This window comes from Halomonas halmophila, assembly GCF_006540005.1.
GTDB lineage: Bacteria > Pseudomonadota > Gammaproteobacteria > Pseudomonadales > Halomonadaceae > Halomonas > Halomonas halmophila.
Genome location: NZ_BJOC01000022.1, coordinates 1 through 115,343, shown reverse-complemented (window position 1 = coordinate 115,343; position 115,343 = coordinate 1). Strand labels below are relative to the sequence as shown.

The 115,343-nt window shown below is 64.2% G+C and carries 95 protein-coding genes and 1 tRNA gene (1 of these 96 running past the window's edge); 39 read left to right on the top strand and 57 right to left on the bottom strand.

Annotation, left to right across the window (positions count from 1 at the left end):
* From thrS to HHA01_RS09025, 6 genes are all read right to left on the bottom strand, one after another.
* Positions 1 to 1,671: the 5' portion of a threonine--tRNA ligase gene (gene thrS, locus HHA01_RS09050; RefSeq protein ID WP_141319901.1), read on the bottom strand. 228 nt of this gene lie to the left of the window's left edge; 1,671 of the gene's 1,899 nt are visible here — the first part of the coding sequence; the start codon lies at positions 1,669 to 1,671; its stop codon lies beyond the left edge, outside the window.
* A 224-nt stretch (positions 1,672 to 1,895) separates the two neighbouring features.
* Entirely contained in the window at positions 1,896 to 2,711 is an 816-nt protein-coding gene (locus HHA01_RS09045; protein ID WP_141319899.1) for an OmpA family protein, read from the bottom strand.
* Between the two features lie 279 nt (positions 2,712 to 2,990).
* A complete protein-coding gene (locus tag HHA01_RS09040) occupies positions 2,991 to 3,458 on the bottom strand; it encodes a DUF2489 domain-containing protein (RefSeq protein ID WP_141319897.1) in 468 nt (155 codons plus the stop codon).
* 137 nt (positions 3,459 to 3,595) lie between these two features.
* On the bottom strand, positions 3,596 to 4,678 hold the full coding sequence (locus tag HHA01_RS09035) for a COX15/CtaA family protein (RefSeq protein ID WP_141319895.1): 1,083 nt from the start codon (positions 4,676 to 4,678) through the stop codon (positions 3,596 to 3,598).
* A 51-nt stretch (positions 4,679 to 4,729) separates the two neighbouring features.
* Entirely contained in the window at positions 4,730 to 5,266 is a 537-nt protein-coding gene (locus tag HHA01_RS09030) for a redox-active disulfide-containing membrane protein (protein ID WP_141319893.1), read from the bottom strand.
* Entirely contained in the window at positions 5,266 to 5,922 is a 657-nt protein-coding gene (locus HHA01_RS09025) for an SURF1 family protein (protein ID WP_246053864.1), read from the bottom strand. The genes HHA01_RS09030 and HHA01_RS09025 overlap by 1 nt, the downstream gene beginning before the upstream one ends.
* A 52-nt stretch (positions 5,923 to 5,974) precedes the next feature.
* On the opposite strand from HHA01_RS09025, the gene HHA01_RS09020 reads away from it, so the two are divergent.
* Entirely contained in the window at positions 5,975 to 6,169 is a 195-nt protein-coding gene (locus HHA01_RS09020; RefSeq protein WP_141319891.1) for a DUF2909 family protein, read from the top strand.
* A 31-nt stretch (positions 6,170 to 6,200) separates the two neighbouring features.
* On the opposite strand, the gene HHA01_RS09015 is transcribed toward HHA01_RS09020, so the two are convergent.
* From HHA01_RS09015 to HHA01_RS08990, 6 genes are all read right to left on the bottom strand, one after another.
* The gene (locus HHA01_RS09015; protein WP_141319889.1) at positions 6,201 to 7,064 is read right to left on the bottom strand and encodes a cytochrome c oxidase subunit 3; all 864 of its coding nucleotides are present in this window, start codon (positions 7,062 to 7,064) and stop codon (positions 6,201 to 6,203) included.
* Positions 7,061 to 7,648 carry a cytochrome c oxidase assembly protein gene (locus tag HHA01_RS09010; RefSeq protein ID WP_141319887.1) on the bottom strand — a complete coding sequence of 196 codons (588 nt, stop codon included), beginning with the start codon at positions 7,646 to 7,648 and terminating at the stop codon, positions 7,061 to 7,063. The genes HHA01_RS09015 and HHA01_RS09010 overlap by 4 nt, the downstream gene beginning before the upstream one ends.
* Positions 7,649 to 7,669: 21 nt before the next feature.
* Positions 7,670 to 9,304, bottom strand: coding sequence for a cytochrome c oxidase subunit I (ctaD, locus tag HHA01_RS09005; RefSeq protein ID WP_141319885.1), 1,635 nt, complete (start codon positions 9,302 to 9,304; stop codon positions 7,670 to 7,672).
* Positions 9,305 to 9,333: 29 nt separating this feature from the next.
* Positions 9,334 to 10,452 carry a cytochrome c oxidase subunit II gene (gene coxB, locus HHA01_RS09000; RefSeq protein WP_141319883.1) on the bottom strand — a complete coding sequence of 373 codons (1,119 nt, stop codon included), beginning with the start codon at positions 10,450 to 10,452 and terminating at the stop codon, positions 9,334 to 9,336.
* Between the two features lie 134 nt (positions 10,453 to 10,586).
* On the bottom strand, positions 10,587 to 11,318 hold the full coding sequence (locus HHA01_RS08995) for an LrgB family protein (RefSeq protein WP_141319881.1): 732 nt from the start codon (positions 11,316 to 11,318) through the stop codon (positions 10,587 to 10,589).
* Entirely contained in the window at positions 11,315 to 11,665 is a 351-nt protein-coding gene (locus HHA01_RS08990) for a CidA/LrgA family protein (protein ID WP_373862941.1), read from the bottom strand. Before HHA01_RS08990 ends, HHA01_RS08995 begins: the two co-directional genes overlap by 4 nt.
* Positions 11,666 to 11,865: 200 nt before the next feature.
* Between HHA01_RS08990 and HHA01_RS08985 the strand changes: the two genes are divergently transcribed.
* Positions 11,866 to 11,942, top strand: a tRNA-Pro gene (locus HHA01_RS08985).
* A gap of 118 nt (positions 11,943 to 12,060) precedes the next feature.
* On the opposite strand, the gene HHA01_RS08980 is transcribed toward HHA01_RS08985, so the two are convergent.
* Together HHA01_RS08980 and HHA01_RS08975 are read right to left on the bottom strand one after the other, a co-directional pair.
* On the bottom strand, positions 12,061 to 13,197 hold the full coding sequence (locus HHA01_RS08980) for a DUF2955 domain-containing protein (RefSeq protein WP_141319877.1): 1,137 nt from the start codon (positions 13,195 to 13,197) through the stop codon (positions 12,061 to 12,063).
* Positions 13,187 to 14,248 (bottom strand): HlyD family secretion protein, encoded by a 1,062-nt coding sequence (locus HHA01_RS08975; RefSeq protein WP_141319875.1) that lies wholly within the window; start codon positions 14,246 to 14,248, stop codon positions 13,187 to 13,189. Before HHA01_RS08975 ends, HHA01_RS08980 begins: the two co-directional genes overlap by 11 nt.
* A 277-nt stretch (positions 14,249 to 14,525) precedes the next feature.
* Here HHA01_RS08975 and HHA01_RS08970 point away from each other — a divergent pair, with 277 nt between their 5' ends.
* Entirely contained in the window at positions 14,526 to 14,729 is a 204-nt protein-coding gene (locus HHA01_RS08970) for a hypothetical protein (RefSeq protein ID WP_141319873.1), read from the top strand.
* A 28-nt stretch (positions 14,730 to 14,757) separates the two neighbouring features.
* Here HHA01_RS08970 and tal read toward each other — a convergent pair whose 3' ends face one another.
* The 12 genes from tal to HHA01_RS08910 form a co-directional block, all read right to left on the bottom strand.
* Positions 14,758 to 15,708 carry a transaldolase gene (tal, locus tag HHA01_RS08965; RefSeq protein WP_141319871.1) on the bottom strand — a complete coding sequence of 317 codons (951 nt, stop codon included), beginning with the start codon at positions 15,706 to 15,708 and terminating at the stop codon, positions 14,758 to 14,760.
* Positions 15,709 to 15,720: 12 nt separating this feature from the next.
* Positions 15,721 to 17,211, bottom strand: coding sequence for a xylulokinase (gene xylB, locus HHA01_RS08960; RefSeq protein ID WP_141319869.1), 1,491 nt, complete (start codon positions 17,209 to 17,211; stop codon positions 15,721 to 15,723).
* Positions 17,212 to 17,222: 11 nt separating this feature from the next.
* Positions 17,223 to 18,692, bottom strand: a complete 1,470-nt coding sequence (locus HHA01_RS08955; RefSeq protein ID WP_141319867.1) for a mannitol dehydrogenase family protein — start codon at positions 18,690 to 18,692, stop codon at positions 17,223 to 17,225.
* A gap of 110 nt (positions 18,693 to 18,802) precedes the next feature.
* Positions 18,803 to 19,432, bottom strand: a complete 630-nt coding sequence (locus HHA01_RS08950) for a nucleoside/nucleotide kinase family protein (RefSeq protein WP_141319865.1) — start codon at positions 19,430 to 19,432, stop codon at positions 18,803 to 18,805.
* A gap of 124 nt (positions 19,433 to 19,556) precedes the next feature.
* Positions 19,557 to 20,333 carry an L-iditol 2-dehydrogenase gene (locus tag HHA01_RS08945; RefSeq protein WP_141319863.1) on the bottom strand — a complete coding sequence of 259 codons (777 nt, stop codon included), beginning with the start codon at positions 20,331 to 20,333 and terminating at the stop codon, positions 19,557 to 19,559.
* Positions 20,330 to 21,031 (bottom strand): HAD family hydrolase, encoded by a 702-nt coding sequence (locus HHA01_RS08940; protein WP_141319861.1) that lies wholly within the window; start codon positions 21,029 to 21,031, stop codon positions 20,330 to 20,332. Before HHA01_RS08940 ends, HHA01_RS08945 begins: the two co-directional genes overlap by 4 nt.
* A gap of 9 nt (positions 21,032 to 21,040) precedes the next feature.
* Entirely contained in the window at positions 21,041 to 22,183 is a 1,143-nt protein-coding gene (locus HHA01_RS08935; RefSeq protein WP_141319859.1) for an ABC transporter ATP-binding protein, read from the bottom strand.
* A gap of 12 nt (positions 22,184 to 22,195) precedes the next feature.
* Positions 22,196 to 23,074, bottom strand: a complete 879-nt coding sequence (locus HHA01_RS08930; RefSeq protein ID WP_141319857.1) for a carbohydrate ABC transporter permease — start codon at positions 23,072 to 23,074, stop codon at positions 22,196 to 22,198.
* A 25-nt stretch (positions 23,075 to 23,099) separates the two neighbouring features.
* Positions 23,100 to 23,990, bottom strand: coding sequence for a carbohydrate ABC transporter permease (locus HHA01_RS08925; protein ID WP_141319855.1), 891 nt, complete (start codon positions 23,988 to 23,990; stop codon positions 23,100 to 23,102).
* Positions 23,991 to 24,073: 83 nt separating this feature from the next.
* Positions 24,074 to 25,393: an ABC transporter substrate-binding protein gene (locus HHA01_RS08920; RefSeq protein ID WP_141319853.1), complete on the bottom strand. Its 1,320-nt coding sequence runs from the start codon at positions 25,391 to 25,393 to the stop codon at positions 24,074 to 24,076.
* A gap of 412 nt (positions 25,394 to 25,805) precedes the next feature.
* Positions 25,806 to 26,756 (bottom strand): sugar-binding transcriptional regulator, encoded by a 951-nt coding sequence (locus HHA01_RS08915; RefSeq protein WP_141319851.1) that lies wholly within the window; start codon positions 26,754 to 26,756, stop codon positions 25,806 to 25,808.
* A 70-nt stretch (positions 26,757 to 26,826) separates the two neighbouring features.
* Positions 26,827 to 27,450, bottom strand: a complete 624-nt coding sequence (locus tag HHA01_RS08910; protein ID WP_141319849.1) for a DUF938 domain-containing protein — start codon at positions 27,448 to 27,450, stop codon at positions 26,827 to 26,829.
* 105 nt (positions 27,451 to 27,555) lie between these two features.
* Here HHA01_RS08910 and hutC point away from each other — a divergent pair, with 105 nt between their 5' ends.
* Positions 27,556 to 28,266, top strand: coding sequence for a histidine utilization transcriptional repressor HutC (gene hutC, locus HHA01_RS08905; protein ID WP_141319847.1), 711 nt, complete (start codon positions 27,556 to 27,558; stop codon positions 28,264 to 28,266).
* A gap of 75 nt (positions 28,267 to 28,341) precedes the next feature.
* Here hutC and HHA01_RS08900 read toward each other — a convergent pair whose 3' ends face one another.
* On the bottom strand, positions 28,342 to 29,670 hold the full coding sequence (locus tag HHA01_RS08900) for a YjiH family protein (RefSeq protein ID WP_141319845.1): 1,329 nt from the start codon (positions 29,668 to 29,670) through the stop codon (positions 28,342 to 28,344).
* A gap of 314 nt (positions 29,671 to 29,984) precedes the next feature.
* On the opposite strand from HHA01_RS08900, the gene hutI reads away from it, so the two are divergent.
* The 5 genes from hutI to HHA01_RS08875 all read left to right on the top strand — a co-directional run bounded on the left by hutI (position 29,985) and on the right by HHA01_RS08875 (position 37,024).
* Entirely contained in the window at positions 29,985 to 31,211 is a 1,227-nt protein-coding gene (gene hutI, locus HHA01_RS08895) for an imidazolonepropionase (RefSeq protein WP_141319843.1), read from the top strand.
* On the top strand, positions 31,201 to 32,142 hold the full coding sequence (gene hutG, locus HHA01_RS08890) for a formimidoylglutamase (RefSeq protein ID WP_141319841.1): 942 nt from the start codon (positions 31,201 to 31,203) through the stop codon (positions 32,140 to 32,142). The genes hutI and hutG overlap by 11 nt, the downstream gene beginning before the upstream one ends.
* A gap of 55 nt (positions 32,143 to 32,197) precedes the next feature.
* On the top strand, positions 32,198 to 33,877 hold the full coding sequence (gene hutU / locus HHA01_RS08885; RefSeq protein ID WP_141319839.1) for a urocanate hydratase: 1,680 nt from the start codon (positions 32,198 to 32,200) through the stop codon (positions 33,875 to 33,877).
* Between the two features lie 174 nt (positions 33,878 to 34,051).
* Complete coding sequence (gene hutH / locus HHA01_RS08880) at positions 34,052 to 35,590, top strand: histidine ammonia-lyase (RefSeq protein WP_141319837.1); 1,539 nt, start codon at positions 34,052 to 34,054, stop codon at positions 35,588 to 35,590.
* A 99-nt stretch (positions 35,591 to 35,689) separates the two neighbouring features.
* Positions 35,690 to 37,024 (top strand): Na+/H+ antiporter family protein, encoded by a 1,335-nt coding sequence (locus HHA01_RS08875; RefSeq protein WP_141319835.1) that lies wholly within the window; start codon positions 35,690 to 35,692, stop codon positions 37,022 to 37,024.
* 106 nt (positions 37,025 to 37,130) lie between these two features.
* Here HHA01_RS08875 and HHA01_RS08870 read toward each other — a convergent pair whose 3' ends face one another.
* The 4 genes from HHA01_RS08870 to HHA01_RS08855 are packed head-to-tail and all read right to left on the bottom strand — an operon-like array spanning position 37,131 to position 39,123.
* The gene (locus HHA01_RS08870; RefSeq protein WP_246053860.1) at positions 37,131 to 37,757 is read right to left on the bottom strand and encodes an SCO family protein; all 627 of its coding nucleotides are present in this window, start codon (positions 37,755 to 37,757) and stop codon (positions 37,131 to 37,133) included.
* Positions 37,758 to 37,766: 9 nt separating this feature from the next.
* Positions 37,767 to 38,231: a copper chaperone PCu(A)C gene (locus HHA01_RS08865; protein ID WP_141319833.1), complete on the bottom strand. Its 465-nt coding sequence runs from the start codon at positions 38,229 to 38,231 to the stop codon at positions 37,767 to 37,769.
* A gap of 59 nt (positions 38,232 to 38,290) precedes the next feature.
* Positions 38,291 to 38,626 carry a hypothetical protein gene (locus tag HHA01_RS08860; protein ID WP_141319831.1) on the bottom strand — a complete coding sequence of 112 codons (336 nt, stop codon included), beginning with the start codon at positions 38,624 to 38,626 and terminating at the stop codon, positions 38,291 to 38,293.
* Between the two features lie 32 nt (positions 38,627 to 38,658).
* Positions 38,659 to 39,123 (bottom strand): YchJ family protein, encoded by a 465-nt coding sequence (locus HHA01_RS08855; RefSeq protein WP_141319829.1) that lies wholly within the window; start codon positions 39,121 to 39,123, stop codon positions 38,659 to 38,661.
* Positions 39,124 to 39,362: 239 nt separating this feature from the next.
* Between HHA01_RS08855 and guaD the strand changes: the two genes are divergently transcribed.
* Positions 39,363 to 40,688, top strand: coding sequence for a guanine deaminase (guaD, locus tag HHA01_RS08850; RefSeq protein WP_141319827.1), 1,326 nt, complete (start codon positions 39,363 to 39,365; stop codon positions 40,686 to 40,688).
* Between the two features lie 14 nt (positions 40,689 to 40,702).
* Here the strand turns inward: guaD and HHA01_RS08845 are convergent, their stop codons facing one another.
* From HHA01_RS08845 to HHA01_RS08820, 6 genes are all read right to left on the bottom strand, one after another.
* Complete coding sequence (locus HHA01_RS08845) at positions 40,703 to 41,695, bottom strand: adenosine deaminase (RefSeq protein ID WP_141319825.1); 993 nt, start codon at positions 41,693 to 41,695, stop codon at positions 40,703 to 40,705.
* Between the two features lie 96 nt (positions 41,696 to 41,791).
* Positions 41,792 to 43,498, bottom strand: coding sequence for a thiol reductant ABC exporter subunit CydC (gene cydC / locus HHA01_RS08840; protein WP_246053859.1), 1,707 nt, complete (start codon positions 43,496 to 43,498; stop codon positions 41,792 to 41,794).
* The gene (cydD, locus tag HHA01_RS08835) at positions 43,485 to 45,140 is read right to left on the bottom strand and encodes a thiol reductant ABC exporter subunit CydD (protein ID WP_141319823.1); all 1,656 of its coding nucleotides are present in this window, start codon (positions 45,138 to 45,140) and stop codon (positions 43,485 to 43,487) included. Before cydD ends, cydC begins: the two co-directional genes overlap by 14 nt.
* A gap of 13 nt (positions 45,141 to 45,153) precedes the next feature.
* On the bottom strand, positions 45,154 to 46,155 hold the full coding sequence (cydB, locus tag HHA01_RS08830) for a cytochrome d ubiquinol oxidase subunit II (protein ID WP_141319822.1): 1,002 nt from the start codon (positions 46,153 to 46,155) through the stop codon (positions 45,154 to 45,156).
* 3 nt (positions 46,156 to 46,158) lie between these two features.
* On the bottom strand, positions 46,159 to 47,571 hold the full coding sequence (locus tag HHA01_RS08825; protein WP_141319820.1) for a cytochrome ubiquinol oxidase subunit I: 1,413 nt from the start codon (positions 47,569 to 47,571) through the stop codon (positions 46,159 to 46,161).
* Positions 47,572 to 47,757: 186 nt separating this feature from the next.
* On the bottom strand, positions 47,758 to 48,735 hold the full coding sequence (locus HHA01_RS08820; protein WP_141319818.1) for a calcium/sodium antiporter: 978 nt from the start codon (positions 48,733 to 48,735) through the stop codon (positions 47,758 to 47,760).
* A 75-nt stretch (positions 48,736 to 48,810) separates the two neighbouring features.
* On the opposite strand from HHA01_RS08820, the gene HHA01_RS08815 reads away from it, so the two are divergent.
* The 8 genes from HHA01_RS08815 to HHA01_RS08780 all read left to right on the top strand — a co-directional run bounded on the left by HHA01_RS08815 (position 48,811) and on the right by HHA01_RS08780 (position 57,224).
* Entirely contained in the window at positions 48,811 to 50,208 is a 1,398-nt protein-coding gene (locus HHA01_RS08815; protein WP_141319923.1) for a paraquat-inducible protein A, read from the top strand.
* On the top strand, positions 50,205 to 51,890 hold the full coding sequence (pqiB, locus tag HHA01_RS08810; protein WP_141319816.1) for an intermembrane transport protein PqiB: 1,686 nt from the start codon (positions 50,205 to 50,207) through the stop codon (positions 51,888 to 51,890). The genes HHA01_RS08815 and pqiB overlap by 4 nt, the downstream gene beginning before the upstream one ends.
* Positions 51,887 to 52,483 carry a PqiC family protein gene (locus HHA01_RS08805; protein WP_141319814.1) on the top strand — a complete coding sequence of 199 codons (597 nt, stop codon included), beginning with the start codon at positions 51,887 to 51,889 and terminating at the stop codon, positions 52,481 to 52,483. Before pqiB ends, HHA01_RS08805 begins: the two co-directional genes overlap by 4 nt.
* 144 nt (positions 52,484 to 52,627) lie before the next feature.
* On the top strand, positions 52,628 to 53,953 hold the full coding sequence (locus tag HHA01_RS08800; protein ID WP_141319812.1) for a DEAD/DEAH box helicase: 1,326 nt from the start codon (positions 52,628 to 52,630) through the stop codon (positions 53,951 to 53,953).
* 145 nt (positions 53,954 to 54,098) lie between these two features.
* Positions 54,099 to 54,599, top strand: a complete 501-nt coding sequence (locus HHA01_RS08795) for a hypothetical protein (RefSeq protein ID WP_141319810.1) — start codon at positions 54,099 to 54,101, stop codon at positions 54,597 to 54,599.
* 6 nt (positions 54,600 to 54,605) lie between these two features.
* Entirely contained in the window at positions 54,606 to 55,823 is a 1,218-nt protein-coding gene (locus HHA01_RS08790; protein WP_246053857.1) for an MFS transporter, read from the top strand.
* Between the two features lie 29 nt (positions 55,824 to 55,852).
* Positions 55,853 to 56,917 carry an asparaginase gene (locus HHA01_RS08785; RefSeq protein WP_141319808.1) on the top strand — a complete coding sequence of 355 codons (1,065 nt, stop codon included), beginning with the start codon at positions 55,853 to 55,855 and terminating at the stop codon, positions 56,915 to 56,917.
* A gap of 67 nt (positions 56,918 to 56,984) precedes the next feature.
* On the top strand, positions 56,985 to 57,224 hold the full coding sequence (locus HHA01_RS08780; RefSeq protein ID WP_141319807.1) for a DUF2789 domain-containing protein: 240 nt from the start codon (positions 56,985 to 56,987) through the stop codon (positions 57,222 to 57,224).
* A gap of 8 nt (positions 57,225 to 57,232) precedes the next feature.
* Here HHA01_RS08780 and HHA01_RS08775 read toward each other — a convergent pair whose 3' ends face one another.
* Positions 57,233 to 57,655: an SRPBCC family protein gene (locus HHA01_RS08775; RefSeq protein WP_141319805.1), complete on the bottom strand. Its 423-nt coding sequence runs from the start codon at positions 57,653 to 57,655 to the stop codon at positions 57,233 to 57,235.
* A gap of 225 nt (positions 57,656 to 57,880) precedes the next feature.
* Between HHA01_RS08775 and queC the strand changes: the two genes are divergently transcribed.
* From queC to HHA01_RS08760, 3 genes are read left to right on the top strand one after another with little or no spacing between them, the layout of a single operon-like run.
* The gene (gene queC / locus HHA01_RS08770; protein WP_141319803.1) at positions 57,881 to 58,600 is read left to right on the top strand and encodes a 7-cyano-7-deazaguanine synthase QueC; all 720 of its coding nucleotides are present in this window, start codon (positions 57,881 to 57,883) and stop codon (positions 58,598 to 58,600) included.
* Positions 58,593 to 59,246, top strand: a complete 654-nt coding sequence (gene queE / locus HHA01_RS08765; protein WP_141319801.1) for a 7-carboxy-7-deazaguanine synthase — start codon at positions 58,593 to 58,595, stop codon at positions 59,244 to 59,246. Before queC ends, queE begins: the two co-directional genes overlap by 8 nt.
* Complete coding sequence (locus HHA01_RS08760; protein WP_141319799.1) at positions 59,246 to 60,100, top strand: 6-carboxytetrahydropterin synthase; 855 nt, start codon at positions 59,246 to 59,248, stop codon at positions 60,098 to 60,100. The genes queE and HHA01_RS08760 overlap by 1 nt, the downstream gene beginning before the upstream one ends.
* Positions 60,101 to 60,182: 82 nt before the next feature.
* Here HHA01_RS08760 and HHA01_RS08755 read toward each other — a convergent pair whose 3' ends face one another.
* The 4 genes from HHA01_RS08755 to HHA01_RS08740 form a co-directional block, all read right to left on the bottom strand.
* Complete coding sequence (locus HHA01_RS08755) at positions 60,183 to 60,476, bottom strand: YkgJ family cysteine cluster protein (RefSeq protein WP_141319797.1); 294 nt, start codon at positions 60,474 to 60,476, stop codon at positions 60,183 to 60,185.
* Between the two features lie 107 nt (positions 60,477 to 60,583).
* Entirely contained in the window at positions 60,584 to 64,492 is a 3,909-nt protein-coding gene (locus tag HHA01_RS08750; RefSeq protein WP_141319795.1) for an ATP-binding protein, read from the bottom strand.
* A 35-nt stretch (positions 64,493 to 64,527) separates the two neighbouring features.
* A complete protein-coding gene (locus HHA01_RS08745; RefSeq protein ID WP_141319793.1) occupies positions 64,528 to 65,148 on the bottom strand; it encodes a MiaE family protein in 621 nt (206 codons plus the stop codon).
* Between the two features lie 65 nt (positions 65,149 to 65,213).
* Positions 65,214 to 65,648: a DUF1289 domain-containing protein gene (locus tag HHA01_RS08740; RefSeq protein WP_141319791.1), complete on the bottom strand. Its 435-nt coding sequence runs from the start codon at positions 65,646 to 65,648 to the stop codon at positions 65,214 to 65,216.
* Between the two features lie 251 nt (positions 65,649 to 65,899).
* Between HHA01_RS08740 and acnB the strand changes: the two genes are divergently transcribed.
* Together acnB and rraA are read left to right on the top strand one after the other, a co-directional pair.
* Positions 65,900 to 68,503, top strand: a complete 2,604-nt coding sequence (acnB, locus tag HHA01_RS08735; RefSeq protein ID WP_141319789.1) for a bifunctional aconitate hydratase 2/2-methylisocitrate dehydratase — start codon at positions 65,900 to 65,902, stop codon at positions 68,501 to 68,503.
* A gap of 203 nt (positions 68,504 to 68,706) precedes the next feature.
* Positions 68,707 to 69,192 carry a ribonuclease E activity regulator RraA gene (gene rraA, locus HHA01_RS08730; RefSeq protein WP_141319787.1) on the top strand — a complete coding sequence of 162 codons (486 nt, stop codon included), beginning with the start codon at positions 68,707 to 68,709 and terminating at the stop codon, positions 69,190 to 69,192.
* Between the two features lie 227 nt (positions 69,193 to 69,419).
* Here rraA and HHA01_RS08725 read toward each other — a convergent pair whose 3' ends face one another.
* Positions 69,420 to 69,983 (bottom strand): hypothetical protein, encoded by a 564-nt coding sequence (locus tag HHA01_RS08725; protein ID WP_141319785.1) that lies wholly within the window; start codon positions 69,981 to 69,983, stop codon positions 69,420 to 69,422.
* Positions 69,984 to 70,122: 139 nt separating this feature from the next.
* Complete coding sequence (gene ppsA / locus HHA01_RS08720) at positions 70,123 to 72,495, bottom strand: phosphoenolpyruvate synthase (RefSeq protein ID WP_141319783.1); 2,373 nt, start codon at positions 72,493 to 72,495, stop codon at positions 70,123 to 70,125.
* A 452-nt stretch (positions 72,496 to 72,947) separates the two neighbouring features.
* On the opposite strand from ppsA, the gene ppsR reads away from it, so the two are divergent.
* The 5 genes from ppsR (at position 72,948) to HHA01_RS08695 (ending at position 78,971) form a co-directional block, all read left to right on the top strand.
* Positions 72,948 to 73,781 (top strand): posphoenolpyruvate synthetase regulatory kinase/phosphorylase PpsR, encoded by an 834-nt coding sequence (ppsR, locus tag HHA01_RS08715; protein WP_141319781.1) that lies wholly within the window; start codon positions 72,948 to 72,950, stop codon positions 73,779 to 73,781.
* A gap of 231 nt (positions 73,782 to 74,012) precedes the next feature.
* Positions 74,013 to 75,296: an imelysin family protein gene (locus HHA01_RS08710; protein WP_141319779.1), complete on the top strand. Its 1,284-nt coding sequence runs from the start codon at positions 74,013 to 74,015 to the stop codon at positions 75,294 to 75,296.
* Positions 75,297 to 75,385: 89 nt separating this feature from the next.
* Positions 75,386 to 76,825, top strand: a complete 1,440-nt coding sequence (locus HHA01_RS08705; protein ID WP_218023791.1) for a di-heme oxidoreductase family protein — start codon at positions 75,386 to 75,388, stop codon at positions 76,823 to 76,825.
* 10 nt (positions 76,826 to 76,835) lie between these two features.
* The gene (locus tag HHA01_RS08700) at positions 76,836 to 77,876 is read left to right on the top strand and encodes an imelysin family protein (RefSeq protein ID WP_246053856.1); all 1,041 of its coding nucleotides are present in this window, start codon (positions 76,836 to 76,838) and stop codon (positions 77,874 to 77,876) included.
* 3 nt (positions 77,877 to 77,879) lie between these two features.
* Positions 77,880 to 78,971 carry a DUF1513 domain-containing protein gene (locus HHA01_RS08695; protein ID WP_141319778.1) on the top strand — a complete coding sequence of 364 codons (1,092 nt, stop codon included), beginning with the start codon at positions 77,880 to 77,882 and terminating at the stop codon, positions 78,969 to 78,971.
* 45 nt (positions 78,972 to 79,016) lie between these two features.
* On the opposite strand, the gene HHA01_RS08690 is transcribed toward HHA01_RS08695, so the two are convergent.
* From HHA01_RS08690 to HHA01_RS08670, 5 genes are all read right to left on the bottom strand, one after another.
* Positions 79,017 to 80,222: a CaiB/BaiF CoA transferase family protein gene (locus tag HHA01_RS08690; protein ID WP_141319776.1), complete on the bottom strand. Its 1,206-nt coding sequence runs from the start codon at positions 80,220 to 80,222 to the stop codon at positions 79,017 to 79,019.
* Positions 80,223 to 80,479: 257 nt separating this feature from the next.
* Entirely contained in the window at positions 80,480 to 81,661 is a 1,182-nt protein-coding gene (locus HHA01_RS08685) for an acyl-CoA dehydrogenase (RefSeq protein ID WP_141319774.1), read from the bottom strand.
* A 118-nt stretch (positions 81,662 to 81,779) separates the two neighbouring features.
* The gene (gene mmsB / locus HHA01_RS08680; RefSeq protein ID WP_141319772.1) at positions 81,780 to 82,679 is read right to left on the bottom strand and encodes a 3-hydroxyisobutyrate dehydrogenase; all 900 of its coding nucleotides are present in this window, start codon (positions 82,677 to 82,679) and stop codon (positions 81,780 to 81,782) included.
* Positions 82,680 to 82,762: 83 nt separating this feature from the next.
* On the bottom strand, positions 82,763 to 83,878 hold the full coding sequence (locus tag HHA01_RS08675; RefSeq protein WP_141319770.1) for an enoyl-CoA hydratase/isomerase family protein: 1,116 nt from the start codon (positions 83,876 to 83,878) through the stop codon (positions 82,763 to 82,765).
* 29 nt (positions 83,879 to 83,907) lie between these two features.
* Complete coding sequence (locus HHA01_RS08670) at positions 83,908 to 85,074, bottom strand: acyl-CoA dehydrogenase family protein (protein WP_141319768.1); 1,167 nt, start codon at positions 85,072 to 85,074, stop codon at positions 83,908 to 83,910.
* 310 nt (positions 85,075 to 85,384) lie between these two features.
* On the opposite strand from HHA01_RS08670, the gene HHA01_RS08665 reads away from it, so the two are divergent.
* Complete coding sequence (locus HHA01_RS08665; RefSeq protein WP_141319766.1) at positions 85,385 to 85,873, top strand: MerR family transcriptional regulator; 489 nt, start codon at positions 85,385 to 85,387, stop codon at positions 85,871 to 85,873.
* 190 nt (positions 85,874 to 86,063) lie between these two features.
* Complete coding sequence (locus HHA01_RS08660; RefSeq protein WP_141319764.1) at positions 86,064 to 87,746, top strand: AMP-binding protein; 1,683 nt, start codon at positions 86,064 to 86,066, stop codon at positions 87,744 to 87,746.
* A gap of 194 nt (positions 87,747 to 87,940) precedes the next feature.
* On the opposite strand, the gene HHA01_RS08655 is transcribed toward HHA01_RS08660, so the two are convergent.
* Positions 87,941 to 89,530, bottom strand: coding sequence for a peptide chain release factor 3 (locus HHA01_RS08655; RefSeq protein WP_141319762.1), 1,590 nt, complete (start codon positions 89,528 to 89,530; stop codon positions 87,941 to 87,943).
* Between the two features lie 184 nt (positions 89,531 to 89,714).
* Between HHA01_RS08655 and HHA01_RS08650 the strand changes: the two genes are divergently transcribed.
* The 7 genes from HHA01_RS08650 (at position 89,715) to HHA01_RS08620 (ending at position 105,271) form a co-directional block, all read left to right on the top strand.
* Positions 89,715 to 90,224 carry a hypothetical protein gene (locus HHA01_RS08650; protein ID WP_141319760.1) on the top strand — a complete coding sequence of 170 codons (510 nt, stop codon included), beginning with the start codon at positions 89,715 to 89,717 and terminating at the stop codon, positions 90,222 to 90,224.
* A gap of 670 nt (positions 90,225 to 90,894) precedes the next feature.
* Positions 90,895 to 92,877 carry a capsule polysaccharide biogenesis protein gene (locus tag HHA01_RS08645; protein WP_141319758.1) on the top strand — a complete coding sequence of 661 codons (1,983 nt, stop codon included), beginning with the start codon at positions 90,895 to 90,897 and terminating at the stop codon, positions 92,875 to 92,877.
* 26 nt (positions 92,878 to 92,903) lie between these two features.
* Entirely contained in the window at positions 92,904 to 94,118 is a 1,215-nt protein-coding gene (locus tag HHA01_RS08640) for a capsule polysaccharide biogenesis protein (RefSeq protein WP_246053855.1), read from the top strand.
* Positions 94,115 to 94,876: an SDR family NAD(P)-dependent oxidoreductase gene (locus tag HHA01_RS08635; protein ID WP_141319754.1), complete on the top strand. Its 762-nt coding sequence runs from the start codon at positions 94,115 to 94,117 to the stop codon at positions 94,874 to 94,876. The genes HHA01_RS08640 and HHA01_RS08635 overlap by 4 nt, the downstream gene beginning before the upstream one ends.
* Positions 94,873 to 96,447, top strand: a complete 1,575-nt coding sequence (locus tag HHA01_RS08630) for an LTA synthase family protein (RefSeq protein ID WP_141319752.1) — start codon at positions 94,873 to 94,875, stop codon at positions 96,445 to 96,447. Before HHA01_RS08635 ends, HHA01_RS08630 begins: the two co-directional genes overlap by 4 nt.
* Positions 96,444 to 103,949 carry a type I polyketide synthase gene (locus tag HHA01_RS08625; protein WP_141319750.1) on the top strand — a complete coding sequence of 2,502 codons (7,506 nt, stop codon included), beginning with the start codon at positions 96,444 to 96,446 and terminating at the stop codon, positions 103,947 to 103,949. The genes HHA01_RS08630 and HHA01_RS08625 overlap by 4 nt, the downstream gene beginning before the upstream one ends.
* Complete coding sequence (locus HHA01_RS08620; protein WP_141319748.1) at positions 103,946 to 105,271, top strand: aminotransferase class I/II-fold pyridoxal phosphate-dependent enzyme; 1,326 nt, start codon at positions 103,946 to 103,948, stop codon at positions 105,269 to 105,271. The genes HHA01_RS08625 and HHA01_RS08620 overlap by 4 nt, the downstream gene beginning before the upstream one ends.
* A 154-nt stretch (positions 105,272 to 105,425) precedes the next feature.
* Here HHA01_RS08620 and HHA01_RS08615 read toward each other — a convergent pair whose 3' ends face one another.
* The 3 genes from HHA01_RS08615 to HHA01_RS08605 all read right to left on the bottom strand — a co-directional run bounded on the left by HHA01_RS08615 (position 105,426) and on the right by HHA01_RS08605 (position 106,948).
* Positions 105,426 to 105,596 (bottom strand): type II toxin-antitoxin system RelE/ParE family toxin, encoded by a 171-nt coding sequence (locus HHA01_RS08615; RefSeq protein ID WP_246053861.1) that lies wholly within the window; start codon positions 105,594 to 105,596, stop codon positions 105,426 to 105,428.
* A 92-nt stretch (positions 105,597 to 105,688) separates the two neighbouring features.
* Positions 105,689 to 105,880 (bottom strand): type II toxin-antitoxin system RelB family antitoxin, encoded by a 192-nt coding sequence (gene relB / locus HHA01_RS08610; protein WP_141319746.1) that lies wholly within the window; start codon positions 105,878 to 105,880, stop codon positions 105,689 to 105,691.
* Positions 105,881 to 106,051: 171 nt separating this feature from the next.
* A complete protein-coding gene (locus tag HHA01_RS08605) occupies positions 106,052 to 106,948 on the bottom strand; it encodes a LysR substrate-binding domain-containing protein (RefSeq protein WP_141319744.1) in 897 nt (298 codons plus the stop codon).
* A gap of 108 nt (positions 106,949 to 107,056) precedes the next feature.
* Here HHA01_RS08605 and HHA01_RS08600 point away from each other — a divergent pair, with 108 nt between their 5' ends.
* Positions 107,057 to 108,085 carry a DMT family transporter gene (locus HHA01_RS08600; protein WP_141319742.1) on the top strand — a complete coding sequence of 343 codons (1,029 nt, stop codon included), beginning with the start codon at positions 107,057 to 107,059 and terminating at the stop codon, positions 108,083 to 108,085.
* A gap of 101 nt (positions 108,086 to 108,186) precedes the next feature.
* On the opposite strand, the gene HHA01_RS08595 is transcribed toward HHA01_RS08600, so the two are convergent.
* Entirely contained in the window at positions 108,187 to 109,377 is a 1,191-nt protein-coding gene (locus tag HHA01_RS08595) for a hypothetical protein (protein WP_141319740.1), read from the bottom strand.
* Positions 109,374 to 112,457: a hypothetical protein gene (locus HHA01_RS08590; RefSeq protein WP_141319738.1), complete on the bottom strand. Its 3,084-nt coding sequence runs from the start codon at positions 112,455 to 112,457 to the stop codon at positions 109,374 to 109,376. Before HHA01_RS08590 ends, HHA01_RS08595 begins: the two co-directional genes overlap by 4 nt.
* A 198-nt stretch (positions 112,458 to 112,655) precedes the next feature.
* Between HHA01_RS08590 and HHA01_RS08585 the strand changes: the two genes are divergently transcribed.
* Complete coding sequence (locus HHA01_RS08585; RefSeq protein ID WP_141319736.1) at positions 112,656 to 112,958, top strand: hypothetical protein; 303 nt, start codon at positions 112,656 to 112,658, stop codon at positions 112,956 to 112,958.
* Between the two features lie 32 nt (positions 112,959 to 112,990).
* Here HHA01_RS08585 and HHA01_RS08580 read toward each other — a convergent pair whose 3' ends face one another.
* Both HHA01_RS08580 and HHA01_RS08575 read right to left on the bottom strand, forming a co-directional pair.
* Positions 112,991 to 113,797 (bottom strand): DUF4123 domain-containing protein, encoded by an 807-nt coding sequence (locus tag HHA01_RS08580; protein ID WP_170214855.1) that lies wholly within the window; start codon positions 113,795 to 113,797, stop codon positions 112,991 to 112,993.
* Positions 113,794 to 115,343: type VI secretion system Vgr family protein (locus HHA01_RS08575; protein ID WP_141319732.1), on the bottom strand; the 1,550-nt coding region annotated here is incomplete at its 5' end. The genes HHA01_RS08575 and HHA01_RS08580, both read right to left, overlap by 4 nt.

Genomic DNA, 115,343 nt, shown 5'->3' with positions numbered 1-115,343 from the left:
CAGAGAAGTGACATAATCGCGCTGTGAATCGGTGATGTTCAGGATCACCGCCTGTTGGGGAGCCAGCCATAGCGGCATGGCACCTGCGTACTGCTCGATCAGTATACCAAGGAAGCGCTCGAAGGAGCCAAGAATCGCCCGATGCAGCATGACCGGCGTCTTGCGCTCGCCATCCTCATCGACGAATTGCGCGCCCAGGCGACCCGGCAGATTGAAGTCCAGCTGCAGGGTACCGCACTGCCAGACACGATTCAGGCAGTCGCGCAGCGAGAACTCGATCTTGGGGCCATAGAAGGCGCCCTCGCCCGGCTGCAGCTCCCAATCGAGCCCGGTCGTGTCGAGCGCCGCCTCGAGACCCGCCTCGGCACGATCCCAGAGGGCCGGCTCACCCATGAAGCCTTCAGGGCGCGTGGACAACTTGAGCTCGACGTCTTCGAACCCCAGGTCCTTGTAGGCCTTCAGCGTCAGGGCGATGAAGGCCTCGGCTTCCGACTGAATCTGCCCTTCGGTGCAGAAGATATGCGCATCGTCCTGCGTGAAGCTGCGCACCCGCATCAGGCCGTGCAGCGAGCCGGACGGCTCGTTGCGGTGGCAACTGCCGAATTCGGCGAGACGCAACGGCAGGTCACGGTAGCTCTTCAGGCCCTGATTGAACACCTGAACGTGACAGGGGCAATTCATCGGCTTGACGGCATACTCGCGTTTTTCCGACTCGGTGGTGAACATCAGGTCACTGTAGTGTCCCCAGTGGCCGGATGCCTTCCACAGCGAGAGATCGACCACCTGGGGCGTCTTGATCTCCTGATAGCCATTGTCGATCTGCAGCTGGCGCATGTACTGCTCGAGCGCCTGATAGATGGTCCACCCATTGGGATGCCAGAAGACCATTCCCGGCGCTTCTTCCTGCAGATGAAACAGATCCATCTTCCTGGCGAGCTTGCGATGGTCGCGCTTTTCGGCTTCCTCGAGTCGCTTGAGATATGCCTTGAGCTGCTTCTTGTCACTCCAGGCCGTGCCATAGATACGGGTCAACATGGGACGTTCGGCGTCGCCACGCCAGTAGGCACCGGCCAGCTTGGTCAACTTGAACGCCTTGAGGTGACGGGTGTTGGGGACATGGGGCCCCCGGCACATGTCGATGTATTCCTGATGGTGATAGAGACGAATGGTCTCGCCTTCGGGAATTTCCGCCACCAACTCCTGCTTGTACGTCTCGTCACGTTGCTGGAAGGTTGCCATGGCCTTGTCACGTTCGACGTATTCACGCACAACATCGTAGCCGGAGTCGATCAGCGCCACCATGCGGGCTTCGATGGCCTCGAGATCGTCTGGCGTCACGGAACGCCCGAAATCGATATCATAATAGAAGCCGTCATCGATCACCGGCCCGATGGCCATCCTGGCGTCGGGATACAATTGCTTGACGGCATGACCGACCAGGTGAGCACAGGTGTGGCGGATGATCTCGAGCCCTTCGGGATCACGCGCCGTGATGATGGCGGCACTGGCATCCTGGGTGATGACATCGGCGGCATCCACCAGCTGGCCATCGATACGACCGGCGATACACGCCTTGGCCAGTCCAGTTCCGATGCTCTCGGCCAGTTGCATGATGGAAAGGGGTTCGTCGAAGGACCTCTGACTGCCGTCCGGAAGAGTGACGATGGGCATGTTGAAACGATTCCTTGAGCGCAGTGGTGATCCATACCAGGGATCACGTGTCGCGATGGTGAGTTACCTGAAAAGCACTGTGAGAAGGCACAACAGCCTACCAGACGCCCCAGGGTCGGCGCCATGGCGCAAGGCTGCAAAAAAAAGGCGCCCGAAGGCGCCTTTGTTCGTCGTCAAATGACTCGGCCAGTGGCCGAGCCAGTTGGGGACGGCTCAGCCGTGGATCATTGCTGCCACTCGCCAAGCTCGACACGACGGTTCTCGGCACGACCAGCCTCGGTCTCGTTGGTCGCAACCGGCTGCTTCTCACCGAAACCGATGGTCTTCATGCGATTGGAAGCGACGCCCTGGTTGGACAGGAAATCCGCCACGGAGTCGGCACGACGCTGGGAAAGATCCATGTTGTAGCCGGCGGAACCGATGGAGTCGGTGTGACCTTCGATGCGCACGCGAACGCTGTCGTTGGAACGCAGCTTGGAAGCCACGTCAGACAGCACGGATTCGGCGCCCATGGTCAACTTGGCGGAATCGAACTCGAAGTTGACGTCCTGCAGGACCAGATCCTGAACGCAGCCGAGCGCATTGACCTCGGCACCGGCCGGAGTACCCGGGCACTGGTCCTGATAGTCCGGCACGCCGTCACCATCGGAGTCCAGCGGGCAACCCACTGCATCGACGGCAACGCCCGCCGGCGTTCCAGGGCACTCATCCTGATCATCCGGCACGCCGTCGCCATCGCTGTCGCCTACCGGCGCTTTGCCCTTGTTGGGCTCGGCACACAGCAGTGCGGCAGCAGTTGCACCGACAGTACCACCGATGTAGGCGCCAGTATCTTCCTCGTCTTCATTCATGGACGCATAACCGATACCGCCGCCGATCAGGCCACCGGCAACGCTGCACACGGCAGGATGCTTGTACCAGGCACGATCGGAAGCTGAGCTGTCGCCCATGCCGGAGGATTGAGAAGCCGAGCTGGCACAGCCGGAGAGGCCGACAACCAGAGCGGAACCTAACAACAAGCCAGTCGTTGATTTTTTCATGTAAGACTCCTTCTTGACACAAATCTAGCGGGGCCAGCATAGGCTTAGCCATCCAGCCAGTTCATTGGTATGGCTAACCGAGGACGGTTTTACCCGTCCACACTGAACAAGAAAGCATGTTACTGCCAACTCGGCCAGTCAAACATACAGATGACTGTGACTCCATCCGTTTTCCTAGCCATCTACGTCGCGATTAGCAGCTTGCCGGAGACCGAGCCACCTTTCAATCGCAAAACGCAGATAAAAGTGTAATAGATTGTTTTGCCGAGGTCATTCAATTCACTGCAAGGTATCCGGCCAGTGCCCTCGGCACGCGACTACCCTGGCGGCGGATTCCATGACGGCATCGCGCCATTCCTTCTCCACCTTCCAGCGCTCCCGATCCTCACGGAAGCGCTCCTTTGGCGTCAATGCCTGGCGAGCGGAGTGGGTGTGCAGATGCCGGGTACGCTCGTGAACTTCGGTGAACGCGGCAAATTCAGGGCGCGAGGACAGGGAACTGTCGAGGATGTCCAGCAGCGTTTTGCAGCGCCAGGCACCTTCGGTAATATCCACCTGCCCCTGCTGCAAGGCAGTAGCGACCATCTCGAGATTTTCCACGCAATTGTCGTGCGCACGGCGCAACTCGTCCTGGCGAAAGGCTTCTCGTCGACGCACCTCACGCCACAATTTAACGGCATAGCAACCCAGTACGGCGACGGCTGCCAGGGCCAGGCCCAAGAGGACCAGCGCGGTGGTATTCGTCATGAATCATGTCTCGCTTCAACGGAAAACGCATATGTCATCACATTCTACTCCCTCCGCAGAGACCTGACCAAAGATGGCCGAACCGCTCCGATCGCCGATCAGAACACAAGCGCAGGAATCGACCCGTCCACCCGGCATCAGCCATGGTGTATCCTTCTCGTTCCCCACGGCTCCCTGGAGTCCTGCCCCAGCGGTATCAGCGCCCGAGCTTGCGGAACTGAGGTGACCGCTTCTGCCGTGAGGCGCCACTCCCATATAGCGAGCAACCCGAGCAGCATTACCAGGGCCGCCCCCGCCGTATGCAGGAGCCCCAGCCAGGCCGGCATCCACAAAAGCACATTGGACGCCCCGAGTGCGGACTGACCGATGCAGGCCCCGAGCATGGCCACTATCCGGTTGCGGATGGCGCGCTGGTGTCGACAGCGTATCGCCAGCGCCACCAGGCTCAACAGCAAGGCCGCTCCCCCCAGGCGATGAGCGAACTGGATCGCCGTGCGGGCTTCACCATGCAACTTGCCATGCAGATACTCCGGTCCGACGGTCTGCGTCAGATGAAACCCCTCACCCCAATCGACACTCGGCCACCACTGGGCGTTGCAAGCCGGAAATCCCTGGCAGGCAAGACCGGCATAGTTGCTGGATGTCCAGCCCCCGAGCGCCAGCTGAAGCACCAGCAGCCCCAGGGCGACACGCCATAACGCTGTCAGTCGGCGAGGCCGCGAAGGCGCCGGGCCCGGCTCCGGGGAGCGACGCAGGCAGAGGTGAAGCCACAGAAACAGACCCGCGACCGCCAGGCCGCCCAGCAGATGCAGAGTCACCACTTGCGGCCAAAGCTTAAGGGTGACGGTCAGGGCACCAAAGGTTCCCTGAACCAGCACGACACACAGCAGAGCGAGGGACAAACGCCACGGATACCCCGCCAGCCTCCTGAGACGTCTGCCCAGCAGGACCGTCAGGACCACAACCAGCCCCAGCAGGGTTGCCAGGTATCGATGCAACATTTCCATCCAGGCCTTGGCGGCATCGAACCCCGCCCCGGGAGAATGTGCTTGCGCCACATCCACATGCGGCACCGACCAGTGTCCGTAGCAGCCTGGCCAGTCCGGGCATCCCAGGCCGGCATCGACGAGTCGCGTCCAGGCACCGGCCAGTACCACCAGCATAGACAGCAACATGCCGAGCAGACTCAACCAGCACAATAGGCGCTGCCTGGTCAGCATTGGTGTCCCCTGTTGCCCGGTGATGGCCATGCGCTCGCCCTCCGTTCAGGTTCAGGCTTCATCCCGAAGCGCCATGGGTGGCTCAGGATTGAGTTCCAGCAGGTGCTCGATATCCTCCAGCACATGCGACGCCTCGGCTCCCTGGCCATAACTGAGCACCGTCCTGCCTTCGGGATCGAGGAGCCACAGATCTCCCGGCTGAGCCCAGTCGGGACGCGCCTCCCAGCCCACGACACTCTCGCCGGGCAAGGCCGCTCCCGGCACTCCGCCGATACGCAGACGGCTGACACGATGGGCATCACGCCCCAGGGCACGATGCACGCGCCACCAGCGGTCGGCCGCTGCGTCACAGGGCGCACGACAATCGAAGGCCATGAGCCAGTCATCGAGGCCCTGCTGGTCGGTCCCACTCAGCGGCCAGTCGCTCATCATCGGCAGGTCGGCGTGCAAACGACCATGGGCCGTGCGTTCATCCGGAATCCACAGCCGCCATTCGACCATGGCCCAGGCCATGGCCATCGGCATGGCAAATACAGCGAAGAGTGCCAACAGCTTGAAACGCCCCCGGGCGTCCGGACCCTTGAACATCAGGAAGCCTCCCTGTCGGCCCTCAGGCGGCGCGCGCCGAGGGTCATTATCACCAGCGCTGCCACGGCCAGCCCCCACCACTGAAACGCATAGGCCTGATGACGTGACGGTGGCAGTACATTGGGTTGCCACCAGGCTTGCAACTGCCCATTACCGGCGGTCTGGTGCAGCCACCCGGAATGGGCAAAGCGGCCCAGGGATGACCAGGCCTCCAGTTCGATGCGCTGAAGGCGCTGGCCTTCCCGATTGGGGCCGAACAATGGCGGAGACTCGCCGGCCGACTCCCAACGGCCTTCCACCCTCACTTTACCCGCGGGTGTGTCGACCCGCGGAGTGTCACGACTCGGCCCGGTGGCGAGAAAGCCCCGCTCCACCAACCACAAGCGGCCATCCTCGCCTCGCAAGGGCGTCAAGGCAGCTACCCCCAATTGCCTGTCATGGGTACGGTTGTCCAGAAACAGCGTGCGACTGGCAAGGAACTCCCCCTTGACCGTCAACCGCGCCCCTGCGGGCGGCGACTGTTGCGGAGACATCAAGCTCGGGGCCGATGCGAAACTCGCCAGCAACTCTCGCTTGTCGCCTGCACGCTCCCACTGCCATAGTCCGAGTATCACGCCGATCACCACCAGACACCCCCATAGGCCAAACCACAGCATCAAGCGACGACGCCAGCGACCAGCAGCCCAATATCTCGCCCGGGAGTTACGCATGTTACTCAAGACCCTTATCGTGCTCGTCTTCATCGCCATGCTGGCCAGTCTGGCGGCCGGGGCCGGCTGGCTGCTCAAGGATGGCGGCCGCTCGCGGGGTGTGCTCATCTCCCTGAAGCTTCGGGTGCTGCTGGCGACCCTGCTGCTGGCCCTGCTGCTGTACGGCTTCTTCACCGGCCACCTTGGGCATTGAACAGCCCCCGCCTACCGGGCGCAGACCGGCGCTAGAAGACATACACAAAGAGAAAGAGCCCGATCCACACCACGTCCACGAAATGCCAGTACCAGGCCGCTGCCTCGAAGCCGAACTGGTTGTCCGGCGCAAAGTGCCCCCGATACACCCTGACCAGCATGACCATCAGGATCACGCTGCCAATGATCACGTGGGCGCCATGGAAGCCGGTCAACAGGAAGAAGGTGGCACCATAGATCCCGGCCTGCAGGGTAATGCCGTAATGCAGATAGGCCTCGCGATACTCGACTCCCTGAATGGCAATGAAACAGATGCCGAGCAGCACGGTCAGCCCGAGCCAGTGCCGCACCACCCGCCGGTGCCCTTCCTTGAGGCCTTCGTGCGCCACTGTCAGGGTGATGCTCGACCCCACGAGGATGAGCGTATTGACCAGTGGCAAGTGCCAGGGGCTCAAGGTGGCCGAGGGTCCCTGAACGTTGTCCCCCGGCGGCTCGAGCAATGGCCAGCTGGCATTGAAATCCGGCCACAACAGGGCCGCCACTCCTTTGGCCCCTTCACCATCCAGCCAAGGCAGAGCGAAGGTGCGAACATAGAAGAGTGTCCCGAAGAAGGCGGCGAAGAACATCACCTCGGAAAAGATGAACCAGCCCATGCCCCAGCGGAACGAGCGGTCCATCTGGTTATCGTAAAGTCCCTGGCGCGACTCCAGGACGACATCGCGAAACCACAACGCCATCACCAGCACAATCCCGGCAAGTCCCACCAGCATGACCGGCATCCCGGCCCTTCCATACACCAGCACCAGTCCGGTGCCGAGCATCATGGCCCCCAGGCCGATACACGCTAGAATCGGCCACTTGCTGGATGCGGGCACGTAATAGCTGCCACCGCTCATGTTTCACCTCCCGGCTGCTGGGACGCGCGGCTGCGCGACAAGCTGACCCGCTGTTCATAGAGGGTATAGACCAGGGTCACTGTCTTGACGTCCTCCGGCAGATCTCGGGTCAACTGAAAAACCAGTGGCGCTTCGAAGCGCTCGCCGGCCGCCAAGCGCTGGTTCTCGAAGCAGAAACAGGCCAGCTTGCGTAGATGCAAGGAAGCCTCGGAGGGCGATACACTGGGGACTGCCCTGGCCACATAGGCCCGGTCGCCCAGGTTCCGGAATGTAAAATGCACTTCTGCACTCTGCCCGGGGTGCAGGCGTAGCTGGCGAGTTTCGGCGCTCAATGACCAAGGCAATCCCTTACTGGCGCGCGTAATGAACTGCATGGTGACCAGGCGACTCTGGTCGGCGGACTCGGCCGACAAGGACTGAGCCTGACTCGACGTCTTGCCATTCAGCCCGGTGACCTCGCAGAAAACGTCATAGAGCGGCACCAGTGCGACGGAAAAGAGGCACATCGCGGCCAGTACCACCAGGGTTCGCGCCACCGTGCGGTTAACGGCTCTGCGCCTGTCATCCAGAAACTGGCTGCTCATCCGGTCCTCCGTCTCCTGCCCTCAATGCCGATGCGGCGTGAAATCCGGCGGTGTCTCGAAAGTATGCAAGGGAGCCGGACTGGCCACCGTCCATTCGAGATCCTCGGCGCCCTCCCAGGCTTTGGCTGGCGCCTTGTTTCCGCCACGAATGCACAGCACGACCACCAGCACGAACAGCAGTTGAGAGAGGCCGAACAGGAAACCGCCGATACTGGTGACCATGTTGAAATCGGCGAACTGCAGGGCGTAATCCGGGATACGGCGCGGCATGCCCGCCAGGCCGGCGAAGTGCATGGGGAAGAACGTCAGGTTGACTCCGATGACCGATAACCAGAAATGCCACTGCGACAGACGCAGATGCGGGTAGTGCCCGGTCCACTTGGGCAGCCAGTAATAGACCGCCGCCATGATGGCGAAGACCGCTCCGGGGACCAGCACATAATGAAAGTGAGCCACTACGAAGTAGGTGTCGTGATACTGGAAATCCGCCGGCGAGATGGCCAGCATCAGACCGGAGAATCCCCCGATGGTGAACAGCACCACAAAGGCCAGGGCGAACAGCATCGGAGGCTCGAAAGTCAGGGAGCCACGAAACAGCGTCGTGATCCAGTTGAACACCTTCACCCCGGTGGGGACCGATATCAACATGGTGCTGTACATGAAAAACAGCTCCGCCGCCAGCGGCAGGCCGACCACGAACATGTGGTGGGCCCACACCAGGAAGGACAGTATGGCGATGGCAGCCGTGGCATAGACCATCGAGGCATATCCGAACAGAGGCTTGCGCGCAAAGGTCGGCAGGATTACCGAAACGATCCCGAAGGCCGGCAGGATCATGATGTAGACCTCGGGATGGCCGAAGAACCAGAACAGGTGCTGAAAGAGCACCGGGTCACCGCCACCCGCCGCATTGAAGAAACTCGTTCCAAAATGAATATCCAGCAACATCATGGTGATCACCCCGGCCAGCACCGGCATCACCGCAATCAGCAGGAAGGCGGTGATCAGCCAGGTCCAGACGAACAACGGCATGTCCATCATGCGCATGCCGGGCGTGCGCAGATTGAGGATGGTGGCGATGATATTGATCGCCCCCAGAATCGAGCTGATCCCCGCCATGTGCAGGGAAAAGATGAAAAAGGTCGTGGACGGTGGCGCATAGGTCGTCGACAGCGGCGCGTAGAAGGTCCAGCCAAAATTCGGCGCTCCCCCCGGCATGAACAGCGTGGCCAGCAACATGGTGAAGGCCACGGGCAACAACCAGAAGCTGAAGTTATTGAGCCGAGGCAGCGCCATGTCAGGCGCACCGATCTGCAGCGGGATCATCCAGTTTGCCAGGCCGACAAAGGCCGGCATGACGGCCCCGAAGACCATGATCAAGCCGTGCATGGTCGTCATCTGATTGAAGAACTCAGGCTGGATCAGCTGCAACCCCGGCTGAAAGAGTTCCGCGCGTACCACCATGGCGAAGAGGCCGCCGATGAAGAACATGGAAAGCGAAAACAGCAGATAGAGCGTGCCGATTTCCTTGTGGTTGGTCGTCAGCAACCAGCGCATCAGTCCCTTCGGTCCGGCGTAATGAGTGTCAGACACCGTGCCGGCAGTCTCGAGCTGGTGCGACTGAGCGGATGATCCGGGCGGCAAGTGCGAAGCCATGGCCTATCTCCTCGATATGCACCGCACCCTCAGGGTGCGTCGAGCAATTCGGCAATTCGGGCCGGCTGAATGGCGTCACCGGTCTCGTTGCCCCAGGCATTGCGTTCGTAGGTGATTACCGCCGCCATTTCGACGGCGTTGAGGGTGTTACGGAAAGCCGGCATGGCACTTCCCGAAACCCCGTTGACCACGGTCTCGATATGGTAGTCGACGTCATTCAGCATGGTCTGGTTGCCGGCCAGTGCCGGGAAGGCCGGTGGGCTGCCCTGACCGTCCGGTTGGTGACATGAAGCACAGATGCTGCCGTAGACCTGTTCGCCGCGCTTCATCAATTCATCGAGAGCCCACTCACGGTCGACCCCCAATGCCGCTTGCGCCGCAGCCTCCTTGCGTTCCGCCAGCCAGGTCTCGAATCGTTCCGGCTCGACCGCCTTGACGACCACCGGCATGAAGGCATGATCCCGGCCACAGAGTTCGGCGCACTGCCCCCGATAGATACCGGGCTCGTTGATGCGCACCCAGTTCTCGTTGACGAATCCCGGGACCGCGTCCTGCTTGACCGCCAGATCCGGCACCCACCAGGAGTGAATGACATCATCCGAGGTCAGCAGCAGTCGTACCTTGCGATCCACCGGCAGGACCAGCGGCTCATCAACTTCGAGCAGATAGTTATCACTCTTGGGACTCTCCCCGGTCACTTCAGAGCGCGGCGTCGCCAGGTTGGAGGTGAGGGCCAGGTCCTCGCCCAGGTAAGAATAGCGCCAACGCCATTGCTGGCCCGTGATCATCACGTCCAGATCGGCAGCGGAAGCGTCATACATCTTCTTGAGGGTCGCCGTGGCCGGTATCGCCATGGCAACCAGGATCAGGGTCGGGATCAGGGTCCAGATGACTTCTACGGTGGTGTGCTCGTGGAAACTGGCTGCCCTGGCCCCTCGTGACCGGCGATAACGGAACACCGAATAGAAGAGCGCGCCGAAGACGACAACACCTATCGCCACACAGATCCAGAAGATGATCATGTGCAGTGAATGAATCTCGCGACTGACATCCGTGACACCGACCGGCATGTTCCAGTCGATGGCCAGCACGCTTTGGGGCAGCCCCAGACAACCCAGCGTCGTGGGCCACACGTACCGAATGCGCATGGCCTCCTCCCGATATCTTGTTGTTTTACTGGTTGCTACGTTTTCCTGCTTTCCACTGTCAGGAGTATAGAAGAGCCTGGGGTTTCGTCACGCTCCAATCGCAATCGATTGAGCGGTCCACGATAGGGAATACTTCAGCCGAGACCGAGAAGCCCCGTGATGAGCGGCAACAGAAAAGCGGTGAGCAGCCCGGTCAGCCCCATGGAGAGTCCGGAAAAAGCCCCGGCCACTGCCCCTAGACGAGCAAAGCAATGCGCCGTGCCGAAGCCATGGGCCGCAAGCCCCATGGTGAAGCCTTGCACTGCCGGGTCGCGAATGCCGAGCAAGCGAAAGATGCCCGGCCCCAGCGCACAGCCTATCGACCCGGTCAGCAATACCAGCCCCGCCGCCAGCGACGGTATGCCCCCGATCTGCTCGGCGATGCCCATGGCAATGGGCGACGTGACCGAACGCGGCGCCAGAGACATCAGCGTCTCCTGGCTGACGCCCAGCAGGATGGCAATGCCGAGGGTGCTGGTCACGGCCGTGAATATCCCGGCGACACAGGCCACGACGAGTGGCCAGAGCAGCCGCCTTACCCGCTCGCGATGATCGTATAGCGGTATCGCCAGGGCTACCGTGGCTGGCCCGAGCAGGAAGTGAATGAACTGGGCACCCTCGAAGTAGCTGGGGTAATCCATGTCCACCAGCAGCAGGAATCCAATGAGGATGGCGATTGCCAGGGTGACGGGATGCAGCCATGGCGTCCCGCCCACCAGGCGGTTGATGCGAACCGCCAGCGCAAAGGCGACCAGAGTTGCCAGCAGCGACAGCAAGGGGCTGCCGGACAGGTAGACCCAGAGGGTGTCCAGGGCCGGAACCTTCATTGATCGCCCCTCTCATGACGCTCCACACCGAAGCGGCGTTGCATCCGGGCCAATACCCAGGCTGTCACCGCCAGGGTCAGTGCCGTCGAGCCGACCAGCGTCGGCACGATGGCCAGCAACTCCTCGCCGATCAGCGCACCATGCACCATCAAGCCCACCCCGGCAGGCACGAACAGCAGCGTCAGGTACCGCAGCAGCCCCTCGCCCGCCAGCCGCAAGCTGTCGGGCACGCCGCCGCGCACCAACAGACCGACCAGCAGAATCACCATGCCCAGGACCGGTCCCGGCACGGGCAGCGACAAGCCCCGCGCCACCAGCTCGCCCAGCATCTGGCATGCCAGAAGCATGCTCATCCCCATGACCAACGGCATTCTCGCCTCCCGGTGTAGTGTCTGATGAGTGATAAACCATGAGCGCTAGTGTGGCAGAGCCGGGGCTACGACTCCCAGCTCTCAAGCACCTGAAAAAGAAGCGCAAAAGGGGCTTTTCATTTGGTCATTAACGCGCTAGTATACGCCTCGTTCTCGGGCAAGTCCGGGACCATCATCGGAGCGTGGCGCAGCTTGGTAGCGCGTCGCAATGGGGTTGCGAAGGTCGCTGGTTCGAATCCAGTCGCTCCGACCAGAATCCTGAAAACCGCCACTGACGGGTCATGCCGGGTGGCGGTTTTTTGTATGTCGCCTGCGGCTCGTCGACCATGCACCGCTGTGGCCTGATCGCTTCGACCAATGTGCCAGCGGACTCAGTCGGCTCGAGCACGAGTCATGGGCGACAGATTCAACAGGCTGTGCAGCAATGCCATCACCACCAGCGTGGCCGCCAGTGCCACGCACATCGAGCTGAAGCGATACAGCGCATCATAGAAGAAATCCTGATTGGGCCCGAGATACTGGCCATACAGAATCCCCAGAGTGGTCAGGCCCCCGAAGCCGACTCCCGAGCCCCCACCCTCGAGCAGATGCGCGCGACTGAACAGCATCAACCCGATCCAGTAACTCAGCAGCACCAGCAGCAGGTGGTCACTCTGCGAGAACAGCACCAACTGCAATACCAGCGCCATGTTGCAGCCCAGCAGCGTGCCCACGGCGCGCTTGATGGCCGATAGCCGGGCACCGTGGTAGCCCAGCGAGAAGAGGATCAGGATGGTCGCCATCTGCGCCGACAGGGAGTCTCGCAGGTCCAGTAGTTGAAACACGAGAAAGGACAGAGTGGCGGTGATGGCACCGATCAACGTCTGGTGTCGAATCAGGGCAGCTGATTTCGCCTCGCCTGCGGGTGGCGTCGACGCCGACCGGTTCGGCAGCAGCCAGTACATGACTGCCGCAATCAGCACCGCCAGCAGGCTCGCCACCAGATTACTGGCCAGCAGGTCGGCAAGATCGAGATCGGGATAGCTGGCAAAGTGCATGAGCACACTGAGCGTCAGCACCCCGTTGGCACCGAAGACAAACAAGGGCCCCCTGGCCATGAGGCGGAAACGAGCATAGAACAGCAGGAACACCAGCAGCGTCATGACCATCGGCATATGCTGGGTCAGGCCGACCACCAGGCTCACTTCCAAGACATTGAGACAGGCATTGCCCAGGAACTGTCGCACCACATGCGCATTGAATACCGGGATAATGCCCAGCAGAAACATCGGAAAGACGGTAAAGAAGACCCCATAGTTCCAGCCCATCAAATGACTTATCAAAAAGCCGATGGTCGCCCCGCCGGCAATCCTCAGACACTGTCGGAAATGATCATGCGTGAAGGCCGATTCCCCGGACACCGTGGAGGCCTGCCCCCTGTGCGGCATCAACAGCCCGACGGAACGGGCCAACAGGCGACGCACCCCCTGCCCCAGCCCCTTCAGGCTATTGTTCGGCTCAATAGACATGATGCAACCAGGCCATCAGATGGATCTGGATACCACCGAAGAGGCCGGCCAGCGGATTCTCTTGCGGCAACAACTGCACCGTGGCGCGTGCACCACTGACCAGCATGGGCTCGGGCGGCTCCTTGACGTCGAGGTGCAGGCGGATCCTCTGGGCATCGCGCACCCAGCGATCGGTGGTCGGTATATCCGCCAGACTGCCGTTGGCCATCAGCTGTCCGGCCTTCACCCCGGCGTCCCAGGACGTCACCTGCGCCTTGAGAACGCGCCCCGGATAGGCATCGAAGACCACGCGTGCCGGCTCTCCCTTCTGAATATGGCGAAGACTCTTTTCCCGAAAATCGGCGACCAGGTCGAGGCGCTGCCCGACCAGTGCCATGGCCGGCTGCCCTCGGGTGGCATAATCGCCCTCCCGCAGTTGCAGATTGGACACCACCCCGTCGCGCTCGGCGCGTACCAGGGTGCGGGAAAGATCGAGCTCGGCCTGGTCGATGGCATTATCGGCCTGGCGCAATTGGAGGTTACCCGCACCTCGCTCCCCGAGCTTGACCTCAAGATGTCGAACGCGGGCCTCGGCCGCCTTCACCGCGGCGCTGGCCTCGCGTTGATTGGCGGCGATCTGCTCGAAGCGCTGGCGCGACATCCCCTGACGCTGGACCAGAGTCTCGGCACGGCGTCGCTCGGCCTCGAGCTCCTCCGCCGTGGAGCGGGCGGATTCGAGTTCGGCCCTGGCCTCGGCCAGATCGGCCCTGATCAAGGCATTATCGCGCTGGACCGCCTGGCGGGCCAGACGAGCTTCTTCCAGGGCCAACTGATAGGGATCACGTTCGATGCGAAACAGCACGTCTCCCTGCTCGACGGCCTGATTGTTATCGACCGCCACGGCCTCGACACGCCCCCCAACCTCCGGAGCCACCTGGACGACCGGCCGCAGAACGCGGGCCTGGGGCGTCATCGGCATGAAGGTGTCGGCCACCACGAAGTACACAAAAAGGATGCAGAAGGTCACGAGCGCAACGCGGACCCAGCGTGCAAAACGCTGATCTGGAGACATGGACGAATTCCTGGACAGACGATCCCGGCGTCGGTTCCGGCAAGCCTGGCTCACCGGGCGTCACCGACACGACGAAAGTCGTACAGGCTAGCATAAACGTTAGCCTGCTAAAAGCATTCCCTCTCATATCTCCTGTACGTTGGAACCGTCGTGGACCGTCTCTATGCCCATGTAGCCACAGCGGCGTTACCATGGCAGCAGGATACACAGCGGCCCGTGGCTGCTGTCGCTCGGGACACACAACGGCCATCGCGAGAAATGGCCCGAAGGAGATTGCATGAACATCGCCAAGTGCTCGATGCTGATGACCGCCCTGCTGACCGGACTTCTGCTGAGCGGCTGCACGACCTATACCTGGCAGGACGGCAGTCGCGAAACGGTGTGGGGCGTACCCGCCGAGGATGAAACCAAGACTCGGCAGGAGCGCCTGCGGGAAGGACCACGCTATCGAGTGCCGGGAGAGATTCCGGAGGGGCGCTGATGGCGCCCCGGAAGCGACCTTATCTGGCCTATGAAGAGGCCAAGCGTTCGGCCACCAGGCGCGACAGGGCCTGATGGTCCGCGTCGAAACGACGAATGCCCTCGGCAAGCTTGTCATTGGCCATGGGATCGGCATTGTGCTGCCAGCGGAAACTCGCCTCATCGATGGCTTCGTCAGGCGAGCCATGCGCGCTGCTCATCTTGACACGAGGGGTGACATCGCCCTCGCTGGAGGCCAGTTCCTCGAGCAGGGCCGGCGAAATGGTCAACCGCGGGCAGCCGGCCAGGGCCAACACCTGATCGACCGTACGGAAGCTGGCGCCCATTACCACCGTGGCATGCCCGCCTTGATCGGCACGCCGACAGACACCGCGCACGAATTGAACGCCGGGATCCTCTTCCGGCGCGTACTCCTGGCCCGTGGCCTGCTTGTACCAGTCGGTCACCCGACCCACGAAGGGAGACACCAGGAAGACTCCGGCATCGAAGCAGGCCTGCGCCTGAGCATCGCTGAACAACAGCGTGAGGTTGCAGTTGATGCCTTCGCGTTCAAGGCGCTCGGCGGCGCGAATGCCTTCCCAGGTGGCCGCCAGCTTGATCAAGATGCGTTCGCGTCCTACCCCTCGCTTGTCGTAGGTCTCGATCAACTCCCGGGCCTTGCGCAGGCTGGCTTCGGTATCGAAGGACAACGCGGCCGGCACCTCGGTGGATACCCGGCCGGGAATCAGGCCGGCAATCTCGCAGCCCTTCGCCACGGCGAGCCGGTCGATGGCTTGTGCCACCGCCGCATCGTCATCCCCGGACACCGCCGCCAGCTCCCGGTCGATCAGATCCTGATAGGCCGGCATGTCGAAGGCCTTGAGCAGCAGGGAGGGGTTGGTCGTGGCATCCTGGGGACGGTAACGGCGAATGGCGTCCAGATCACCGGTGTCAGCCACCACGAGGGAATGTTCTCGCAATGCATCAAGGCGCGTGGTCATATCGAGCTCCTGTCAGTTGTGGGGAATGGCATGATGGCGATGCAAGGCATCGCGATAACGGGCATAGACCCGGTGGTAGGCCTCGACACTCGCGGGTTGCGGCTCGGCCGAGGCCCCGGGATCCAGATGCACCAGGCGCTCGCAGAGCGATGCCAGGCTGGTGGTGGCCCGGCGATCACACCAGGCCGCCTGCAAGGCCCCACCCAGCGCCGCGGCATCGGTGATCTGCGGGCAGACGACCGGGGTCCCGGTGATATCGGCGACCATCTGTCGCCATACCGGGCTGCGGGCACCTCCCCCGATCAGGCGAATCTGACTGGCGCCCTCGGCCAGCGGTCCCAGCCGCTCGAGCCCATAACGCATGCCGAAGGTAGCGCTTTCCACCACGGCCCGACACAGATTGGCCGAGGTGGTATTGACACTGTTGAGCCCCAGAAAACTCCCGGTGGCCTGGGGCAAGGCCGGTACCCGCTCGCCATTGAAGAACGGCAGGGTCGTGACCCCCTCCGCCCCGATCGGCGCATGTGCGACCCGTTCGTTGAACCCGGCGACGTCCAGCCCGAACAGTTCGCGGACGCGATTGGTCGCCGAGGTCACGTTCATGGTGCAGATCAACGGCAACCAGCCGCCGCTGCTGGCGCAGAAGTTGGCGACCATGGCGTCCTCGGCCACGACCGGCCGCTCGGAATAGGCACAGACCGTGCCCGAGGTCCCCAGGCTCAGCGTCACCAGTCCCGGCGCGATGTTGCCGGTGCCGATGGCACCCAGCATGTTGTCACCACCGCCACTGGCCACCAGGACGTCATCGCGCAGCCCCAGCTCGCGCGCCAAGGCCGGCCGCACCACGCCGGCCGGCTGCTCGGCCTCGATCAGACGCGGCAACACCTGCTCCGCATCGAGTTCCGGGGCGACCTCCGCCAGAACATCATGCCGCCAACAGCGGCGATGCGTGTCGAAATAACCGGTGCCCGACGCATCTCCCGCTTCGGCGACCCGTTCGCCGGTCAGCCAGAAATTCAGATAGTCATGCGGCAGCAGCAGCGTGGCGATACGCCGATAGCGTTCGGGATGATGCGCCCTCAACCAGGCCACCTTGGAAGCGGTATAGCCGGTCTGCAGCACCAGCCCCAGCTTTTCGAGGCAACCCGCTTCGCCCCCCAGGCGCGCGACCAGATCGGCATTCTCGGCCGCGGTTTCCGTGTCGCACCACAGCTTGGCCGGGTAGACGGGCTCGCCGGCCTCATCCAGGGCCACCATGCCGTGCTGCTGCCCGGATACGCCGATGGCGCGCACCTGCTGCGGATCGACTCGCGCTTGCGTCACCGCCGCCTTGAAGGCCTCGCGGAAGGCCGCGATCCAGTCACCGGGCTGCTGCTCGCGACGCCCGTTCTCACCCTCGTCCAACCGGTGCGCACGACTCGCTTCGCCGAGCAGGCGGCCGGCTTCCACATCGACGACCACCACCTTGGTACTCTGGGTGCCGCAATCCACTCCGATATACATCCTTTTCCCCCTCAAGCCTGGACCAGCGACTCAAGGGTAGCGCGTGCGCCGACTTTGTGCAGGCTATCGAGCGCCGTGCGATACGCCTCGACGAAACGCGGCTGTTCAGCCAGATCACCAAACAGCTCGCGCTGCTCGATGAAGGCCAGCGGCTGACGGGATTGCGCCACGGGCTTCAATGACTCACTGAGCCGATCCACTACCTCGATGGGCTCGCCGGCTTCGTCGATGCCCTCGGCGTAACGCGCCCAGCTGGCCACCACGGCCGCGGCGCGATGCAACTCGCCACCGCTGGCCAGCTGCTCGCGTATTACCGGCAGCAGCCACTTGGGAATCCGGTCGGAGCTCTCGGCGCACAACCGAGCCAGGGTGTCGCGGATCTCCGGATTGGCGAAACGCTGGATCAGGGTACGCCGATAGTCGTCGAGATCCACCCCGGGCAATTCCGCCAGGGTCGGCGACGCCTCCTTGACCATGTAATCGAGCAGGAAGTTGACAAAGAGCTCGTCCTGACAGACCTCATGGGCATAACGATAGCCGGCCAGGTAGCCGAAATAACACAGCGCCTGATGGCTGGCATTGAGCAGACGCAGTTTCATCAGCTCATACGGTTCGACATTATCGACCAGCTGCACGCCGACGTCCTCGAATGCCGGCCGACCCTGGGTAAAATGATCCTCGAGCACCCATTGGGTGAAGGGTTCACAGACCACCGGCCAGGCATCCTCGATAGCAAAACGTCGAGCGACCTCATCGATGTCATCAGGGGTGGTCACCGGGGTGATGCGGTCGACCATGGAATTGGGAAACGCCACCTCACGCCGCATCCAGTCACCCAGCTCCGGATCCCGCGCCGCGGCGAAGGCACTGAACATGCGCCCTGCCACTTCCCCGTTGCCCTGGATGTTGTCGCAGGACATGACCGTGAAGGGCGCCAGCCCCCGTTCACGGCGCCTGGCCAGAGCCTCGGTCACCAGGCCGAAGCTGGTACGCGGAAGGCTCGACGATGTCAGATCCTGATGCACGGCGGGCTCGTCGAGATCGAATTCTCCGGTGACCGGATGCAGGTTATAGCCGCCCTCGGTCACCGTCAGCGAGACGATTCGGATGGCCGGATCGGCCATGGCCTCGATCACCGCCAGCGGATCCTCCGGGGCATGCAGGTAATCGATCATCGAGCCGATCACCCGCGGCTCGTAGCGACCGTCGGGATGCTTGACCACCAGGGTGTAGAGATGGTCCTGGGCCGAGAGGAGCTCTTTCATGCGGGCATCCCCCGGCATCACCCCGACCCCGATGATTCCCCAGTCATGGGCTTGCCCACGAGACATGAGTTGGTCCAGATACATCGCCTGATGGGCGCGATGAAAACCGCCGACGCCGATATGCACGATACCCGGCGTGATAGCGCCACGGTCATAATCGGGACGCGCCACCTTCGCCGGGAGCCTGGCTAACTGGTCGTTGCTGAGTCGTGTCATGTTTATCTCTCCTGGCGATTGTGGGTGGGCGACAAGCAAGCGCCCGTCGCCATGCTGCAGGCCCTGAGCGCTGTCGGCACAGTCCTGGTGTTGGTGTGTGTCGTAATGGATTACACCGGGCGCCACGCCAGATCGGCGGCGACCGAGTGCGCCTTGATGAGGCGGGCATTGCGCATGTCCTTGTCGCGGGTGCGCTCGAGCGCCCCGTCAGGATCCTGGCCCATTGCCTGCCAGCGCTCTATGAGGCGGGCTTCCAGGAGGTCATCATCAACGTCCAGGAAGAGCGTGAAATCGAAAATATGATGCAGCGCTGACCAGGGGGCCTCGTCGAGCAACAGATAGTTGCCTTCGACGATGACTAGACGGTGACGCCGCATGACCTGCCGCGCCCCGGCCCGGGCCAGATCCAGCGGACGGTCGAACACCGGCACGGCGACCCTATCCTCGCCACGACGGATTCGCTCCAGGTCATGTTGCAGGCCGACGCAATCGAAGGTTTCCGGTGCGCCCTTGACCGGCAGCAGGCCGCGGGGCTCGAGCACGGCATTGTCGAAGTGGTAGCCATCCATGGGCACGACCACCGTACTACCCGGCTCACGGTCATCGAGTGCCTGACACAGGGCTTGAGACCAGAAGGATTTGCCCGCCGCCGGCGGCCCGGCCAGCGCCACGATGAAACGGTCACGCCGCCCCGCCGCTGCAAGCAGCCGAGCCACCACCTCATGAATATCGGCTGTCATGTCAGCTGTCCTGCCTCCTTCGCCTACTCGGACACTAGCAGGGTCGATCCGGGCGCGGAGTCGCATCCGGCCATCGACCGGTAAAGCTGGTACCCATGCGACGCGCGACCGGCGCCGGGGAATATCAGCTCATCCAGTTGCCGCCATCCACATTGAGCGTCTGGGCAACCACATACCCGCTATCGTCGCTGGCCAGAAAGACGGCCGCGCCGGCGTAGTCATCAGGGCGCCCCATGCGCCCCATCGGGACTTCCTCACCGACCAGTCGTTTCTTCTCGCCCAGCGGACGTCCTTCGTAACGCGCGAACAAGGCATCGACTTCCGCCCACATCGGCGTGTCGACCACACCCGGAGCGATGCCATTGACACGAACCCCATGACGAATCAGATCCAGACCGCAGGACTGAGTCAAGCTGATCACCGAGGCCTTGGTGGCACAGTAGGTACTGACCAGGGCCTCGCCTCGGCGCCCCGCCTGGGAAGCCATGTTGATGATGGCACCGCCCTGCTCGTGCTCGACCATGACCCGTGCCACGGCCTGCAGGGTGAAGAAGAGTCCCTTGACGTTGACGTCGAACTGGCGATCGAAGCTGGCCGCCTCGACTTCCAGTACCGGCGCCATGTCAAACACAGCCGCATTGTTGACGAGAATATCGATCCGCCCGAAATGCTCCAGCACCTCCGCCACCATGGCATCGATGGACGCCTGATCGCGCACATCCAGTGACAGCCCCAGGGTTCTGTCGTGGTTGCCCAGCTGCTTCAGGCCTTCATCGATGGCCCGGTCATCCACATCGGCAATCACGACGCGCGCCCCTTCGGCCAGATAACGACCGGCAATCGCCAGGCCGATGCCCTTGGCACCCCCCGTGATCACCGCCACCTTGTCGGCAAGCTTCATTTATCCCTCTCTACATCCATTAGTCGTTCGAGCCGTGTCTGTCGCCATTGCGCGACCAGCCCCGGCAGTTCATGCATGCGTGCCATCACCTGCCAGCTCCCGGCCATACGCAGCCGCTCGTCCTGACCGGGCATGACGTGACTGGCCCCGGTGAAGCCGACCACCGTCATGCCGGCCGCACACGCCGCCGTGACACCGGCCACGCTGTCCTCGACCACCAGGCACTCGCCCGGCTGGCATCCCAGCTCATCAACCGCCAGCCGATAGACCGCCGGATCCGGCTTGGGGCGCGCCACCTGCTCGGCACAGAAGATCGGTGAATCGCCCAGACAGGCATCCAGCCCGGTATGCACCAATGAGGCCCTGACCCGGCCGCGATGGCTGTTTGACACCACCGCCATCGACATGCCGAGTGCGCCTATCGCCTCCTTCACCCCGTCGATGGCGGTGAGTTCCAGCGCCAGACGGCGCTCGATTTCCGCATCCATGGCTCCCAGCGCATCGGCCGGAAGATCATGCCGGCTGAAGGCCGCCAGCCGATCCAGAATGGCGGCCGTCGTCAGCCCCAGGGCCTCGCCCAGCCGGGCATGAATATCGACATCCGGCAGCCAGGTCGCAAGTCGTTCGACCAGCGTCGCCTCGGCAATCGCCTCGCTGTCGACCAGCACGCCATCACAGTCGAAGATCAACATCTCCATGGCGACTCCTCAGGCCTCGGCATCACTGGCCGCACGATGGTCCAGACGGGTCAGGGATGCCAGCGGATGACGCTCGAGACTTTCCAGCGCCATGTCGTCACCAGTGAAAAGATGGCCGCGGCGCGGCTCGAAGGTGAAGCGCACTTCATCACCGACCCGGTGCGTCACATCGCCGTCGACCATCAGGGTGATCAGCTCGTCGTCCATCTCGACATATAGCGACGTCTGGCCACCCAGGCGCTCGATGACCTGAATCCGGCCCTGCAGCGGACCGGTCTCGTCGAGCACCAGGTGCTCGGGACGCACTCCCAGGGTCAGCGCCTCGCCCGGCTGACAGCCTGTGCCCTGCACCGGGACACGGGTGGTATCCCCGCCAGGCAAGCGGATGGTGACACCATCGGCGGCGGCCGACTCGGCACTGACCGGCAGGAAGTTCATCTTCGGCGACCCGATGAAACCGGCGACGAAGCGGTTGCGCGGATGATGATAGAGCTCCATCGGCGAGCCCACCTGCTCGACCACACCGCCCTGAAGTACGACGATCTTGTCGGCCATGGTCATGGCTTCGATCTGGTCATGGGTGACATAGATCATGGTCGCCTTGAGCTCTTCATGCAGGCGTGCCAGCTCGATGCGCATCTGAACCCGCAGGGCCGCGTCCAGGTTCGACAGGGGCTCGTCGAACAGGAAGATGCTCGGATTACGCACGATGGCCCGACCGATGGCCACACGCTGACGCTGACCGCCGGAAAGCGCCTTGGGCTTGCGATCCAGCAAGGGCTCGAGCTGCAGGATACGTGCCGCCTCGAGCACCTTCTCGCGCCGCGCTTCCTTGTTCTCCCCGGCCAGCTTGAGGCTGAAGCCCATGTTGTCCTCCACCGTCATGTGCGGATACAGCGCATAGCTCTGAAAGACCATGGCCAGCCCGCGTTCGGCCGGTCCCAGGTCATTGACGCGCTGATTCTCGATGACGATATCGCCGGACGTGGTGCTCTCGAGCCCGGCAATCATGCGCAGCAGCGTGGACTTGCCACAGCCCGATGGTCCGACGAAGACCACGAACTCCTGGTCCTTGACCTCCAGATCGACCCCCTGGATGACCTGGGTATCCTCGAAGCTCTTGACGACGTTATTGAGTTGCAGAGTTGCCATGAAATTGTCCTCTTATTTGACGGCGCCAAAGGTCAGGCCACGTACCATCTGTTTCTGGGTGAGCCAGCCAAAGACCAGGATCGGTGCAATGGCCATGGTCGAGGCGGCGGAAAGCTTGGCCCAGAAAAGGCCTTCAGGACTCGAGAAGGACGCAATATAGGCCGGCAGAGGGGCCGCCTGGGAAGTCGTGAGGTTCAGGCTCCAGAACGACTCGTTCCAGCTCAGGATCACCGACAGCAGCCCTGTCGAGGCAATGCCCGGCAGCGTCAGCGGCATCAGCAGATAGACAATCTCCTGCAGGGTACTGGCGCCATCCATGCGCCCGGCCTCGAGAATGTCCTGCGGCAGATCCTTGAAGAAGGTGTAGAGCATCCAGACCACGATGGGCAGGTTCATCAGGGTATAGACGATGGTCAGTCCGGTCAGGGTATCGAGCAGCCCGAGATCGCGGAAGATCAGGTAGATCGGTACCAGCACCCCGACCGGTGGCAGCATCTTGGTCGATAGCATCCACAACAGGGTGCCCTTGGTCCGTTTGGTCGGCAGGAAGGCCATCGAATAAGCCGATGGAATGGCAATCAGCAGGGCCAGCAGGGTCGATCCAAAGGCCACCACCACGCTGTTCCAGGCAAAGTTGAAGTATCCCGCCCGCGCCTGGACGTCGTGATAGTTCTCCAGCGTCGGCGAGAAAAACAGGCTCGGCTCGGCGATCGCCTCGGCCTCCGTCTTGAAGCCGGTCAGGATCATCCAGAAGATCGGAAAGAAGATGATCAACGCCACGGACCAGCCCAGCACGGCTATGCCCAGGTTGCGTAAGCGCTTGGACCTCAGGGCCGCATTACCGCGGGCCGCATCCATGGGTGCATCCTTGTGCGACAGGGTCGTCGTCATGTGGGGTTCTCCTCGACAGGCCGGGTCAGTCTTCCAGGTTCTTGGCCACCATGCGGACCAGGAAGATGGCGACGATATTGGCGAGAATGATCGCGATCACCCCACCCGCGGATGCCGTGCCGACATCGAAGTCGAGCAGGGCTCGGATATAGATCAGATATGCCAGGTTGGTGGTGGCCAGCCCCGGCCCACCCGAGGTGGTGACGAAGATCTCGGCGAACACCGTCAGCAGGAAGATCATCTCGATCATGATCACCACACTGATGGCCCGCTTGAGGTGCGGCAGCGTGATGTTGAAGAAGATGGCAATGGGACCGGCACCGTCCATGCGCGCCGCCTCGACCTGGTCGTCATCCAGGGACTGGATAGCTGTCAGCAGGATCAACAGCGCAAAGGGCAGCCACTGCCAGGACACGATGATGATGATCGAGGTCAAGGGCAGGCTGGAGAACCAGTCCATTGCCGGCAGGCCGACGGATTCCGCCATCCAGGCCAGCACCCCGTTGGCCGGATGCATCATCATGTTCTTCCACACCAGGGCACTGACGGTGGGCATGACGAAGAACGGTGAAATCGCCAGCACACGGGCCACGCCACGCCCGAAGAAGTCCTGCTGAAAGAGCACGGCCAGCAGAGTGCCCCCGACGACGGTAATCGCCAGCACCCACCCGACCAGTAGCAAGGTTGTGCCCATGGCCGACCACAGGGCCGGATCAGTCAGCAGGTATTCATAATTCTCGGTGCCGGCAAAGCCTTTCATGCCGGGCATCAGAAGGTTGTAACGCTGGAAGGAGAACCACACGGTCATGGCCAGTGGTATCAACATCCAGAGCAGCAGCAGAGTTACCGCGGGGGCCTGCAGCGAGAGGGTACGCAGACCACCGACGGTACGACCGGAGGCACGAGTCTTGTTCATGGGCCGTTACTCGTCGGTTGTAATGCCAGCAAGGGCGGGAAGCGCGGCGGTGAAGGGACACCGCCGCGGATGTTACAGAGCGATCACTCGATGTACCCGGACCGTTCCATGGTACGCTCGGTCGCACGCTGGGCGGAGTCCAGCGCCTGTTCGACGCTGACCTGACCGGTCAATGCCGAGGCGATCATCTGGCCTACCTGGGTGCCGATCGACTGGAACTGGGGAATACCGACAAATTGCACCCCGACATACGGATTGGGCTCCTGGGTGGAGTCCAGCGGATCCGCCTCGCGAATGGCGTCGACCACGAAGCCGGCGAACGGAGCTTCTTCCTGATAGCGCTCACTGGCATAAGTGGACTCGCGCGTGCCGGGAGGCACATTGGTCCAGCCTTCACGCTCCGCGACCAGCTTGACGTACTCTTGTGAAGTCGCCCAACGAATGAAGGTCTTGGCCGCTTCGGTCGAGTCCGAAGAACTCGGAATCGCCAGGGCCCAGGACCACAACCAGTGCGAGCCCTTGGGGGTATCGGCAATCGGCGCGGGCGCAAAGCCAAGCTGATCGGCGACCTTGGACTCCTCGGGATCGAACAACTTGCCGGCCGCGGAGGTGGCATCGACCCACATGGCACAGCTGCCACGCGAGAACAGCGCCAGGTTCTCGTTGAAACCGTTGGAACTGGCCCCCGCCGGACCATAGTCGTTGAGCAGGTTCACATAGAAGGAAACCGCTTCCTGCCATTCCTTGCTATTGATCTCGGGGTTCCAGTCCATGTCAAACCAGCGCCCGCCAAAGGTATTCACCAGAGTGGACACGAAGGCCATGTTCTCGCCCCAGCCCGGCTTGCCACGTAGACAGATGCCGGCGACTTCATTCTCGGGATCATGAAGCTTGCCGGCCCAGGAGCGCACCTCTTCCCAGGTCGGCTGCTCGCTCATCTCGATACCCGCCTGCTCGAAGAGATCCTTGCGGTAATACATCATCGAGCTTTCGGCATAAAACGGTAACGCATGCAGGGTATCCTCATGACTCAGGCCATCACGCACCGTCTTGAGCAAGTCATCGGCCTTGTAGGACTCTGGCAAATCATCCAGAGGCTCCAGCCAGCCCCGCTCGGCCCAGATCGGCGCTTCATAGCTACCGATGGTCATGACATCGAACTGCCCACCCTGAGTGGCAATATCCGTCGTCATGCGTTGACGCAGAACGTTCTCCTCGAGCACCACCCAATCCAGGGTGATATCCGGATGCGCTTTCTCGAAGACATCGGTGAGGCTCTGCATGATCACCATGTCGTTGTTGTTGACGGTACCGATCGTGATGGTTTCAGCCTGCGCCGCCGTAGCGGCGGTGGTCCCCAGTGCCGCAAGCGCGGCAAGCGGAAATAGACGATGACGCTGCATGGCATGCTCCTGTTGATTCGACGCCTTCACAGGAAGGCCTTCTTGTTGTTGCTCGACGGGGCCAGGCCCCACGCTGATCCGATCAATGAAATCAACGATTGATCAAATGATCGAACAAGGGCAGCCAAAACGCAAAGCCAGAAGACTTAGACTTTAGGCTAGGCTGGGGATGCGAGCTGCGAGCTGCGAGGTTCGAGCCACGAGATTCGAGCGGCGAGTGGCGAGTGGCGAGCTTCGGGGTCAGGGGTCAGGGGTCAGGGGTCAGGGGTCAGGGGTCAGGGGTCAGGGGTCAGGGGTCAGGGGTCAGGGGTGACTTCGAGCTTCGGGGTCACTTCAAGCTTCAAGCTTCGAGTCATTGACTCCCAACCGCTCGTTTCTCGTACCTCGTTCCTCGCGTTTCACCCCTCGCCCCTCAGGCATGCTCGACGATATACCGCGCCACCTGCTCGTCGGTAACCAGGCTCTTCAACCAGCCACCCCGCAGCGCAGCCAGGATCGCCGGGGCCTTGCTGCGCCCTCCGGCCAGCGCCACCATTTCCTGGTTCCGGAACATCGACAACGGCAGACTGGTGACACGCCAACTGGTCGAGCAGTCGATCAGTTCGCCGTGGGCATTCATCGGCCAGCCAAGCAACTCGCCGACGGCTTCCCGCTCCAGCAGTTCCTCGAGCTCGGCCTCGCTGATGAAATGATCCTGGAAGAGTGTCGCCTGGCGGTCGATGCGCCCTACCCCGATGAAAGCGGCCTCGGACTGATGAGCCACGCCGGCAATCGCCTGGAACAATGGCTGCCCCAGCAGCGCCTCCTTTTCCTGAACAGAGCCCGCCACTACCGGCGCCGGCAGCAGAAACCGCTCGCTGCCGGTCTTGTCGGCCAGCAACATGACACCGTCATAGCGGTTGGCCGAACCATCCCGTGCAATATTGCCGACCAGCGACACAATGCGATGCTGTGGCCGATCAAGCCGTCGAAGCGATTCGACCATGGCGCGTACCGAGCGACCAGTGCCCAGTGATAAGGTCAAAGGCTCGGAGCGTTCCAGGAGCCGCGCCAGTCGTTCGGCACCTGCCACGGCCAGGTAATGCGCATTATCAGCCCCCGCATCGGCATCCGCCGGCACCACATCACAGAAGCCCAGATCAAAGGCATTGCGAATCGACTGGGAAAGCGCCGTACATTGGGCGATGGGATGATCGATGTGCACCTTGACCAGGCCTTCCTGGCGAGCCAGGGCCAGCAAGCGCTGCACCCCGGGACGCGACACCCCTAGCTGGGCGGCAATCTCGTCCTGCGTCCGCCCACCGACATGCGACAGCCAGGCCGCCCTCGCCGCCTGGTCCAGCTTGACCTCGAACTTGTCCACGCTATGCACTCACTGACTGACGGGTATGCCCAGCATCATCGCAAGGTGGCCACGTTGGCACAACGCTCGCTCAGCGACGACGCAAGACAACACTAAGATTATTGGCCGGCATCTCGACCACACGATCCAGGACGAGCCCCTGGTTGTTTGCCTCGGCCACGACGGTGCCCAGATCACGAATGCCCCAGCGCGGATCCCGCTGCCGCAGATCGGCATCGAAAGCCGCATTACTGGAGGCCGTATGCCGCCCATCGCGCCGATAGGGCCCATACAGATAGAGCACACCCTGCGTCACCAGCTTCTCGCCGGCGCGAGTCAGTAACGCCTCGGTAACCTGCCAGGGCGAGATATGCACCAGATTGATGGCCACGATGGCATCCAGCTTGCCATCCGGCCACTCCCGGGTCGCATCCAGACGGATGGGAGAGGCGAGATTGTCGTGGCCGTAGGCAGTTCGCCAGGCCTCGATGGATGCCAGCGACTCATCCTCCAGGTCGCTGGGCTGCCAGCGCCAGCCCGGCATCGCCGTCGCACAATGCAGGGCATGCTCGCCACTGCCGCTGGCCAGCTCCAGTACCTCGGCCTGCATTGGCAACACCGCCTGCAGGACCTCGAGAATGGGTTGCCGGTTACGCACCGCGGCGGGGCTGCTGAGGGGCGTCGGGGATGTGCCCCAACGATTAGTTCGTGACATCATGAACTCCTGGGCATTGTCCGAAAGTGCCTGGAACACGGGACGGCGGTTATCGCCGTTCTGTTATTTTTCCGTTTCCACCAGAATGGACGCACAGGATAACGCATGGCCGGCTCCCTGCCCCTCTACCTGAAGATACAACGACATCTGCTGGATAAGATTCACAGCGGCGACTGGCCACCGCAATATCGAATTCCCCCTGAAGAACGACTCGCCGAGGAATTCGCGGTCAGTCGCATGACCGCCAACAAGGCCATCCGCGACCTGGTCCAGAAGGGATACCTGACGCGTCAGCCGGGAGTCGGTACATTCGTCACCGACCGCAAGGCCGAATCCTCGCTGATCGAGGTTCACAACATCGCCGAGGAAGTTCGCAGTCGAGAACACGTCTACACCAGCGAAGTCCTGCGTGCCGAAGCATTGGACGCCGACGACGAAACCTCGGTTTACCTGGGAGTCCGCAACGGCGCCCGGGTCTTCCATACCCTGATCGTGCATCGCGAGGATGGCGTGCCCATTCAGCTCGAGGACCGCTACGTCAATCCCAGCCGAGTGCCCCACTACCTGGAAACGGATTTCACCCGGCATACACCCAACGAGGTGCTGGTGGCGGCCTGCCCGATCAATGATGTGGAGCACGTCGTCGAAGCCGTGCTGGTCGACGCCGACACCGCACAGCGACTCGACATCACCCCCCACGAACCCTGCCTGAGAATGATCCGGCGCACCTGGTCAGGGGACCACCTGATCAGCTACGCCCGCCTGATCCACCCCGGCGACCGATACAAGCTGCGTTCCTCGCTGCATACCAACTGAACGGCGGCGACCGGCACTGATGTCACCCCGGCGCCCCTCCCCATTTCCATGGCTCTGCGACGCACGCCATACTCCTCAAGCGGCCAGTGCCTGCACCAGGTAACCCGCCGGCACTGCCAGCAGCAGGCTCAAGGCCATCCGTAGGAACCATACGACCACGATACGCCCTACCGACAACGGGATACTGGTGGACAGGATGCAGGGAATCGAGGCCGAGAAAAACAGTACCGAGGAAACCGACACCACACCGGCGGCGAAGCGTGCCACAAGGCCGGCATCGCCCATAAGCAGGGCCGGCAGGAACATCTCGGCGAGCCCCGCTGCCGAGGCCTGGGCCAGGGCGGCGGCTTCGTCCAGCCCCCAGATTGCCACGAAGGGATAGAAGGCCCAGCCGAGCCACTCGAACAAGGGCGTGTACTTGGCCAGCAAGAGGCCGGCCAGCCCCACTGACATGATCGACGGCAGGATACTGATCGCCATCAGCAGCCCCTCGCGGAAGTTCAGCGCCACGCTGGACAGCAGGCTCGGCGCCCGCTCGGCCACCTCGAGCCCGGTACGCCAAGCGGTGGCGAGACGACGCCCCGACACGGCCTCCGGCTCACCGTCACGCTTGCTGTCGTCCATGCTCGACAGGGGCGGAATCCGTACCGTGATCGCGGTCACCGTGAACGTGATGGCCAGAGTCAACCAGAAGTAGAGATTCCAGATCTCCATCAGGCCCAGCGTCTTGGCGACGATGATCATGAAGGTCGCCGATACCGTGGAGAAGCCGGTGGCGATGATCGCCGCCTCCCGAGCCGAATACTGTCCCGCCTGGTAGACCCGGTTAGTGATCAACAGGCCGATGGAATAGCTGCCGACGAAGGAGGCCACGGCATCGATCGCGCTCCGCCCCGGCGTGCGCCACACCGGCCGCATCACCGGCTGGACCAGTACACCGATCAGCTCGAGCAGGCCGAAACTGATCAGCAGAGCCAGAAAGATGGCACCGATCGGCACGATCAGTCCCACCGGAATGACCAACTTGTCGAACAGAAAGGGCAGCATGTCCGATTCGTGCAGAAAGCCGGGCCCCCAGCCGGTCAAGGCCATCACCGCTGCCGCCACACCGGCCAGCTTGAGCACGGTAAAGACCCGCTCGGTCATGCTGCGCCGCCAGCTTCCCTTGATCAGGGGATAGAGCGCCCCGGCGACGATCAGCGCCAGAGCATAAATGCCACTGCCCTCGCCCAGCAGGCTTCGCGCACCGGTCACCATGTGATCCAGCGGGATCGTCGTATTGCCACCGAGCGTCATCGGCACGAAGAAGATCAGTACCCCGACGAGGCTTGGGACGAACAGCTTGAACACAGTGGCCGTCGAGGGACCCCGACGCCGGGAATTGTCGGATGAGGAACTCGCCATGGAAGGCTCCTGGATTGTCATTGTGGGCTGGGGTGTTCTTGTGGGGATGCAAAGTGCCGTACTATTTGTATATACAACAGACCAAAGAGTTACGCCATTCTCCCCTGGTCTTCAGACTTAATACTTTGGTCGCACCCTTGCAGGACAACTTGACCAAAAGCATCCATGTAGTCAGTTAACATCTTGATTTTAATTACTTAAGTCATACTGCTTCGCGACTTTTCAAGTTCCGAAAGGAGCGCATCACACAGGGTGACGAAGAAACAAGAATGCGCTAGCCTTTTGTATATACAAATGCACCAGGAGGCGTCAGCATGACCCACCCCCGGACTCACCGACTCTGGCAGGACGTCACCGTCTTCGATGGCCAGCAGACCCTGCCCGATTCCATGGCAGTGATCGTCGAGGACGACCGCATCCACTCCCTGATCCCGATGCGTGAACTCTCGGCCTCCCTTGCCGATACATGCCTTCCGATGGGCAGCGGCGGTGTAATGACGCCGGGCCTGGTCGATTGCCACACCCACCTGGTATTCGGCGGCGGTCGCGCCGACGAGTTCGAGTCGCGTCTGGAAGGCGTCAGCTACGAGGAAATCGCCCGACGCGGCGGCGGCATCATCAGCACCGTGCGCGACACGCGCGAAGCCAGCGAAGACGCGTTGTTCGCCGCCGCCCTGCCGCGACTCGACGCTCTGCTCGCCGACGGCGTGACCACCGTGGAGATCAAGTCGGGCTACGGCCTAGACGTGGAGAACGAGCTCAAGATGCTGCGCGTCGCCCGCCGCCTCGGCGAGGCCCGGCCGGTGCGCGTCGTCACGACCCTGCTCGGCGCCCACGCCCTGCCGCCGGAATACGCAGGCGACAGTGACGGATACATCGACCTGGTCTGCGACAAGATGATCCCGGCGGCCGCGGCCGAGGGGCTGGCCGACGCCGTCGACGTCTTCTGCGAGAAGATCGCCTTCTCGGTGGCCCAGTGCGAGCGCGTCTTCGAAGCGGCCCGGGGCCATGGCCTGCCGATCAAGGCCCATGCCGAACAGCTGTCCAATCTGGGCGGCTCTGCCATGGCCGCCCGTCACGGAGCCCTGTCCGCCGACCATATCGAATATCTCGACGACGCCGGCATCGCCTCCATGCGCGATGCTGGCAGCGTGGCGGTGATCCTGCCGGGCGCCTTCCACACCCTGCGCGAGACCCAGCAGCCGCCCATCGCCGGGCTACGCGAGGCCGGCGTACCGATGGCCGTCGCCACCGATGCCAACCCCGGCAGCTCACCACTGTTCATGCCGACCCTGATGCTCAACATGGCCTGCACCCTGTTCCGCCTCACCCCGCGAGAGGCACTGACCGGCATGACCGCGCACGGCGCCCGGGCGCTGGGAATGCCCGAACTCGGCAGGTTGCGCGAAGGTGCGCCTGCCGATCTCTGCCTCTGGAACATCGACACCCCGGCGGAACTCGCCTATGCCGTCCAGCCCGGTCGACTGCGCCAGCGCGTCGTCGCCGGCCAACCCGTGGAGGATCAGGCGCATGGCCACTGAGATCGACATGAGTCCCTGGCAGGGCCGCGTTGACCCCGAGCCCGACAGCGATCGCTGGCATCAACGCGTCGCGCCTCTCGCCGAGGACGCCCCAAGCGGGTGTGCCCTGCTCGGATTCGCCAGCGATGCCGGTGTGGCTCGCAACCAAGGCCGGGTCGGCGCCGCCGACGGCCCCGCCACGATCCGTCGTTCTCTCGCGCCATTGGCCTGGCATCGCCAGGGACCGGCCTTCGACGCCGGCGACGTGAGCTGCGACGGCGACGCCCTGGAAGCCGCCCAGGAGGCACTGGCCGAGCGACTGTCCCCATTGCTCGACGCCGGCCACCTGCCCATCGTGCTCGGAGGTGGCCACGAAGTCGCCTACGCCAGCTGGCAAGGGCTCGCCCGGCACCTCGCGCCCCGCGAGACACGACCGCGTGTCGGCATCGTCAACCTCGATGCCCACTTCGACCTGCGCGACCCGGTCCATGTGCGCTCCTCTGGGACTCCCTTCTCGCAGATCGCCGAAGCGTGTCAGGCCAATGGCTGGCCGTTTCGCTACGCCTGCCTCGGCGTCAGCCGGGCCGCCAACACCCGAGCGTTGTTCCGGCGCGCCGACGACCTGGGCGTGTTGATCCGTGAGGATCGCGACATCACGCACACCGGAATCGACGCCATCCGGCGCGACCTGGAACGTTTCATTGCTCGTTGCGACGCCCTCTACCTGACCATCGACCTGGATGTCCTGCCCGCCGCCGAAGCACCGGGCGTCAGCGCCCCGGCGGCGCGCGGCGTACCCCTGGCACTGATCGAGCCCCTGGTAGAAACGGTACGCAACAGCGGCAAGCTGCGCCTGGCCGACCTCGCCGAGCTGAATCCCGAGCATGACATCGATGGCCGCACCGCCAGAGTGGCGGCACGCCTCGTTCACCTACTGACCCTGAACGGCTGAGTCTGCAGTCCGGCCGTCAGCCCCCTTACCGTGAGACCCTGCGAGGAACCAAGAAATGTCCCATACCGACAAGCGTCACGACCCCAGCCGCGAGATCGCCGCCCCCACCGGCAGCGAGCTCACCTGCAAGAGCTGGCTCACCGAAGCACCGCTGCGCATGCTGATGAACAACCTGCACCCGGACGTCGCCGAGCGCCCGGAGGACCTGGTGGTCTACGGCGGCATCGGCCGCGCCGCCCGGGACTGGGAATGCTACGACAAGATCGTCGAGACCCTTCGGCGCCTGGAAGACACTCAGTCGTTGCTGATCCAGTCCGGCAAGCCGGTGGGGGTGTTCGAGACCCACAAGGACGCGCCCCGCGTGTTGATCGCCAATTCCAACCTGGTACCGGCCTGGGCCAACTGGGAGCACTTCAACGAGCTGGATAAAAAGGGCCTGATGATGTACGGCCAGATGACCGCCGGCTCCTGGATCTACATCGGCTCACAGGGCATCGTCCAGGGCACCTACGAGACCTTCGTGGAGGCCGGCCGCCAGCACTACGACGGTAACCTTGAGGGTCGCTGGATCCTCACCGCCGGCCTCGGTGGCATGGGTGGCGCCCAGCCACTGGCCGCCACTCTGGCCGGAGCCTGCTCACTCAACATCGAGTGCCAGCAATCGCGCCTCGACTTCCGCCTGCGCACCCGCTATCTCGACGAGCAGGCCGAGGACCTGGACGACGCCCTGGCTCGCCTCGAGCGCTACACCGCCGAGGGCAAGGCGGTATCCATCGGCCTGTGTGCCAACGCCGCCGAGGTGCTTCCGACCATGGTCGAGCACGGCGTGCGTCCGGATATGGTCACCGACCAGACCAGTGCCCACGACCCGCTGCACGGCTACTTGCCCGCCGGCTGGACCTGGGACGACTATGTCGCTCGCGGCAAGACAGAACCCGAAGCGGTGGTCAAGGCTGCCAAGCGCTCCATGGCCGTGCACGTGCAAGCCATGCTCGACTTCCAGCAGCAAGGCATCCCGACCTTCGACTACGGCAACAACATTCGCCAGATGGCCCAGGAAGAAGGCGTCGAGAACGCCTTCGATTTCCCCGGCTTCGTACCGGCCTATATCCGCCCGCTGTTCTGCCAGGGCATCGGGCCCTTCCGCTGGGCGGCACTGTCCGGCGATCCCGAGGACATCTACAAGACTGACCAGAAGGTCAAGGAACTGATCCCCGACGACCCGCACCTGCACAACTGGCTGGACATGGCCCGCGAACGCATCAGCTTCCAGGGCCTGCCAGCTCGAATCTGCTGGGTCGGCCTCAAGGATCGTGCCCGTCTCGGCCAGGCCTTCAACGAAATGGTCAGAAACGGCGAACTCAAGGCGCCGGTGGTCATCGGTCGCGATCACCTGGATTCCGGCTCGGTGGCCAGCCCCAATCGCGAGACCGAATCGATGATGGATGGCTCCGACGCCGTCTCCGACTGGCCGCTGCTCAACGCCCTGCTCAACACTGCCGGCGGCGCCACCTGGGTCTCGCTGCACCACGGCGGCGGCGTGGGCATGGGCTACTCCCAGCATGCTGGCGTGGTGATCGTCTGCGACGGCAGCGATGATGCCCATGCCCGTCTCGGCCGGGTGCTGCGCAACGACCCGGGGACCGGCGTGATGCGCCACGCGGATGCCGGCTATGACATCGCCAGGGAGTGCGCGCGAGAGAACGGCCTCAACCTGCCGATGATCGATAAGTAAAACCTTCTACATCCACAGCCATACTTCTCGCTGGTACAGGGAGCACCGGTGGCAGGTCGAAGCGAAGGTCCGATGCCAAGGATGGCATCGGTAGCGCCCAGGGATGGGTTGACAGCGCCTTCGCGTAGTGCCTGCCACCGGCAAGCTCCGGCTCGGCGAGATGAGGAACTCCCTATGAACCATCTCGAGATACAACCCGGCAAGATGACCCTGGCCCAGGCGCGCCAGGTCTTCGAAGCCCCTCTCCAGGTCTCCCTGCCGACCAGTGCCGATGCCGATATCGCCGCCGGCGTCGACTGCGTCAATCGTGTAGTCGAGGAAGATCGCACCGTCTATGGCGTCAACACCGGCTTCGGCCTGCTGGCCCAGACCCGCATCGAAAAGAACCAGCTCGAGGATCTCCAGCGCTCCCTGGTGCTGTCCCATGCCACCGGCGTCGGTGCCGCCATGGACGACGACCTGGTGCGACTGATCATGGTCCTCAAGGTCAACAGCCTGGCCCGCGGCTTCTCCGGCATTCGCCGTGAGGTCCTGGATGCCCTGGTGGCACTGATCAACGCCGAGATCTACCCGCACATCCCGCTCAAGGGCTCGGTAGGCGCCTCCGGCGATCTGGCCCCGCTGGCGCACATGAGCGTGGTGTTGCTCGGCGAGGGGCAGGCACGCCATCGCGGAGAATGGCTGCCGGCCCATGAGGCCCTGGCCAAGGCCGGCCTCGAACCGTTGTCGCTGGCGCCCAAGGAAGGTCTGGCCCTGCTCAATGGCACCCAGGTCTCCACCGCCTACGCGCTCAAGGGCCTGTTCGATGCCGAAGACCTGTTCGCCGCCGCCACTGTCTGCGGCTCGCTCACCGTGGAAGCCACCCTGAGTTCGCGCTCGCCCTTCGATGCCCGCATCCATGAGGTACGCGGCCAGCGTGGCCAGATCGATGCCGCCACCGCCTACCGGCAATTGCTCGGTGAGCGCAGCGAGATCAGCGACTCGCATGTCGATTGCGGCAAGGTCCAGGACCCCTATTCCCTGCGCTGCCAGCCCCAGGTGATGGGCGCCGCCCTCACCCAGATCCGCCAGGTCGCCGAGGTTCTGGGCATCGAGATCAACGCCGTCTCGGACAACCCCCTGGTGTTCGCCGAACAGGGTGATATCATCTCCGGCGGCAATTTCCATGCCGAGCCGGTCGCCATGGCGGCCGACAACCTGGCGCTGGCCATCGCCGAGATCGGCTCGCTCACCGAGCGTCGCGTCTCGCTGATGATGGACAAGCACATGTCCCAGCTCCCGCCCTTCCTGGTGGAACACGGCGGCGTCAACTCGGGCTTCATGATCGCGCAGGTGACGGCGGCCGGACTCGCCAGCGAGAACAAGGCGCTCTCGCACCCGCACAGTGTCGACAGCCTGCCGACCTCGGCCAACCAGGAGGACCACGTCTCCATGGCGCCGGCCGCCGGCAAGCGACTGTGGGAAATGGCCGATAACGTGCGAGGCATCCTCGCCATCGAATGGCTGGCCGCCTGCCAGGGACTGGATTTCCGCGACGGTCTCAGGACCACCGACACCCTGGAAGAAGCTCGCCGGGTACTGCGCGAGCGTGTCGCCTACTACGACAAGGACCGTTTCTTCGCACCGGACATCGACGCCGCCAGCAAGCTCCTCGCGAAACGTCATCTCAGTCGTCTGGCGCCCGCCGAACTGTTACCCAGCCAGGTGTATTGACCGGCAAGCATCGCCCCGTCGCCCCTTGCAAATCTTGCTGTATCAGCAGCGGGTAGGGGCGACACCAACAACAATCGACATCCTCAACAAGGACAAGACATGAACGCAGTAGTTCTGGCCATTCTGGTCATGGTCACCCTCAGCCTGATGCGCGTTTCCGTTGTGTTCGCGTTGATCGCCGCGGCTCTGGTCGGCGGCCTCACCGCCGGCATGCCGCTGGGCGACATACTCTCCGCCTTCAACGACGGCCTGGGCAACGGTGCCAAGGTGGCGATCTCCTATGCCGTCCTCGGTGCCTTCGCTGTGGCGCTGTCACGCTCGGGGATCACCCAGCTGCTTTCCAGCAAGGCCATTGCCGGTCTCAACCTGGATGACGCTTCAGCCAATCACCGCGGAATCGCCTTCATGGTATTGGGCGTACTGCTGGCCGCAGCGGTCAGCTCCCAGAACCTGATTCCGGTGCATATCGCCTTCATTCCGGTACTGGTGCCACCGCTGCTCAAGCTGATGAATCACCTGCAGCTTGATCGCCGCGCCGTGGCCTGCGTCATCACCTTCGGCATTACTGCCCCCTACATGCTGCTGCCGGTCGGCTTCGGCTCGATCTTCCTCCACGATATCCTGCTGACCAACCTCAATGAAAATGGTCTGGATGCGACTCCCGGCATGGTCCCCATGGCCATGATCGTACCCATCGGCGGCATGGCCATCGGCCTGCTCATCGCGGTGTTTTTCAGCTACCGCCGCCAGCGCGACTATCAGGACATCAATCTGGCGCATGGTGACGAATCACCCAACGAAGCCGCCCAGCACCTCAAGCCCTGGCAGATGGTGATCCTCGGGTTGTCCCTGGTCGGCACGGTAGCGGTCCAGCTGCTCAGCGGCTCCATGGTACTGGGTGGCCTGTTCGGCTTCGCCCTGCTTTCGGTAAGTGGCGTCTTCCGCTGGCACGAGCAGGACGACATCTTCACCGAAGGCATGCGCATGATGGCGCTGGTCGGCTTCATCATGATCTCAGCGGCGGGTTTCGCCAGCGTCATGCAGGCCAGTGGCGAAGTCGAGGCGCTGGTCACCAGCTCCACCGAGATAATCGGCGACAACAAGGGCCTGGCTGCCCTGATCATGCTGCTCGTCGGGCTGTTCATTACCATGGGCATCGGCTCGTCCTTCTCGACGATTCCGATCATTGCTTCACTCTATGTGCCCATGGCCCTGAACTTCGGCTTCTCGCCCATGGCGACCATCGCTCTGGTGGGCACCGCCGCCGCCCTCGGGGATGCCGGCTCTCCAGCCTCGGACTCGACGCTCGGCCCGACCGCCGGGCTGAATGCAGACGGCCAACATGACCACATCTGGGACAGCGTGGTGCCGACCTTCCTGCACTACAATATCCCGCTGATCATCTTTGGCTGGGTTGCCGCCATGACTCTCTGACCCAGGGAGATGCTACAAGAACAGCAAAAGGCCCGCCGGTGTTGAGCCGACGGGCCTTTTTCACATCAGGCAGATGAGTACAAGCACGCGCTGCGCGACTGGCCACTCAACCGTGCTTCAGCAGATACTCGAGGTCGCCGACGATCGACTCGATGGAGTCGAAATCACTGGCCATGAAACGCGCCTCACCCTGCCGATTGAAGGCAAAGACACTGCTGGAGTGGGTGACACTGTAGTTGCCCTGCTCATCCTTCTCGCCGTACTCATAGGTCACCCGATAGCGGTTGGTCAGCGCATCGATCTGTTTGCGCTTGCCGGTCAAGCCGATGAACTGTGGACCAAAGGCTTCGGTATACTGCTTCATGACCTGCGGCGTGTCGCGTCCCGGATCCACCGACACGAAGAGCACCCGGACGTCATCGCGTTGCTCTTCATCTAGCTGCTTGATGGCCGCAGAGAGTTTGGCCAACGTTGTCGGGCAGACATCCGGGCAGTGCGTAAAACCGAAGAACATGAAGGTCGGCTTGCCGATGTAGTCCTCGGCAGTGACCTGCCGGCCATTCTCATCGACCAGCTGAAATGCCATGTCCGGCATGACATCGGTGATGTCATTGGTTTCCCAGTTGCGATCGACACAACCGGCCATCATCAGCATGACGAACAACAGGGTGACCAGGCGCCATACGCTGTGGCGACCGGCTCTGTCAGGCGGCGCAAACACGGGAAATACCAAGATTGACTCCTACAGGTAAGTGGGCGGCACTGCCTCGAATTCGACCGACAGCGACTCACGTTGCTCGAAACGCAGGGTGATCTCGACAGGGTCACCCACGGCGATGTCGCCGGCGGGTTGCATCAACATCAAATGATAGCCCTGGGGCGCGAACTCGATGGAGCCGCCCGCCGCAACCTCGATTTGGTCGACGGCCTGCATGCTGGCCATGCCCTCGTGGCTCATGCTGCGATGCAGTTCCACCCGGCCGAAAGCCTGGCTGTCAGCACCGACCAGCACCACCGCTCGAGCCCCGTTGTTGTCCAACTGAAAATAGCCGGCTGCCGGGGTGTCACCCGGCAGCACGCGCACCCGCGCGTCACTGACCTCGAGTTCGGCGGCCTGGGCACTCAGGGGCAGGACACTGCCGACCAGGGTCGCCAGCAGCATCGCCGCCCTGGCGGGAACACCTTTCCTGCAAATTACCTGCGTCATGCAACTATCCTCTGAAGGCGATGACTTGCGTCATCGGGTGGGCGGCCCCGGGTGATGGCTCAGCAGAAAGACGACAGACCACAGTTCGAAGTAAAGCGGTCCGACTCGATGTCCAGGGTGACTCGCCCGTTGATGGTATTGTAGAAAAAGGAGGCGTAACCATTCTCCGATGCGGCCGACTTGTAGACACCGCAATAGCCATAGCCGTTGTTGACGCGCTGCAGCTTGTCGACCTCGATTGCCGCGCTGCTCGCCAGCTTGCCGGCCAGCGCCTGCTCGATCTCGCTGTCGAGCTTGATGGCCGAAATGGCTTGACCACCGAAGATCAGCCCCGCCAGCAACAACAGAAAGCCCACCGGGACGGCGAGACACAGCACGAGACCACGGTTCTTCATCTACCAAACTCCGTCAGAAAGCATGCCCGGTTTCACGACCCGAGCGTTCCGCCACGCATGCAGCACTGTTTGCCCTTCCTGCCACTACCACACGGACAGGGCGAGTTGCGGCCCGGCTTGAGGCGGGTCACCCGGGGTTCACCATCCACATAGCACCAGTGTCCATCGCGTCGGGTGAAAGTCGAGTCTTCCTCGAGCACGCCCCAGCGGCTGCCTTCCCGAAAGGTGGCACGAAACTGCACCCGCCCCTGGTCGCCGTCGCCATGCGAGTCGACGATCTCGAGGCGTACCCAATGGGTGGGGTCCTCGTCCGGTAGACTCGCCGGCCGCTTGTCCGGATGCCAGGTCGCCAGAAGATAGTCATTGCGCCCCAGTGCAAAGGCGCTGAAGCGGGCACGCATCAGCGCTTCCGGCCCGGGGGCCAGCTCCCCCGCATGGTAGCGACCGCAGCAAGCGGCCAGTGTGTCGCCACTGCCGCACGGACATTGCTGCTCCATGACCGACCACCCCTTATCATCAGCAAAGTGGCATCATACCCTGCCTGACGAAATTTCTCAGCCATGCGGCCCGGCCAGCAACCCCCGCGGGCCGCCTGAATCCTGCGTCACAGCGTCGCACCGGGGAATGCCTGCCCGGCCGCCTGTTGCTTGCCTCAGGAACTCCATCGGGTGGTTTTCTTACCGCGAGCTGTCATGCTGGTGTCATCTACTGACGATGTCCGGAAAAAGCGTGCTGCATGAGTGACTCCCGACCCGCCATGCGTCTACTGCGTGGCCCGCTGTTGAGCTTCCATCACGACCCGGGAGACAGCGATGCCCCCGCCGAGGGCAGTGTCTTCCATGACGAGGACGGCGCCATTCTGATCGAAGGCGGTCTCATCCGTCGCGTCGGTCACTATGCGGCGCTGGCCGAGGATCTGCCGGCGAATATCGAGACCATCGACTATCGCGGCAAGCTGATGATGCCCGGCTTCATCGATACCCATGTGCACTATGTACAGCTGGACATCATGGCCTGCTGGGGGCGTCAGTTACTCGACTGGCTCAATGACTATACCTTCCCCGAAGAGTGCCGCTTCGCCCGCCAGGTCCATGCCGATGTCATCGCCGAGGCCTTTCTCGACGAATCACTGCGCGTCGGCACCACCACGGCCCAGGTGTTCTGCACCTCTCACCCCGGCTCGGTCGATGCGTTCTTCACCGCCGCCCGGCGACGCGGGCTGCGCATGCTGGCCGGCAAGGTGCTGATGGATCGCCACGCCCCGCCTGAGTTGCTCGACAGCCCGCTGGGCGGCCTCGCCGACAGCGAACGCCTGATCGCTGATTGGCACGGCCGTGACCGCCTGGGCTATACCCTGACGCCACGCTTTGCGCCGACCTCGACCCGCGAACAGCTGGATGCCACTGGCGGCGTCCTGGCTAGTGCGCCGGATCTACACCTGCAGACACACCTTTCCGAAAACCATGGCGAGGTCGACTGGGTGGCCGAGCTGTTTCCGGAGAGTCACGACTACCTGGACGTCTACGAACGCCACGGCCTGGTCGGCCCGCGCAGCACCTTCGCGCATGGCATTCACCTGACCCAGCCCATGCGCCAGCGGCTGGCGGATGCCGGAGCCAATGTGGCCTTCTGCCCCACGTCCAATCTGTTCCTCGGCAGCGGCCTCTTCGATCGCCAGGCCTGCCGCCAGGCGGGGCTGACCGTCAGCCTGGCCAGCGACGTCGGCGGCGGGACCGACCTGTCACCGCTGGGCAGCCTCAAGGCCGCCTATCAGGTCGGCCAGTTACTGGGGCAACCACTGACCGCCTGGCAAGGCTTCTATCAGCTGACCCTGGGCAATGCGCGAGCCCTGCGTCTCGACGAGCACATCGGCCAACTGCGCCCCGGTGGCGAGGCCGATATCGTCATCCTCGACCCGGATGCCAGTCCATTGCTCAAGCGACAGAATGCCCGCTGCCGGAACCTGGCCGAGCGCCTCTTCGCGCTGATGATGCTCGGCGATGATCGCGCCGTGCATGCTACCTGGGCCAACGGCGAGTGCGTCCACCAGCGATTGGACTGAGCAGGCCGCCTCCTTCAGCAATCCGCCAGGCGGGCCTGCAGTTCGGAACGCCTGGCCTCGGTCATGAAGGCCTCGTCGATGGCATTGGCCGCCAGTTGCCGGAAGGTCGCCTCTCCCCAGCCGAAGGCCTCCCGGCAGGCCGCGAAGTTGTCCAGCATGCCGCCGCCGAAATAGGCGGGGTCGTCGGAGCTCAGGGTCAGTCTGAGCCCCGCCTCGAGCAGGCGCGGCAAGGGGTGCTCCGCGAGCCGCTCGACCACCTTGAGGCTGACGTTGGACAGGGGGCAGACCGTCAACACGATGCCACGCTCGCGCAATGTCTCGACCAGGCCCGGATCCTCCAGGCAGCGCACGCCGTGATCGACACGGCACACCTGTAACTGCTCCAGCGCCTCGCGGATATACGCGGGCGGCCCCTCCTCGCCCGCATGCGCCACACAAGCCAGCCCCATCTGCCTGGCACACTGGAAGACCTCGGCGAAGCGGCCCGGCGGATGCCCCAACTCGGCACTGTCCAGTCCGACCGCAGCGAATCGCTCACGGTAGGGCTCGACCGCTTCCAACAACTGCATGGCCTCCTCGACAGGCTTGTCACGCAGGAAGGCCAGAATCAGTGCCGTCGAGATATCGAGCTCCCGCGCGGCCCGCTCGCGGGCCCGCTCCAGACCGTTGAGTACCGTCTCGAGCGGCACGCCGCGAGCCAGATGCGCCTGGGGATCGACATGCATCTCCACATGCACCACGCCCTCGGCATGGGCGCGACGCAAATAGTCCATGGCCAGGTCTTCAAAATCCGCCTCATGGCGCAGGACGCTCATGCCGAGGAAATACAGCTCGAGAAACGCCGATAGATCGGCGAAGTCATAAGCCCGGCGGACCTCCTCGACCGATGCGTAAGGCAGGGTCACTCCATTGCGCTCGGCCAGCGCCATCATCAGCTCCGGCTCGAGAGTCCCCTCGATGTGCAGATGGAGCTCGGCCTTGGGCAGTTGCTTGAGAAAATCCTGCATGTGTTCACCCGGTACAGAAGAAAGCTCACCATGCTCCGGCATGACCCACGGCTGTGGCAAGATGAGGCGCCACCGCCGATTGCTGGCCGGCCAGCCTCACCCCTGATCGGGAAGCGTCACGCGGCGGTTCACCCCCGGCAAGGGCTGAGCCTCAGGTTCATGGTGATGGGAAAAGACGATCACGCTGCGCCCTTCCAGCCACTGGTCGAGTCGCGCCGCCAGTCGCCGCGCCAGGGGCGCATCCAGGCCATTGAAGGGCTCGTCCAGCAACACCAGGCCCGGATCCCGCAGCATCAGGCGCGCCAGGGCCACGCGCCTGGCCTGGCCGCCGGACAGCCGCCGGCCGCCTTCACCGACTCGGGTGGCCAGTCCATGGGGCAGCTCACGCGCCCAGTCGCCCAGCTCGACGTCATCGAGACGCTGCCACAGCGCCGCCTCACTGGCCTGCGGATCGCCCAGCCAGAGATTGGCCGCCAGGCTGTCGTCGAACAGCTCGGTGTCCTGGGTCAACACCGCCAGGCGGCGTCGCAGAGCTTCTTCATCGAGGTGTTCGACAGCACAGCCCCCGAGGTACAGAGCTCCGCTGTCCGGACGAAGCTGGCGCGCCACCAGTGCGGCAAGGCTGGACTTGCCGGACCCCGAAGGCCCGCACAGGGCGACTCTCTCGCCCACCGCCAGGGTCAGCGAGACATCCGCCAGCGCCGCTTTCAGGGCGCCGGGATAGCGCAGGCTAACCCGATCGAGCTGCAGCGACAGTGGACCCGCCGTCGGCAGGCGCCGCGTGGCAAGGTCGCCCGGCGCAACGCGCGCGGCTTCCAGGGCATTGAGTCGCTCGGCGGCGGCCAGGGTGGCACCGAACTGGGTAAAGGCCATGGGCAACGCCATCACTGCTTCGTTGAGTGCCATGATAGCCAGCGGGATCATCACCAGCACGGGCCCGGAGAGCCGCTCGGCCTCCCACAGGGTGGCGCCGACCCAGAATGCCAGCAACCAGGCCAGGCCGACCATCAGGCCCCCCAGCGACAGACCCAGGGCCGCAATGCGACCCAGCTGGCGTTGATCCTCGCGCAGGCGCGCCTCGATGGCATCCAGACGCTGGCGCTGCTCGGCCAGGGCACCAAAGGTCTCGAGTTCGGCCATGCCTGTCAGATGCTCGATAACCCGGCCGCGCAATCGCTCCAGCTCGGTCACCCTTCGCCGACTCGCCGCCATGCCCCAGCGGGCCTGACCGAAGGTCAGCCAGACCCAGGCCACCCCCAGCACCAGCGCCACCGACCCGCCGGCCAGCGGCGCCCACAACGCCACAAAACCGCTCAGCGCAAGGATCGCCACCAATGCCACCAGCGCCGGCGCGAGCAGACGCAGAAAGAGGCTATCCAGGCTGTCGATATCGGCGGTCAAGCGGTTCAGCCAGTCACTGGCACGACGTCGGCTGAGGCTGGCCAGATCCAGCGCCGCCAGTACCGAGAACAGGTGGCCGCGCAGGTCGGCCAGCAGCCTGAGTACGGTGTCATGGTTATAGAGACGTTCACCGTAGCGCGCCAGGGTTCGCGTCAGGGCGAAGGCGCGTATGCCGCCCCCCGGCACATATACATCCAGGGTCACGGCCGCCCCGGCCGCCAGCGCCAGGCCGGTCAGGCCCGTGGCGGTAATGAACCAGCCGGAAAGCGCCAGCAGCCCCAGGGCCGCCATCAGGGCCAGCAGCATCAGCAGAGCACCGATCGCCAGACGTCCGCGCCGACGGGCCAGATGTCTCAGCCAGGGCCGCAGCGTCGTGATCACCCCGGTCTCATTCATCGCCATGACCTCCCTGTTCCTGCAGCGTCAGCCGCCGACTGGCCAGGGCCAGCGGCGCTGCCCGGTGGCTGGCGATGACCAGGGTTCGGCCCTGTTCGATCAGCGCGGAGAAGGCCGCCAAGACCCGCGCCTCGCTGTCGGCATCCAGGCTGGCAGTGGGCTCGTCCAGCAACACCACCGGCGCCTCGGAGAGGAAGATCCGGGCCAGCGCCAGACGTTGTGCCTGCCCACCCGACAAACCGACACCGCGCTCGCCCAGCGGAGTCTCGAGCCCCGCCGGCAGGGCCGTCAGTAGATCGCCCAGGCCCACGCGCTGCAGGGCATCGCGCAGGGCCGCGTCGCTGGACTGTGGCGCGGCAAGCCGCAGGTTGTCGGCCAGGCTGCCATGAACGAGCAAGGGGCGCTGGTCCATCCAGGCCAGGCGCAACCCCGGCACGGCGCGATGCTCACCGGCGCTGGGCTCGACGAAGCCGGCCAGCAGCTGCAGCAGTGTCGACTTGCCCACCCCGGAGGGGCCACTGATGCCCAGCACCTCGCCGGCTTCCAGCGTCAGATCGAGCGGTCCCAGCACCTGCCCGCGTTCACCATGACGGACACAGGCCGCGTCCAGCTCGACCAGCCCCTTGCCCCTGGGGACAGATGGCACATGGCCCTGCCGCGGCGAGCCTTCATTGAGCAGTTCGACCATGCCCTCGGCCGCGCCCAGGGCCGCCGCACGATCATGGTAATGCTGGGACAGGCTGCGCAGGGGCTGGAAGAACTCCGGCGCCAGCAGCAGCACCAGCAGACCGCTGAACAGGGTCAACTGATCCGCGGGACCAAAGCTGATATACCCCAGCAGACCGAACCCCACGTACATGGCCACCACCGCGATAGCCACGGCGGCGAAGAACTCGAGCACCGCCGAGGACAGAAAGGCAATACGCAGGGTGCGCATGCTGCGCACGCGATAGGCATCGGCGGCCGCGTGCACTTCCTCGGTGGCCTGACGACCGACACCGAACAACTGCAGGGTGGTGATGCCCCGCACCCGGTCAATGAAATGACGCGACAGGCGCGACACCGTCTCGAACTGCTCGCGATTGAGGCGCTCGGCTCCCATGCCGACCAGTGCCATGAATAACGGAATCAGCGGGGCAGCCAGCAGCATGAACAGCGCCGCCAGCCAATCCAGAGTCAGCACCACTCCGAGAATGACCAGCGGCACCAGCACCGCCAGCCGCATCTGCGGCAGAAAACGCGCCACATAGCCATCCAGGGCCTCGACCTGATCGACAACCCGATTCGCCAGACTGGCAGTGTGATGCCCGGTCAATCCCACCGGGCCGAGTGACTGGAGGTGATCCAGCAGGACACGCCGCGCCTCGGCACGAACCCGCAGACTGGCCTGAATCCCGGCGTTTTCCTGCCACCACTGAGCCAGTGCTCGCAGCACCATGGCCACCGCCAGCAGCGCGAAACCCGGCAACAGCGAAGCCGGCCGAACGGCATCAATGACCAGGGCGCTGACCAGCCATGCCAGGGTCGCCATCTGCAGAATGGTCATCAGGCCGACTACCAGCCCCGCCACGACCGCCAGGCCGAGCGACTTGCGCTCGGCCCGGGCGAGACGGGCCAGCCAGCTGCGCGCCGTCAAGGAAGATGTCATGTCTGGCATCGGATCAGTGATAGCCCTGACCTTCGCGGACCTTGCCGCGGAAGACCCAGTAGGTCCAGGCGGTGTAAGTCAGCACGATGGGAATCACGAACAGCACCCCGAGCAGCAGGAACAGCTGGGATTCCGGCGCCGAGGCTGCCTCCCAGATGGTGTAGTCCGGCGGCACGATGTACGGCCACTTGCTGACCACCAGCCCCAGATAGGTGAAGACGAAAAGCCCCAGGGTGGCAATGAAGGGCTGGCCTTCGCGCCGCTGCTTGACGGCCCGCCACACCACACCGGCACACACCAGCGCCAGCACCGGGAAGACCCAGATCAGGTGCAGATGGCCGAACCAGCGTTCGCGCACAAACTCATCCACGAAAGGCGTCCACACACTGATGATGGCGAACACCGCCAGTACGGCGACCAGCAGCCTGGGCGTCAGGCCATAGACCCATTCCTGCAGGCGCCCCTCGGTCTTCATGATCAACCAGGTCGCACCCAGCAGGGCATAGCCGGCCATCAGGCCCAGGCCAGTCAGCACGCTGAACGGCGTCAACCAGTCGAAGGGCCCGCCGACATAGACGAAGTCCTCGACGGCGAAGCCCTGGATGTAGGCACCCACCACGACACCCTGGGCGAATGAGGCGACGGCCGATCCCCAGCAGAAGGCGCGATTCCACCAGTGGCGGTTGCGCTGCGACTTGAAGCGGAACTCGAAGGCAATCCCGCGAAAGATCAGCCCGGCCAGCATCAGGAAGACGCCCAGGTACAGCGCCGGCAGGAAGACCGTATAGACCAGCGGGAAGGCCGCCAGCAAACCGGCACCACCCAGCACCAGCCAGGTCTCGTTGCCATCCCAGACCGGGGCCACGGTGTTCATCATCACATCACGCCCCGCCTCGTCCGGGGCAAACGGAAACAGCAGGCCCACGCCCAGATCGAAGCCATCCATGAGCACGTACATGATGACCCCGAAGCCGATGATCGCGGCCCAGATCAGCGATAAATCCAACATTTCCATGACTCAGCTCCTGCCCGGTTGGCTGGCGGCGTCCTCGAAGGGGACATGAGTAGCGGAAAGCGGTCGCATCGGCCGCTCGACCTCATCATCGTGTGGCTCGAGGTCCGGCAGCATGCCCTGGCGCACCACCCGGGTCAGGTAGTAGACGCCCACCCAGAAGACCACGGCATAGACGGCCACATAGCCGATCAGGGTCGTCAGCGCCATCCAGCCACTCAGCGACGGTGTCAACGACTCGGCCTGATCCATGATGCCGTAGACCAGCCAGGGCGCTCGGCCGATTTCGGTGACGAACCAGCCCGCCAATACTGCCAGGAACGGCGACACGCTCATCACCCGCATCAACTGCAGGAAGCCTCGGCTCTCGTAGAGCCGTCCCCGAACGCGCAGCCAGAGTCCCGCGATCGCCACGCCGATCATCACCAAGCCGATGCCGACCATGACGCGGAACGACCAGAAGACCAGCCACACCGGCGGTTGCTCGGCGGGGGCCGCTTCGCTGACCCCGGGAATCTCGCCGTCGATATCATGCGTCAGGATCAGACTCGCCAGCCCCGGAATGCCGAATTCGACCAGGTTTTCCTGAGCGTCCTGATCGGGCCAGGCGAACAGCAGCAGGGGCGCGTTGCTCTGTCGCTCCCAGTTGCCCTCCATGGCCGCCACCTTGGTCGGCTGATGCTCCAGGGTGTTGAGGCCATGGGCATCGCCCACCACCGCCTGGGCCGGCGCCAGCACCAGCAGCAGCCACAGGCACATGGAGAAGGCCTTGCGATTGGCCTCGACATCGCGACCGATCAACAGGTACCAGGCGCTTACGCCGGCAACCACGAAGCCCCCTGTCAGGAAGGACGCCAGCACCATGTGCGCGAAGCGATACGGAAAGGAAGCGTTGAAGATTGCCTCGGACCAGGACGTCACCTGGAAGCGGCCATCGACCAGCTCGACCCCGGCCGGCGTCTGCATCCAGCTGTTGGCCGAGATGATCCAGAACACCGAAATGAAGGTCCCCAGCGCCACCATCAGGGACGCGAAGAGGTGAACGCCCTGGGGCACCTTACCGCGACCGAACAGCAGCACGCCCAGGAAGGCGGCCTCAAGGAAGAAAGCCGTCACTACCTCATAGCTGAGCATGGGCCCCAGCAGATTCGAGGCCGCCCAGGAGAAGTTGCTCCAGTTGGTGCCGAACTGGAAGGACATCACGATGCCCGAGACGACGCCCATGCCGAACACCACGGCAAAGATCTTGGCCCAGAAGATGGCCAGGCGCTCCCAGGCCGGATTGCCGGTCTTGTAAAAGAGCCCGTTGAGCAGGGCGAGATAGGAGGCGATACCGATGGAGAACACCGGAAATATGGCGTGAAAGGACACCACGAAGGCAAATTGCAGTCGAGACAGCAGCAGAGGATCGAGTTCCATATCTGGCTCCAGATGGCTGCGCGAGAGACACGGCAGGAAAATCCTGCACGATCCGGCATCGTCGGCAGGCGCCTGAACACCAGCAGGGCGTTCGGGAGTCTGCCGATCATGCTCCGGCTATCATAACGCCATCAGGATGATAGGCTAGCGTGTCGCATTGTCGCAGCCTGGCCCTGTCTCGAGTGATCAGCCGCCCTGCACCACCAGATTGATCATGAAGCCGGTATAGACCAGATACATGGCCATCAAGGCACCACCCTCGAGCCGATTGATGCGCCCGGCGCGCCCCCGCCAGCCGAGTGCGAAGACACTCATGAGAAGGGTCATGGCCATCATCAGGCTCCAGTCGCGCAACAGCACCTCGGAGGCCACCTCGATGGGCGCGATCAGCGCCGCCAGCCCCACGACACCCAATGTATTGAACAGGTTGGAGCCCACCACATTGCCAAGCACCAGGTCATGCTCGCGGCGCCGCAGGGCACTGATCGACGAGGCCAGCTCGGGCAGCGACGTGCCCACCGCCACCACCGTCAGGCCGATGATCAGGTCGCTGACGCCGAAACTCTGGGCAATCGACACCGCGCCCCACACCAGCAGGCGCGAGCTCACCACCAGCAGCACCAGCCCCAGGGCCGTCCAGATCAGCCCGGCGCGCAGCGTCATCGAGTGCTGGGCGAGGCTCTCCTCGGTGTCAGTGGACAGCGCATCGGACGTCGTCTTCGCCCCCTGCCGGATCGAGAAGGCCATGAAGGCCGCCAGGATCAACAGCAGCAACCCGCCCTCGAGACGGCTCACCACACCGCCCAGCAGCAGCAGCGCCGACAGCAGGGTCACGCCGCCCAGAATGGGCAGCTCGCGGCGCACCATGCTCGAATGCACCGCCAGTGGCGAGATCAGCGCCACCAGTCCGAGGATCAGGCCGATGTTGGCAATATTGGAGCCATAGGCGTTGCCCAGCGCCAGCCCAGGATTACCCTGGTAGGCCGCAATGACCGACACCACCAGTTCCGGTGCCGAGGTCCCGAAGCCGATCACCAGCATGCCGATCAACAGCGGCGAAAGTCCCAGATGGGCAGAAGTGGCGGCCGCCCCATCGACGAAACGCTCGGCACTCCACATCAACAGCACAAGACCCGCTAGCACCGCCAGTACGGGAAGCATCATGGTATCTCCAGTCACATTCGGGCCTGTATGTTTGACTATGGTTCCCTCGGCGTCAACGTGACACACTTGTCACTGATGCTTTACAGCAACCACCTGCTTGACCATGCCAGCCATTATGAGAGTGACGCGCTAGTGCCAAGGCCGATTCCCCCGCCGATCCCGCTGCCCGGATCAGCGCCGCTTGTCGACCGGTCTCCACCGGAGTCGCGTCACTCACGGCGGCGTCTGCGGGCCTGCCACCAGTGTGACTGGGTCATGGCGCTGCCGCCGCTGCGCTCCGGCGAGCAGGCCACCTGCCCGCGCTGCGGTCACGCCGAGGTACGTCGTCACCGCTACCCGGCGCAGCGCAGCATGGCCCTGGCCGTGGCCTCGCTCGTCACCCTCCTGCTGGCCATCAGTTACCCCTTCCTTGGCTTTACCGTCAAGGGTGTCAGCAACCACATCGAGCTGACCCAGTCGGCCACGCAACTCATCGGCTACCATGAACCCGTGGTCGCCATCGCCGTGCTGCTGACCATCCTGGTGCTGCCCGCTCTCTACCTGTGCGGCGTCATCCTGTTGCAGATCGGGCTGCTGGCCGGCAGGCCCCTGCCCCTGAGTCGGCTCATCGCCCGCTCGCTGGCGCATCTCGAGCCCTGGATGATGGCCGATGTCTTTCTCGTCGGCACCCTGGTCAGCCTGATCAAGATCGCCGGACTGGCACAGGTCGACCTCGGCTCCGGCTTCTGGGCCTTCGGTGTCTTCGTGATACTGCTGGTGGCTACCAGTCAGTCCGTGGATCGCGACTGGCTGTGGTTTGCCCTGGCCGGCGAGCCCTCGGCCCCCGACGGCAGCCGCACCGGTGAGACCGCCGCGCCTCAGGGCCTGACCGGCTGTCACACCTGCGGGCTGGTCAATCGCCTGAACCGCGGCAAGGGGCGCTGCCAGCGTTGCAGCGAGCCCCTGCACCACCGTCGTCCCATGAGCCTGCAACGCACCTGGGCCTTGATCGCCGCCTCGGCGGTGTTGTACATACCCGCCAATGTCTATCCGATCATGACCACCACGAGCTTCGGGCGGCCCGACCCCTCGACCATCATCGGTGGCGTCGTCAAACTGATCGAGATGGGATCCTGGCCCGTGGCCCTGGTCATTCTGGTGGCCAGCGTGATCGTCCCGCTGGGCAAGCTGATCGCCCTGGCGTGGCTGTGTCTGGTCGCCCCGAGAGCGCATCGCATGAACGCCCTGGCAAGGACGCGGCTGTATCGGATGACCGAGTTCATCGGCCGCTGGTCGATGGTCGATATCTTCGTGGTCGCCATCCTGGTGGCCCTGATCCGTGCCGGCAATCTGATGTCCATCACCCCGGGACCCGCGGCCCTGGCCTTCGGCGCCGTGGTCGTGATCACCATGCTGGCCGCCATGAGCTTCGACCCACGGCTGATCTGGGATGAGCCTGCCGAACCGAAAAGGAAACGAGGACGCCTGCGATGAATGACACTCCTGCCGACAATGATCGGGACGACAACGAGCACCGGGCCCGGGCCACCCGTCAGGCCCCGCTGTCGCCGATCTGGATTGTGCCCATCGTGGCGCTGTTGATCGGTGTCTGGCTGATCTACGACAACTACGCCAGCCAGGGCCCCATGATCACCCTGACCATGGACAGCGCCGATGGCATCGAGGCCGGCAGCACCCTGATCAAGTCGCGCAACGTCGAGGTCGGCCAGATCGAATCGGTATCGCTTTCCGACGACCGCTCTCATGTAGTCATGAAGGCACGCATGAAGACCCAGGCGGAACCCATGCTGGTCGAGGACAGCAGCTTCTGGGTGGTCAAGCCGCGCATCGGCCGCGAAGGCATCAGTGGCCTCAGTACCGTGCTCTCGGGCGCCTACATACAGCTCGAACCCGGCACCAGCGAAGAGGAAGCCCGCACCTTCGACGTCAGCCAACAACCGCCCGTGGCTGCCCCCGGTGCCGAAGGCCTGCGCATCAACCTGGTCAGTCAGGTGGGCGATGCCCTGAGCGTCGGCGACCCCATCACCTTCCAGGGTTTCCCCGTGGGCCGTGTCGAAAAGGCCGATTTCGACATCGAAAACCAGCAAATGCAGCACCGGGTTTTCATCGAGAGTCCGTACCACAAGCTGATCACGCGCAACACCCGCTTCTGGTCGACCAGCGGCATCGACTTCAGCCTCGACTCCCAGGGCGTCAACCTCCAGGTGGAATCCGTCGAAGCCCTGCTCGGTGGCGGGGTAACCTTCGGCGTGCCGGAGGACCTGCCCCAGGGAGAACCCGTCGCAGCAGACACCACCTTCACCCTGCACCCCGATGAGAAGAGCGCGCGTCAGGGCACCTTCGATAAATACCTCGAATACGTGCTACTCATCGAGAACACCGTGCGCGGCCTCTCCAAGGGGGCTCCGGTCGAATTCCGCGGCGTGCGTATCGGCACCGTGGCCAGCGTGCCCTGGAACTTCACCGCCCCGCAGCCGGATGGTCGCGACCGCCTGGCCATCCCGGTGCTGATTCGCATCGAGCCGCAACGCCTCGGCATCGACAGCCAGGAACTCGAGCTGAAGGAATGGAAGGCGCGTTTCACCCGCCTCTTCGACCGTGGCCTGCGCGCCTCGCTGAAGAGCGGTAGCCTGCTCACCGGCGCCCTTTTCGTCGACCTGACCATCGACGAACAGCGTGCCGGCGAATATACCGCCGAGACCTTCGCCCAGCGCGACGTCTTCCCGACGACCTCCACCGGTCTGGCGCAGATCCAGTCACAGGTCACCGCCTTGCTCGACAAGCTCAACGACCTGAAGATTGAACCCATCCTGGCCAGCCTCGACAAAAACCTGGCGACATCCAATACCATGCTCAAGGAAGTCCGCGAGTTGTCCGAGAGCCTCAACTCACTGGTCAACGATCAGGGCGTTCGCGAACTGCCGGGCAACCTGAATGCCACCCTCGAGGACCTGCAGAACACGCTGCAGGGGCTGTCCGCCGACTCCCCGGCCTACCGTGAACTGACCGACACCCTGGACCAGGTGGAGCGACTGATGCGCGACCTGCAGCCCGCGGCGCGCAAGATCAGTCAAGACCCGCGCGCGCTGCTGTTCGACACCCAGGACAGCAAAGACCCGATTCCGCGCGCCCCCGGCACAAGGAGCCAGCCATGAAGCCACGCGGCCTCGTCACCCTATTGACCGCCGCGCTGGCGGCACTCGCCCTGAGCGGCTGTGCCACCAGCCAGACGCCGGTCAGCCAGTACACTCTCCCCGATGCCCCCATCGGCGAGCACGACATCGGTGCCACGGCCGAACACCAGCTGGTGATTCGCCCCATTCGCCTGGCCAGTTACCTGGATGTCGAAGGCATCGTCCTGCAGGTCGACGAGCTGACCGTGCGCGCCGCACGGACCCACCAATGGGCCGAGCCGCTGGGTCGGCAACTCGAACGCGGCCTGCGCGACCGGCTGGCCGCCCGGTTGCCGGATACCCGGGTATTGCTGGACGACGCTACGCGCCGCCAGGACACACCGGTCGCCCTGCGCATCGAGATGACCCGTTTCCAAGGGCGTCATGATGGCCAGGCCATCGCCGAAGGCCGCTGGCAGCTGCGCGACGCCAGCGGCGAGTTGCTCGCCCTGACGCCCTTCCGCCTGACCACCACGCTGCAGGCCGACGGCTACCCGGCGCTGGTCAAGGCACTCGGCGCCAACCTGGACCGCCTTGCCGAGCAGCTCGCCGGCCACATCCGGCAGCTGCGCTGAGGCCTGGGATGTGCCATAATTGCGCCCCTCGCGGCAACGCTGGTCCCTCCTGCCGCGACTGATCCTATTTTCTGCGTCTCGATCCGGGACTGGCCGATGGCATGAGGTCATCGGCACGGGTCGCGACGTTGCTGCGGAGACTGCATGAGTTTTTCCGACCTGGGCCTGAGGCCTGAACTGCTGAGTGCCATCGAGGCACAAGGCTATACCGAAGCGACCCCCATCCAGCGCCAGGCCATTCCGGCCGTGCTCGACGGCCAGGACCTGCTGGCCAGCGCCCAGACCGGCACCGGCAAGACCGCCGGCTTCACCCTGCCGATGCTGCAGCGCCTGGCCGGCGGCAAGCGCCCCGCCAAGCGCGGCGTGCGCGCCCTGGTACTGACGCCAACCCGCGAGCTCGCCGCCCAGGTGGGCGAGAGCGTGCGCGACTATGGCCAGAACCTGTCGCTCAGCTCCCACGTCATCTTCGGCGGCGTGGGCCAGCAACCCCAGGTGGATGCCATCCGCCCGGGACTCGACATCCTGGTAGCCACACCGGGCCGGCTGCTCGACCTGCAACAGCAGGGTCATGTAGACCTGTCCGGCGTGGAAATCCTGGTCCTCGATGAAGCCGACCGCATGCTCGACATGGGCTTCATCCACGATATCCGCAAGGTGCTCAAGCTGCTGCCGGCCAAGCGCCAGAACCTGCTGTTCTCGGCCACTTTCTCCAACGAGATCCAGACCCTGGCCAACCAACTGCTCGACAACCCGACCCTGATAGAGGTGGCGCGCCGCAACACCACCGCCGAAACCGTCGACCAGGCCGTGTATCGCGTCGACCGCGAGAAGAAACGCGACCTGCTCGCTCACCTGATCCACTCCCAGCGATGGTTCCAGGTGCTGGTCTTCACCCGCACCAAGCATGGCGCCAACCGCCTGGCCGAACACTTGGGCAAGCGCGACATCCCCGCCATGGCGATCCATGGCAACAAGAGCCAGTCCGCACGCACCAAGGCGCTGACCGCCTTCAAGGCCGGCGATCTGCAGGTCCTGGTGGCCACCGACATCGCCGCCCGCGGCCTGGACATCGACGAGCTGCCGCACGTGGTCAACTTCGAGTTGCCTAATGTCGCCGAAGACTATGTCCATCGCATCGGTCGTACTGGCCGGGCCGGCAATGAAGGCCAGGCGGTGTCGCTGGTCTGCGTCGACGAACACGGGCTGCTGAAGAACATCGAGCGTCTCATCAAGCGCGATCTGGTCAAGCATGTCGAGCCCGGCTTCGAACCGGACCCCAATGCCCAGCCGGAGTCCATCGAGAATGGCCGCGGCGGTCGTGGCCGTGGACGCGGTGGTCCCGGTGGCGGCAAGTCCAGCGGTGGCAAGCCCGCCAATACCAAGGGCTCGGGCGACGCTGATGCCGGCAACCGCGAGGCCCCGGGCCGCAAGCGGCGTCGCCGCGGTGGTCAGAAACGTCAACAGGCTTGATACTGACACAGCCGACACGCCCGGAGCCGCCGCCGGCAACGCCAGGCACTACCTCCGGGCACCACTCCAGGCGACGACCTGGCACCATGCACCCAGGGCACCGCGCGATTGCGCGGGCCTACTCGAACGGCAAGCAAGGAACGCCATGGACACTCAGAATCTGCTCAGTGATTACAACCGCTGGCTGACTTTCCAGCGCCAGGCACAACTCGAACGCGAACACAGCGCCGCCGTGCGCGAGCTGGACAAGTCTCGCGTGTCGGCCACCCGCATGACCGAGGCCTATCGCAGCATGGCCGAGAAAGCGGCCAGCGAGGGCGCCTGCTATCGCACCCTCTTCCTGCGCAACGTCGAAGGCCAGGCACTCGCCTGCGAAGGTTGGCTGTTCGTCCGCCGCGTGCTCGCCGAAGGCGGTACCACCCGCGTGCGCGCCACCCTGCTGAACACCTTCACCCTGCAGGATGGCCGACTGAACCCGGGCGACCAGCCGGCAGAAAAGGTCACCCTGGAAATCTTCGAACACCTCAAGGTCGACCAGGGCATGGCCAGCATGGCAAGGGTCGACCGCGTCAATGGTGGCGAGGACATGCAGTTCATCACACTGCTGGATTCGGCACGCGGCGATCTCGGCCAGCACATGAAATAGGCTCACATGTCCGGCACTCGTCAGACTTCCCACCCGGCGCTGTTCATGCTGCTGATGATACTGGTCGGCCTCAACCTGAGGCCGGCCTTGTCGTCACTGGCCCCCGTACTGCCGCGCATCGAAGCTCAGACCGGCATCAGCGTGGGCGGCATCGGCGCACTAACCACCCTGCCCGTGCTCTGCCTGGGGCTCTTTGCTCCCCTGGCACCCTGGCTGGCGCGTCGACTGGGCGCCGAACGCAGCCTGTCCCTGGCCCTGCTGGTCCTGGCCACGGGACTGGGGGTGCGCGGGCTGGCCAGCCCCGTCTGGCTGTTCACCGGGACCTTCCTGGTCGGCGCCGGCATCGGCGTGGCGGGCAGCCTGCTGCCCGCCCTGGTGAAGCGTGAGCTTCCCGCTGCCGCGGATTTGATGACCGGCGTCTACACCATGGCGTTGTGTCTCGGCGGCGCGCTGGGCGCCGGCCTCAGCATCCCCCTGGCTGATGCCCTGCACAGCTGGCCGCTGGCCCTGGTGGCCTGGGCGGCACTGGCGATCACGGCCCTGGTCGCCTGGCTGACGCTGATGCCGCAGCCGACCAGCCCCGCGATCCAGCACGCCAGCGGCGGCAGCATCCGGGCGCTGCTGCATCAGCCGCTGGCCTGGCAGGTCATGATCCTGATGGGGTTGCAGTCCTCGCTGGCCTATATCGTCTTCGGCTGGCTGCCCAGCCTGCTCATCGCTCGTGGCTATGACGATGCCCGGGCCGGCTGGATGATGGCCGCCTCGGTGATGGTCCAGCTGGTATCGGCGCTGGCCGCCCCCTGGCTGGCACGGCTGGGGCGTGATCAGCGACCGGCACTGCTGCTGATGCTGTCGATGGTCGCGACTGGCTTGAGTGTGCTATTGGTGGGCCCCATCGAATGGCGCTGGGCCGGCGTGGCGCTGCTGGGGCTCGGTCAGGGCGGCAGCTTCAGCATGGCGCTGACGCTGATCGTGCTGCGCACCGCCGACTCGCGCCTGGCCGGCCGGCTCTCCGGGCTGGCCCAGGGCGGCGGCTATAGCCTGGCGGCCCTGGGACCGCTGGCCGTTGGCCTGATGCGGGAGTATGACCTGAGCCTGATGACCATCAATCTAGTATTGCTCGCTATCGCCGCCCTGGCCGCCGGCTTCGCCATGCTCGCCGGGCGACAACGCCGGCTGGACACCGATGAACAGGGCCGCCTGTTCACGCGCATCTACCACTGAGCGCCGCGACAAGATCCCAAGGAGCCGAGATGTCAGCCACCACATCCTCACTACTGGTCATCTACACGGGCGGCACGCTCGGCATGATGGAGAGCGAATCGGGCCTGGTGCCGGGGCCGGACTTCGAGGGCCGGCTGCGCCGGGCGCTGCAGGCCCTGCCAGCCGCCAGGCGTGACGCCCTGCCCGACTTCACCTGGATGCAGACCGAGCCGGCTATCGACTCCAGCGCCGCCACACCGGCCGACTGGCAACGCCTAGGCCACCTCATCGCCGCTCACTATTCGGCGTATCAGGGCGTGCTCATCCTGCATGGCACCGACACCCTGGCCTGGACCGCCTCCAGCCTCGCCTACCAGCTGCAGGGCATCCACTGCCCGGTCATCATCAGTGGTGCCATGGACCCGCTGGAGCGTGAAGGCAGCGACGCCCTGGGCAATATCGAGACAGCCATGCGCTTTGCCATCCGGCCCGATCTCGCGGAAGTCGCGCTCTGCTTCAACGGTCAATTGCTGCGCGGCGTGCGCAGCCGCAAGTGGCAGACCCGGCATGCGGACGCCTTCACCAGCCCCAACCACCCGCCTCTGGGCGCCTTTATCGACAACCAGGCCATCATCTACCCCGGACGCGGCTTGACCGATCATCAGCGCGGCGCGCCACGTTTCGAGCTGCCGGACTATGGCAGCCTGAGTGCCGGTGGCGTGCCCCGGGTCGCCCTCTGGCCCGGCATCAGCGCCTGGCAGCTGGAAGCCTGGCTGCTCGACGACCGCGTCCGGGGAGCCCTGCTGGAAGTCTGGGGCGGCGGCAACGTACCGGAAGACCCGGCCATTCTGGGCGTCCTGGCCCGAGCCAGCGGGGAAGGCAAGCTGCTGGCAGCGATCAGCCAGTGCCCTCAGGGTGGCATCAGCCTGGGCCACTACGCCGCCGGCCAGGGGCTGGTCGACGCCGGCGTGCTGTCCGGCGATGACATGACCCCGGAAGCCGCCGTGACCAAGCTGGTACACCTTCTCGCCCAACCGCTGGACGACGCCGAACGACGCCGACGCTTCCTGACCCCTTTGGTCGGGGAGCGCAGCGCACCGCTGGTCGAGGTGTAAGCTGGAAGCAAACCGCCCCATCAGCGTCTAGTCTTCACTCATCGACACGCATTACGAGGAGCCTGTCATGGAAGCCTATGACCATCCCTTCAGCGAACTCTTCGATCAGCTTGGCCTGGCGTCGGACCCCGACTCCATCAAACGCTTCATCGACCATCACGCGCCGATTCCCGAGGACGTCGCCCTGCCCGATGCGCCCTGCTGGAACGAGGGGCAGTCGGAGCTGCTGCGCGAGGCACTGGAAACCGACGCGGACTGGGCCGAGGTGGTCGATCACTTGGATGCCTCGCTGCGCAAGAGCGGCTGACGCGGGGGTCACTCTCCAGCGTGGAGACGCGCGGCGACGCGATCGAGGATCTGCTGGCTGACGCGATTGACCAGAGGGGTGGCCGCCCGCCGCACCGCCTTCTCGACGAAGCGGTTCTTGATCTCGTACTCCACGCACAGCGCGACCTGCGTGCCTTCCGGCACTCGGGTCAGTTGGTAACGCCCGGTATTGTGAACACCATCCACGGACTCCCAGGCCAGCACCGAGGGCGCCACCGACTCGGTGATGACCACGTCGAAGGTCCAGTCCATACCCACCGCCTTGACGTGCCAACGGTAATGAGCGTCACCCAGCGGCTCGATGGCCTCGATCAAATCGGAGTAGTCGACAAAGTCCTCGACCCGCTCCAGCAAAGCGAATACCCGCTCGGGAGGCGCATGGAGAGTAGCGCTGTGTTCGATCGTGGACATGATGACCCCATGAAGGCATGTGATATCGGACGCTGTCGGCGGCGGCTGACTGCAGCGCCAGTGTATCAGCCCGTGCGTGGCACCCGAACCTCAAAACATCGCCCGCCATGGCCGGCGCTCTCCCTGCCGGCCTGCCGAACTTGGCGCCCCTGGCCTCGGCAACGTAAACTATGCGCCCGCCGGACCGGAACCCGGCCATCAAATTCTCCGACTTGCAGGCCCGAAATGTCCCAGTCTTCCTCTTCCAGTGCCACCGTGGTCATCTACTCCGGCGGCATGGACTCCTATACCGTCTTGCACCGTGCACTGCGTGAAGGTCTCGAGGTACACGCCCTCTCCTTTGACTACGGTCAGCGCCACAGCCGCGAACTCGAGGTCGCCCGGCGTGTCTGCGCCGCGCTCGAGGTACCTCACCAGGTCATCGACATCCGTGCTATCCATTCCCTGATCGACAACTCGGCACTCACCGACAGCGACCGCAGCATGCCCGACGGGGACTACGACGCCGACAACCTGACGGCCACCGTAGTGCCCAACCGCAACATGATGCTGCTCTCCATGGCCATCGCCAAGGCCGTCAACATCGGCGCCGGCCGGGTCGACTACGGGGCCCACGGCGGTGACCATGTCCTCTATCCGGACTGCCGCCCGGCCTTCGTCGAGGCCATGAACGCCGTGGCCGGCATCGCCAACTTCGAAGCGGTGACCATTCACACGCCCTACCTGCACAGCAGCAAGGCCGAGATCCTCGCCGATGGCCTCGCCATGGGGCTCGATTACGCCGCCACCTGGACCTGCTACGAAGGCGCCGAGCTCGCCTGCGGGCGCTGTGGCAGCTGTCGCGAGCGCCTGGCAGCCTTTGACGCCAACCGGGCCAGCGACCCACTGGCCTATGCCGCCACCCCTGAGTCAGCCGGGTCGAGCGAGGGCCGCGAGGATGTATAGCGTCAAGGAAGCCTTCTACTCCCTGCAGGGCGAAGGCGGTCAGGCCGGCCGCGCCAGCGTCTTCTGCCGTTTCGCCGGCTGCAACCTCTGGTCGGGGCGCGAGGCCGATCGTGCCACGGCTGCCTGTCACTTCTGCGACACCGACATCCGCGGCACCGACGGTCAGAACGGCGGCCGCTTTGGTGATGCCGACGCCCTCGGCGCCCATCTCGAGTCACTCTGGCCGGGCGTCCCGGATGGCGCTCATCCCCAGGTGATCTTCACCGGTGGCGAGCCGCTGCTGCAGCTGGATGATGCCCTGATCGCCGCCATGCACGAGCGCGGCTTCGATGTCGCCGTGGAAACCAACGGCACCCTGGCAGCGCCGGCCGGCATCGACTGGCTGTGCGTCAGCCCCAAGGGCCGCAACCCGCTGGTCCAGACCCGGGGCGATGAACTCAAGCTGGTCTATCCCCAGGACGAAGCACCGCCCGAGCGCTTCACCGGCATGGGCTTCCGGCACTTCTATCTACAGCCAATGGACAGCGCACCGCTGGCCAGCATGGAACACAGTGGCGACACCATGGCCAGCACCGTGGCCTACTGCCTGGCCAACCCGCGCTGGCGGCTCTCGCTGCAGACCCACAAGATCGCAGGGATCGATTGATGACACTCTTCGTCAACCGCCTGACACAACTGGACACCTCCATGTGGTGCCCGACGCGAGGCCTGATCGGCACCAGCTGGCAGGTCGATGCCGAACTCGACGGCGAGCTCGGCGACGACGGCATGCTGTTCGACTTCGGCCGGGTCAAGCCGTGGATCAAGTCAAGCCTCGACCAGAGCCTCGATCACACCCTGCTGGTGCCCACCGAGGCGCCCGGGGTGAACGTTCAATCCTGCCCGGAAGGCCTGCGCATTCGCACCGAGACGCCCTATGTCATGGAAGTCCGCGGTCCTCGCCAGGCCTTCAGCCTGCTGCCCTGGCCAACGATCAGCCTGGCGCGACTCGCCGAGCATCTCGAGCAGATGCTGATGCGCCAGCCGCCGACCAACGTCGAGGGCGTGCGCCTGACACTTTCCGATGAAGCCATCGAAGGTGCCCACTACACCTACAGCCACGGTCTCAGGCGTCACGACGGCAACTGCCAGCGCATCACCCATGGACATCGCTCGCGACTGCACATCTGGCAGAACGGCCAGCGCGTGCCGAGCCTCGAGGCCGACTGGGCGCAGCGCCTGGCGGATTGTTATCTGGTCGACGAAGCCGATGTCGCGGAAGGCCTGGAGGCCTCCTTCATGGGACGGCTGATCGCCAGCTACCGCGCCGACCAGGGCCGTTTCATGATCAATCTGCCCCGGGAACGCTGCGTGGTCATGCCCCATGCCACCACGGTGGAAAACATCGCCGCCTGGCTGGCATCGCAAATCGCCCGGGAGAGCGGACAGCGGACCCGAGTTCAGGCCTTCGAGGGAATCGACAAGGGGGCGATTGCCGAGGCCGGAGGAAATGAGCTGTAAGCTGTAAGCTGGAAGAAGGAAGAAGGAAGAAAGAAGAAAGCCTACACCTTACCGTGAGAAAAAGCGCGAAAAACGAGCGGGTTCAGGTGTTCACTTCCAGGGCGGCGATACGCGCCAGGGCCTGGTCGCGATTGTCGCCGCAGAGTTCAGGGTCGTAGTCGAAAGCCCGGCACACTTCGGGGCGGCGGGGATCGCCGAACAATCGGCAAAGATTGTCGGCGTCGAGCTGCACGCAGCGTACGCCCTGTGGCTTGCCGTCGGGCATGCCCGGAATCGGCGAACTGATCGACGGCGCGATGCAGCAGGCACCACAGCCCGCACGGCATCCCGTACCCGCGGAGGAGCGCGCCTCTTGATCCTGATCGCGCCTTGCCATTGACGTATCCTCCTACCGATGAAGCTCGTAGGCGACCGGCCCCCACCTAGCTGCCACATACCCAGGTTGGCGCCAACAGCTCGCTTCACTCTTCACTCTTCACGCCCCTACACATCCGCCAGATGCGGCAGTCGCTTGTCCAGCAGGTTGCGCCAGCGCACCAGCACCGGCGCATCACTGTGACTGACGTCACCCAGCAGACGCCGGAAGGCTTCCCGGGCCTCGCTGTCCTCGGGGTCGACCAGGGTCAGCCACAGTTCGAGTCCACAGAGCTCCTGGTGCAGGTTGCCATCATCGCGCGCCTGTTGCAGGGCCTGCTCGGCAAGGCCGCGCACGACCTCGCCCGGACGCCCGAGATGATGCCGAACCCGAGCCAGCTGGATGGACAGCTCCGGAATGAACAGCGTCGAGCGCTCGCGAGCCACCAGCAGGGACTGGTCGAGATAATCCTCGGCACGCTCCAGTTCGTTCATGGAGACGCAGGCGTCGACGAACCACAGCGCCGGACGTTGATGCGGGTCACGGCCGGTCAGGTCGGTGAGTTCCTGCAGGGTGCCTTCGAGCACCGCCAGCCCCTCCCGGTCGCCGGCCATGGCACGTTGCCAGCCGAGCACGCTGCGCGCCGAAATCTGCCACAGATGCAGATCCGACGAGCCGGTGATCCGGTAAGCCCGCTCGGCGCGGCTTGATGCCAGGTGCACATGGCCCAGCTGGCGATACAGGGCCGCGGCATACATCAAGGCCATGGCCAGGCTGCCCGGGTGATTGATCTGTTCGGCCAGGCGAATGGCCGACTCGACCTGGCGCTCGGCACGCTTATAATCGCCGCGCAGACACAGCGCCCAGCCCTGGAAGCAGGAAGCCGCCACCTGTGGATGGTCGGAGAACGGCAACCACTCGATCATCATCGGCGAATTGAGCGGATCGATCTCCTCCAGATGCTCATAGGCCTGCTCGATACGCCCGGCCCAGTACTCGCAACTGGCACGGGCGAAATCCGCCAGGCGACGATAGCGCGGATCCTCGAGGCGCGCCGCCACATCGGCCAGCCGCGATGCCAGCATGAAGGCATCGGCATGCGCATTGCGCTGGCTGCAGCCGACCCAGAGCCCCCACTTGACCAGGAAGACCTGCTCGAGGTCCTCGTTGTCCTCGGGCAGGTCATCGCAGCTATTCAGCAGCTCGCGGGCACGCACGAAACTCTCGTGCGCGGTCGGCGAGCCGTGCCCTTCCAGAGCAAAGGCAGCCTGACCACGCACGGTGTGCAGACTGATCTCCCGCTCGACCTGGTCCTCCACGTGACGCAGGCTCGCCAGGCCGAAGTCGGCCATGCGCAGCGCCGTGCGATTGGCGCTGACCTTGAGGGCCTCGCGAGCGGCCAGCTCGAAATAGCGGGCACCCCGGGCGTAGTGACCACTGCGGCGTAGATGGGTGGCGAAATCCCCCGGATGGCGGCTGATCCAGACCGGGAAGTGCTCCTCGATCAAGCCCACCACCTGACGGTGCAGATCGACCCGGATATCCCGCGGGCAGGACAGATAGGCCGCTTCCTGCAGCAACTGGTGGGTGAACTGGTATTCACGCCCCTCGCTGTCGTTGTCCATCGGCTCGATGATCTCAAGACGAATCATCTGCTCGATGGCCGGTTTGAGACGCGCCATGTCCCAGCCGCTGCACTCGGCCAGCAGGTCGAGGCGGAACTGACGCCCCAGTACCGCCGCCACATGCGCCACCTCGCGGTCGGTGTCCAACTGGTCGATGCGGCTGGCCAGCAGCCCCAACAGGCCGCGCGGCAGCTCGTCGAGCTGGGTCGTGCGGCCCTCGCGACGATCCATGTCGACGCGGCGGCAGATCTCCTGCAGATACAGTGGCACGCCATCACAGCGCTCGATGATCTGACTGCGCAGCCTGGGGCTGAGGTGCAGTCGATAGCGCTTGGCCAGCTGCGTCAGCAATCGCGATGACTGGGTCTCGTCGAGGCGCCCCAGGGTCACCTGCTGATCCCAGTCGAGCCGGGTGGGCAGCGCTTCCCGCCCATGGTGGCTGGCCACCAGCATGAAGGGACAGTTGATTGGCAGGCGCGCCTGCAGCGCAGCCAGCACCTTGAAGGAGGGTTCATCCAGCCACTGCAGGTCATCGACCATCAGCACCAGAGTACGCGATTCGGTCAGCGCCGCGATCAGACGCGTCAGCAGGGCCACCACCAGCTCGACGGCCTCGCCGCTCTTGATCAGCGCCGCGCCTTCACGCGGCTCGCAGACACCCAGGGCCTCCTTGAGCAACAGCCGACGCTCGTCGGACAGATTGTCCGGCATCAGTTCGATCAGGCGCTCATCGAAGTCTGCGCAACTGATATCCCCCTCCAGGTGCCAGCGCACCAGCTGGCGTGCTACGCCATATGGCTCCTGGACGGAAAGGCGCGTCGTGGGTTGCCAGCAGACCAACGCCTCGCGACTCTGATCGAGCTGACGAAAGCCCACCAGCAGGGCCGATTTGCCGAGCCCCGAGGGCCCACGCACCAGCACGCTCTGGCGCAGGCCGATGCCGGCGCGGGTCAAGGCATCACGCAGGGTACGCAGTGCGGTCTCGCGCCCCACCAGGCTCGGCGGCGTGGCTTCACGCCCGCCCTCGTTGTCGCCAAGCACCAGGGCACGCAGGCGCACACGGCCATCATTGGCGACCAGGCGGGACGTCAGGCGCGGCTGGAGATCCAGGGCCGGCGGCATGTGCTGGCTGGCCTCCTGGGAAATCACCAGCTCGCTGCCCTCGGCGGCATTCATCAAGGATAGTGCCACCTGCGTCACCTGCCCCAACGGATCGACCAGGTGGCGCTCCGGCAGGTAGACCACCCGACCACTGTTGAGACCGGCGGCAAACTCGAACAGTGGCGGCTCCCCTTCACCGCTCCAATGCCGCTGGCATTCCTCCGGCAAGGCATGGCGGCAATGCTCGTACAGGGCCACCAGCTCGGCCAGCTGGTGCGCCGGTCCATGGGTACCGAAACAGGCCAGGCCAAGGCCGCCGGTAGCGCCGGGCAGCCAGAAGCCGCCCAGGTGATGGCACTGCTGCTCCAGCCAACGCATCAGCTCGATCTGCAGAGCCAGGAAGTCGCGGGCCTCGCTGCGCGACGACAGGTCGGCCTCGATGTTCAGGCGAATGGCCATTACCGACAGCTGGCGCTGCTCGACTTCGTCCTCGCGGATCGGTGCTGCGTTGTCGGCGATGGTCCGCGAGAAGGCACCACTCGGACCGGTCGCCGCCGGCTCGGACGACCCGTCCGACCAGTAGCGCGCCAGCTGCAGAAAACTCGGATCGGGTTGCTGCCCACTCAGGGCCAGCTGTTGCAGATAGGCATTGTACTGCTCGTGGGCCGCGGCCAGCTGACCATGCTCGGCCAGCTGGCGCACCAGCTTTTCGTGGAAGGGGCCGTAACCGGAGAAACGGCTGACCAGGGCCTCGAGGAGCTGGTCGGGAAGCGGCTCGCTCTGGTCGAGTACGGCCTCCGCAAAACGGATCACGCGCTGGCGCCATTCGTTGCGTACCTGCACCAGCCAACGCAGAAATTCGGAGCAGTTGGGCAACTGCAGTTCCTCGACCAGGTCGCCCTGATAATGTGTCAGGACTTCTTCCAGGGTCTCGACGCTGGGCGGGCCATCCAGCAACGTCTGCAGTTCATGGAGATCGAAGGTCCAGTGCTCGGGCAGCCGGAAGGCGATGGTCTGTCGGGAAACAGTCAATACCTGATCGGCCTGCTCGCCCATGGCCTGGCGCAGGCAGTGCAACGCGTGGCGCAGATTGGTACGCCCCGAGGACAGCCCCTGGTCGGGCCACAGCAGTTCGGCCAGGCAGGCACGATTGACCGGCTGATCGTGCAACAACAGATACACCAGCAATGCCTTGACCTTGTCATAACTGAAATGCGTCAGGGCATCATCGCCGAGGGTCAGCGAGAAATGTCCGAAAAGAGCCAGGCTGTCCTGCTCTTCACGAACGACGTCTTCGGAAGCATCCCGCATGATGGCTCTATCCTGCTGGGCGGTAGAAACCGGCGTCAGGCCGGCACCCCGCTGTGAAAACGAAATTCGGTGTCTGGTGTGGTGATCAACTCCCCCTCCTGGGCAATGAAGAAGGCGACCCTGTCATCGATCGACTCTTCGCCAAGCCGTCTCGCGAGCATCAGGTAATCCTCGTAATGCCGGCCTTCCGACTTAACCAGACCGCGATAGAACTTTGCAAGCTCATCATCCAGGTGGGGAATCAGGCGCGCGAAACGTTCACAACTGCGCGCTTCGATGATCGCCCCCACGATCAGCACATCCACCAGCCGCTGCGGCTCCTGGCTGCGCACATGGCGCCGCATACCCTCGGCGTAGCGAGCCGCCCCGATGGGCCGGTAGACAATGCCCCGCCCTTCCATCAGCTTGACCACCTGCTCGAAGTGCAACAATTCTTCACGAGCCAGACGCGCCATCTTGGTCAATAGCTCACTGTCGTCGACATAACGATACAGCAGGCTCATGGCCGTCGAAGCCGCCTTCTTTTCGCACTGAGCATGGTCGATCAGCAGGGTCTCGGGGTTCTCCAGCGCCCAGTCGACCCAGGCAGCAGGCGTCGGGCAGGCCAGGAAGTCGAGAATTTCCCCGGGCAGTCTGGGGTCATGTGTGGCAGTCATGGCAATTCCGGTCAAAACGGGTTCCGCTAGCGTCTGATGGATGGCCGCACCCGGCCCCAGATCGGCTAGATGATGGAGGCAAGGCGCCAGCGACGCGCTTCGGCGGCCTGGCTCAGCTCCTCGGCCAGGCGCTCGTGAAGCGTCTCGGCGTCCAGGCGCGCGTGAGGTTCCAGCCCGTAGCGCGACAGGTCACGAATACGCCCACGCCCGACACGCAACAGCTCGACCGCACGCGACAGCGCCGGCTGGTCCTCGCGATAGCGAATCCGGTGGCGGTCGAGCTGTGCCTGCAAGGCCACGGCGTCAACCACTCGTAGATGGCGGCTCGCGACGCTCGCCCGCAAGGCATCCAGCTCGGCCATGCGATCACCGCGCTGGCCGGCTTCGAGTGCCGGCCAGTCACGAATCTCGTCATCGACTCGCTGGCAGCCACGACACACCCGGTCGCCGAGCGTTGTCGAGCAGACACCGACACAGGGTGACACCACGCGCCCGGACATCGCAGACCCTCCCTCGATGGGTCGCTATGGTAACGCGATAACGTCCGTCTGGCACCCCGTGCGGGCCATTAACAGCGCGTCGTTGACCAAAGTTCAAAGCCCGCCATCACGGGCCTTCTTAACATTGTCGACAGTTTCTTCTAGAATATTGCGACCGATGACTGCGACGTCCAAGTGCCGACCCACCCCTGTCGGGCCCGCTGCCCGCCAGACCGAGAGCGTCGGCCGCCATAACCAATGAGGGCCACCACGTGCTTGAAGCCTATCGCCAACATGTCGAGGAACGTGCCCGGGACGGCGTTCCGCCGAAGCCGCTGAATGCCGAGCAGACGGCCGCCCTGGTCGAACTGCTGAAAAACCCGCCGGCCGGCGAGGAAGAGCTCATTCTCGACCTGCTGACCAACCGCGTTCCCCCCGGCGTCGATGAGGCCGCCTACGTCAAGGCCGCCTTCCTCACCGCCATCGCCAAGGGCGAGGCCACGTCCCCGCTGATCGACAGGATCCACGCCGTCAAGCTGCTCGGCACCATGCAGGGCGGCTACAACATCGTCTCGCTGGTCGAACTGCTCGATGACGCGGCACTGGCCACTGAGGTCGGCGAACAGCTCAAGCACACGCTGTTGATGTTCGATGCCTTCCATGACGTGGAAGAGCGCGCCAAGACCGGCAATGAGGTCGCCAGGGACATCATCCGCTCCTGGGCCGAGGCCGAATGGTTCCTGTCGCGGCCAGCACTGGCCGAGAAGATCACCCTGAGCGTCTTCAAGGTGCCCGGCGAGACCAACACCGATGACCTCTCGCCGGCGCCGGATGCCTGGTCACGTCCCGACATTCCGCTGCACGCCAATGCCATGCTCAAGAACGAGCGTGATGGCATCGAGCCGGTCGAGCCCGGCAGCACCGGCCCGCTCAAGCAGATCGCGGACGTCCGCGCCCAGGGCTTCCCGGTCGCCTACGTGGGTGATGTGGTCGGCACCGGTTCCTCGCGCAAGTCGGCCACCAACTCCGTGCTCTGGTACTTCGGCGACGACATCCCCAATGTCCCCAACAAGCGCGCCGGCGGCTTCTGCTTCGGCGGCAAGATCGCGCCCATCTTCTTCAATACCATGGAAGATTCCGGCGCCCTGCCCGTCGAGATGGATGTCGAGAAGCTCGAGATGGGCGATGTCATCGACGTCTACCCGTATGAAGGCAGGGTCTGCCGTCACGGCACCGACGAAGTCCTGACCACCTTCGAACTCAAGACGCAGCTGCTGCTCGACGAGGTGCGTGCCGGCGGCCGCATTCCGCTGATCATCGGCCGCGGCCTGACCGCCAAGGCACGCGACCACCTGGGGCTCGAACCGTCCGAGGTCTTCCGCCGCCCGGAACAGCCGGCGGACAGCAACAGTGGCTTCACCCTGGCACAGAAGATGGTCGGCAAGGCCTGCGGCATGGAAGGCGTGCGTCCCGGCATGTACTGCGAGCCGAAGATGACTACCGTCGGTTCCCAGGACACCACCGGCCCGATGACCCGCGACGAACTCAAGGACCTGGCCTGCCTGGGCTTCCAGTCCGACCTGGTGATGCAATCCTTCTGCCACACCAGCGCCTATCCCAAGCCGGTGGACGTGGAAACCCACCACACCCTGCCCGACTTCATCATGAACCGTGGCGGCGTCTCCCTGCGCCCCGGCGACGGCATCATCCACAGCTGGCTCAACCGCATGCTGCTGCCCGACACCGTGGGTACCGGCGGCGATTCCCACACGCGCTTCCCGATGGGCATCTCCTTCCCGGCGGGTTCCGGGCTGGTGGCCTTCGCCGCCGCCACCGGCGTCATGCCGCTGGACATGCCGGAATCCGTGCTGGTGCGCTTCAAGGGCAAGCGCCAGCAGGGTGTCACCCTGCGTGACCTGGTCCATGCGATCCCCTACTACGCCATCCAGCAGGGCCTGCTGACCGTCGAGAAGTCCGGCAAGAAGAACGCCTTCTCCGGCCGCATCCTGGAAATCGAAGGCCTCGAGGATCTCACCGTCGAACAGGCCTTCGAGCTTTCCGATGCCTCCGCCGAGCGCAGTGCCGCCGGTTGCACCATCACGCTCTCCGACGACAGCGTCAGCGAATACCTCAAGTCCAACGTCACCTTACTCAAGTGGATGATCGCCAACGGCTACGGCGACAAGCGGACCATCGAACGCCGTATCCTGGCCATGCAGGAATGGCTGGATAACCCCAGCCTGATGCGTGCCGACAAGGACGCCGAGTACGCCGAAGTCATCGAGATCGACCTCGACCAGCTCGACCAGCCGGTCCTCTGCGCGCCCAACGACCCGGACGACGCCCGCCTGCTCTCCGATGTCGCCGGCCGCTCCATCGACGAGGTCTTCATCGGCTCGTGCATGACCAACATCGGTCACTTCCGTGCCGCCGGCAAACTGCTCGAGAAGCAGCCCGCCGGCAGCCTGAAGACCAAGCTGTGGCTCGCCCCACCGACCAAGATGGACCAGCACCAGCTCACCGAGGAAGGCTACTACGGCATCTATGGCCGCGCCGGCGCGCGCATGGAAATGCCCGGCTGCTCACTGTGCATGGGTAACCAGGCGCGCGTCGCCGCCAAGAGCACCGTGGTCTCCACCTCGACGCGCAATTTCCCCAACCGTCTGGGTGACGGCGCCGATGTCTTCCTGGCCTCGGCCGAGCTGGCTGCCGTCTCCGCCGTCGAGGGTCGTCTGCCGAGTGTCGACGAGTACCGTCGTTACATGGCAGAATTCGATGCCATGGCAGGCGAGATCTACCGTTACATGAACTTCCACGAGATCGAGGAGTTCCAGAACGCCGCCTCCAACGTGATTCCGGTGGCCCAGGAGGCCTGAGGAATCAGTACGCTCGACTCCGATGCTCGCAACATCGAAGGCCGCGACGCCCCGGCGTCGCGGCCGGAGCCGATGACAGAAGCGCCCCACGGGGCGCTTTTTTTATGTCTGGCCTGCCCCTTTGTACCCACCAAGGGAGCATTTTCCTTGTCGCCGGCTGTGGCATCATCGGGGCTTCACGCATCATGAGGAGGCCGCCCACCATGACGACCATCATCACCCCCGATATCTGCGATGAATATCCTGAAGTCGCCGTGCTCGACCCCATACTGCTGAATGTCGGTGGCATCGAGGCCTTCGGCGGGCCGGTGCGCACCGTCAAATGCTTCGAGGACAATTCGCTGGTCAAGCAGGCCATCGACGAGCCCGGCGAAGGTGCCATCCTGGTGGTCGATGCCGGCGGCTCCACCCGCTGTGCCATGCTCGGCGACATGCTGGCCGAAAAGGCCGCCGGCAATGGCTGGGCCGGGGTGATCATGTACGGCTGCGTGCGTGACGTCGACGAACTGGCCGAGACCGAACTGGGCATCCAGGCGCTGGCCACTCATCCGCGCAAGAGCGATAAGCGTGGTGAAGGTCAGCGCGATATCCCCGTCACCTTCGGCGGTGTGACCCTCTCACCCGGCCAGTGGTTGTATGCCGACAACAACGGTGTCGTGATCAGCGAGCGCCAGCTTTCGCTGGGTTGAGACGGGTTTGCCAGGAAATCGGGCACAGTGTCAGGCTGCTTTGACACTGGGTCAGGGACTCGGCATTGTCCGAAAACTATCTGCGCTCGGTTATACGGCGTTGAAAATCTTCTCGCGCGCGAGTCCGATCAAAATGCTCATTTACTCCTTGTAAACTTCGCGTTTTCGTAGATTTTCGCCTTGTCTAACCTTCGCTCGTCGACTTTTTAGACAGTGCCTAGCTGGGCTCAGTCCCGGGCCTTGTCTGCGCGATAACAGCGCCACCAGGCCAGCCCCCCGATCAGGGTGATGCCGGCCAGACCGGCGGCACCCAGGCCGATAACCTCCACCAGCCGATGATACGCCGCCGGCGCCGAACCCGGCCGCGCAGCCATGCCGAATTCCGCTAGCCGGGCTCCGCCATAAAGCAGGCCGGCCACCAGCGCCAGCGACCAGGTCGCAGCCAGGGGCGCCAGGGCGCGGGTCAGCTTCCAGGGCTCGCTGGGTGTCCGATCCCGACCGCGCTGCGACGCTGACCGCTCTCCGGCCTTTTGTGAGGTCGCTTTTTGTGAAGTCGCTTTCGAGGCCGAGGCCTTGCCGGATTTCGCCTTGTCGGCCTGGTCAAGCTTGAGCTTTTCCTGCTTCGGCCGTGAATGGGCCCGGGTCGAACGCCCGCTCGAACCCCGGGCCTGCTGACGGCCCCGCGACAGGCCCAGCCGGCGGCCCAGCCAGCGCAGGCATCGCCACAGGGTCCAGCCCGCCAGCACACTCAGTGACAGGGCCAGGCCCCCCATCACCACAAAATACGTCATCGCGCGAGTCCTTGATCAGGATAGACGCGACATGGTGCCAAAAACCCGCGTCGATGTGGACCTCCGGGCGCTGCACGCGCAAACGCGTGACACCCGGCAAGCCGGGTGTCACGAGCGTCCTTCAGGGCGAGCAGAGCGTTCAGCCCAGTTTCTCGCCTGCCAGCATGAACCAGGTCTCCAGCACCGCATCCGGATTCAGGGACACCGAGTCGATGCCCTGCTCCATCAGCCACTTGGCCAGATCGGGATGGTCCGACGGGCCCTGGCCGCAGATGCCCACGTACTTGCCCTGGGCCTTGCACGCCTGGATGGCCATGGCCAGCAGCTTCTTCACGGCCGGATTGCGCTCCTCGAAGTGGTGCGCCACGATCCCCGAGTCGCGATCCAGCCCCAGGGTCAGCTGGGTCAGGTCGTTGGAACCGATGGAGAAGCCGTCGAAGTACTGCAGGAACTCATCGGCCAGCAGGGCGTTGGCCGGCAGCTCGCACATCATGATGACCTTGAGGTTGTCACGACCGCGCTCCAGGCCATTGGCCGCCAGCAGGTCGACGACTTCCTTCGCCTCTTCGGTGGTCCGCACGAAGGGCACCATGATCTCGATGTTGTCGAGACCCATTTCATCACGCACCCGCTTGAGTGCCCGGCACTCCAGTTCGAAGCAGGGGCGGAAGGCCTCGGAGAGATAGCGCGCGGCACCGCGGAAGCCGAGCATGGGGTTTTCTTCCCCCGGCTCGTAGAGCTTGCCGCCGATCAGGTTCTCGTACTCGTTGGACTTGAAGTCCGACAGGCGCACGATCACCCGTTCGGGATAGAAGGATGCCGCCAGGGTCGAGATGCCCTCGACCAGCTTGTCGACGTAGAAGCTCACCGGATCATCATAGCCGGCCGTGCGCAGATCGATCGTCTGCTGCAGATCGGTGGTCTGCTTGTCGTATTCCAGCAGTGCCTTGGGGTGCACACCGATCATGCGGTTGATGATGAACTCCAGGCGTGCCAGGCCGACCCCCGCATTCGGCAGGCTGGCAAAACTGAAGGCGCGATCCGGATTGCCCACGTTCATCATGATCTTGAAGGGAATTTCGGGCATCGCATCGACACTGGTGACGTTGCGATCGAACTCCAGCAGCCCCTCGTAGACATGGCCGGTATCCCCCTCGGCGCAGGAGACCGTCACCTCCTGGCCATCGCTCAGGGCAGCCGTGGCATCTCCGCAGCCCACCACGGCCGGGATCGCCAGCTCACGGGCGATGATCGCCGCGTGGCAGGTACGTCCACCGCGGTTGGTGACGATGGCCGAGGCCCGCTTCATGATCGGCTCCCAATCCGGGTCCGTCATGTCAGTCACCAGCACATCACCGGCATTGACCTTGTACATATCATCCGGCGCATCCACGACCTTGACCTCACCACGCCCGATGCGCTGACCGATGGCGCGGCCGGTCACCAGGGTGCGGCCCTTTTCCTTGAGCTGGAAACGCTCGAGCTTGCCGCCTTCCTGCTGGGATACCACGGTCTCGGGGCGCGCCTGCACGATGTAGAGGGCACCATCATCACCATCCAGGGCCCATTCGATATCCATGGGTCGGCCATAGTGCTTCTCGATGGTCACCGCCTGACGCGCCAGCGACATGATCTGGTCGTCATTGATACAGAAACGCGCACGGTCGGCGAAGGGCACATCCACGGTTTCCACCGACTTGCCGGCACTGGCGTCTTCGGTGTAAATCATCTTGATCAGCTTGGAGCCCAGGTTGCGACGCAGCACCGCCGGCCGCCCCGCCGCCAGGGTCGGCTTGTGCACATAGAATTCATCGGGATTGACCGCACCCTGTACCACGGTTTCGCCGAGGCCCCAGGAAGCCGTGACGAAGACCGCATCGCGGTAGCCGGACTCGGTATCCAGGGTGAACATCACGCCGGAGGCCCCGGTCTCGGAACGCACCATCTTCTGGATACCCGCCGACAAGGCGACATTCTCGTGAGGGTAGCCACGGTGCACGCGGTAGGAAATGGCCCGGTCGTTGAACAGCGAAGCGAAGACCTCATGCACGGCACGCTTGATGTTGTCGAAGCCTTCGATGTTGAGGAAGGTCTCCTGCTGCCCGGCGAAGGAGGCATCCGGCAGGTCCTCGGCGGTAGCCGAGCTGCGCACCGCCACCTTGAGATTGGGGTGACGCGCCTGCAGCTGCTCGTAGCTCTCGCGCAACGCCTGCTCGAAGGCCGGCGGCAAGGGCGTGTCGATCACCCACTGACGAATCTCCGCCCCGGCCTCGGCCAGCGCATTGACATCATCCACGTCCAGCTTGGCGAGACGCTGGTTGATGCGCTCGTTCAGGCCTTCGTGAGACAGGAACTCGCGGTAGGCGTGGGCCGTGGTCGCGAACCCGCCCGGCACGGTGACACCGGCACCGGCCAGGCCGGAAATCATTTCGCCGAGCGAGGCATTCTTGCCCCCGACTCGCTCGACATCGTTCATGCCCAACTCTTCGAACCACAGAATATTATCGTCCACGCAACCCCCTGGATGTCGACGCAAGAAAGTCCATGACACAGCGTCATGAATGGATGATCGCGACTCTACCAGCGGCCTTCCATATTCGCCATTGGTCTAACATCGAAGTCACTGGAGGTTTTTTACAACATTCGTCGAAATGGCTGGGGTTATGTAGTCGCGAGCGGCGAGCTGCAGGCAGTGAAGTGTGAAGTGTGAAGTGTGAAGTGTGAGGTGTGAGGTGTGAGGTGTGAGGTGTGAGGTGTGAGGTGTGAGGTGTGAGGAACAGGCTATGGGCGGCGACCTGTAGAGCCAAACGCGCGGTGGCAACATTCTGCTCGTTTCTCGTTTCTCGTTTCTCGTTTCTCGTTTATCGCGTCGCGTCTCGCGGCTCGCTAGCCGGCAGGACCGCTTGTGCAATCCCTCTCGGCAACTGACAATGCTCGCAACCTCCACCTGGCGTCGAGAGTCACATGACACGTACCGCTTTCTTCATATCCGATGGCACCGGCATCACCGCCGAGAGCCTGGGCCGCAGCCTGCTGGCGCAGTTCGAGAACGTCGAGATCAGGATGATCACCAAGCCGTACATCGACAGCGTCGACAAGGCGCATCAGTTGGCGGCGGTCATCGCCTCCACGGCGGCCCGTGACGGGGAAAAGCCGATCATCATCGACACCGTGGTCGACAGCGAAATCCGCGAGGTCATCCGCGAAGCACCGGGCTTCAAGGTCGATATCTTTTCCACCTTCCTGGAGCCGCTGGAACAGGAGCTGGCGACCCATTCCTCCTACAGCGTGGGGCGGACCCACGCCATCGGTAGCGACGATGTCTACATGGACCGCATTCACTCGGTGCATTTCGCCCTGGACAACGACGACGGCGCCCGTACCCACCAGTACGACCAGGCCGACATCATCCTGGTCGGCGTCTCGCGCTGCGGCAAGACCCCCTCCTCGCTCTACCTGGCCCTGCAGTTCGGCATCCGCGCCGCCAACTACCCCCTTACCGAAGACGACCTGGACGAAAGCGGCAAGCTCAAGCTGCCGAAGGTGCTGGAACAGCATCGCCACAAGCTGTTCGGCCTGACCATCGACCCCCGCCGGCTGGCGGCCATTCGTCACGAACGCCGCCCCAACAGCCGCTACAGCTCCATGGACCAGTGCGTTCAGGAAGTCACCCAGGCCGAAGCGTTGTATCGGCGCATGCATATCCCCTTCATCGACACGACCCGCTTCTCGGTGGAAGAGATCTCGACACGCATGATCGCCGAAACCGGCATCAACCGACGCTTCTCACCGCGCTGAACGGTGTGAGGCGTGAGGCGTGAGGTGTAAGGCGACAAGCTTGGGGCTTGGGGGTTTCTTCCAGCTTCCAGCTTCCAGCTTCCAGCTTCTTTCTTCCCTCTTACCTCTTCCCTCTTCTCCGCTCGCACTTCGTTTACAAATGGTAAAAAATCGCATTCGCGTCCTTATCCGATATTGGTTATCATTACGCCACCAGTCAGCGTATCTGCCAATAACCAAAAGGACTTCCTTATGCCGACTCGTTTCGTCCAGCGCCCGCTGCGCCGTGCCGTACTGCTAGCCGCCCTGTTCCCGGCGTCCGCCATGGCCAGTCAGGGCGATGTCACCGCCGAGCAGGTCGTCGGCCACTATGCCGATCTGGCACATGCCAACTTTGACGATGCCCTGGGAGCGGCCCGCACCCTCGATGAGCGCATCGATGCCCTGCTCGACAACCCCAGCCAGGAAACCCTTCAGGCCGCCCGCGATGCCTGGCGGCAGGCGCGCATTCCCTACATGCAGACCGAGGTCTTCCGCTTCGGCAACCCAGTGGTGGACAACTGGGAAGGTCAGCTCAACGCCTGGCCACTGGATGAAGGCATGATCGACTATGTGAAGAGCGACGATTACCATCACGAGCTCGGCAATGCCGGCGCCACGGCCAACATCATCGCCAACCAGAGCATCCAGGTGGGTGGCAAGAAGGTGGATGTCAGCGAGCTGACGCCCGAACTGCTCGCCGGCCTCAACGAGATCGGTGGCTCCGAGGCCAACGTGGCCAGCGGCTACCATGCCATCGAATTCCTGCTTTGGGGCCAGGACCTCAACGGCTTCGACGCTGGTCATGGAAATCGCCCCGCCAGCGACTTCATGAGCGGTGAAGACTGCACTCACGGCAACTGCGAGCGCCGTGGCCATTATCTGGAAGCCGCTTCCCAGCTGCTGATCAACGACCTCGAGTGGATGGTGGCGCAGTGGGCGCCACAGAAGAAAGACAACTATCGCCAGACGTTGCTGGCCAGATCTCCGCAGGAAGGTCTGCGGCGCATGCTGTTCGGCATGGGCTCACTGTCGCTCGGCGAACTGGCAGGCGAGCGCATGAAGGTCGCCCTGGTGGCCAATTCCGTCGAGGACGAACACGACTGCTTCAGCGACAACACCCACAACTCCCACTACTTCAACGGTCAGGGCATACACAACATCTACACCGGCCGCTATGAACGGCTGGACGGCAGCACTCTCGAAGGCCCGGCGCTGGCCGACCTGCTCACCAGCCAGAATGCCGAACTGGCTGCCACCCTGTCCGAGCGGCTGGACGCCAGCATGCAACAACTCGGCGAGATCAAGAACGCCGCCGAGGCCGACGAGAGTCCGATGTACTTCGACATGATGATCGCCCCGGGGAACGAGAAAGGCGCCGAACTGGTCAACAGCGCCATCGCCTCGCTGGTCAAGCAGACCGGCACCATCGAAAAGGCTGCCGGCGCCCTTGGCGTGGATTCACTGCAACCGGATGATGCCGGCCACAAATTTTAACTGATCGCGTCACCTGCAGGCAGGTGACGTCTGCACCATCCTCGCCGCCGGTAACGGCGGCGTTCTCGTTACCACAAGGCAGGAAGAAGATGCCCCGGCTTGAACGCAAAACAGGCTTGCAGCGGCAGCACGGGCTCGGCATGGCCAGCCTGCTGATTGTCTACCTCACCGGTCCGGCACAGGCCTCGGACGATACCTCCTCGCCGCTTCAGCAGACGCCTGACACCGGCGGGCAGGGCTCGGTCGAGCAGTTCGATCACAACGCCTACTCCCTGCCTCTGGACAACATGTCGATGACCCAACGGCTCGACTTCAGCGTCGGCAACAGCTTCTTTCGCAACCCCTGGGTCGAGGCGCCGGCCAGCACCGAGGCACGCGACGGCCTGGGGCCGCTCTTCAATACCAACAGCTGTCAGGGCTGCCACATCAAGGATGGGCGCGGTCACCCACCAAGCGGCGATGAATCCTCCGTCTCGCTGTTCCTGCGCCTCTCCTTGCCGGACGCCGGCGCAACCGACCAGACCCTGAAGCAACGCGGCGTGCACCCGGCGCCGACCTATGGCACTCAGTTGCAGACAGCCGCCATCACCGGCGCCGAGCCGGAAGGCAACCTAGTGTTGACCTACACTGAACGCCCGGTCGAGCTGGCAGGCGGCGAAACCGTCAGCCTGCGCAAACCACACTATGCCATCGAGACGCCGGGTTACGGGCCGCTACCCGACAACCTGCTTACCTCGCCACGCGTGGCGCCGCCGATGATCGGCCTGGGCCTGCTCGAGACACTCCCCGCCGAGGCCCTCGAAGCCGCGGCTGATCCCCACGACGCCGATGGCGACGGCATCTCGGGGCGCGTCAACCGCGTCTGGGACATCCGCAAGGAGAAGACCGTGGTGGGTCGCTTCGGCTGGAAAGCCGGCGAACCCAGCATAGAGCAGCAGAGCCTGCATGCCTTCGCCGGCGACATGGGGTTGACCTCTAACCTGGTGCCCACCACCGACTGCATGCCCAGCCAGGAGTGCGAACGCTTCCCGCATGGCGGCGAGGCGGAAGTCAGCGACAAGGTGGCACGCTTCATCACCTTCTACGCCGGCAGCCTCGCCGTGCCTCAGCGGCGTAACCTCGACGACCCCGAGGTTCAGGCCGGTGCCCGGATCTTCAACGACATCGGCTGCGCCAGCTGTCACACCCCGCGCCACCAGACACCCCAGAACACCGAACGCGCCGCCCTGGCCGACCAGACCATCTGGCCCTACAGCGACCTGCTGTTGCACGACATGGGCAAGGCACTGGCCGACCATCGACCGGAATTCGCGGCCAGTGGCCGGGAGTGGCGTACTCCGCCACTCTGGGGCATCGGCCTGACCCACAAGGTCAACCCTCGCGCCGGCTTCCTGCACGACGGCCGCGCCCGCACCCTGGAAGAAGCCATCCTCTGGCACGGCGGCGAAGCCAAGGCCAGCGCCGCGGCCTATCGGCAGCTGCCGGCGGAAAAGCGCCAGGCGCTGATTCGGTTTCTCGAATCCCTGTGAAGGACCCCTGATGATGACACCACGCCTATTCAAGCAGCTTGGCCGGCTCGGTCTGGCTGCCCTCACCCTGGCCAGCGCCTCGCTGCTGGCCGATGACACCTCGCCCCAGGCCAGGGAGCACTGGCACCAGGCCATCGAGCAGCGTTATGGCGCCCTGAATGACGCCAGTGAACGCCTGGAGGCCAGTGCCGAACGCTTCTGCAACAATGCCAGCGACGCCCACCGCCAACGGCTCACCCGGGACTGGATGGAGGCCTGGCAGGCCTGGCAGGCCGTTCGTTTTGTCGACTTCGGGCCCATCGAACAGAACAGCCGTGCCTGGCAGATGCAATTCTGGCCCGACCGCAAGAACCTCGTCGGCCGCAAGATGCAGTCCTGGCTCGCCAGGGAAGAGGCGCCCACCGCCGAGCAGATCGCCGAGGACAGCGTCGCCTCCCAGGGCTTTCCGGCCCTGGAGTACCTGCTGTTCGATGACAGCATGCAGGGCACGGATGCCCTGGCGCAGCCGATTGCCTGCGGCCTGATGAGCGCCATTACCACCCATCTGGCCGATACCGCCGGTGCCCTGCAACGCGACTGGCAGCGCTTCGGCGACCATTATCGGGGCACTCAGAGTTACACCACCGCCACCCTGCATGGCGCCCTGCTCGCCCTGGAAACCCTGGAGACCAAGCGACTCGGCGAGCCCATGGGGCTGACCGGCGGCAGTGCCAATGGCTACCTGGCCGAAGCCTGGCGCAGCGAGCGCTCCGTGCGCTTGATCGAGGCCAGCCTGCGTGGCCTGGAAGACACCTTCCTCCCTGGCCTCAGGACCCTGCTCAACGCGCGCGGCAAGCCAGAGCTGGCCGCCGAGTTCGGCGCCGGACTGGACAGGGCACGCCAGGGCGCCGCCGAGATGGCGGCAGGCGTGGCACCCGCGCTCGACGACCGCGACCGCTTTCGAGCCCTCCAGGGTCTGTATGTCCAGGTCGGCCAGTTGCGCCACCAGCTCGAGACCATCGGCCGCGAATTGGGCATGGTACGCGGCTTCAATTCCAGCGATGGAGACTGAGTCATGCAGCGCCGCACCCTGCTCAAGAACGGACTTCTCGGTCTCGGCGCCATGAGCCTGCCCTCTCTGAGCTGGGGGCTGCCCGGCCGTGAAGACGCCGAATGGTTGTTCAGTGCCGCCGATGACGCCGAAGGCCGGCACTATATCCAGGCCTTCGCCCCCGGCCGCAAGCAGGCCTATCGCATTGCCGTCTCGGAGCGGTGCCATGGTGGCTGTTTGCGCCCCGACAGCGCCCAGGCCGTGCTCTTTGCCCGCCGTCCCGGGCGCTCACTGCATGTCATTGACGGCGACGCCAGGGCCGAAATCCGGCGCATCGACGCCGGCGACGGCTTTCACTTCTATGGGCATGGCGTCTTCGACGCCGACGGCCATCACCTGTATGTCACGGCCAATCGCATCGACGACGCCGCCGGCCTGGTGCGTGTCTACGATGCCAGAGCGGATTATCGCCACCTCGCCGACATGCCGCTGGATGGCATCGGGCCCCACGAATTGCGCCTGATGCCGGACGGACAGACCCTGGCCGTGGCCCTGGGCGGCATTCGCACCCACCCGGACTACGGGCGGGCCAAGCTCAACCTGGACGACATGGAGCCGGCATTGCTGCTGATGGACCGCCGCGACGGCGAGATCCTGGCACGCCACCGGCCCAGCCACCATCAGCTCAGTTGCCGGCACCTGGATGTCGGTACCGATGGCACCGTGGTCGCCGGTTATCAATACCAGGGTCCGGAGTGGGAACGGCGTCCGCTGATCGCTCGTCTATCAGCCGACGGTGACTTCTCGGAAATCGCGCTTCCCGACGACTTGACCGCCGAGCTGCGCCAGTACACCGCCAGCATCGCCCTCTCGCGTCGATCACCGCTTGCCCTGGTGACGGCCCCACGCGGTCATCGGGTGTTGGTACTCGACAGCCGCCACGGCGAACTGCTCGCCAGCCACGACCTGTCGGATGCCGCCGGCGCGCGCTGTGACGGCCAGGGCGGCTTTCTGGTCTCATCGGGTCGTGGCGGACTGTATCGCCTTGGCGGCGATGGCAGCGCCCCTCAACAGATCCACGACCTGCCGATACGCTGGGACAACCACCTGACCTGAGCGCACCACGCCGCCCGCGCCTCAGCGCACCACGCCGCCAGCGCCTCAGCGCACGATGCCGCGTCGCTTGAGCTCGGCGATCTCCGCGTTCGACAGGCCCATCTCGCCGAGCACGGCATCGCTGTCCTGACCCAGTGTCGGCGGTGGCGTGTCGCTGGTGGAACTCTGGCCATCGAAGCGCAGCGGGTTGGCCACCTGCGGCAGTCGCTGTCCGTCCCGCTCGAGCTCACGACACAATCCTCGGTGTTTAACCTGGGGATCGGCCAGTGCTTCTCTCAGGGTGTTGATCGGCCCCGCCGGGATGCCCGCCACCTCGAGCTCGGCCAGCCAGTCATCGCGGCGACGCGACACCAGCACCCCTTTGATCGCCTCGACCAGAGTCTCGCGATGGGCCACCCGCGCCGCATTGGTAGCAAACCGCGCGTCCTCGGCCCAGGCCGGCTGGCCCAACAGTTCGGCAAGCCGGGCGAACTGGGCGTCATTGCCCACGGTCAGCACCAGATAGCCATCGGCGCAGGCGAAGGCCTGGTAAGGCACGATATTGGGATGGGCATTGCCGTGACGCTGCGGACTGTTGCCGCTGACCAGGGTATTGAGGGCCTGATTGGCCAGGGTCGCGACCTGGACATCCAGCAGGGCCAGATCGATATGCTGCCCGACTCCGGAGTCACGCCGCTCATGCAGGGCGGCCAGCACCCCGATGGTGGCATAGAGCCCGGTCATAACATCGGTGATCGCCACCCCGGTCTTCATCGGCATGCCGTCGGGTTCGCCGCTCAGGCTCATCAGGCCACCCATGGCCTGGATCATGAAGTCATAGCCGGCGCGCCCTGCATAGGGGCCGTCCTGGCCGAAGCCGGTAATCGAACAGGCGATCAGGCGCGGGTTGCGTTCGCGTAGACTGGCCGGATCCAGGCCGTAGCGCGCCAGGCCACCGACCTTGAAGTTTTCCAGCAGCACATCGGCGCCCGCCGCCAGTTCGCGGATCAGTGCCTGGCCATCCGGGGTAGCGATGTCCACCGCCAGCGACCGCTTGCCGCGATTGGCGCACAAGTAGTAGGCGGCCAGCCGCTCGGCATCCGCCTCGCCCTGCCACCAGGGCGGCCCCCAGCCGCGGGTATCATCGCCGCGCTCGGGGTGTTCGATCTTGATGACACGGGCACCGAGATCCGCCAGAAGCTGACCGGCCCAGGGACCGGCCAGCACCCGCGACATATCCAGCACCACGACGCCTGCCAATGGTCCGCTCATCCTGGTTCCTTTTCCTTTCAAAGAGGCTCGACGACAAGCCTACGAGGAGGCGCTATGAACCCATCCATGGGCGCTACCGACGACATCCGTGGCGTCGGACCTCCTCTTCGGCTTGCCCCTCGCTCCCGGCTACAGGCTGCATCGCCCTCCGGACCATACCTCCGGTAACGCTGAACACTGCATGAATCGACGAGTGGCTTGAGGTACACGGGGCGCACCCCACTCACACCTCACTCCTCACACCTCGCCCATCACACCTAACCAGTGAACGCCTGCAGACCGGTCTGCGCCCTCCCCAGAATCAGCGCGTGGACATCATGGGTGCCTTCGTAGGTATTGACCGCTTCGAGGTTCATCACGTGGCGGATCACGTGATATTCGTCGCTGATGCCATTGCCACCGTGCATGTCGCGGGCCTGGCGGGCGATATCCAGCGCCTTGCCGCAGTTGTTGCGCTTGATCAGCGAGATCACCTCGGGCACGAGCTGGCCGTCGTCGATCATGCGACCGGCGCGCAGCGTGCCCTGCAGTCCCAGGGCGATCTCGGTCTGCATGTCGGCGAGTTTCTTCTGGATGAGCTGGTTGGCCGCCAGCGGACGACCGAACTGCTTGCGTTCCAGGGTGTAGTCGCGGGCGGCGTGCCAGCAGGCCTCGGCGGCGCCCATGCTGCCCCAGGCGATGCCGTAGCGCGCACGATTCAGGCAGGAGAACGGCCCCTTGAGTCCGGTGACGTCCGGCAGGCGCTGTTCATCGCTCACCTCGACATCCTGCATGGCGATCTGCCCGGTGACCGAGGCACGCAGGCTGAACTTGCCGTCGATCCTGGGCGCCGTGAGCCCGGGCATGCCCTTGTCGAGGATGAATCCCCGCACCACGCCTTCCTCGTCCCGCGCCCAGACCACGAAGACATCGGCGATCGGGGAGTTGGTGATCCAGGTCTTGGTACCGTTGAGGCGCCAGCCATGCTCGGTGCGCACCGCTCGGGTCGACATGCTGCCCGGATCGGATCCGTGATCCGGCTCGGTGAGGCCGAAGGCCCCCACCCACTCGCCGGTGGCCAGGTGTGGCAGGTATCTATCCTTCTGGGCCTGGCTGCCGAAGGCATGGATGGGGTACATCACCAGGCTCGATTGCACGCTCATGGCGCTGCGATAGCCGGAATCCACGCGTTCGACCTCGCGGGCGATCAGGCCATAGCTGACATAGTTCATGCCCGCACAGCCATAACCCTCGATGGTGGCCCCCAGCAGGCCCAGCGCGCCCATCTCGGTCATGATCTCGCGGTCGAAGCGCTCGTGACGATTGGCCTCGAGCACGCGTGGCAGCAGCTTGTCCTGACAGTAATCATGCGCCGTCTGCTGGACGAGGCGTTCGTCCTCCTCGAGCTGGTCGACCAGGCGAAAGGGGTCGTCCCAGGTCATGCGGGTAATCTGGCTCATGCGAGGCTCCACATAAAAATATCGATATTTTTATAAAATGTAGACCAAATGAACCGAAAAACCAACCCCTCACCCCGACGGCTCGACTTCGATGCTGCTGGCAAGGATCGCCACTCTGTCAGTCGTCTTCACCGGCACGGTAGAGCTTCTGAATGCTCGAGAAGTCCAGCCTGCCGCTGCCCTGGGCACTGTGCAGAGCGAACAGATTGCGCGCCTGGGAGCCCATGGGCACCGTGGCCCGCGTCTTCTGCGCCAGCTCCCAGGCCAGCCCCAGGTCCTTGGCCATCAGGTCGGTGAGAAAGCCGCCCTGATAATCCCGCGACGCCGCCGATTCCGCCATCACGCCCGGCCACGGGTTGTAGACGTTCAACGCCCAGTTGCCGCCACTGCTCTGCTTCATGATCTCCGACAGTACCGCCGGATCCAGGCCATTCTTCACGCCCAGCGACAGGGCCTCGGCCGTACCGCTCATCAGAATGCCCAGCAGCATGTTGTTACAGATCTTGGCCACCTGGCCATCACCGATATCACCGGCGTGGAAGATATTGCCACCCATGCACTCGAGCACGGGCCTGGCCAGCTCGAAGCCAGCCGCATCGCCGCCGACGATGAAGGTCAGGGTGCCCGCCCGGGCGCCACCGATGCCGCCGGAAACCGGCGCATCCAGGTAGGTCAGGCCACGCTCGCGGGCCGCCTGACCGACCAGGCGCGCATCATCCGGGGAAATCGTCGAAGCATCGATGATCAATGGCTGGTGCGCCAGGGCATCCAGCAGCCCAGGTCCATCGTCACCCAGATAGAGCCGGCGCACATGCTCACCCGCCGGCAGCATCGAGATCACCACCTCGGCCTCGGCACAGGCCGCTGCGGCACTCGCTGCACGTGTCGCCCCCTGCTCTTCCAGGGCCTGCATGGCGCTGGCGACCAGATCATTGACGACGACATCATGCCCGGCGGCCAGCAGGTTGCCGGCCATGGGCATGCCCATGTTGCCCAGTCCGATAAAGGCGATATTCATGGCGTTGCTCCTCGATGTTGGCAGCAGGATGCTGCGCTTCGAATCACTGGCGGATTTCCGCCAAGGCTCCGGTCACACGACGGTCAGCCCAGATCTTTCAAGGGGTGCTCGGCGTCATCCCAGGGAGAGCGCAGAAGAGCTTCGACGTCCGCCGGGGGCACGCTGGCCACGTCGGCATGCGACCAGTGCGGCTGCTTATCCTTGTCGACCAGCAGGGCCCTGACGCCCTCTCCGACATCCCCGTGGTGAGACACCTGGACCGACACGCCGAGCTCATCGCGAAATGCTTCGGCCAGGCTGCTGTGACGATGGCGTTCCAGCATCCGCCACACCAGATGGGCGGTCATCGGGCAGCCCGTGGCCAGCCGCTGGCGGTTGGCAGCGATCCAGGCATCCTCGCTGTCATCATTCAGCACCTGCGTCACGGCTTCGCTGACTGTGCCGCGATCGGTCAGCGCCTGGACATGATCGCGTTGCGCCATGACCTGCCCTTGCGGGGCCTGGCGCCGATCTTCGACACTCGCTACCGCCTCGATCACCGCGCCCCGACAGCCGGCCATGTCGCGCGCTCCGTAATCCGCCTCGGTCAACGCCGCCAGCAGTGCATCACGCCGGTCACGCGGCACGAAGCGATCCGCCAGCCCCAGGTCCAGCATGTCCCGGGCATTGAGCTGCGCTCCCGTCAGGCCCAGATAGGCGCCGATCCCCCTCGGCAGACGGGCCAGCAACCAGCTGGCGCCCACGTCCGGGTACAGGCCTATGGTGATTTCCGGCATGGCCATCAGGCTGGTCTCGGTGACCAGGCGCTGAAAGCCACCGGCCATCAGGCCCACGCCGCCACCCATGATGATGCCGTCGCCCCACACCAGCAGCGGCTTGGGGCAGGTATGCAACCGATGATCCAGCGCATACTCGGCAGCGAAATAGGTCTCGGCAAAGTCGGCACGACTGTCTTCCTGCAGCGATCGATATAGGGCCACCACGTCGCCACCGGCACAGAAGGCCTTGCCGCCGGCCCCTTCCAGCCAGATGGCCACTACGGCGTCATCCTGCTCCCAGGCATCCAGTTGCTCATTCAATAGCCGGATCATCTCCAGCGACAAGGCATTGAGGGCTTTCGGCGCATTCAACCGAGCCAGGCCGAGGCGTCCTCCCCCGCGCGTCGGCCATTCTTCAAAGTGCACCAGGGCTTCACTCATCCGGACTCTCCTGAGAGGGGGTTAAAACGTTATTGAAAGGACTCGATGACACCGTCGGCCAGCAAGCGGCGCGCCACGATCAAACGCATGATCTCGTTGGTGCCCTCGAGGATCTGATGCACCCGCGTATCACGCACCAGACGCTCCAGGGGATACTCACGAATATAGCCATAGCCACCATGCAGTTGCAGGGCCTCGTTGCAGACGTTGAAGCCGGCATCCGTGGCATACCGCTTGGCCATGGCACAGTGCGCCGTGGCCTCCGGGTCCTGTGCATCCAGACGCCAGGCGGCGTGGCGCACCATCAGCCGTGCCGCGGTCAGCTCGCTGGCCATGTCGGCGAGCTTGAACTGCAAGGCCTGAAAGGTCGACAGCTCGCGTCCGAACTGCTTGCGCTGGGCCATGTAGTCACGCGCCAGGGTCAGCGCCTGCTGGGCGGCCCCCAGCGAACAGCTGGCGATGTTCAGGCGGCCGCCATCCAGGCCGCGCATGGCCAGCCGGAAGCCTTCGCCCTCTTCCCCCAGGCGATTGCCGACCGGCACGCGAACATCATCGAAGCTCACCAGACGGGTCGGCTGGCTCTTCCAGCCCATCTTGTCCTCGTTCCTGCCGTACTCGATGCCGGCGGCATCCGCCGGGACCAGCAACGCCGAGATTCCCGTGGCACCACTGTCGGGCTCGCCGGTGCGCGCCATGACCACCAGCATCTGGGTGGCACCGGCGCCGGAGATGAACATCTTGGAGCCATTCAGTACATAGTAATCGCCATCGCGCACCGCCCGGGTCTTGAGGCTCGCCGCATCCGAACCGGCGCCGGGCTCCGTCAGGCAATAGGAGCCCAGCGACTCGCCCGCTATCATCGACGCCAGATGTCTATCACGCAGGCTGTCGCTGCCCCAGCAGGCGACCATCCAGGTCACCATGTTGTGTATGGTCAGATAGGCCGTGGTGGAGACGCAGCCCTGGGCCAGCTGCTCGAAGATCAGGGACGCATCGAGACGCGACAGGCCCAGACCACCCTGCTCCTCGGCAATATAGATGCCCAGAAAGCCGGCCTCTCCGGCGCGCCGAATCACGTCCACGGGAAAATGCGACTCCGCATCCCAGCCGGCGGCATGCTCGCTGAACTCCGCCCGGGCAAAATCCGCAGCCGCATTGGCCAGTGCCTTCTGATCCTCGCTCAGCGCAAAATCCATGGGAACCTCTCACAAGACGACAGGAAACCGGGCGATGACCGCATGGGCGACGCCCGGGCAGGTACTGCCAGGCAGCGAGCCGTTGACGCCCTCGCGCCGTCCGAGACCCATGCCCCGGGCATGCAGCTTCATTTACCCTAGCAGTTGCTTGGTTTATCCCACACCTCACCATGGTCGAACAAGCACTTTACGTAAACGTAAAGCTGATCTAGGCTTTGCGACATATCGGCAAACGCTTCTCCAGGCACCGTCCCGGACGGCGAAGCCTTGAAGCCAGGCCGCTCAGAGGTCAACAGGACACCTACACTCGATGATCGAAGAGACTACCGCAGACAAGCATTCATCAGCCGACCAGGCGACAACCAGCGGCAGCGATGCCGGCAGCCAGGCGCTGCCCCGACAGCAACGCACCTACAGCATCAGCGAGCTGGCCGGCCTCTTCGAGGTCACGCCCCGCACTATCCGCTTCTACGAACAGGAAGGCTTGCTGTCACCCCAGCGTCAGGGCCAGAAACGCATCTACCGCAACAAGGACCGCGTGCGTCTCAAGCTCACCCTGAGAGGCAAGCGCCTCGGCTTCTCACTCGCCGAGATCCGCGAGGTGGTGATGATGTACGACGCCATGCCCGACGGAAACGCCCGACAGCTCAAACGACTCATCGAGATCCTCGAGGAAAAACGCGCCGACCTCGACCGTCAGCAGGAAGACATACGCTTGATGCGATTGGAGATGGACGACGTCGATCAGAAAGCGAGGGAAGCGTTGGGGAAGCTCGACGCCGTAAGCCGTAAGCCGTAAGCCGTAAGCCGTAAGCCGTAAGCCGTAAGCCAAAATGCTGCGACTCATCCCAGCCGGGGCAAGGTTTGACTTATAGCTTACAGCTTATCGCTTACCGCTCCGGGCGAAGCCCGGTTGGTTTTTCTTAAAGCTTACAGCTTAAGGCTTACAGCTCCGGGCGCAGCCCGGGTGAACAACAAATGGAGCCGCCATGTCACGCCGGATCAGTTACGTCAGCGGAGTCAGCGATACCCCACTGAAAGGACAGACCATCGGGGATTGCTTCGACGACACCGTGTCCCGTTTCGGGGATCGGGATGCCTTGATCAGCCGTCACCAGGGGCTGCGCTACAGCTGGCGGGAGCTGCGTGACGAGGTGGATCGGGTGGCGCGGGCGATGATGGCACTGGGCGTGGAGAAAGGCGATCGGGTGGGCATCTGGTCACCCAACTGTGCCGAGTGGGCGATCACCCAGTTCGCCACGGCCAAGCTCGGCGCCATTCTGGTCAATATCAACCCCAGCTACCGGACCCATGAGCTGGAGTACGCGCTGCGGCAGTCCGGCACCTCGACCCTGGTACTGCAGGGCGCCTTCAAGGGGTCGGATTATGTCGCCGCTCTTGCCGAACTGGTACCCGAATTGAACGACGCCAGCGGTGCAGACAGCTGGCAGTCCGAGCGCCTGCCCGAACTGCGCGGCGTCATCTGCCTGGATGCCACTCGTGCCCTGCCCGGCATCCGCTCCTGGCAGACCATGCGCCAGCATGCCGATGACGTCAGCCCCGAGGCACTGGCCGAACGCCAGGCCAGTCTACAGTTCGACGAGCCGATCAACATCCAGTACACCTCGGGCACCACCGGCGCGCCCAAGGGAGCCACCCTCTCGCACCACAACATCCTCAACAACGGCTTCTTCGTGGCCCGCACCATGAAGCTCGACGCCAGCGACCGAATGGTGATCCCGGTCCCGCTCTACCACTGCTTCGGCATGGTGATGGGCAACCTGGGCTGCATGACCCACGGCAGCACCATGATCTACCCGGACCAGGGCTTCGACCCGTTGCTGACGCTTCAGGCCGTCAGCGAAGAAGGCGCCACGGCGCTGTACGGGGTCCCCACCATGTTCATCGCCGAGTTCGAGCACCCCGACTTCGAGCACTTCGACCTCTCGACCCTGCGCACCGGCATCATGGCCGGCTCCATCTGCCCCATCGAGGTCATGCGCCGCGTCATCGAACGCATGCACATGCAGGAAGTGACCATCTGCTACGGCATGACCGAGACCAGCCCGGTGAGCTTCCAAACCAGGACCGACGCCCCGCTCGACAAGCGCGTGACCACCGTCGGCACCATACACCCGCACACCGAAGTCAAGCTGATCAGCCCCGATGACGGCAGCGTGGTGCCGCCCGGCACGCCCGGCGAACTCTGTACCCGGGGCTACAGCGTCATGCTCGGCTACTGGAACAACCCGGACGCCACCCAAGACGCCATCGACCCGGCCGGCTGGATGCACACCGGCGACCTGGCCACCATGGACGACGACGGCTACGTCGCCATTGTCGGACGTATCAAGGACATGATCATCCGCGGCGGCGAGAACATCTACCCCCGCGAAATCGAGGACTTCCTCTACACCCACCCCGCCATCTCCGACGTCCAGATCATCGGCGTGCCCAGCGAGAAGTACGGCGAGGAAATCATGGCCTGGGTCAAGCTCAGCGAAGGCGAATCACTCGACGAAGACGCCCTCAAGGCCTTCTGCCAGGAACGCATCGCCCACTTCAAGATCCCCCGCTACATCAAGTTCGTCGACGAATTCCCGATGACCGTCACCGGCAAGGTGCAGAAGTTCAGGATGCGGGAAGAAGCCGTGGAGGAGTTGGGGTTGTGAAGAGTGAAGAGTGAAGAGTGAAGAGTGAAGAGTGAAGAGTGAAGAGTGAAGAGTGAAGAGTGAAGAGTGAAGAGTGCCAGGCTAGCCCCAGGGGTTGGGGTGTCAAGGTTTTTCTTCACTCTTCAAGGCGCGAAGCGCCGTTCTTCGCTCTTCCAGCGGCGTCAGCCGCGTCCTTCCAGGCGCTCAGCGCCTGGTCAGTGCTCCCTCGTATGATGAAACTTCACGTTCGGCCAGCGTTCCTGAGTCATCTGCAGGTTCACGCGGGTCGGGGCGATGTAGGTCAGGTGGCCGCCGCCGTCGATGGCGAGGTTGGCGCTGGCCTTGCGCTTGAAGTCTTCCAGCATCTTGGGGTCGTCGCACTCGATCCAGCGGGCGGTCTGCACATTGATGCCTTCATAGATGCAGTCGACCTTGTATTCCTGCTTGAGCCGGTGGGCCACCACGTCGAACTGCAGGACACCCACGACGCCGAGGATCAGGTCGTTGTTGTCCAGCGGCATGAACACCTGGGTGGCGCCCTCCTCGGAGAGCTGCTGCAGGCCTTTCTGCAGGGACTTGAGCTTCATCGGGTCGGTGAGACGCACACGCTTGAAAAGCTCCGGGGCGAAGTGGGGAATGCCGGTGAAGCGCATGTTCTCGCCCTGGGTAAAGGTATCGCCGATCTGGATGGTGCCGTGGTTGTGCAGGCCGATGATGTCGCCCGGCCAGGCCTCCTCGACGTGAGCCCGGTCCGATGCCATGAAGGTCAGCGCATCGGCGATCTTGACGTCCTTGCCGATGCGTACATGGCGCATCTTCATGTGGCGTTCGTACTTGCCGGAGCACACCCGCAGGAAGGCCACCCGATCCCGATGGTTGGGGTCCATGTTGGCCTGGATCTTGAAGACGAAGCCGCTGAAGCTGCCATCCTCGGCCTCGACGGTGCGCAGATTGGTGTCGCGCGGCTGCGGAGACGGAGCATACTCGACGAAACCGTCCATCATCTCGCGCACGCCGAAGTTGCCCATGGCGGTGCCGAAATACACCGGCGACAGCTCGCCGCGCAGATAGGCATCGTGGTCGAAGGTGTAGGACGCGCCGCGCACCAGTTCGACCTCCATGCGCAGCTCCTCGGCCGCATCCTCGCCGAGCACCTCATCGACTTCGGGGTTGTCGAGCCCCTCGATGCGGTTGTCCTCGGGGATGCGGTTGCCCTGCCCCTGCTTGTAGAGGTGAATCACGTCATCGTAGAGGTGATAGACCCCCTTGAAGTGGCGCCCCATGCCGATCGGCCAGGTCATCGGGGCGCACTTGATCTTCAGCACTTCCTCGACCTCATCCATCACCTCGATGGGGTCACGGATATCGCGATCCATCTTGTTGATGAAGGTCAGGATCGGCGTCGTCCGCAAGCGACAGACCTCCATCAGCTTGATGGTCCGATCCTCGACACCCTTGGCCCCGTCGATCACCATCAGCGCCGAATCCACGGCGGTCAGCGTGCGGTAGGTGTCTTCGGAGAAATCAGCGTGGCCCGGCGTATCGAGCAGGTTGACGATCCGACCCCCGTAGGGAAACTGCATCACCGAGGTCGTCACCGAGATACCGCGCTCCTGCTCCATCTTCATCCAGTCGGAGGTGGCGTGGCGATCATCCCGCTTGCTCTTCACCGACCCCGCCATCTGGATGGCGTTACCGAACAACAACATCTTCTCGGTGATGGTCGTCTTGCCCGCATCAGGGTGCGAGATGATGGCGAAGGTCCTACGAAGCCCGGTCTCATGGGCCTGCTTGGCATCTGTCATTACTACTCGGCTCTACTTTGTACTAGCCCTGTACTCAATTCTGGAAGCAGCCAGGCGAGTATGGATGAGGTATGCACCAATTGTACCGACAAGCCCGGAACGGTGCTACGCTGCGCCAGGCAAACGGAAGTCCGATGGCGACACCTTGGACACCCCCATGCATTGAAAGAAAGGAGACAAGACGATGGACCGCCGACCGATCCTTCTGAAAGGCGCGGCTCTGGCCAGCCTGCTAGCCATGCTGTCAGGCTCGCTGAACGCCTGCGCTCCCATAACGACGGCGCCGGAACGCCAGGAAGGCTCCGCTGCCACCGACAACAAGACCGTCAATGCGGCAACTGACCCCGTCTCGACCAGCAAGCGTTACTTCCGCCACCTCGAGAAGGGAGCATTCGACCAGGCCTTTGCCATGTGGTCACCAGACTCCCCGGTCCACGAGGGCGGAAACGAGCGCTTCAGACAGTCCATGCTTGCCTACCAGTCCTTCGACGGAAAGGCGACGGGAGCCGCCCGCATGGAAGGCGCGGCGGGTACCCTGTATGCCGAGGTCCCGATCCAGGTGTCGGGCGCGCACCGCGGTCAGCCCTTCACGCACCAGGGAACCATGACCTTGAAGCGTTGCAATGGTGTACCGGGATGCAGCGCACAAGAACGCCAATGGCAAATCGCATCGATCATCCTCGAGCAACGGTGAAGCCCCGTTTCCGCGTGACCTGGGCCATAGCGTCGCCAACTTGATAGAGAACGATCGTAACCGTCCCCGTTCTTCTCGTCATGCGGCGTCATCCGCAAGTCAGTGTTCCGACAAGCTAACTCACAGCCCAGGAATGCCGATAGGCCCCGGCATATCCGGAATGGGCGAGCAACCGCTCAGCGCCTGGGTCACCACAATAATGACCAATAGATAGCACCAGCTGCGCGGTCCGAACATAATGACCTCCTTGGAACGATCATGCGCGAAAATATCGGCTCGTCACCTCAAGCCCTCGATGGATGAGGAATGCGGCAACTGTACCGGCAAAGGCGAGCGGGGTGCACGAGCAGGAAGAGGGAAGAGGGAAGAGGGAAGAAGTCAGGCTAGTGACAGTGTGTGTGGCGCAAAGGGGTTCCTCCCTCTTCAAGGCGCGAAGCGCCGTTCTACCCTCTTCCTTCTTTGAACGCGCGTAGCGCCGTTCTTCCAGCTTCAAGCTCCGGGCACAGCCCGGCCGGGTTTTACGTTGTTCACCTGCGACACCGCGCCGATTCTTGCACATCCTGATACAATCGCCCGTTTGATAAATCGGCTCGCGGATTTACAGGACAAGCACTTGACCAGGTCTCGATCAGCCAAAGCTGCCAGAACTGTCGCAGTATCCACGCGTCGCATGCGGGCGTTGCCGATTCTGCGTGCCTGCCTGCCCGAGTTCGAGCACTTCCCCGTGTTGGGTAGCTGGGCGGCGCGTCGTGCGGGGGTGATCGCGGGCTGGGGCTTGAAACCGAGTTCACGCAAGGCGCGTGACCATGCCGAGGCGCAGGGGCTGCCCTATCTGGCTGTCGAGGATGGTTTCCTGCGTTCCTGGGGGCTCGGCGTCGAGGGGCATCCCCCCCACAGCCTGATCGTCGATTCGGTAGGCATCTACTATGACGCCAGCCGGCCCTCCGAGCTGGAGCAGTTGATCCAGGCAGCCGACGACTTCCCGGCGGACGAGCTCGAGCGGGCGAGCCGCGGCATGCAGCGGCTCCGCGAGCTGCGTCTGTCCAAGTACAACCATGCCCCGGATCGCCAGCTGTTCAGCGACCAGCGCCCGCGCGTACTGATCGTCGACCAGACCGCCGGCGATGCGTCCATCCAAGGAGCTCTCGCGGCGGCCGAGGATTTCCAGTGCATGCTCGATCGTGCCCGGGACGAACACCCCGACGCGGAAATCCTGGTCAAGGTGCATCCCGATGTCATCGCCGGCAAGAAGGCCGGCCACCTCCTGCATGCCGGCGAGATTCCCGGCTGCCGACTGATCGGGGAGGTTCTCAACCCCTGGTCGCTGCTGGATGCCGTCGAGTGCGTGCACGTCGTCAGCAGCCAGCTGGGCTTCGAGGCCCTGATGGCCGGCAAGCGGGTCGTCTGTCACGGCGTGCCCTTCTATGCCGGCTGGGGGCTTACCGATGACCGCAAGCCCTGTGCGCGACGCAATCTGCCACGCAGCCTGGAGCAGGTCTTCGCCGCCGCCTATCTGCGCTACGCCCGTTATGCCAACCCCTATACCGGCCTGGCCACCGACTTCGAGGAAGCCCTCGAGCTGATCGGCGACCAGACTCGCCAGCAGCAGCGCCTGGCGGGCGACTGGGCCGTCTACGGCCTGTCCTCCTGGAAGCGCGGCTTCGTCGGCGACTTCCTCGGCGCTCTCAGTCGGGTCCGCCATATTGCGCACGACCAACCGCCGCAGGATGCCGAGGGCCATGAACGCATCCTGTGCTGGGCGTCACGACTGGACGACGGCGCCGAGCAACGCTGCCAGCACGCCGGCCATGACCTGTGGCGTATGGAGGATGGCTTCCTGCGCTCCATCGGTCTGGGCGTCGACCTCGCCCGCCCGCTCTCGCTGGTCGTCGATTCACTGGGCATTCATTACGATGCACATCGGGAAAGCGAACTCGAGCGTCTGCTCAACGAGGCCGAGTTCTCGCCGGCCCTGCTCGAGCGGGCCGCCGGGCTCCAACAGCGCCTGGTGGCCCTGCGCCTCTCGAAGTACAACCTCCCCGGGAGGCGACCTTGCCAACGGCCCCAGGGCGACCGCGTTCTGCTGGTGACCGGTCAGGTGGAAACCGACGCCTCCATCGCCAATGGCACCTTCGATATCCGCACCAATGGCGACCTGCTGGCCGCCGTGCGCGAGGCCAACCCGAACGCGCGGATTCTCTACAAGCCTCACCCGGACGTGCTGACCGGCGCCCGCATCGGCGCCCTCGACGCGGCCCATGAACGCCTGCACGACGAGCAGGTCAGTGATGTCGATATCGCCGATCTGCTGGACATGGTCGATGAGGTCCATACCATGGGATCACTGGCGGGCTTCGAAGGATTGCTGCGCGGCAAGCATGTCGTTACCTACGGCATGCCGTTCTATGCGGGCTGGGGGCTCACCGAGGACCGCCATCACTGCCCGCGTCGACGGCGGACTCTGGAGCTGGATGCCCTGGTGGCAGCGACCCTGATTCTCTACCCGCTCTACGTCGACCCCGGCAGCCGCCGACTCTGCAATGCCGAAACCGTGGTGACACTACTCGAACAACAGCGCAACCAATATCATCGCCCGGCCTGGTGGACCCACCTGTATCGCTGGTACCGCAACACCTTTATTGGAAAGCATTAATCTTGAATTCGCCGAAACGTTCTTTCTTGTTCCTTCAGGGTGTCTGCTCGCCGTTCTTCCCCCGGTTAGGCAGGAAGCTGAGCGCCGATGGCCATCATGTCGCCAAGGTCAACTTCGCCGCAGGTGACATGGCCTACTGGTGCAAGAGCGCCGGCCCCGGCCACAACTTCCGCGGCAAGCTGGAGAACCTGCCCGAATTCCTCAGAGAACTCTGGCAGCGGCACGGCACCACCGACCAGATTCTGTTCGGCGACCAGCGCCCCATGCACCTGATCGCCATCGAGGAGGCCCGCAAGCAGGGCATCCGCAACCATGTGCTCGAGGAAGGCTATTTCCGACCGCATTGGATCACCCTGGAACGCGAAGGCGTCAATGGCTATTCGCTGCTGCCGCAGGATGCCGACTGGTTCCGCGAGGTCGGCAATCGCCTGCCGCAACCCGCGAAACCCAAGCGCTTTCGGCCTTCCTTCAAGCGCCGTGCCACCCATGATGTGCTCTACCACCTGGCCGGCCTCGGCAACCCGGCCATCTTCCCGCGCTACCGCACCCATGCGCCCGTTACCGCGCCGGTGGAATATGCCGGCTACATCAAGCGTTTTACCCAACTGCGCTGGTGGAAGCCCCGGGATGCCGAGCGCATCGAGGCACTGGTCGCCGGCAAAAAGCCCTACTACGTGCTGCCCCTGCAACTCAATGGCGATGCCCAGATACGCAACCACTCGCATTTCAGCGACATGGTAGAGGTCATCGAGTACATCATGGCGTCATTTGCCCGGCATGCCCCCTCGGACAGCTTGCTGTGCATCAAGAACCATCCCCTGGACATGGGCCTGATCGACTACGACGGATTGATCAAGCGCCTGGAAAAACGCTTCGCCATCGCGGGTCGCACGGTCTACCTCGAATCCGGTGACCTCAACCCCTTGCTGGATGCCGCCGCCGGTACCGTGACGGTCAACAGCACCTCAGGCATCGTCGCCCTGGAACACCGTTGTCCGACCATCGCGCTCAGCCAGCCCATCTACCGCCTGGATGGCCTGACCTTCGCAGGTGGGCTGGACGACTTCTGGCGAGACGCACAGGCCCCGGACGAGGAACTCTTCCGCTGCTTTCATCGCACCATCATGCACACCGTCCAGCTCAATGGCGGCTACTACTGCGACACAGGCATTCAGCTGGCCATCGACAACGTGGCCACTCGCCTGGAAGAACCCACCTCGCCCCTCGAGGCCCTGTTATGACGGCGCGCAGCCTGCTGATCACCGGGGCCACCGGCGCCATCGGCGGCGCCCTGGCCCGTCACTATGCCGCTCCCGGTGTTCGCCTGATCCTCCATGGCCGGCGCGCCGAGCCCCTCGAGGCACTGGCTCAGGCATGCCATGATGCCGGCGCGGAAGTCGAGCTGAGCCGGATCGACCTGACGGATGATACGGCGCTCGAGGCGTGGCTGGGCCAGCTAGCACTGCCCGATGTGGTGATCGCCAATGCCGGTCAGAACATTCACGCCGAAGACGGCGCGGAAATGGAAGACTGGCAGGCCACCAGCCGGCTGCTCGACATCAACCTGCGCACCCCTATGGCCATGGCGCGACATCTGGCACCGCGCATGATCGAACGCGGGCATGGTCAGCTGGTCTTCCTCAGCTCACTGGCCGCCTGGCATGGCCTGCCGCTGACGCCCAGCTACAGCGCCAGCAAGGCCGGCATCAAGGCCTATGGCGAAGCCCTGCGCGGGTGGCTGGCACCACGCGGGGTCGGCGTCACCGTTGTCATGCCAGGGTATGTCAGCTCGCAGATGTGTCACGACATGCCCGGCCCCAAGCCCTGGCAGATTGATGCCGACTCCGCGGCACGGCGCATTGCCCGTGGCATCGAGCACAACAGGGCACGGGTCAGCTTTCCCTTTCCCCTCAACCTGGGCTGCTGGTGCCTCGGCGTCATGCCCGCCGGCCTGGCGCAACCGATACTGCGCCTCATGGGCTACGGGAGATCGACATGACGCTGGCCCTGCTCTGGCCCTGGGGGCTGGGACTGATCGCCAGCCTGTTCGCCGAGTCTCTGCTTCGCCCCGCGCCCGCCGCGGCCTGGCAGCGCCCGGCCTCGACCCTGGCGGTGCATGTCGGCACCTGGAGCCTGGCCTTCGGTGGCCTGGTACTGATCCTGCAGCGCCCCTGGTTCGCCCTGATGCTGTTCGTGGCGCTGCAGCTAGTAGTCGTGCAGTCGAGCAATGCCAAATCCAGGACCCTCCGCGAACCCTTTATCTGTCAGGACTTCGAGTACTTTCTCGACGCCATTCGCCATCCGCGCCTCTATGTGCCCTTCTTCGGCATCGGCCTGGCGATTGGTGCGACCCTGGCCGGCCTGGCGGCCATCATCGGTTTTCTGCTGATCGAGCCCTCACTGTTGACCCGGCATGGCGGGGAGGTCTTCCTGTCGCGCAGCGCGCTGATCATCGTGGCCTCGATCCTGCTGCTGCGGGTCAGCCTGCGTCGCCTGCCGGCGTGCAGCCTCGACCCGGCAGTAGATACCCATCGGCTCGGCCTGTTCAGCGCCCTCTGGGCCTATGGCCTGCTGATGCGCCGGCCGCTCGCCGAGTTCGCCTCGCCCTATGCCCCCGCGCCGGAGACCCTGAAGGACCAGCCATCGCTGCCCCACCTGGTGGTAGTGCAGAGCGAATCCTTCTTCGATCCGCGCCCCTGGCATGGCCAGCTCCGCGACGACCTGCTGCCGAACCTGGATGCACTGCGCGATGAAGCCCTGCTGCAAGGCCGCTTACGGGTGCCGGCCTGGGGCGCCAATACCGTGCGCACCGAAGCCGCTGTGCTGACCGGCCTCGATCAGCAGAGCCTGGGCATTCACCGCTTCAACCCCTACCACCAGCTGGCCGAACGTCCGGTACCCAGCCTGGCCGCCGAACTCAAGCGACTCGGTTATCGCACCGTCTGCGTTCATCCCTACGCCGCCAGCTTCTACCAGCGCGACCGCGTCATGCCACGACTCGGCTTCGATGAATTCATCGATATCCAGGCCTTCGAGCGGTCGGATTACTGCGGTCAGTACATCGGCGACCTCGCCGTGGCCGATAAGGTTGGCAGTCTGCTCGCTGATACGGATAATAAGCCGTTATTCGTGTTCGTGATCAGCATGGAAAACCACGGTCCCTTGCAACTGGACCAGTGGGCGGCTGACCAGCCCAAGGACGCACTGGCCCCCGGTGCCCCGCCGCTGCCGGATGATGACGGCGAGCTGGCCAGCTACCTGGCGCACCTGCAGAATGCCGACCGCATGGCAGGGCGTCTGCGACAACAATTGGCAACCAGCACCAGACAAGGCCTACTGTGCTGGTATGGTGACCATGTACCGATCATGCCGAACGCGTATGAACATCATGGCGAGCCCGACGGCGACACGCCCTATTGGCTATGGTCGAGTCGCGGCCGCCGTAACACGACCCAGACGAGCAAGTCGCTGGGCGCCGAGCAATTGAGTCAACGGATATGGCAGGCCGTCATCGAACAGGCGCAAGGCGCCGATGACGGCTGCAACCAGGAGCATCGGGAGCGAGCATGACAAGACGCGTGGCCATCATCGGTGTTGCCCACCGGATGCCGGGAACCACCCCGGAAGGCTTCTGGCAGGACCTGAGGGACGAGAAGGACCTGGTTACCCAGGTCGCCCCTGATCGCTGGAGTCATGAAGCCTTCCAGCACCCTGACAAGCGCAACCCCGGCACCAGCGTGACCTTCGCTGCCGGCAGTCTGGGCGACATCAGTGGCTTCGATGCCGACTTCTTCGGTATCTCGCCGCGTGAAGCGGCCAATATGGACCCGCAGCAACGCATGCTGCTGGAACTGACCTGGGAAACCATGGAAAGCGCCGGCATTGCCCCCTCTCGGCTGCGCGGCAGCCAGTGCGGCGTTTTCCTGGGTGTCGCAGCACTCGATTATTCGTATCGCTATACCGGCGACATGGGGGCCATCGATGCCTCCACCGCCACCGGCAACACCTCCAGCATCGCCTCGAACCGGCTCTCCTACCTGTTCGACCTGCACGGGCCGAGCATGTCGGTGGACACCGCCTGCTCATCGTCCATGGTGGCCTTCCACCAGGCCTGCCAGGCCATTCGCAGCGGCGAGACCAGCATGGCCCTGGCCGGCGGCATCAGCCTGCACCTGCATCCCTACGGCTTCATCATCTTCTCCAAGGCCAGCATGCTCTCGCCCAATGGCCGCTGCCGCGTCTTCGATGCCGATGGCGATGGTTATGTGCGCTCGGAAGGCGCCGGCCTCTTCATGCTCAAGGACTACGACCAGGCCGTGGCCGACGGCGACAACATCCTGGGTGTGGTCGCCGGCTCGACCGTCAACACCGACGGTCACAAGCAGGGCCTGACCGTCCCCAACCCGGACGCCCAGACCCAGCTGATGCGACAGGTCTACGAGCGCGCCGGTATCAGCCCCGACGAGATCGACTACCTGGAAGCGCATGGCACCGGCACCGCCGTCGGCGACCCCATCGAGACACACGCCATCGGCGATGCCCTGGCCCGACACCGCCGCACGCCGTTGCCCATCGGCTCGGTCAAGAGCAACCTGGGCCACCTGGAAACCGCCTCGGGAGTGGCCGGCCTGGCCAAGGCGCTCTACAGCCTGCGTCATCGCGAAGTGCCGGCCACCATCGGCATTCGGCGCCCCAACCCGAAGATTCGCTTCGATGACTGGAACCTGGAAATCGTTACCCAGGCACGCAAGCTGAAGCCCGAAGGGCGCCTGGTCATCGGCGTCAACTCCTTCGGCTTCGGCGGCGCCAATGCTCATGTCATCCTCGAGAGCGCCCCGGCAGGGCCGGAGCCGTCGCCCGTGGTGCCGGAGCAAGCACTGCCCTTGCGCCTCTCCGCGCGGGGCGAACCGGCCCTGCGCGCCATGGCCGGCGAGCTGGCCGACTGGCTGCGTCACACCGACAGCCGCTTCTACGACATCGCCGATACCCTCTATCGCCGCCGCGAGCACCATACCGATGGCGCCCTGCTGCTGGCACACGACAAGCAGGAAGCCGCCGAGCGCCTCGCGGCCTTTGCCGATGGGCGCGACTCCGACAGCCGCGGCCTGGAGATCGAGCACCCGGTAATTCGTGGCCAGCGGCTCGCCAGCGCCCAGGGCCCGGCCTTCGTCTACGACGGCAATGGCTGCCAGTGGGAAACCATGGGCCGCGACCTGCTGCATGAATCCAAGGTCTTTGCCGCCGCCATCGATGAAGTCGATGCCCTCTTCCAGCGGCATGCGGACTTCTCGCTGCGCGCCGAGCTGGATGGCGACAACGGCACCGAACGTTTCGAACGCACCGAGATCGCCCAGCCGGCACTTTTTGCCGTGCAGGTCGGTATCACGCGCATGCTCGCCGCCCAGGGCATCGAACCGGTGGCCGTCACCGGGCACAGCGTCGGCGAAGTCGCCGCCGCCTGGGCCTGTGGCGCCCTGTCACTGGCCGATGCCGTGCGCGTCATCCATCTACGCAGCCACTTCCAGGGGCTGACCCGAGGCCAGGGCGAGATGACCGCCGTCGGTCTGGGGGTCGAAGCGATCGCCGAGTACCTGGAGCAGCCGGCCCATCAGGATATCCACCTGGCCGGCATCAACAGCACCAAGGGTGTCACGCTCGCCGGTCCTGCCGAAGCACTCGAGCGTATCGAAGCCGAGCTGCATGGTCAGCGGCATTTCGCCAAGCGCCTGGGGCTGGACTACGCCTTCCACAGCCCGGCCATGGATCCCATCCGCGATGACCTCATCGCCTCGCTCAAGGGCCTGACCCCGCATCGCTCGCGCATTCCCTACATCTCCACCGTCACCGGCCAGGAGCTGGACGGCGAGCAACTGGACGCCGCCTACTGGTGGCGCAACATTCGCGAGCCGGTACGCTTCGCCGATGCCGCCCGTGCGCTCACCGATGACGGCACCAATGTGCTGATCGAGATCGGCGCCCACCCGATCCTCAAGCGCTATCTCAGCGAAGCACTGCGCGACGCCGAACTCGACGGCCAGGTCATCGGCACCCTGGAGCGTGACCTCGCCGGGCCATTGTGCATCGACCGGACCATCGGCCAGACGCTGCTCTCGGGCCTGGCCACCGACACCGATCACTGGTTCCCGGTGACCGGCCAGCTGGTGGAACTGCCGCGCTACCCCTGGCAGCACCAGTCCTACTGGATGCCCAGCACCTCGGACGGGCTGAACCTGCTCAACCGCCATTACGAACACCCCTTGCTGGGCTATCGGCTGGCGCAGCACACCCTGACCTGGGAAAGCCAGCTGGATACCGGCCGCCGCCCCTGGCTGGCCGACCATGTGGTCGGCAATGCCGCCATCTTCCCCGGCGCCGGCTTCATCGAACTGGCCCTGGCCGCCGCCGCCCGCTGGCGCGACGCCCGCCCGCTGGATATCGAGGAACTCGAGATCCAGGCCCCGATGATGCTCGACGGCCAGCACGGCCGACTCAGCCGCCTGGCCATTGCACCGGAAGACGGCCGCATCAGCGTGCACTCCCGCGAACCGGCCGCGGGCGAGGAGTGGCAGCTACATGCCACCGCCCGCATCATGAAACAGAGCAAGGGCCTGCTGCTCGAGCGCACGGCTCCCGGCCTGCCACAACGCGAGCCGGACCTGATCCTCGACGACCACCTGGCCATGGCCAGTCGCCTGGGCCTCGACTATGGCCCGGCCTTCCAGGCCATCGACCGCGCCTGGATCGAGAACGAGGAAGTGCTGGGGTGCATCAACCCCACGCCGGTCATCGAGGAGCAACTCGAGGCACAACACCTGCACCCCGGCATCCTGGACAGCGCCTTTCAGCTTTTCCTGCCGCTGCTGGCGCGCCAGAGCGAGCGCCAGGGTCAGGCATTCGAGCGCCAGGGGCTGGCCTTCGTGCCGATTCGAGTCGGCCGCATCCAATGGTCGCCGGACGCCGGACGCCCGGTCGTGGCCCGGGCCCGCCTGCTCAAGCGTGCGCCCTACTCCTTTACTGCCGATTTCGAACTGTTCGACGCCCAGGGCCGCGCCGTGGCCGTGGTCAGCGAGACCCGCTTCAAGGCCGTACGCCTGACCAGCAACGCCGAGCAGAGCCTGAGCCACCTGGACGTCTGTCTGACCCCGGCACCGCACCCGACGCAGCAGCAGCCGGCCGATCTCAGTTCGCTGGTCGCCGCCATGCCCGAGCTGGTCGACGGCTATGCCGCCGCCACCGGACAGCGCTACGCCAGCGAGCTGGCCCCGCTGCTCGACCGTCTGGCGGAAGCCTTCGCCGCCGAGGCCCTGGCGCCCGAACTGGTCGATGGCGAACTCAGCCAGTCCCATTACCAGGCCATGGTCGCCGCCCAGCCCCAGACACAACCGCTGCTCGACCAGCTGTTGCACCTGCTCGTCGACGCCGGCCGCCTGGAGCGCCACGAGCACGGCTGGACACAGCTGGCCACGGAGGACGACGTCGATGCCGTCACCATCTGGCGGCTGCTGGCGCAGGACTATCCCGGCCACATCGGCCCGATCCATCGCCTGGGCCGCTTCGGCCTCAACCTGCGCGAGCTGCTGGCCGGACACCGCTGTGCCGAGGACATCGGCCTCGACCGTGACCGCCTGACACGCCTCAATCGGCAACTCATCGGCCACCACGGCTGGCAGGCACTCGCCGCGCCGCTCGGCAAGGCACTCGGCGAGACCCTGGCCGAACTGCCGGAAGGCCAGCGCCTGTCACTGCTCGAAGCCGGCGTCAGTGCCCCGGCCCTGGGCGAGCGTCTGACCCGACTGCTCGACCCGGACCTCTGCGACTACCGCCTGCTCACCGCCGGCGAACTCGCCTGGCAGCATGCCGAACAGCTGCGCGAGCGCCAGCCGTTGATCGACGTCGCCTCACTCGAATCGGCCGATCACGACACGGCCTCGGCCCGGGCCCAGCTCGCCCTGGTGTCGCTGGACGTCACCAACCCCGAGCTCAGCCGCCGCCTGGTCGACGCCCTCCCGCAGCGCCTGGCCCCCGGTGCCAGTGTGCTGCTGCTGGGTGTCGCCCCCTCGGCCTGGATCGACACCCTGCTGGCCACGCCCGGTCTGGACGACACCTCGAACCGGCCCACGGCCTGTGAGCTCGAGGATGTCAGTGCCTGGCTGTCCCAGCTCGGCGCCGTCGATATTCAGCCACTGCCGCTGGAGGACGACGCCGGTGCCTACCTGATCCACGCCCGCCTGCCCGAGGCACATCAGGCCGGCAACGGCGTGCCGGATCGCGAGTCCACCGCCGAGGCCTCCAGCGACTTCCTGCTGGTCGCCGATGAAGGGGATACCAGCCTGGCCGAGGAGCTCGCCGCCGCCCTGGAGCGTCAGGGCCATTACGCCATGATCGGCGATGCCGAGGACGCCCATCGCGCCAGCCGCATCATCGACCTGCGCAATGGCGGTCTGGAACGTTGCCAACAGGCCGCCCGCTGGCCCGGCATCCTCGAGCCCGTTGCGGAAAACGCCGCCCAGGCGCCCACCCTGTGGCTGATCACCCGCGACGTGGCCGGCACCTGGCGCGACGACGCCGCGGCCGAGGTCAGCGACGATGCCGCCCTCTGGGGCTTCGGCCGCTCGCTGGCCAACGAGGCCCACGGCTATACGGTGCGACTCCTCGACCTGCCGGCCGGCGAGCTCCCGACTGCCGCCTTCACAGCACTCAGCGACGAGTTGATCGGCAGCGACGCCGAGACCGAAGTGGTCATCGATGCCCAGGGTAAACGCTATGCCACTCGCCTGAGGGTCATGCCGGCACCGGGCGAAAGCCCGACGGCCACCAACGCCGAGGCACAGCCTCACGGCGCCATGACGCTGGGCTTTCCCATGCCCGGTCAACTGCGTCACCTGAGCTGGCAACCCACCAGCCTCGAGCAGGCCGGCGAAGGCCAGGTCCAGGTTCGCGTCGAGGCCACCGGCCTCAACTTCCGCGATGTGATGTACACCCTGGGCATGCTCTCGGATGAAGCCATCGAGAACGGCTTCGCCGGCCCGACCCTGGGCCTCGAGTTCTCCGGCGTGGTCGAGCACGTCGGACCCGGCGTCGAGGGCGTGGCCGCCGGTGACGCCGTGGTCGGCTTCGGCCCGGCCAGCTTCAGCGACCGCCTGATTGCTAGCCAGCACGCTATCGCGCCGCTGCCCAACGGCATCGACTTCGCCGCCGCGGCGACCATCCCGACCACCTTCTTCACCGTCTACTACGCGCTGAAGCACCTGGCGCGCCTGGCCCCCGGCGAGCACGTGCTGATCCACGGCGCCGCCGGCGGCGTCGGCCTCGCCGCCATCCAGGTGGCTCGCTGGCTGGGTGCCGAGATCCACACCACCGTGGGCGCCGAGGAAAAGCGCGACTTCCTGCGCCTCAGCGGCATCGAGCGGCTGTATGACTCGCGCTCGCTGACCTTCGCCGAGGAGATCCTCGCCGATACCGACGGCCGTGGCATGGACGTGGTGCTCAACTCGCTGGCCGGCGAAGCTATCAACCAGAACCTGCGCGTGCTGCGTCCCTTCGGTCGTTTCCTCGAGCTCGGCAAGCGCGACTTCTACGAAAACACCCATATCGGCCTGCGGCCCTTCCGCAATAACCTCAGCTATTTCGGTATCGACTCCGACCAGCTGATGAAGGAATGCCCCGAGCTGACACAGACCCTGTTCAGCGAAATGATGGCGCTGTTCGAGGACGGCACCTTCACCCCGCTGCCCTACACCGCCTTCGGCAACCGGCAGGTGGTCGAGGCCTTCCGCTACATGCAGCAGGCCCGCCAGATCGGCAAGGTCGTGGTCACTCAGGACCAGCCACTGGCCTCTGCCGAACAGGCCACGCCACTCGAGGCCCCCGCACTGCAGGCCGACGCCAGCTATCTGGTTACCGGCGGCCTGGGCGGCTTCGGCCTGCGCACCGCGCAATGGCTCGCCGAGCGTGGGGCGCGTCACCTCATCCTGGTGGGTCGCCGCGGCGCCGCCTCTCCGGAAGCCGCCGACGGCATCGCCCACCTCGAAGCCATGGGCGTGACGGTGGAGGCCGCCGCCTGTGACGTGGGCGACCGCGCCTCTCTCAGCGCCCTGCTGGAGCGCTGCCGGGCCGAGCATCCGCCGCTCAAGGGCATCGTTCACGCCGCCGCGGTCATCGAGGACGGCCTGATCCGCAACCTCGACGACACCAGGATCGAACGCGTACTGACGCCCAAGGTCGAGGGCGCGCGCCTGCTCGATGAACTGACCCGCCAGGACGGCCTGGACTTCTTCGTCCTCTACTCCTCGGCGACCACCCTGTTCGGCAACCCGGGCCAGGCCAGCTATGTGGCGGCCAACCACTGGCTAGAAGCCCTGGCCGCCAGCCGCCGTGGCCAGGGGCTGCCCGCCACCTGCGTGCGCTGGGGCGCCATCGAGGATGCCGGCTTCCTGGCCCGCAATACCCGCACGCGGGATGCGCTCCAGGAGCGCCTCGGCGGCTCCGCCCTGCGCGCCGATGACGCCCTGGCCGTACTCGGCCGCATGCTCGCCGCACCGGGGCCCAGCCTCGGTGTGCTCGAGCTCGACTGGCCGGCGCTGGCCCGCTCGTTGCCCACCGCCGACAGCCCGCGCTTCAGCGAGGTCGCCCGCGCCGCCGGCGACGAGAACCACCAGGACGACAGCGACCAGGACATCGCGCAGCTGCTCGCCGACCTCTCGCCGGAAGAGCTCCACGGCACCGTCACCGAGCTGCTCAAGGCCGAACTGGCCAGCATCCTGCTGGTGGAGGAAAGCAAGATCGACGTTCACCGCTCGGTCTACGACATGGGCTTCGACTCCCTGATGGGCGTCGAACTGATGACCGCCATCGAGTCCCGGCTGGGGGTACGCGTGCCCGTCATGGTGCTCAGCGAAGCCTCGACGCTGGACAAGCTCAGCGGCGTGCTCATCGAACGCTTGACGCGCGGCGACGACGCAGACGACGAGAGCGGCGACCAGGCCGGATTGGCATCGCTGGCGGCCCAGCACGGTGCCGATGCCATCGCCGAATCCGGTGAAACGCAACCGCAAGAGGCCACGACGCGATGAGTCAACAAGGCCCTCGCCATGACCTCAAGCGCCAGCTCCTCGACGGGGCGCGCAGCCGCAAGCGCTCGCGCCCCGCCGCCGAGCCACAACCGGGCGCCACGGCCGGCCAGGGGCGCGTGTCGGAACGCTTCACGCGTTTCGATGCCCACCCCGGCTATCAGCAACTGACCCTGATGCGCGATGCCGCCAAGCGGCTCGGCCTGGTCGACCCCTTCTTCCGTTGCCACCAGGGCAATGCCGGGGCCACCAGTCGCATCGACGACCGAGAAGTCATCAACTTCGCCAGTTACAACTACTTGGGCTTCTCCGGCGACCCGCGCGTCAATCAGGCGGCCATCGACGCCGTGCAGCATTACGGCAGCTCCGTCTCGGCCAGTCGCATCGTCTCCGGCGAACGCCCCATCCACGGCGAGCTGGAAAGCGCCATCGCCGAAGCCTACGACGTCGAGGCGGCGGTAGCCTTCGTCAGCGGCCACGCCACCAATGTCTCGACACTGGGCTATCTGCTCGGCCCGGGCGACCTGATCCTCCACGACGAGTACATCCACAACAGCGCCCTGGTCGGCGCCCAGCTGTCCGGCGCCCGGCGCATGAGCTTCCCGCACAACGATGCCGACGCCCTGGACGACCTGCTGCGCCGTCATCGCCCGCAGTTCGAGCGCGTGCTGATCGTCATCGAAGGGCTCTACAGCATGGACGGCGACCTGCCCGACCTGCCGCGCTTCGTCGAGATCAAGCAACGCCACCAGAGCTGGCTGATGGTCGACGAAGCCCACTCCTTCGGCGTACTGGGCGAACATGGCCTGGGCCTGCGCGAACACTTCGACATGCCCGCCAACAATGTCGATATCTGGATGGGCACCATGAGCAAGACCCTGGCCGGCTGTGGCGGCTACATCGCCGGCTGCCAGGCACTGGTGGACACCCTGCGCCACCTGGCGCCGGGGTTTCTGTACAGCGTGGGCATGCCCGCCCAGGTCGCCGGCCCCTCGCTCAAGGCGCTGGAACTCATGCACCAGGAGCCGCAACGCGTGCACCGCCTGCAGGCCATCTCGCGCTACTTCCTGGAGCAGGCCCGGCAAATGGGCCTGGACACGGGGGAAAGCATCGGCGCTGCCGTGGTCCCGGTGATCATCGGCAGCTCGGCCCGCGCCGCCGGCCTCTCGCACTCCCTGTTCGAGCGCGGCATCAACGTCCAGCCGATACTGCACCCCGCCGTACCCGAGCAGAGCGCCCGCCTGCGCTTCTTCCTCTCCTGCGAGCACACCGAAGCCCAGGTCGACCAGACCCTCGCAGCCCTGGAAGAAGAGCTGGCACGGTGAATACCCCTGCGCCTGAAGCACACCAAAGAGTCAATGAGCATTTTGATCGGACTCGCGCGCGAGAAGATTTTCAACGCCGTATAACCGAGCGCAGACAGTTTTCGGACAATGCCTAGCACCCAGGCAGCGTTCTGGAGGGCATCAAGCAGCTGAGTCAGGGATATTCACGACGGGCGTGGAGCACATCCAGAATAGCGATGTGATCGGTCGTAATGCGATACACCAACAAATAATTAGGATGAACCACGGCTTCTCGTGTTCCAGGGACGCGTCCCTGGCGGTATAGATAGGGATGCTCGGATAGTGCCTTGGCAGTCTCTTCGATGGCACTGGCCAGTGCCTCGGCGGCGTGGGGGTTGCCGCTCGCTCACGTAAGCGGCGATCTCTTCAAGCGCATCCAGCGCATGAGCACGCCACTCAACCGGTAGCATCTCGACTTTTCCTGGACTCGATCATGGCCCGGACACGAGCCATCGCGTCGTCATGGGAAACGTTGGGGCGTGGATCATCAAGGCTCTGCTGGATGCGCTCACGAAACCAGTGGTCATAGCTGTCAGCTTGTTCCTGCGTCTCGAACTCCGAGACAATAGGATCCAGTGGAGTACCCATCATAACTCTCCTCGTATGCCACCAATATACTCTACCAGTGAATCATCGTCTGGTGCATCTCGTACGCATGATACGCGCCATCCGATGTAGCATCGATCAAGAACGTCGATGCCGGCGAGATGCGCGTCGGCAGCCACCCTGTTCGGCAATCCGGGCCAATGGCATCCCCAATCACTGGCTCGAAGCCCTGGCCCCCTGTCGCTCCCGAATGTACGCCTGCAGCTGCAGGGCCAGCTGCTGTGTCGACTCGCTGGGTCGCCCGGGGCTGCGATGCAGGGTGACCTCCGAGAACGGCAGCTCCGGCAGCCCCTCGTCACGCCCCAGCAAACGCAGCTCCGGCCCCAGCATGGAAGGCGTGAGCACCGTCACGGCCAGCCCCGCCCGAACCGCGGCAGAGAGCCCCGATAGACTGGGGCTGGCGTAAGCAATCCGCCAGGCAATTCCGGCCGCGTCCAGGGCGGCAATCGCTCGTTCACGAAAGATACACACCCCCTCCCGGGAAACGGCGAGCGGCAAGGGGGAGCGGTGATGCGTGTCGTAGCCGGAAGCCCCCGCCCACACCATCGGCTCGCGACACAGGACTTCGCCGCCCGGGCTATTGGGTTGGCGGGTGGTGATCGCCAGATCGAGCGCCCCCGAACTGACCTCCTGCACCAGCTCGACGCTCAGGCCGCAGCGCACCTCCAGTACCACCCCTGGGAAGCGAGCCTCGAAGGCCGACAGCGCCTCGGGCAGATAGAACACGTAATCGTCGGGAATGCCAAGGCGCACCACACCGGCAAGCCGCTGCTCCTGAACATCCTGCCAGGCGAGCGCATTCTGGCGCAGCATCTGCCGTGCATGGATCAGCAGGCGTTCACCGGCCGGCGTCGGCACTGCCGTCTTCTGGCCACGCTGCAAGAGCTGGCAACCCAGGGTCGCCTCAAGGCGATTCAAGTGAGCACTGACGGTGGACTGCGCCAGGTGCAGCTGCTCTGCCGCTCGGGTGAAGCTCCCCTTGTCCACCACGCCAACGAATGTCTTGAGCACGACGAGATCCAGGGGCCTCTGGGTGCTGGAAATGGTCATCACGTTTCCTGATGGTTTTATCATGAGACTTTGATTTCATGATGCCTATTTTGTCCGCAAAATGCACGCCACACAGACATTCACACGCCATCGATCAGGACAGTAAACATGCGCCATTCAGCTAGTATAGGTCTACTTTCCGGATTCATGACCGTCATCCTCTGGGCCAGCCTGCCGCTATTGCGTGCGCTGGTCCAACTGCCGCCCATGTTGACGGCCGCTATCGCCATGCTGGCAGCAGCCGTCGTGGCTCTGGGCCTGGAACGATGGCGCGCCCCGGATCAGAGGCCGGAGCCGGACAAGAGTGCCGGATTCTGGCTGATGGGGGTTGGCGGGCTCACCGGCGCCCTCTACTTCTATTTTCTGGCGCTGGACGAGGGCGACCCCGCCAAGGTGACCCTGGTGACCTATACCTGGCCGGTGGGCTTCATGCTGGTGGCCGACCGGCTGGCGGGGCGAGGCTTGCGCATCGAGACACTACTGGGCGCGCTGGTAGCCTTCTCGGGGCTTGCGCCGCTGATCCTGAACGACAGCGAAAGCGTGTCCACTCCTCCGTTGGCCTATGCAGCCGGACTGGCGGCCGGGCTCTCCTGGATCGTCTTCTCGCTCTACCTGAAGACGGGCAGCCCGTCACGACCGACCAACTACAAGCGCCTGTTCGGAGGAGTCGCCGCCACTGCCCTGTGCCTGCATCTCCTGCTTGAGCCCGCCGCCGAACAGAGCACCGCCCGGGATTGGCTGATGGCCTCGCTGATCGGCATAGGGCCGTATGGAATCGCCTTCATGACCTGGGGCTTTGCGCTGCAACGCTGCTCCACGACCCTGCTGGGCCTCATGACCTACCTGGTGCCGGTGCTGTCCTCGCTATTCGTGGTCGTGATGGGCTGGGCGCCGCTGAGCAACTCGCTGCTGGTGGCTGTAACCGCCGTCTTCATCAGCGGCGCGATTACCCAGGCCTCACTGCCACGTCCGCGCTTCGCTCATGAACCAAGTAATGCAGCGAGTCAGCCAAGTGACACCCTGCCCCCGATTCCCATGCCCGCCATGCCACCACTGGGTGTATTGTCGTGGGCCCGGCGCCGTATGCCGAGCAAACAACGCGTCCCGGAAGGCGTCAGAGCACAAAACGGCGCCTGAGACACGATAGCGAAAGACAACGGGTAGATGCCCCTTCGCCTTACGCCATAACGGCAGCCAGCTGTTCCCGATATGTTTTCATATCGAGCTTGCCAAGCGTTTCAGCGCTGCGTGTCCTGATGATCGGCATCGCTGGATGTGGCTTCTGGTCCGGGCCGCTCCACAAAACGCACATTCTTGGTCGGGGCGTGCGCATACGCATTCACGTCTTCGGGCTCGGCGGTGTAACTGTCTTCATAGCCCGGCACCGACTGGGCCATCAGGTCGGGACGGCTGCCCCAGGGGGTGGCATTGACCTTCTCGTGGTGCTCGGCGCGAAGGCGATTCAATTCCTGTTCGTCCACCCTGGCGTAGAGGTCGCGCCAGTAGGTAGCCGGCCGGCCGCGATTGCCGGCTTCGTCAAAGGCCCGGGTGGTCGGGTCGAGGTGACGAAACGGCTCGAGCCGGGGGATATCCGGCAATGGCTGGCTGACATCCATGAAACGGCTCAGCATGTCCCACATGGCATAGCGCTCGGCGATGCTGCCGGTGTCGGTGGGAAAGGTGAACTCCAGCGGCAGGCCGTTACGTTTGTCCTTGCTGAACTGCGGATAACGGTGGCGCACCTTGAGGGTATGGCGCTGGTTGCCCTTCATATCCGCTGCCATCTCGATAAAAGCATCGAACTCGTAGAAGTGAAAGTTGCCCTGAAAGCTCTTTACCAGGCCGGAGCGGCGGCAGAAGGCTACATCGTCCGACCAGTTCTGGTTACTCTTGTAGAAACGGATGCTATAGGTTTCGTAGAGACTTTTAAATATCGTCGCCACCCCACACACACCTACTGTTATCGCTAAAGGAGTGAGAGCAGCCAGAATGGTGTCTGCAGCAAAAAGAAACAATATAGTAGCAACCGCCACTAAGCCACAAAAAAGCCACCCCCCCCCTTTCTCTCCTCCAGGAGCAATAAAACTAAAGCCATGACTCAACACAACGAACCAGAAGCGAAAGAAGCGATAGATCAGGCTAATATCTTCATCGATAAACTTTGACCACCGCACTTCATTCAAGTGGTTATAGTCATGAAAGCCCTCCTCCCCCATATACTCGTAATCACGATACCAGCCTCCTGCATACTCATATTCAAACTCGGAGGGATTGACTCCTACATAATGGCCCCAGGGCAGGCGCGCCATATCGAAGGCGTCGCCCAGCTTGCCGAGCTTACCCTTCGGCGGTGGCGGCGCCTGGCGGGGGATGCGATCGGCCGTGAAGGCCGTCTCCTCATACCCTTCCGGCTGTGCTGTGTCCGTCATGATCGCTCTCCTTCCCTGTTCCAGCGCCAGGCCAAGGTTGACGGCTGTGCCAACAAACTGACCTGGTCGTTCAGTGTATGGTGCTGTCGCTGTTGAGGATCCCAATACTCGATACTGCCTTCACCTTCTACTTCCTCCAGACTAAGCCGCACAAGAGGATCGCCACGATGATAAGCTTCGGGAAAATCGGGTTCGTGGCGGAAGCTCGCCTGATTGGCCATTAGCCAGTCAGCGGGTACATCGCCAAAGCCTGGGACCGAGGGTACGCCCATGCGATGCCACTTCTCAGGCAAACTCAGGCCAATATATCGCACCGTGGCATCATCGGGATCTCGCCGATCGGCCTCTACCAACAACCGACGCCGATCCATGGGCGCATACTGATAGGTAAACCGCCTATCCGGCACCGGAACCGAATACTCAGCCCTCAGGTGTGGAATGGGCAGAGTAAACTCGCCATAGCCAGCGGCCGGGTTGGTGATGCGAAGGGTAATATCACAGCGCCGGAAATCGGAGGCGATCTCAGCCAGCTCTGCGCTTGCTGCGGGTGTCACCAGCTCGAAGTGAGCCTGGAAAAGCCCCTGCAAAAGCTGGAAATAGGCCTCTTCGGGCGAGGCCGACTGAAGCGGTTGAAGATAGTCATGCTTGTCCTTCTGCCCCTCACCCGCCAAGACCTGCAATCGGTCGTTTAGCTCATTCCGCTCATTACCGAAGGGACCATAGCGCACCCAGAGAGAAAAACGATCATCACGTGCATTGGTGGCCATGGTTTCGCAGACCAGGGCCACTCCGAGACTTACCAGCATTACCGGTACCGGACGAGGCGTACCTACCAGGCCCAACAGGCCATGCAAGAAACGATTACGCACCAGCTGCATCCTGGCGGCGTTCGCCAACCCCTGGCCATAGCCGGAGCCCGCATAGGTACCAACACCTATCGCAGCACTGGCCCCCGCTTTCCAACGCGCAGAGTCCTTGAGTCCCTGCTGATAAAGCTGCTGGGCCTCGATGGCCACCAGGGTGGCTGTAAACAGCCCCGCACCAAGCGCTGCAAAGCCTCGGACCTGACCCGCTTCACCCATGGCTTCTTTCCACCCGGGACTTTTAATGAAGCGAATATCAAGAAACTGGTTGGTCTTTACAGCCCATCCCCAGCGAGTATTGGCAAATTTCAAGCCTTGTGCCGTTAACAGAAAGCCATCGAGAAGAGCACTCAAAAATTCTGCTACTGAGCGAGGACCAAAATCCTCGTACACTTTATCCCCAGCTGCCACCAAATTATAGACTTCAAGCACCGCCAACCCCGACCAGAGCCCAATATAGCCGCTCTGGGTCCAGCGGTAGGCCTGCTCGCTGGTCACCTGCCCCGATACCCGATGCGTAGGGGAGCCGGTGGGCCTCGCCACCGCTTCACCGCCCAGCGCATTACTCGCCGAGGCTGCCTGAAGGGCGACCCCACCCTTGGCCATCTCATCGATCAGTGGGCGTACCTCATCTGGCAGCATCATGACGATACGCCCATCCTGGTCGGTCACCCGAATGGGCAGGCCGCCCATCATGGCGCTCTTGAGGTCGGCGAGATCCGTGGCCAGTGTCACCGAGATATGCGACTCACCCAGCTTGAGGCGCGACCAGGCCGTGAGGAGCTCCGGCAGCACCTTGGTCGCCACAGCATCTAGACCATTGAGGGCCCTGCGGAATTGCGTCATGGCAACGCCCAGGTCACCACTCTCCTCATCCAGTAGCTGCTGATGGGCGATCAGCGCATCCCCTGTCGGTGTCGCCACATCGCCTGACTGGTCCGCCACCCTGGTTCCTGCCTGAGAGATCTTCGTCAGATCGCGGGCATAGGGGTCGCCCCACTCATCCGCTTTCCGGTGCTCTGGCGCATACAGCAGATAGGCGAACGGATGCGAGGCCTCGAGAAACAGTGCGTTCAATGTCTCGCGGCATCTGGCAGAGGCCTGCAACGATTCGAGATCCTCGGTGGTAGCCTTGGGATCGAGACAGTCCATACCCGCCATCAGCGGCTCAAGGCAGCGTGACAACCAGGCATAGGGTTCGAGGTAATTCAGGTCGCCAAAGCGCATGGCATCGCGCAGCGACGTCGTGAAAGCCCCGGGCGAGGTATCCTCGACCATTGCGACCAGCGATGTCAGTCGCTCGTCCAGGCGCAGGCGCGCCCAGCGCCGCTCTTCTTCCTTGGTCAAGCGGGCAAACAGGCTCTCCCGGGAACGATCGAGCCGACGGTCGAACCACTCGTCGAGATAGACCGGGTTCTCCCGCCCACCGGGGCCTTGGGACATGAAGCAGTTGGCCAGTACCAGTTCCGCCGATTTGCCATGGGGATGATATTTCATGCCCTCGCAGAGCACCCAGAGCAGCTCCTGGCCGGCCTGGATGTCACCGGTCAGCTGTTCTACCGCCAGCTTCGGGTCGCGCAGGAAAATCGCGCATAACTGCTTATCCTTGAGCGAGGCGAAGACGTCCTCGCCGGCAGCCGGCGCCGGGATCAACTCCAGCTGCGCGTCATCGGCACGATCCTCATCGCTGCGACGCTGATTGTTCCATTGCTGCACCAGCGTCGCCCTCAGGGCCGGAGCAAAGTCCCGCTGACGATGTTGGCTATCGAGCTCTGGACCCGAGACCTCTGACTCGTCGGACTCAAAGAAGGCCCGCTCGTCCTGCAGTTGCTGAACCAACTGCGTCCACTGCTCCCCCGATACGTCTTCCAGATAAGCGCGAGCACAGCCCCGCGCCTGCTCGTAGAGCGGGTCGCGGTCACGCATGGGCGGCAGCCATTCCAGAGCCGCCTTGCCCTGTGCCTCATCGCGCTCCATGTCCAGGCCGTATTGATACTGGTTACGCAACTGACCATCCAGCATCGCCGTGACGGCCGAGGTATTCAGCGACAACGGCTGAGCGCGTTTTTGGATGCGGGTTGGCTCGGCCTCGAGCTCGAGAACATGCGACCAGGGCCAGGGGTGGTCCGAATACGCCAGCCGCAGGTCCGCCGACTCCCCATCCAAGCGCAAGGGCAGATGCAGGCTAGTCAGTTCCGGCCCGGGATATTCGCGCACCACCGGCACCTCGCCCTGTTGGCGATAGCCTGCCACATCGCTATCAACAAAGACCGGCGCCTTGCCCGGCGCAACCTGAATGGCCAGCTCCCGGATCAGGCGGCCATCGAGGAAGACATATAAAAAGCCACCCCGGCAGGCACCGGCCGCGATCTCGGCATGGTCCAGGTACTGCATGGGGACACAGGACACCATCAGATGGTGCTGAAAGTCGCGCTGCTTGGGCGTCAGGCCTGTGCACGTCACCCGGCCCTCGGGCAGCAGCTCGATCTCGATCTCGCCAACACACTGCACGAGGCGCATGTCGGCCAACTCATCTGTCAGATACTCGGTCGCGCTCTCGACGATGGGTCCATAGCGCCCCTCGGAAGCGCTGTCTTCGCCGAGCGGTTCGACCTTCTGCTCATCTCGATAGAGCGCATAGGTGTTCTGCTCGTTATCATCGTGGCGGCCGGTGATTTCAAGATACAGCTTGCGCGGCCGGCAGGCGTGATTCGATGACATTCCCTGTTCCTCATTCCCTTAAGGCCTGGCTAGCCGGTATGGGCCAGACGTTGCATGCGGTCGCGAAAGTCGCTTAGCGAAGAGGCGTCGCGCTGAGCCCCGGCCAGCGCCTCGACCGCCTGGCGCGCCGGTTGGCGTGATTGAGCCACCTCGCTCCAGTAGCCTTCCAGGTCAAGCCACAGGGCGGTGATGGCGTCTGCGTCTTTTTGAAGTCCATGGCGATCCAGCAGATCGGCCAATACCGGCATGAGGCGTGACAGCTGCTGGATGCCCGACAAGCGCCTGACGGTTGCGGCTTCGAGAGTGACCGGCCAAGGCAACTGGACAGCCTCAGTCCGATCCGACACCGCAGTCTCGAATAGCCACCCGTCATGGCATCGACAGATCGGCCAGTACCAGCGCGCCTCCTGGCCTTGCATGGCGGCCCGATGTGTCCGGTCAAGCAGGCCTTCTCCCAACATCAGGTGCAACGCCATCGGCTCATGAAAGCGCCATACCCCCTCGCCTTCAGGCTTTAGTCGCACCGTCACCAAACGGGCCAGATGTGCCTGGACCTCTTCGATCGACAGCGGCGTATCAATGATCACTCCGGCGATACCACCCCAGGCTTCCAGCTGCTCGGCCGGAAACGTCGGCGCCGCCGTCACATCCAGCAGAACCGGACCTGCCTCCTTCATGGCATCGAGCCGGGTTTGCTGGTAGAGCCATCGACACTCGGGCGCCTCGACCACCTCGTAGAACCGGCGCAGCACCTCATGCTCCGGCAGGCTGGCGGTTTCCACCAACCAGTAGCGACGCCCTGCCACCTCCGGCAGCCCCAGTGAATAGCGCATCATCCTGCCCTTTCGCGGCATGGGCAGTCCGACAAGGGACAACTGCCGTCAGTCTGCTTCTGGCAGAGTTGCACGACACTGGCCTCCTCGGCCGAAGCCGACAGCAGGGCCTCGTGGGTGACGGGCTCCACCGCCTGATGCTGTTGCGGCTGAGCCTTGCCCGGCCGCAGCGGTGCCTGGGCGCTCTGGCCGGTGCCGCTGCCGGGGCTGCCGCCGGCGTTGATTCTGACGCTGGGGCCGCCGATGGCGATGCCGCCGCCGTTGACGTTGAGGAAGCTGCCGCCGGCGGTGAGGGCCAGTTCGTTACCCGCTTCGAGCACCACCTTCTGGCCGGCCTTGATGTGCAGCTCGCGACCGCTTTCGGTCAGCCAGGCCTGGCCGGCGTTGATGTGCAGGCTGCCGTGAATGGTCAGGTGATGGGCGCCGTCGCTCTTCTCGCGGCGCTCACCGCGGACGCTGTGGTGCTCGTTACGGTCGATCTCGCTGATGCGGTCGCGCTTGATCTTGAGGTCGCTGTCGCGACCGACTTCCTCGGTGCGGTCGTTGCGGGTCAGCAGCTCCAGGTCCTTCTGGGCGTGCCACCAGATCTGCTGCTGGTCGGCCTTGTCCTCGAAGCGCAGTTCGTTGAAGCCTTCGCCCTGGTGGGTCTGGGTACGCAGCACGGTGCGCGTCTTGTGCGCCGGCAGTTCGTAGGGCGGCACGTTGACGGCGTGGTGGGTACGGCCAGTGATGATCGGTTGGTCCGGGTCGCCTTCCAGGAAGGAGACGATCACCTCGTGGCCGATGCGCGGGATGGCCTGGAAGCCATAGCCACCGCCGGCCCAGCCCTGGCTGACGCGGATCCAGGCGCTGGCGGTCTCATTGGGTTCGGCGTAGCGATCCCAGGGGAACTGCACCTTGACCCGGCCATGTTCGTCGCAGTAGATCTCTTCGCCCTCGGGACCGACCACGAAGGCGATCTGCGGGCCGTCAATGCGCGGCCGGGGCTCGGGCTCGGCCTGCCAGGTGATGTCGGCCGGGGCCAGGCTCAGCCGGTTGTTGAGGGTGGTCTGGCCATCGGCCTGTGCGGCGTCTTCTTCCAGGGCCTGGGGCTGGGTGCCGTGGTGCGCCACGCTGATCACCTGCCAGTCACCCGGGGCCGGCAGGTCGTCGCCGCCGAGGGTGAAGCGCCGGCCGGGGGCCAGCTCGGCGAGGTTGCTCTCGGCCTCGGCGGTGGTGGCGTCGCGGCGCAGCCATTCCAGGCGGTGGCGGGTGAAGGCCTTGCCGGAGGGGTCGGCCTTGAAGCGCCCGGGGTAGTCGAAGTGCTCGTACGCTTTCTCACGGGCTCCACGCTGGGCATGCTGGTCGAGCCTCTCGCCCTGCTTGTCGTGCAGATGTGCATAGGCGGGCTGTTTGAAGCTGTAGTCCTTGAGAGTGGCGCTGGCCGGACGCACGCGGCTGGTCTGGCGCAGGCGGCGCACATGGGTCTCGGGCGGAGTGCCACCGGCGCGGTGGTGGTAGGTGCGCTCGCCCAGCGAGCTCAGCACCTGGGGCGAGTCGGCGAACACCA

Coding starts and splice junctions, on each gene's coding strand:
- HHA01_RS09045 (WP_141319899.1), bottom strand. CDS start 2,711: ATGAAAAAATCAACGACTGGCTTGTTGTTAGGTTCCGCTCTGGTTGTC.
- HHA01_RS09040 (WP_141319897.1), bottom strand. CDS start 3,458: ATGACGAATACCACCGCGCTGGTCCTCTTGGGCCTGGCCCTGGCAGCC.
- HHA01_RS09035 (WP_141319895.1), bottom strand. CDS start 4,678: ATGCTGACCAGGCAGCGCCTATTGTGCTGGTTGAGTCTGCTCGGCATG.
- HHA01_RS09030 (WP_141319893.1), bottom strand. CDS start 5,266: ATGTTCAAGGGTCCGGACGCCCGGGGGCGTTTCAAGCTGTTGGCACTC.
- HHA01_RS09025 (WP_246053864.1), bottom strand. CDS start 5,922: ATGCTGTGGTTTGGCCTATGGGGGTGTCTGGTGGTGATCGGCGTGATA.
- HHA01_RS09020 (WP_141319891.1), top strand. CDS start 5,975: ATGTTACTCAAGACCCTTATCGTGCTCGTCTTCATCGCCATGCTGGCC.
- HHA01_RS09015 (WP_141319889.1), bottom strand. CDS start 7,064: ATGAGCGGTGGCAGCTATTACGTGCCCGCATCCAGCAAGTGGCCGATT.
- HHA01_RS09010 (WP_141319887.1), bottom strand. CDS start 7,648: ATGAGCAGCCAGTTTCTGGATGACAGGCGCAGAGCCGTTAACCGCACG.
- ctaD (WP_141319885.1), bottom strand. CDS start 9,304: ATGGCTTCGCACTTGCCGCCCGGATCATCCGCTCAGTCGCACCAGCTC.
- coxB (WP_141319883.1), bottom strand. CDS start 10,452: ATGCGCATTCGGTACGTGTGGCCCACGACGCTGGGTTGTCTGGGGCTG.
- HHA01_RS08995 (WP_141319881.1), bottom strand. CDS start 11,318: ATGAAGGTTCCGGCCCTGGACACCCTCTGGGTCTACCTGTCCGGCAGC.
- HHA01_RS08990 (WP_373862941.1), bottom strand. CDS start 11,665: ATGCTTCTGGCATGCCAGATGCTGGGCGAGCTGGTGGCGCGGGGCTTG.
- HHA01_RS08980 (WP_141319877.1), bottom strand. CDS start 13,197: ATGTCTATTGAGCCGAACAATAGCCTGAAGGGGCTGGGGCAGGGGGTG.
- HHA01_RS08975 (WP_141319875.1), bottom strand. CDS start 14,248: ATGTCTCCAGATCAGCGTTTTGCACGCTGGGTCCGCGTTGCGCTCGTG.
- HHA01_RS08970 (WP_141319873.1), top strand. CDS start 14,526: ATGAACATCGCCAAGTGCTCGATGCTGATGACCGCCCTGCTGACCGGA.
- tal (WP_141319871.1), bottom strand. CDS start 15,708: ATGACCACGCGCCTTGATGCATTGCGAGAACATTCCCTCGTGGTGGCT.
- xylB (WP_141319869.1), bottom strand. CDS start 17,211: ATGTATATCGGAGTGGATTGCGGCACCCAGAGTACCAAGGTGGTGGTC.
- HHA01_RS08955 (WP_141319867.1), bottom strand. CDS start 18,692: ATGACACGACTCAGCAACGACCAGTTAGCCAGGCTCCCGGCGAAGGTG.
- HHA01_RS08950 (WP_141319865.1), bottom strand. CDS start 19,432: ATGACAGCCGATATTCATGAGGTGGTGGCTCGGCTGCTTGCAGCGGCG.
- HHA01_RS08945 (WP_141319863.1), bottom strand. CDS start 20,333: ATGAAGCTTGCCGACAAGGTGGCGGTGATCACGGGGGGTGCCAAGGGC.
- HHA01_RS08940 (WP_141319861.1), bottom strand. CDS start 21,031: ATGGAGATGTTGATCTTCGACTGTGATGGCGTGCTGGTCGACAGCGAG.
- HHA01_RS08935 (WP_141319859.1), bottom strand. CDS start 22,183: ATGGCAACTCTGCAACTCAATAACGTCGTCAAGAGCTTCGAGGATACC.
- HHA01_RS08930 (WP_141319857.1), bottom strand. CDS start 23,074: ATGACGACGACCCTGTCGCACAAGGATGCACCCATGGATGCGGCCCGC.
- HHA01_RS08925 (WP_141319855.1), bottom strand. CDS start 23,990: ATGAACAAGACTCGTGCCTCCGGTCGTACCGTCGGTGGTCTGCGTACC.
- HHA01_RS08920 (WP_141319853.1), bottom strand. CDS start 25,393: ATGCAGCGTCATCGTCTATTTCCGCTTGCCGCGCTTGCGGCACTGGGG.
- HHA01_RS08910 (WP_141319849.1), bottom strand. CDS start 27,450: ATGTCACGAACTAATCGTTGGGGCACATCCCCGACGCCCCTCAGCAGC.
- hutC (WP_141319847.1), top strand. CDS start 27,556: ATGGCCGGCTCCCTGCCCCTCTACCTGAAGATACAACGACATCTGCTG.
- HHA01_RS08900 (WP_141319845.1), bottom strand. CDS start 29,670: ATGGCGAGTTCCTCATCCGACAATTCCCGGCGTCGGGGTCCCTCGACG.
- hutI (WP_141319843.1), top strand. CDS start 29,985: ATGACCCACCCCCGGACTCACCGACTCTGGCAGGACGTCACCGTCTTC.
- hutG (WP_141319841.1), top strand. CDS start 31,201: ATGGCCACTGAGATCGACATGAGTCCCTGGCAGGGCCGCGTTGACCCC.
- hutU (WP_141319839.1), top strand. CDS start 32,198: ATGTCCCATACCGACAAGCGTCACGACCCCAGCCGCGAGATCGCCGCC.
- hutH (WP_141319837.1), top strand. CDS start 34,052: ATGAACCATCTCGAGATACAACCCGGCAAGATGACCCTGGCCCAGGCG.
- HHA01_RS08875 (WP_141319835.1), top strand. CDS start 35,690: ATGAACGCAGTAGTTCTGGCCATTCTGGTCATGGTCACCCTCAGCCTG.
- HHA01_RS08865 (WP_141319833.1), bottom strand. CDS start 38,231: ATGACGCAGGTAATTTGCAGGAAAGGTGTTCCCGCCAGGGCGGCGATG.
- HHA01_RS08860 (WP_141319831.1), bottom strand. CDS start 38,626: ATGAAGAACCGTGGTCTCGTGCTGTGTCTCGCCGTCCCGGTGGGCTTT.
- HHA01_RS08855 (WP_141319829.1), bottom strand. CDS start 39,123: ATGGAGCAGCAATGTCCGTGCGGCAGTGGCGACACACTGGCCGCTTGC.
- guaD (WP_141319827.1), top strand. CDS start 39,363: ATGAGTGACTCCCGACCCGCCATGCGTCTACTGCGTGGCCCGCTGTTG.
- HHA01_RS08845 (WP_141319825.1), bottom strand. CDS start 41,695: ATGCAGGATTTTCTCAAGCAACTGCCCAAGGCCGAGCTCCATCTGCAC.
- cydC (WP_246053859.1), bottom strand. CDS start 43,498: ATGGCGATGAATGAGACCGGGGTGATCACGACGCTGCGGCCCTGGCTG.
- cydD (WP_141319823.1), bottom strand. CDS start 45,140: ATGACATCTTCCTTGACGGCGCGCAGCTGGCTGGCCCGTCTCGCCCGG.
- cydB (WP_141319822.1), bottom strand. CDS start 46,155: ATGGAAATGTTGGATTTATCGCTGATCTGGGCCGCGATCATCGGCTTC.
- HHA01_RS08825 (WP_141319820.1), bottom strand. CDS start 47,571: ATGGAACTCGATCCTCTGCTGCTGTCTCGACTGCAATTTGCCTTCGTG.
- HHA01_RS08820 (WP_141319818.1), bottom strand. CDS start 48,735: ATGATGCTTCCCGTACTGGCGGTGCTAGCGGGTCTTGTGCTGTTGATG.
- HHA01_RS08815 (WP_141319923.1), top strand. CDS start 48,811: ATGCTTTACAGCAACCACCTGCTTGACCATGCCAGCCATTATGAGAGT.
- pqiB (WP_141319816.1), top strand. CDS start 50,205: ATGAATGACACTCCTGCCGACAATGATCGGGACGACAACGAGCACCGG.
- HHA01_RS08805 (WP_141319814.1), top strand. CDS start 51,887: ATGAAGCCACGCGGCCTCGTCACCCTATTGACCGCCGCGCTGGCGGCA.
- HHA01_RS08800 (WP_141319812.1), top strand. CDS start 52,628: ATGAGTTTTTCCGACCTGGGCCTGAGGCCTGAACTGCTGAGTGCCATC.
- HHA01_RS08795 (WP_141319810.1), top strand. CDS start 54,099: ATGGACACTCAGAATCTGCTCAGTGATTACAACCGCTGGCTGACTTTC.
- HHA01_RS08790 (WP_246053857.1), top strand. CDS start 54,606: ATGTCCGGCACTCGTCAGACTTCCCACCCGGCGCTGTTCATGCTGCTG.
- HHA01_RS08785 (WP_141319808.1), top strand. CDS start 55,853: ATGTCAGCCACCACATCCTCACTACTGGTCATCTACACGGGCGGCACG.
- HHA01_RS08780 (WP_141319807.1), top strand. CDS start 56,985: ATGGAAGCCTATGACCATCCCTTCAGCGAACTCTTCGATCAGCTTGGC.
- HHA01_RS08775 (WP_141319805.1), bottom strand. CDS start 57,655: ATGTCCACGATCGAACACAGCGCTACTCTCCATGCGCCTCCCGAGCGG.
- queC (WP_141319803.1), top strand. CDS start 57,881: ATGTCCCAGTCTTCCTCTTCCAGTGCCACCGTGGTCATCTACTCCGGC.
- queE (WP_141319801.1), top strand. CDS start 58,593: ATGTATAGCGTCAAGGAAGCCTTCTACTCCCTGCAGGGCGAAGGCGGT.
- HHA01_RS08760 (WP_141319799.1), top strand. CDS start 59,246: ATGACACTCTTCGTCAACCGCCTGACACAACTGGACACCTCCATGTGG.
- HHA01_RS08755 (WP_141319797.1), bottom strand. CDS start 60,476: ATGGCAAGGCGCGATCAGGATCAAGAGGCGCGCTCCTCCGCGGGTACG.
- HHA01_RS08750 (WP_141319795.1), bottom strand. CDS start 64,492: ATGCGGGATGCTTCCGAAGACGTCGTTCGTGAAGAGCAGGACAGCCTG.
- HHA01_RS08745 (WP_141319793.1), bottom strand. CDS start 65,148: ATGACTGCCACACATGACCCCAGACTGCCCGGGGAAATTCTCGACTTC.
- HHA01_RS08740 (WP_141319791.1), bottom strand. CDS start 65,648: ATGTCCGGGCGCGTGGTGTCACCCTGTGTCGGTGTCTGCTCGACAACG.
- rraA (WP_141319787.1), top strand. CDS start 68,707: ATGACGACCATCATCACCCCCGATATCTGCGATGAATATCCTGAAGTC.
- HHA01_RS08725 (WP_141319785.1), bottom strand. CDS start 69,983: ATGACGTATTTTGTGGTGATGGGGGGCCTGGCCCTGTCACTGAGTGTG.
- ppsR (WP_141319781.1), top strand. CDS start 72,948: ATGACACGTACCGCTTTCTTCATATCCGATGGCACCGGCATCACCGCC.
- HHA01_RS08710 (WP_141319779.1), top strand. CDS start 74,013: ATGCCGACTCGTTTCGTCCAGCGCCCGCTGCGCCGTGCCGTACTGCTA.
- HHA01_RS08705 (WP_218023791.1), top strand. CDS start 75,386: ATGCCCCGGCTTGAACGCAAAACAGGCTTGCAGCGGCAGCACGGGCTC.
- HHA01_RS08700 (WP_246053856.1), top strand. CDS start 76,836: ATGATGACACCACGCCTATTCAAGCAGCTTGGCCGGCTCGGTCTGGCT.
- HHA01_RS08695 (WP_141319778.1), top strand. CDS start 77,880: ATGCAGCGCCGCACCCTGCTCAAGAACGGACTTCTCGGTCTCGGCGCC.
- HHA01_RS08690 (WP_141319776.1), bottom strand. CDS start 80,222: ATGAGCGGACCATTGGCAGGCGTCGTGGTGCTGGATATGTCGCGGGTG.
- HHA01_RS08685 (WP_141319774.1), bottom strand. CDS start 81,661: ATGAGCCAGATTACCCGCATGACCTGGGACGACCCCTTTCGCCTGGTC.
- mmsB (WP_141319772.1), bottom strand. CDS start 82,679: ATGAATATCGCCTTTATCGGACTGGGCAACATGGGCATGCCCATGGCC.
- HHA01_RS08675 (WP_141319770.1), bottom strand. CDS start 83,878: ATGAGTGAAGCCCTGGTGCACTTTGAAGAATGGCCGACGCGCGGGGGA.
- HHA01_RS08670 (WP_141319768.1), bottom strand. CDS start 85,074: ATGGATTTTGCGCTGAGCGAGGATCAGAAGGCACTGGCCAATGCGGCT.
- HHA01_RS08665 (WP_141319766.1), top strand. CDS start 85,385: ATGATCGAAGAGACTACCGCAGACAAGCATTCATCAGCCGACCAGGCG.
- HHA01_RS08660 (WP_141319764.1), top strand. CDS start 86,064: ATGTCACGCCGGATCAGTTACGTCAGCGGAGTCAGCGATACCCCACTG.
- HHA01_RS08655 (WP_141319762.1), bottom strand. CDS start 89,530: ATGACAGATGCCAAGCAGGCCCATGAGACCGGGCTTCGTAGGACCTTC.
- HHA01_RS08650 (WP_141319760.1), top strand. CDS start 89,715: ATGGACCGCCGACCGATCCTTCTGAAAGGCGCGGCTCTGGCCAGCCTG.
- HHA01_RS08645 (WP_141319758.1), top strand. CDS start 90,895: ATGCGGGCGTTGCCGATTCTGCGTGCCTGCCTGCCCGAGTTCGAGCAC.
- HHA01_RS08635 (WP_141319754.1), top strand. CDS start 94,115: ATGACGGCGCGCAGCCTGCTGATCACCGGGGCCACCGGCGCCATCGGC.
- HHA01_RS08630 (WP_141319752.1), top strand. CDS start 94,873: ATGACGCTGGCCCTGCTCTGGCCCTGGGGGCTGGGACTGATCGCCAGC.
- HHA01_RS08625 (WP_141319750.1), top strand. CDS start 96,444: ATGACAAGACGCGTGGCCATCATCGGTGTTGCCCACCGGATGCCGGGA.
- HHA01_RS08620 (WP_141319748.1), top strand. CDS start 103,946: ATGAGTCAACAAGGCCCTCGCCATGACCTCAAGCGCCAGCTCCTCGAC.
- relB (WP_141319746.1), bottom strand. CDS start 105,880: ATGGGTACTCCACTGGATCCTATTGTCTCGGAGTTCGAGACGCAGGAA.
- HHA01_RS08605 (WP_141319744.1), bottom strand. CDS start 106,948: ATGACCATTTCCAGCACCCAGAGGCCCCTGGATCTCGTCGTGCTCAAG.
- HHA01_RS08600 (WP_141319742.1), top strand. CDS start 107,057: ATGCGCCATTCAGCTAGTATAGGTCTACTTTCCGGATTCATGACCGTC.
- HHA01_RS08595 (WP_141319740.1), bottom strand. CDS start 109,377: ATGACGGACACAGCACAGCCGGAAGGGTATGAGGAGACGGCCTTCACG.
- HHA01_RS08585 (WP_141319736.1), top strand. CDS start 112,656: ATGGTGCTGAAAGTCGCGCTGCTTGGGCGTCAGGCCTGTGCACGTCAC.
- HHA01_RS08580 (WP_170214855.1), bottom strand. CDS start 113,797: ATGATGCGCTATTCACTGGGGCTGCCGGAGGTGGCAGGGCGTCGCTAC.